The sequence below is a fragment of the Neptunitalea lumnitzerae genome, assembly GCF_027924185.1.
GTDB classification, from domain to species: Bacteria; Bacteroidota; Bacteroidia; order Flavobacteriales; family Flavobacteriaceae; genus Neptunitalea; species Neptunitalea lumnitzerae.
This window is the reverse complement of the sequence record NZ_BRVO01000003.1, coordinates 403,700-519,042: the sequence shown is the minus strand read 5'-3', so window position 1 is coordinate 519,042 and position 115,343 is coordinate 403,700. Positions and strand designations below refer to the sequence as shown.

Below are 115,343 nucleotides of genomic sequence, written 5' to 3'. Positions count from 1 at the left end.
AAATAGGTTTTCTTTTGAATTAGGGCCTCAAATTGGTTTTAATATTCTTGCAGAAACAGAACTTGAAGGAGACGGTTATGACGTTACTGCTCCTATAGATAATGAACAATCTGTAGTTGTAGGTGGGGTTATTGGTGTAAATGGTTATATTACCGACAAGTTTTATGCGAGTGTGACTTACGAAAGAGGTTTTAGTGATTTGTATAAAGGGGTACGTTATAATTTTGGCGAATATGGTACTGCTACTGTAGAGTCTGATTATAAATACTCGCTATTTAGTTTGAGCTTAAACTATATTATATTTTAATAGCTTTAGTATTTGAGTTATATAAAAAAGGCTGCATTTTTTAAAATGCAGCCTTTTTTATGTTTTGTTATTCCTGTTAGAGCTATTATCTAATAGGGTTGTTTAAAATTAAATCTATATAAAGATTAATTTTATTTTTAAGTTCTTTTCTATGAACAATGTGATCTAAGAAACCATGTTCTAATAGAAACTCTGAGGTTTGAAAACCATCAGGTAATTCTTTTCCTGTAGCCTCTTTAATAACACGAGGACCTGCAAAACCAATTAAAGCACCAGGTTCAGCTATGTTAATGTCTCCTAACATGGCATATGATGCTGTAATTCCCCCTGTAGTAGGGTCTGTACATAAAGATATGTAAGGTAACTTTGCTTCTGCTAGCTGTGCTAATCTTGCAGATGTTTTAGCCATTTGCATTAAAGACAAAGCAGCTTCTTGCATTCTTGCACCACCAGATTTAGAAATAAGTACAAAAGGCATTTTATGATCTATAGCATATTTAATACCTCTGCTTATTTTTTCACCAACAACACTTCCCATAGACCCACCAATAAAAGCAAAATCCATACAAGAAATCACTAGGTCTTCTCCTTTAGATTTACCAACGGCAGTTCTAACGGCATCTTTAAGTCCTGTTTTTTCTTTAGCATCTTTAAGTCTGTCAACATAATTTTTAGTGTCAACAAACTTTAAAGGGTCTTTTGCTGTAAGCTTTTCGTCTAGTTCTGTAAATTCGTTGTCGTCAAAAAGTATTTCAAAGTACTCCTTACTTCCAATACGTACATGATAATCATCTTCAGGACTCACATAAAAATTTTTGGCAAGCTCATCAGCTTCCACAATTTTTCCCGTAGGAGACTTATACCAAAGTCCCTTCGGTGTGTCCTTTTTCTGCTCAGTAGCAGTTTGAATTCCTTTTTCTGTTCTCTTAAACCAACTCATATAAAAAAATAAAGCGCTGAATTTATATTCAATAAAAATTCAGCGCTAAATTATAAAAAAATATTTTATAACGTATTGATGTTATTTAAATCTTCAAAAGCCTTTGTAAGTCTAGCTTTAAAAGTTTTCTCACCTTCTCTAACCCAAACTCTTGGATCATAGTACTTTTTGTTAGGTGAGTCTGGTCCTTCAGGATTACCAATTTGACCTTTTAAGTAGTCAATTTTACTAGTTACGTAATCTCTGATTCCTTCTAAGTAAGCGTATTGTAAATCAGTGTCAATATTCATTTTAATTACACCGTATCCTATAGCTTCTCTAATTTCTTCAACAGTAGAACCTGATCCTCCGTGGAAAACAAAGTCTACAGTGTTAGCTGGTACATTGTAGTTTGCACTAATGTACTCTTGAGAATTTTTAAGAATTTTTGGAGTAAGTTTTACGTTACCTGGTTTGTAAACACCGTGTACATTACCAAAAGCAGCAGCAATAGTAAACTGAGGGCTAACTTTTAATAATTCTTCGTAAGCGTAAGCAACTTCTTCAGGTTGTGTATATAATTTAGAGCTGTCTACATCTGTATTATCAACTCCATCTTCTTCACCACCAGTAACACCTAATTCAATTTCAAGTGTCATACCCATTTTGCTCATTCTTTCAAGATAGCCTTTGCAAATCTCAATATTTTCTTCAATCGGCTCTTCAGATAAGTCGATCATGTGTGAGCTAAATAATGGTTTTCCAGTTTCTTCAAAGTGCTTTTCACTAGCGTCTAACATACCATCTACCCAAGGTAAAAGTTTTTTAGCGCAGTGGTCTGTGTGTAAAATAACAACAGCACCGTATGCTTTAGCTAATTCGTGGATGTGTTTAGCTCCGGCAACAGCTCCTGCAACAGCAGCTTTTTGATCTTCGTTAGAAAGACCTTTACCGGCGTTAAATTGTGCACCACCATTAGAAAATTGAATAATAACAGGAGAATTAAGCTCTACAGCTGTTTCTAAAACTGCGTTAATTGAACTAGATCCTATAACGTTAACTGCAGGTAAAGCAAATCCTTTTTCTTTAGCAAGTTTGAAGATTTCTTGTACTTCTTTACCAGTAGCTACACCAGGTTGAATGTTATAACTCATGAGTATGTAGTTTAATTTTATATATACTACAAATGTAATAAAATTATATGGCTTAAAATGGATAATTGATACCAATATTGAGCACAGCGTCCTTAAAGTTGACATTTGTCAACCATCGTCTGTCATATGATAGTGCGGGGTCATATGCTTTAAATCCGGTATCTAATCTAAATACAAAGAAACCAAAGTCATAACGTAGTCCTATTCCTGATGCTAGAGCAATATCTGCAATAGATGAAATACCGCTAAAAGTGGCGTCTTCATCTTCTACATTATCAAAAACATTCCAAATATTTCCGGCATCTGCAAATAAGGCACCTTTTACGCTACCGGCTATTGGAAAACGGTACTCAAGGTTAAAGGCTAATTTTAGGTTAGCTTCATTAAAGTCGTTTACAGAACCTGAGCTTCCTGGTCCTAATGAGTAGGCTTGCCAACCACGGTTGTCATTAGATCCTCCGGCAAAGTAACTTCTAGAGAAAGGGATGCTGGTAGAGTTGCCAAAAGGCACCGCCATACCTAAGAACCCTCTAAAGGCAAGTACTTTGTCTCTAGAAACTTCAAAATATTTAATATAATCAAATTCAGCTTTTGCGTATTGAGAGTATTGTACACCAAATAATAGGTTTTTATCATTATCGGTTTGCTCTAAGTTGGCAGAGTTGGCAAAAAGAGAAAGTAGATTACCTGCTAGTTCAAACTTAGTTCTAAACTGATAAAACTGATTGTCTAGTAAACCTCTTCTGCTGTTTATGGTGTAAGTAAGGTTAGAAGCTACTATAAGGTTGTTATCTGTTAACCGTTCTTTTCTTTCGTTAATACTTCTAATATCTTCACGGTCGTTACTGGTAACACTTAGTTGGTTGCTTAACACATCGGCAATAAAGTTATCTGCACCGTAAGGTATGTTTAGGTTTCCGTTATCGTTTAAATAGCTATTGTCTAAATTATAATCTTGAGCAATGTCATTAAGTCTACTATAAGTAGTTTGGTATACATTAAAAAAGTTATCAATGTTAACGTTTCTAATAAATTGAATATCTATTAACTCAAGGCTTAGTTTTTTTAATGTAGTAGGGTGCCAGTTGTATATTAATGCACCGTCTAAGGTTCTTTTATCTAATCCAATATTTTGTTGCACACTGGTACCCACAGAAAATACCGTTGTAGGTATCATATTTTTAGTAATCCATTTATCGGTATTTAGAGGGAAGAAAATTCTAGGGAAACTCAATTTAACATCGGCTCCTATTTCAGAAATATTAAAAAACCGGTCGTTTTCGGCAGCACTTTTTTGAGAACCAAAGGTGCTTCTACCAGAAATTTCCAATGTTTCGGCTCCTCTAAATATATTTCTGCTGATTACAGATCCCATAAAAGAAATACCAAAATCTTGAATGTTAGAGTGCGATACATCTACATCAAAAACCGCAGTAAATCTTTTTTGAGGGGTAAGGTATATGTTGTTTACTAATTGCGTATTGGTGCTATCATTCTCAACATACGCATATTCAATATTTGGGTATTTAAAGGTGTTAAGGTTGCTAATTTGTCGGTATGTATTGGTACGGTCAATATCTCTATAGATGCTTCCTGCTCTGGCAGCAATAACATTGGTTAATGTTTTAGGTGAATACCTTAGTTTTTTAGAGAAATAAATGGTGTAGCCGTTGTATACAATAGAATCTAACTCATAATAATTGTCTGAGAAAGAATAATCTGCATATATATTTACCTTTTTGATGGTGTGCACCTTGTAATCTGATACTATTAAGCTATCGCCACTACGTTGTGTGTAGTTGTTTATTATAAGTTTTACGGGCATCTTGAAATCTTGATGCTCTGCTACAGTATCTCTTAAGATTTCGTATTCAATGGAATTTTGTTGAAAGTTATATATACCAGAATTTCTTAGCGTAAATGTAAGTCGGTCTCTTTCTTTTTGAAAATTATTTAAATCATATCGATCACCTTCTTTAATAAAGGTGTTTCGTTTAAATCTTTTAAAAATAGAGTCTACGTCATGCGAAGCAATTTCGTTAGAAAGTGAATCTATGTAATACGCATTTCCTCTGTTAATAAAGTAATCTACTTTTCCTCTTTTTTCTTTTTTCTCTAGGGCCGATATTTCATAATCTACGGTAGCGTTAAAATATCCAAGAGAATTAAGGTATGCTGTAAGTTTATCAGCAGATTTTTTAGTTTGCAGGTCACTTATTATAACGGGAGCTTCTCCTGTTTTGCGCAGCCAATTCTGAAAACCAATTTTGGTTTTGGTCCATTCTACTAACTGCTTTTTAGATAGCAATTGTTCGGCAAATGTATGTTGTTTTAAAACGGTGTCTAAACGAGCTAAATAAATAGAGTCAGATTTTGGTTTTGCGGTGTTGTAGATATGAAGCCCTAACGGAAAGCCTAATAAATTACTATTAGGGTACTGATAATACAGCCCCTCCATATTAATGTCTTTGATTGGTTTACCGTTTTCAATAAGTGTATTTTTGGTAAGCAATAGCTCATCCTCCGAAACTCTTTTTACAGCATTACACGAACCAAGTAAAAATATTATAACAATAACTGTTATTTTTGCCAGAAACCTTTTCAACAAACAAAGCGTTTTTTAGAAAATAAATTCAAAAATACATTATTTACATGGTTAGTAAAAACCAAATAAAATTAATAACGAGTCTGCAACAAAAAAAGTATCGTCAGAAGACAGGATTATTTGTAGCAGAAGGTGTTAAAGTTATCAATGAATACCTTAACGCAGGATTTGATTTAGAAATATTATTTACCACTAAAGAAGATAGTTTTCCGCAGGCACATTCTGTTGAGGTGATAGATGAACAGGCACTTAAAAAAATTAGCCGATTGTCTACGCCAAACGTTGGAGTAGCCTTATTTAAAATTCCGGCAGCTAAAGAAATTGTTGAAAATGGTTTGTTGGTTGCTTTAGATGGTGTTAATGATCCGGGAAATTTAGGAACTATTATACGTTTATGCGATTGGTTTGGAGTGGAGCAGTTGCTATGCTCTGTTAATACGGTAGATTGTTATAACCCAAAAGTAATACAAGCCACTATGGGGTCTCTTAGTAGAGTGAATATAGTGTATACAGATTTAGAAGAATTTTTAAACTCTACACAATTGCCAGTGTATGCCGCTACGATGGAGGGAGCTAATGTGTATGATGCTCAATTAGAGCAAAATGCCATTTTGGTGATGGGTAACGAAGCTAACGGTTTAACTGATGAGGTTAGTAAATTAGTAACCTCTAGCATTGGTATACCCCGTTTTGGAAAACTTCAGCAAACTGAAAGTTTAAACGTAGCTACCGCAACGGCAATTTTATTGAGCGAATTTAAAAGAAGGTAGTTCTATAAGTCTATTCAAACGTAAAGTTAATAAATACCCCTCTAGTTTGTATGTAGTTGATGTTGCTTGTCCAAGGGCTGTTAGGGTCTATGTCATCTAAAAGTTCATCGGACATTGCAAATACACCTCTAATAGATGGTGAAAACTTAAAGGTAGGGGTGTAGAAGTCTATACCAAAACCAACTTCATAGTAGTAGGTGTTTTTTTTCATTCTAAACACTCCAGAGCTATTGTCGTCGGCACTTTTTTCTTTACTACCTAAGTTTAAAGAGGTAGATAAACCACCAACAATATAAGGTTTTACATTACCCCAACGTTTAGCACTAGCTTTTAGTAATAAAGGAACGTGAATGTAGGTAGAGTTGGTTTCTCTAATAGCATCGTCACCTACTAAAATAGGGTTTTGATAATTTAAAGTACGTTTTGTGTAGTATAATCCAGGTTCTAAACGTAAATCAAAATAATCGTTTAAACGTAAATTACCTACCAACCCAACATTAAAGCCTATCTCTGGGTCTACAAGTACATCGTCTCCACCAGGAGGCGTTTCATTGTAGCTAAAAACAAAGTCGTAGCTATTAAAACCTAAAAAATAACCCCAGTGTACGGGTTGCTTATCAAAATTAGGTAGTTGTTCTACAACTCGGTGTGTTCTTTGAGAAAAAACTGCTTGTACGGCAGTTAATGCTAATATTGTTAGGAAAATACGTTTCATAAAATTATTTCATCGCTACATAAATAGTAGACACCCCCATTGTTTGAGGTTTATCTTCTACATCTATAAACCCAATTTTTCTCAAAATATTGTTGAACTCTTCTCCAAAAGGAAAAACAGATGCAGATTCTGATAGGTACTTGTAGGCTGTTTTGTCTTTAGAGAACATTTTGCCAATAGAAGGTAAAATAAATTTAGAGTAAAATTTATATCCTTGTTTAAAAGGGAATTTAGTAGGTACAGAGGTTTCTAAAACCACAAATCTTCCACCAGGTTTTAAAACACGGTAAATTTCTGCAAGTCCTTTTTCAAGATTTTCAAAGTTTCGTACTCCGTAAGCAACAGTAATAGCATCAAATTCATTATCAGAAAATGGTAGGTCTTCACTATCTCCAATAATCATTTCAATAGTATTTGAAAGATTCTTTTCAGCTACTTTTTCTTTTCCTACTTCAAGCATTCCAGGAGAAATATCTAAACCAACAATTTTCTCTGGTTGTGTTGCTGCCATGGCAATTGCTAAGTCTCCTGTTCCTGTAGCAATATCTAATATTTTTTTAGGTTGCGTTTCGTTTACCAATGCAACCACTTTTTTTCTCCATTTTACATCAATACCAAACGATATTACGCGGTTTAGACCGTCATAGTTACCAGAAATGGTGTCAAACATTTGAGTTACTTGTTCCTTTTTGCTTAGGGTAGACTCTTTGTATGGTTTTACTTTTTCAGACATGAACCTTAAAAAATTTTGGGCAAAGATACATAATGATTTATGAAACGAATTAGAACTTCAATTATTTTAGAAGAACGTACAAAAAAAGCTGCTCTTGTGAGCAGCTTCTGTAAATATGTTTATGGCATGTAGCTTATGCTAATGCTTCTTTAATTCTTTTGATAGCTTCTTTTAATTCCGCTTCTGAAGCAGCATATGAAATTCTTATACAGTCTGGGTTACCAAAAGCTTCACCTGTAACTGTTGCTACGTTAGCTTCTTCTAATAAGTACAATGAAAAATCTGAAGCATTTTCAATTGTTTTGCCTTTTAGTGTTTTTCCGAAGAAGTGAGAAATGTTAGGGAATACATAAAAAGCACCTTCTGGTACGTTTAATTTAAAACCTTCAATTTCTCCTAAAAGACCTAAAACTAAATCTCTTCTTTCGTGAAATTTATCAATCATGAATTTAATTTCACTTACAGGAGCTTCAAGCGCTGCAATGGTAGCTCTTTGTGCAATTGCATTGGCACCACTTGTCATCTGACCTTGAATTTTAGTGCATGCTTTCACTATGGCTTCAGGAGCACCAATGTAACCAATTCTCCATCCTGTCATAGCAAATGCTTTAGAAACACCGTTTACTGTAATGGTTCTGTCAAACATACCTTCTATGCTAGCAATGCTTGTGTGTCCTGTTTCAGTAAAGTTAATATGCTCGTAAATTTCATCTGAAACAATATAAATATCAGGGTGATTGTTTAATACGGCTGCTAAAGATTCTAATTCTTCTTTACTATATACAGATCCACTTGGGTTACAAGGAGAACTGAACCACATCATTTTAGTTTTTGGTGTAATAGCTGCTTCTAGTTGTGCTGCAGTCATTTTAAAATCAGTGTCTATAGTAGTAGCTACTTCAACAGGTACACCTCCGCAAAGTTTTACAATGTCACTATAACTTACCCAGTAAGGAGCAGGAAGAATAACCTCGTCACCTTCGTTAATCATTGCTAACGCTAAGTTTGCTAAAGATTGCTTAGCTCCGGTAGAAACTAAAATTTGGTTTAAACCGTATGTTAAACCATTGTCTCTTTTAAATTTATTTACAATTGCTTGTTTTAAATCTCCGTATCCATCAACAGGAGAGTAGCTACTATAATTTTGGTCAATAGCTTCTTTTGCTGCATCCTTAATGAAATCGGGAATATTAAAGTCAGGCTCTCCTAAACTTAATCCAATAATATCTTTTCCTTCTGCTCTAAGCTCTCTGGCTTTAGCTGCCATGGCAAGTGTTGCTGAGGTTGCCATGTTCAAAACTCTTTCAGATAAGTGCTGATTCATTTCTATAGTTTACTAAACGTTTTTAAAATTATGCTTGTAAGGATGGTTTTTTACCCAATTCCTTTAAATGTTTAAAATGTGATATAATTGCTTTTCTAGTAGTGTCATACTCATTGTATGGCAAATTAAACTCTTGCGCCGTTTCCTTTACAATTTTAGCAATTTTTGTATAATGGATATGACTAATATTTGGGAAAATATGATGTTCAACCTGATGGTTTAAACCACCGGTAAACCAATTTACAATCTTATTTTTAGTAGAGAAATTGGTAGTAGTGAACAATTGGTGAATAGCCCAAGTGTTTTTCAGGGTTCCGTTTTCTTCAGGTAACGGTGTTTCTACATCCTCTACTACGTGTGCCAATTGAAAAACTACACTTAAAATTAAACCTGCGGTATAGTGCATAGCAAAAAATCCTATAAGCACTTTCCACCAAGCAATGTCTAAAAATACCATAGGTATCACAATCCAAATGCTCACATAAATAATTTTAGTAATTACCAAAATGCTCCATTGTTCTACAGGACTTTTAAACTCTCCGTAAGATAATTTTCTTTTTATATAGCGGCGCATTTGTCTAATGTCGGTAGTAATAGCCCAATTAAGAGTTAATAATCCGTATAACAAAATAGAGTATAAGTGCTGAAATCTATGGAATCTTTGCCATTTGGCATGTTCTGTAAATCTGATAATACGGCCTGCATCTAAATCTTCATCATGGCCGTGTATGTTGGTGTACGTGTGGTGCAGTACATTGTGTTGTACTTTCCAGTTGTATACGTTACCGGCAAGTATGTAAATACTTGCTCCCATAGCTTTATTAATCCATTGCTTAGAAGAATAAGAGCCATGGTTTCCGTCGTGCATTACATTCATTCCTACACCTGCCATACCAATACCAATTACTATAGTAAGCAATAATTGTAACCACTGGTTCATGTCAATAGTAAGAATAAGAAAGTAAGGTGTTAGAAAAATGGAGAACATAATAACCGTTTTCAGGTATAATTTCCAGTTTCCTGTTTTTTTAATGTTATTTTCAAGAAAATAATTATTGATTCTACTATTCAGAGTCTTGAAGAATTTCTGAGGATCTTTTCTTGAAAAACGTATGGTTTTTACTGAATTCATTAGCTTTTTCTGTATATTTTGAAATTATATACCATAACGATATAATATATTTTCAAAATACAAAAGTAACAATTCTATTTTGTAGGGTATCAATTTTCAGCTTAAATATCTATTTGATTTTAATTACTTTTGTTAAAAATTGACCCATTTAAAGGTATATGGATATTATTTTAAAGTACTTTCCGGAACTTACTGATATACAGATAAAACAGTTTGCGCAATTAGAAAATCTTTATAAAGATTGGAATTCTAAAATTAACGTGATTTCTAGAAAAGATATCGACGAGCTTTACATACGTCATGTGTTGCATGCGCTAGGTATAGCTAAAGTGCAGCGTTTTAAACCAGGTTCTCATGTGATGGATGTTGGAACAGGTGGAGGTTTTCCTGGGATTCCGTTGGCTATATTATTTCCTGAAACTCAGTTTTATTTAATTGATGCTATTGGTAAAAAGATTAAAGTGGTAAACGCGGTAGCAGAAGCTATTGGGTTAACTAATGTTATTGCGGAGCATGGAAGAGCAGAAAAGGTAAAACAAGAGTTTGATTTTATTGTGAGTAGAGCGGTAACTAATATGCCCGATTTTGTGAAATGGGTGCGTAACAAAGTTAAGAAAGATTCTGTGCACGATTTTAAAAACGGAATTCTGTATTTGAAAGGTGGAGACTTGTCTGAAGAGTTGGCTATTTACCAAAATGTACAGTTGTTTGACTTACCCGATTATTTTGTAGAAGACTTTTTTGAAACTAAAAAGGTTGTTTACTTACCTATGAAATATAAAAAGTAAGTAAGAAAATTAATTATTTTTTTGGAAAAGGAATACTTTTTGAGGTAGTTTGTAATACAACTTTTACAACCTACCAATGAAATTATTTTTTACAGCACTTTTTAGTTTTTGTGTTTTGATAACCTCGGCGCAAAAAGGAAAAGTAAACAAAGCTAAAGCTAGTTTAGATACTCCAAATTACAATACACTTGATGATTATGTAAAAGATCATCCGCAAAGTAGTACTGCTACCAATAGCAGTAGTAGTGGAAGTTCAAGTGGAATAAGTGGAGAGTTGTTTGAAGCAATTTTTGTGGGCGCAACCTACGCTACTGTAGGTGTGTTGATAGGAGGAGCTGAAAGAACGGAGTTTAATTTATATCCTTACCATGATGGTTCTCCTGGTGAATATGCAGGCTGGGAGGAAACCGATAACGATACCACATTTATAACAAACCATTTATATGACTTTAAATTGTCTGATTTGCGAGGTCAGGCAAATTATTTTACTGGAAGTTCTGTAAACGGATATAAAGCTAAGCTAGATTATAGACCTGTTTATTTGGTAGGGGTAGATGCTACTTACACTAGCTTCTACGAAGATGTGATTGATGAGAGAGCGCAATTAACTATGTTTAGTATTATGGCAGATTATTACCGGGTGCGTACTAAGTATGTTACAGGGTGGTGGGGCGCTGGTTACACCTATGTTGGGTCTGGTGTAGACACAGGTGGTTTTGCGTATCAATTAGGGGTAGATGTTTTTCCTGTAAGACCGGTTAGTTTTAGGTTGCTGTGGAAACAGAGTTTTATAAACACCAATAGTGTAGATGAATTTCAGGCAGAGGCTAAGTATTATTTTAAAAGAGTATCTCCTTTTGTAGGTTGGCACCACAATATGCTAGGTGATGTAAGCATCAACGGAATGACGATAGGTTTACAATATATTATACATTAAAAAAGGTGCTCATTGAGCACCTTTTTAGTTATATAGATAAATTTTTTATTCTCCTAAAAATGGATATCTGTAGTCTGTTGGAGAAACAAAGGTTTCTTTAATAAGTCTTGGAGAAACCCAACGGTATAAGTTAAGTTTAGAACCAGCTTTGTCATTTGTTCCAGATCCACGAGCTCCACCAAATGGTTGTTGTCCTACTACAGCACCAGTTGGTTTGTCGTTAACGTAGAAGTTACCAGCAGCATTTTGTAAAACGGTAGTTGCTTGCGTTAAAGCATATCTATCTTGAGAAAATACAGCTCCGGTAAGTGCGTACTCAGAAGTTTCGTCTACAAGTTTTAAGGTTTCTTCCCATTTCTCATCATCATAAGCATATACTGTTACTACAGGACCAAATAATTCAGTTTCCATAGTAGTATATTTTGGGTTGGTAGTTAAAATAACGGTAGGTTGTACAAAGTATCCTTTAGACTTGTCATAGGTACCACCAGCAATAATTTCAGCATCAGCGTCTTCTTTAGCTTGGTCTATATACTTAGCTAATTTGTCAAAAGAGGCTTCGTGAATAACTGCTGTAATAAAGTTACTCATGTCTTCAGGAGATCCCATTTTGAAAGAGTCAATATCTTTTTTCACTAACTCTAAAATTGCATCTGCTTTAGATTTTGGTAAGTAAACTCTAGAAGCAGCACTACATTTTTGACCTTGGAACTCAAATGCACCTCTAGAAATAGCGGTTGCTACTTGTTGTTCAATAGCGCTTGGGTGTGCAACAATAAAATCTTTACCTCCAGTTTCACCTACAATTCTAGGGTAGGTTTTGTACGTGTTGATATTAGCACCAATTTTAGTCCAGATATTTTTAAATACAGTGGTAGAACCTGTAAAATGGATACCTGCAAAATCAGGGCTAGCTAATACAGTATCTGTAATCATAGCAGGGTCACCATATACAACGTTTATAACACCATCTGGTACACCTGCTTCTTTAAATACGTCTACAATTACTTTAGCAGAAAAAATTTGGCTATCACTAGGTTTCCAAACCACTACGTTACCCATTAAAGCGGCACTGGCTGGTAAGTTACCAGCAATAGCAGTAAAGTTAAATGGAGTAACAGCGTAAACAAAACCTTCTAATGGGCGGTGTTCTACTCGGTTCCAAATACCTTTGTCAGATTCTGGTTGATCTTCGTAAATCTCTGCCATGTACTGAACATTAAAACGTAAGAAGTCTATAATTTCACATGCCGAATCAATCTCAGCTTGGAAAATATTTTTTGATTGTGCAATCATAGTAGCAGCGTTCATTTTATCTCTGTATGGTCCAGAAATAAGTTCTGCGGCTTTTAAAAAGATAGCAGCTCTTTGTTCCCATGGCATAGCAGCCCATTTTTCTTTGGCTTCTAAAGCAGTGCTAATTGCTTTTTCTACGTGAGATTGTTCTGCTAAGTGGTAAGAACCAACTACGTGTTGGTGATCGTGTGGAGGGGTAATGTTACGAGTATTGCCCGTTTTAATTTCTTCGCCTCCAATATATAAAGGAATATCTACGGTGCTACCATAGTATGCTTTGTATTGTTCTAAAACTGTTGCCCTTTCAGGAGTCCCGGGAGCGTACGATTTAATTGGCTCATTAACCGCAACTGGAACTTGAAAAAAACCTTTTCCCATTTTCGATATCGTTTTAAAATTATTAAATGCTATATGGCAAATGTATAATTTTATAAACGATTTCTAATTTTAAATGCGTTAGAATAATCTTAATGTTATAAAGAGGTTGTTAACTAATTAATAGCAAAAGGAGCATTTAGCTTAAATGTAGGTACAATTACGTGAAACTTTTTAGTGGTTGTGAAATTGATCATATTAAAATGACCTTTCATGGCTCCGATAGGTGAAGCAAGCAAGCAACCTGAATTGTAGGTGTAAGATTCACCTGGTTTTATAACTGGTTTTTTTCCAACTACACCTTCACCGTCTACAATTTCCATGTCATTTAGAGAGTCTATAATATCCCAATGTCTAGAAAGTAATTGCACAGCATCTTTACCCTGGTTTTTAATAGTAATCCAGTACCCAAATGCGTAGTGCATTTTGTAGTTTTTAAAGAAAGTGCCCTCGAAAGATGTACTTACTGTAATTTTGATACCTCTGGTTACTTGTGTTACCATGATTAATAAAGAATGAAACTGATAATTGAAAAAATGATTGTTGCTATTATGGCTAATATACTAAAAATAGTATGTATATAAATGTATTTAACAAAAGTTTTTAATCGGCCTTGCCCATAGAATCGTCTCATGGCTAGATACAGATAAATCAAGTTGTAAATAAAAATAACCAAAAAAATTGAAGAGGATAAAATACCTCCTCCTGTGAAAAATACTGAGACCGTCCATAACAATACGGAAAATATTAAGATAGTGAGTGTTTGATAACAAAACACCATATGATCCATATAGTAGAAAGTTTTTTTCTGGTATACCAGCCATATAAAAAATGCGAGAAACGGAATGGTGAAAAATACTAAGAACGGGAGCTTACTAATAATGAAAGATAAATAGAGGCTTGGGGTTGTTTTTATCTTGTAATAATTAAGTCCTAATTTATAAGATATTTGATTTTCCCAAGTGTCTTCTATTTTCATTTCTTCTAATAAATGTGAATAGGAACGCATGTTTTGCTTTTCAATTCCATATTTAAAAACATCTGATTTGTAATCAGTAATGTCAGTGAAACTTAGGTTTGTAGTAGCAAGTGAATCAAAGTATTTTTTAGCACTAAAAAAGTGGATAGAATCTTTGTTAATTTCTTTTTTTTCTTTTTGTCCTCTGTTGCTTACTAATTTTATTGCTGAAAAAGGAGCGCTTATTTTGGTAGTGTCTTTTAGTTCTGGTGCAATTATGTCTAATGAGTCTCTTACAATTTGTTGAATACTGTCGGCTCTATGTGCTGTTTCTTGTAAATATTTTTCAGAAAATTTTTCTTGTGCAAACTCGTCTACCTGTGATAAGTCAAAGGTTAATAGCAAGATGATTATATAGATAAAAGACATGCTTAAGAAAAACCTAAACGGGTTTGAATAGGATGCTTTTTTTCCAGAGGTATATTCTTTAGTGGCTTTCCCTGGGTATCTAATTAAGGTCCATGTGGTTTTTCTAAACTTAGAATCGTAAGAGAAAATAACATCAAAGAAATCTCTAAATAAATCAATTAGCGTTATTCTTTTAGTAGAGTTTAATTGAGAGCATTTAGGGCAATACCTGTCGGTTTTGTTTAATGAGTAATTGCAGTTAAGGCATTTCTCTCCTCTGTACTTTAATAATTTTCTTTTGTTTGTTTTAAGCTTCCACATGGTTGTTTAGTTAGTTGGTTAAAGGTTGTGGTTTGTATAGCTAGTTGGTAATGTTTTGGCTGCTGCCATAGCCTACTCCTATAAGACTGTCGTACAAATCTCCATACCCTCGGTAGTACACTAATACCATATAATCATTTTCTGTTTGATAAAAATTACCGCCAATGTTGTTGTAATCTATGGTTTCAGAATTGTCTATAGTAACAAATTTATAATTGTAAAACCCTTGTTTTAAAAGCATGGTTGATTCTAAAACCCCGGTTTCTTTATTCATTGTAAGCTTGTTTTCGTCGGTAAATTCATAGTTATTAAACTTACCGTATACGTAAATATCTTTATCTGCTAAAGAAGGTTCGTTTTCTAAGAAAAAATGTACAAAGGCATATTCTGCTTCGGTTTCGTTATTTCTTCCGTTTAAAGTGTTTACTTCAAAATCTCCATTAATGTCAGGATAATAAGTGTATGGTTTTTCACTTCTTCTTTCCGCAGGATATAAGTATGAATGGTAGATGTCTTTAAGCTCTATTTTGAGTACTCCGTTACCAGAAATTCTAATGTTATTGTTGTCAAAAAAGTAATACTCATTACCCGCCCAAAAGGCTGTTTCTTGGTCGTACTTGTAGATGAGTTCATCACCCAAGGTATACTGAGGCTTAATGTTGTAAATGGCAGTGTTCCAGTTGTAGTTTTGTAAGATAACCGTTTTTAGTTGTTCTTGCGGATTTATAATATTGGTAGTGTTTTTAATACCTAGTTGTACTACTTGTTTGGTGTAGGTGTAGTTTAAGTCTCTAGATCGTTTAATGTTTACTTCAACCGCGTGCGCTGGTTTGTAAACTACAAATCTTCTAGAGAACATAAGTTCGTCATAGTCATTGTAAATTTCCAACATGTAGTTTCCGGTAATGGTTAACTTCGTTCTGTTGTTGGGTATGGTTAATGTGTAATGAGAGTACGGTTGTAAGGTGGTAAATGAATTAGAATAGTCAATAATTCGTTGGTCGTCAACTCCATTTAGGTATTGACTTTTGTTTAGGTTAGAAGGTGTCCAGTCGTAATTACAATGCACTATTTTATAATAATAATCAGCCTCTTGCGCATCAATATCATCAAATTGCAGTGTGGCTGTTTCGCTTAAAGTTATTACAGGAAACTGCTCATCGGTAGCGCCGGTAAAAATAATAGAGCGTAAGTAGTATGGGGGAGTGACTTCCTTTTTTTCTTGAGCATAAGAAATAAGGGAGAAAAGGGTAATACTGAATAATATATATATTCTTTGCATTTTTATACTTGTAAATTTCGATAAATATAATCAAAATATTGCGTTGAGTATAAAATGCTAAAATTAAGAATTTATTGTATTATTTAGAATAAATATAAATAAAGCTTCTAAAAGAGAATGCCTTAAAAAACTAAGTGTAATTCAGTAAATTTGCGTCGATTTTTATGCAACTAATATATCAAATCAAGTAAATATGTCAAACGACATTCGTATCAAAAAAGGCTTAAATATCAAGCTAAAAGGAGAGGCGGAGCGCCTACTTTCTGAAGCGCCTAGGTCTAAAGTCTTTTCTATAAATCCTTCAAATTTTCATGCAGTTACCCCTAAGATGGTTGTAAAACAGGGCGATGTAGTAAAAGCGGGAGAGCCAATTTTTTTCTCAAAAAATGTTCCTTCTGTTAAATTCGTAGCGCCTGTAAGTGGAAAGATTAAGGAAATTAGAAGAGGTGCTAAGCGCGTTATTTTAGATGTTTTAATTGAAGCAGATGCTGCAGACACATTTGTAGAGCATGGAGTTAAATCTCCATCTTCATTAAGTGGAGATGAGGTTAAACAGTTGTTGTTAGATAGTGGTTGTTGGCCATTTATTAAGCAACGTCCTTACGATGTGGTTGCTAATCCGGCAGATTCACCAAAGGCTATTTTTATTTCAGCTTTTGATTCTGCACCATTAGCGGCAGATGTAACTTTTGCTTTAAAAGATAAAGAAGCAGCTTTTCAGGCTGGGGTAGATGCTTTAGCAAAATTAACTACTGGTAAAGTTCATCTAAGCGTTGAAAGCGGAGCTTCATCTTATTTTAATAAGATTAACGGAGTTACCCTTCATAACGTATCTGGAGTTCACCCAGCAGGTAATGTTGGAGTTCAAATTCATCATATCGATCCTATTAATGCAGGTGAGCGTGTGTGGGTTGTTGGACCTCAAGACGTAGTAGCTATCGGAAACTTGTTTTTAACAGGTAAGTTTGATGCTTCTCGTGTTATTGCTGTAGCTGGTACTTCTGTAGAGGCACCAAAATATTATGCCACTACTATTGGTAGTGCTGTTGCAGATATTTTAGGAACTATACCTGAAGGGGCAAGAATTATTTCTGGTAATGTTTTAACAGGTGATAATGTAACTGCAGATGGTTTCTTAGGATTCTATGATAGTGAAATTACGGCTATTCCAGAAGGTAATAATTATAGATTATTTGGTTGGATGCCATTTAAAGATAATTACATTCACAGTTATGCAAAAACTTCTTTTGCATGGATGTCTGGTAAAAAGTTTGAAGCAACTACCAACATGAATGGTGAAGAGCGTGCTTTGGTTGTTACCGGTGAAATGGAAAAAGTAATGCCAATGGATGTATATCCTATGCAATTACTTAAAGCATGCTTAGCAGGTGATCTTGAAAAAATGGAGAACTTGGGGATATACGAAGTAGCACCAGAAGACTTTGCTTTGGTAGACTACGTTTGTACTTCTAAAATAGAAGCTCAAGCTATCATTAGAGAAGGATTGGATGTAATGATTAAAGAAGTAGGTTAATAATTACAGTTATTATGAGTTTAAGAGATAAGATAGATAATTTTAAGAAGCCTTTTGCGAAAGGCGAGAAATATGAAAAGTGGGCTCCGGCAGTAAATGCTTTAGATACTTTTCTATTTGTTCCAAATCACACTACCAAAAAGGGTGCTCATATTAGAGATGGTGTAGATTTAAAAAGAACCATGATTACTGTAGTTATTGCATTATTACCTGCTTTAATCTATGGTATGTACAATACAGGATATCAACATAACATTCAAACAGGTGAAGCTACCGATTTTATGACGTGCTTCTTATTTGGTTTATGGAAGATATTACCAATGATTGTAGTTTCTTATGGTGTTGGTTTAGGTATTGAGTTTGCTTTTGCTATTTATCGTGGTCACGAAGTAAACGAAGGATATTTGGTTACTGGTTTATTGATACCAATGATAATGCCAGTAGATATACCACTTTGGATGGTAGCAATTGCAGTAGTGTTTGCAGTTGTAATAGGTAAAGAAGCTTTTGGAGGTACTGGGATGAATATTTTAAATCCTGCGTTAACTGCCAGAGCTTTTGCATTTTTTGCATATCCTACTTTTATGTCTGGTACTAAAGTATGGGTAGCAGATGCTATTAATGTTGATGCTATATCTGGAGAAACAATTTTAGGAAAATTAGCTGCGGGTAATGCTGCAGGTTATGATATGTGGAGCATGTTTGCTGGTTCTATTCCTGGTTCGGTTGCAGAAACTTCTACTTTATGGATTTTAGTAGGTGCTGCAATTCTTATTTTAACAGGTGTAGGTAGCTGGAGAATTATGCTAGGTGGTGTAATTGGTGCTTCTATTATGGGCTTAATCTTTAATGCATTCCACGTAAATGCATTAATGGAGTTCCCATGGTATGGTCATTTAATGATTGGTGGTTTTGCTTTTGGACTTGTGTTTATGGCAACAGACCCTGTTTCTGCGGCACAAACAACTACTGGTAAATGGATTTATGGTATACTAGTGGGACTGTTCTGTATTATGATTAGAGTATTTAACCCTGCATATCCAGAAGGAGTAATGATGGCCATTTTATTATTAAATGTGTTTGCTCCTACCATTGATCATTACGTAGTACAATCTAGCGTTAATAGAAGAAAGAAAAGATTGGCAGCTAAACAACTTAAAACTACTTAAATCATGAATAGAGATAGTAACGCATATACTTTTATATTTGCTATTGTAATGGTGTTAATTGTGGCATCTGCACTAGCATTTACAGCGGTTTCTTTAAAGCCAATGCAAGACGATAATATTCGTAAAGAAAAAATGCAGAATATTTTGTTTACTATTGGTCTTGATTCTGTTGAAGTAAACGGAGCAAAAGAACCATTGACAAGAGATTTGGCTCAAGAAAATTATTCTAAATATGTTAAAGAGCAAATTTCATTAAAAGCAGACGGAACAGTTGATGCTTCTGTGGATGCTTTTAAATTAGATTTAACAAGCGAAATTAAAAAGCCTGTAGACGAGCAACGTTTTCCTTTATTCATTGCTGAAAAGGATGGGGCTAAATTTTATATTATTCCTTTAAGAGGTGCTGGTTTATGGGACGCTATTTGGGGATATATTTCTTTAGATGACGATCTTAACACTATTAAAGGTGTTGTTTTTGATCACAAAGGGGAAACTCCTGGTCTTGGAGCTGAGATTACACAAACTTGGTTTCAGCAACGTTTTCATGACAAAGCAATTAACGACGAAGACGGAAACTTTGTTGGTATCACTGTTATGAAAGGTGGTAGTCAGGGTAATGATAATGCTGTAGATGCAATTTCTGGAGCAACCATTACTAGTAGAGGTGTTGAAAACATGATTAAAGAAAGACTTGATCATTATTTAGCATACTTTAAAAAAGAAAAGTCTGAAATGGCATTAAACAACTAGTTAGGTATGGAGAATAAAGAAAATAAAAACAGTAAAAAAGCACCTGTAGTACTTTTTGTAGCTAAGGAAAAAGAACCTCTTTTTTCTAAACAAAACAGAAAATTACTTTCAGATCCTTTAGATGATGATAACCCTATTACCGTACAGGTATTAGGTATTTGTTCTGCATTAGCAATTACCGTACAATTAGAGCCTGCAGTAGTTATGGCTATGGCGGTAATGGCAGTAGTAACATTTAGTAACTTAATTGTTTCGTTATTAAGAAACTTAATACCTAACCGTATTCGTATTATTGTACAGTTAGTAATTGTTGCAGCGCTAGTAATTTTAGTAGACCAGGTTTTAAAAGCGTTTGCTTATGATGTAAGTAAGCAGCTTTCGGTATTCGTTGGTTTAATTATTACCAACTGTATTGTAATGGGACGTTTAGAAGCTTTTGCTTTGGGTAACGGACCATGGAAATCTGTTTTAGATGGTATTGGTAACTCAGTAGGGTATGCTGTTATATTAATTATTGTAGCATTTTTTAGAGAGCTTTTAGGTTCTGGTAAATTATTCGGAATTGAAGTTCTTGGTCATAAAGGTGTTACTATGGCAGAGTCTACAAGATTATACGCATTAGGGTACGAGAATAACGGTTTAATGTTATTATCTCCTATGGCGTTAATTTTAGTGGGTATCATTATCTGGGCACAACGTGCTAGAAATAGAAAATTAATTGAAAATTAATCGGGTTTTAGGCCTAAAAAATATTTAGAAAAATGCAAGAGTATTTTAGTCTGTTTGTAAAAAGCATCTTTATAGATAATATGATTTTCGCATATTTCCTAGGGATGTGTTCATATCTAGCAGTTTCTAAGTCTGTAAAAACAGCTGTAGGTTTAGGTGCGGCGGTAATATTTGTATTATTTGTTACAGTACCTGCAAACTATATGTTAGATAAGTATTTGTTAAGACCCGGAGCTTTAAGTTGGTTAAGTGAAGAGTATGCAAGTATAGATTTAAGTTTCTTAAGTTTTATCATGTTTATTGCGGTTGTAGCATCTATGGTACAGTTAGTAGAGATGATTGTTGAGAAGTTTGCACCAGCATTATACGGTGCACTTGGTATCTTTTTACCACTTATTGCTGTAAACTGTGCTATTTTAGGAGGTTCGTTGTTTATGCAACAAAAAGATTTTCCTAATGTTGGTATGGCAGCTACCTATGGTTTAGGATCTGGTATTGGGTGGTTCTTAGCTATTTTAGCAATTGCTGCTATTAGAGAGAAAATAACCTACTCAAATGTTCCAGGACCTTTAAAAGGATTGGGTATTACTTTTATTATTACCGGTCTTATGGCAATTGGATTCATGAGTTTCATGGGTATTAGTTTAGATTAATTTTTTAGAAGATATTATATTATGGTAATAGTAGCAAGTTTAATTGTATTCTTAGGGTTAATACTTTTATTAGTAATTATCCTGTTGGTGGCTAAAGCTAAATTAGTACCTTCTGGACCAGTTACTTTAAAGATTAACGGAGAGAAAAATGTAGAAGTTTCTTCTGGAGGATCGCTTTTAGGGACTCTTGGAAACAATAAAATATTCTTACCTTCTGCATGTGGAGGAGGGGGAACCTGTTTACAGTGTAAATGTAAAGTTTTAGAAGGTGGTGGTGAGCCATTGCCAACTGAAGTACCGAACTTTACTAGAAAAGAGTTAAAAGCAGGATGGAGATTAGGATGTCAGGTGAAAGTTAAACAAGACATGGTAATTGAAGTTCCTGAAGAAATTTTTGGTATTAAAAAATGGGAAGCTGAAGTAGTACGTAATTATAACGTGGCATCTTTTATTAAAGAGTTTGTAGTTAGAATTCCGGAAGATATGGATTACGAAGCTGGTGGATATATTCAAATTGAAATTCCTCCATGTGAAATTAAGTATTCTGATATTGATATTACGGCTCACCCAGAAGAACATGAAACACCAGATAAGTTCCAATTAGAGTGGGATAAGTTTAAATTATGGCCGTTAGTAATGAAAAATTCTGAAACAGTGGAGAGAGCTTATTCAATGGCTTCTTACCCTGCAGAAGGAAGAGATATTATGTTGAATGTTCGTATTGCAACACCTCCTTTTGATAGAGCTAAAAATGGATGGATGGATGTTAACCCTGGGGTGGCTTCATCTTATATTTTCTCTAGAAAGCAAGGAGATAAAGTAACTATTTCTGGTCCTTACGGTGAGTTCTTTATTAACCATTCTGAAGCAGAGATGTTATATGTAGGTGGTGGTGCTGGTATGGCGCCAATGCGTTCGCATTTATATCACTTATTCAAAACATTAAAAACTGGAAGAAAGGTTTCTTATTGGTACGGTGGTCGTTCTAAACGTGAGTTGTTCTATTTAGAGCATTTTAGAGAGTTAGAAAGAGATTTCCCTAACTTTAAGTTTTACATAGTGCTTTCAGAGCCATTACCAGAAGATAATTGGAATGTAAAAGCTGACGTTGATAGTCCGGGTGATGGATTTACAGGATTTGTTCACCAAGCGGTAATAGATCAATACTTATCTAAGCATGAAGCACCTGAAGACATTGAGTTCTATTTCTGTGGACCTCCAATGATGAACAAGGCTGTTGTGAAAATGTGTGAAGATTGGGGAGTGCCAGACGAAAATGTTCGTTTTGACGACTTCGGAGAATAATATTTATTTGATATATTTAGTGGAGAGGCTATCGAAATCGATAGCCTCTTTTTTTGTATTAAGTGTCGACGAATGGTAATTTTTTGATTTATCGGGTGTAAAAGGTTGTCTGTCGTAACAACTGTTCTAGCTGGCGGTTTTTGATGTTTGTTGTGGTTTTATGATGGTAAATTGCGGTGTAATTAAACTAGATGTCATGAAAAATAAAGTCACTTTAAGTACAGTTTTTATATTGTTTTTTGCATTACAATTAACAGCACAAGTAGGTATAGGTACTACTGCCCCAGAAGGTATTTTAGATATAGTTTCAGAAAACTCAGGTTTAGTGTTACCTAGAAATGCTGACCCAGATGGTGCAGATAATGTTGTGGGTACCGCAGATGACGGAGTATTTACTCCAATAGAAGGTATGATGGTGTATGATAAAGCAGATAAAGTTATCAGGTTTTATGATGGAGCTAAATGGCAAGTAGTAAACTCTAAAGATGAAGTTGAGGAACCAGAAAATGAGGGGGTTATTCAGATTAATACAAGTGCCGGAGGAAATCCATATTTGAATATAGATCAAAACAATGAAATCGATGTTTTTCAACATATACAGTATAGTGGTGGTTTAGATTATGCAGATGCCCCAGTAACCCATTGGCCAGAAAATGATCAGTACCAAGCGGATGCTAGTGTGTATAATAGTGCAGAAGGTAGTTTTATTGAGAATGCCGTTTTAGGGCAAGTGCATTTATGGAGAATAGAAATGGATTATGTTAAATCTGGTGGTGGTGCTAGTTCTGAAACTAAACTAACTTTTAAAATTGCTAACGAGGCTGTTGGATCAAACTTTGAGTTAGAAGAGTCTAGTTTTGCATTTGCTAATACAGGTACTATTTCTTTTTTGATGTTAACTATTGCCGATAGTACTAGTTTACCCGCACCATACGGAACCGGAAATGGTTACAAGTTTTACATTAAATCTTCTGCTAAGATTGAATTAACAGTTACACAAGTTACGCGAATTTCTTTACATAAAGATTAGTATGAGAACACTTTTAAAAATTAAATCCTGAATTTGATTCAACTCAAGTTCAGGATTTCTATTTTTGTACTATGAATGTTTTAGACGAACAAGAGTTACACAATTTAGCCATGAATATTGTGGGTAAAGAAATAGAGAGCCGAAAGTGGGAGTTTTTAGCTGTGAATAGCCAGTTGAAGAGAGATCCGCAGTTTGTTTGTGTGGATGCACAAAACAAAAAGCATTTTGTTATTGTTAGAGCTATTAGCTATCCTGATAATCCACAAGATATAGATTATGTTTTTATGGAAACTGTAAAAGAACACGCTATGAAGTTTGAGGCTAAAACTCACTATGCTGGTGTGGGGTTGGCGAATGCAGAGAACTATGAACTGCCAGTGTCAAAAGACAATGATTATATTGTAAATTATAACGGACTTGTTGAAATTTAATATGAAGAAGAGTTTATATATAACTGCCATAGCTGCAGTAATTGGTTTAGTGTCTTGCGATAAACCAAACAAATTAGATGAGTTTGTTATTCAAGGTGCAGCCCAAGGAAGCACCTACGCAGTTAAATTTATAGCCAAAGAAAAGGTAATAAGTAAAACTCAGTTAGATTCAGTTTTTACTGTAATTGATAATTCTATGTCTACATGGGTGCCTACGTCTTTAATTAGTAAAGTAAATGCAGGTGATTCTACGGTGGTGGTAGATACTCATTTTAAAAACGTAATGGCAGAAACGGAGGCTATTTACAAAGAGTCTGACGGCTTATTTGACCCAACGGTGGGTACTTTGATGAAGTTGTATGGTTTTGGCCCTAAAAAGAAGTTTGTAAGGTTATCAGAAGAGGAACATGATAGTGTTATGAATTTGATTGGCTGGGATAAAATTAAACTCGATACCGAAGGACATGTGATTAAAGAGTATCCTGAAATGTACATGGATTTTAATGCTATTGCACAAGGGTACACAGTTGATGTAGTGTTAGATTTTTTAAGAGAAAAGGGAATTACTGACGCTATAGTAGAAGTTGGTGGAGAACTTGCTGCTATGGGTACTAATACTCTAAAAAATAAGAGTTGGGTAGTTGGAATAGACGACCCCTTACAATCACCAGATGAACCTAGAAAATTAATAGCTAAAATTTATTTGAACAATTTGGGTATGGCAACTTCTGGTAATTATAGAAAAGTTACGGTAGACAGTATTACTGGAGAGAAATTTGTACATACCATGAACCCTAAAACTGGAACTTCTCAAAAAGGAAAAATATTGAGTGCAACGGTTTTAGCATCTAGTACTATGAGAGCAGACGGACTTGCAACTGCTTTTATGGCTATGGATGTAGAAAAAAGTATAGAATTTATTAAAAGACACCCTGAAATATATGTGTACTTCATCTATATGGATGAGCAGGGGGAAGAGCAGTTTTATCAATCAGATAATTTTGCAAAACTAGTAATAGAATAAGTGAAGTTATATTATTCCGGTTTTTTACAAACCGGAATAATTTCACCTTTTGCAAGGCAATATTTTTCCACTTCTTCTGCGGTAAGTTTATCGGTGTAATGTTCTTCTGTTACCTGGAAACCAATGCTTCTAAGCTTGTCAAAATAATCCATGCCGTACACACGTACATGGTCGTACTGACCAAATATTTTAGCGCGCTCTTTTTTATCGGTTATCGAATCGTCTTCAAAAGTGTGTGTTCTACTATAATCTTGCGGTATTTGTAAAATAGCCATTCCTCCGGGCTTTAACACTCTAAAGAGTTCTTGCATGGCCTTTGTATCGTCTGGTATATGCTCTAATACATGATTGCATAGAATTACATCATACGCATTATCTGGAAACGGAAGATTACAAATATCTGCCTTTACATCTGCTAAAGGAGAGTTTAAATCGGTAGTAGTATAGGTAAGGTTACTCATTTTGCGAAACCTTTTATAAAAGGCTTGTTCGGGTGCAAAATGTAATACCTTTTTAGAGGCAGTAAAAAAATCTGTTTCGCTTTTTAAATACAACCATAACAAACGATGTCTTTCCAACGACAGGGTAGACGGAGATAAAACATTGCTACGTTGCGTACCATACCCGTAAGGTAAAAACTCTTTAAAGCTTTTACCATCTATAGGGTCGGTGTATTTTGTACCTTTTAGTGCTATTGCTATTACAGGGCGTACAACATAGCTTAAACGTATCAGTAATGGGCGGGGTACAGTATTTAGTACCGTTTTAAAAAGCTTTTTCAAATTACAATACCAAATCCTGTTGTCTAAACTCTTTTTCTTCGTCTGATGCAATGCCTAATGCTTCGTAGATATAAGCAAAAGTTGATAAAATTTCTGGTTTCCCATTAATTAAAGCAACATCATGCTCAAAGTGTGCAGAAGGTTTTCCGTCGGCAGTAACAATAGTCCAGCCATCTTTAAGTTGCTTTACGCGGTGCGTACCCAAGTTAATCATAGGTTCTATGGCAACTACCATACCTTCTACAAATTTTTTACCTCTACCTCTTCGTCCGTAGTTAGGCATTTCTGGGTCTTCATGCATTTTTTTACCAAGGCCATGACCTACAAGTTCTCTCACAACACCGTACCCTTCTGCTTCGCAAAAGTTTTGTATTGCAAAGCCTACATCGCCAACACGGTTTCCATTGGTAAAAGCTCTTATGCCTTCGTAAAGAGATTGTTTTGTAATTTCTAGTAGCTTTTTGGTTTCAGGTGCTACTTCACCAAGTTCAAAAGTATATGCATGGTCTCCGTAAAAACCATTTTTTAGGGTACCACAGTCTATAGATACAATGTCACCTTCTTCAAGAGGTTTATCGGTAGGTAATCCGTGAACAACAGCTTCATTAACACTGGTTAAAAGGGTAGACGGGCAACCGTATAAACCTAAAAAACCAGGCTCTGCACCGTGGTCTCTGATAAAAGTTTCAGCTAATTTGTCTAATTGGTTCGTAGTAACACCTGGTTTTAGCTCAGTAGCTAACATTCCTAATGTTTTAGAAACAATTAAAGCACTTTCTCGCATTAATTCTATTTCTTCTAAAGTCTTAACTTTAATCATAATTAATTATTTTTTAAAAAAGAGAAGAAACCTCCCTTTTTGTTCTGTTTTATTTCGGGTTCTTCTTTTACTATTTTTTGGTATATAGCTCCCCAGCTAACCATGCCTCCAAAATTTCTGTCGTCAATAAAGATATCAGCATGAATTTTTCTGCTAATTTCCCCATTAAATTTTTCTTCCGGATAGCTTTTATTAACGGCGTAAAATTCAATCCCGTTTTCTTTACAGAAGTCAACAGCTTCTTGTAGCTTATCGCCATAGCGATACGTCCATAAAATTAGTAAATGACCATTTGCTTGTAACTTCTTTAATGTTTCAAAAGCAAAAAGTAGTGGTGTTCCAATGTGAGGATACTTATCCTCTACAATGGTGCCATCAAAATCTACTGCTATGGTAAGTTGTGTTGACTTCATACTATCTGCAAAAATAGAAAGATTTTCTTAGAACGGTTGGTTGTGTGTTTCTATTTGTACAATAAAAAAATCCGATTCTGTAGTAGAACCGGATTTTCTTATGTTTAAAACTAAAAGTTACTCAGTAAGAGCTAGCTATCTTATTGTTTGTTTTTGAATTTTTCAAAGTCAGACTCGTAAGTTTCTCTAGGCCAAGAGTTGTTTGCTGTGTCTATATCAGCAGTTTCCTTTTTAGGATCTACTTTTACGCTTTTAAGAACCTTGTCTGAAGCAATAACCTTTTTCACTTCGGTATCGTTTCTTCTCCAAATTTGAGCAGGATATTTCACAGTTTCCACTGTACCATCTTCATAAGTGTATTCTACAATTAACGGCATTGGTAATTCTCCTGGCTTTTCAAAGGTGATTTCGTAGAAGTATTTAGGTGCTTTTAATGAAGCTCTCTGCTCTGGAGTAAAGTTATCCATAACATACTCGTTCAAAGTTTGAGAGGTTTCAGTTGGTGTTTTTCCTTTTAAAGCAGCATCAAAATCTTCGCTTCCTTCTTCTACTAAATATACTAATGGAGGTAAATCTGCTAGTTCAATACCTCTTTGTTTAGCAAGGTCTTTAATTTCTTTGTTTGGTTTAGATGATACATAAAATGTTCTTACGTCTTTAACGCCCATATCTACATATTCTGTGGTATAGAACCAACCTCTCCAGTACCAGTCTAAATCCATTGCAGAAGCATCTTCCATAGTTCTAAAGAAATCTTCTGGAGTAGGGTGTTTAAACATCCATCTTTTAGCGTAAGTTTTAAAAGCGTGGTCAAAAAGTTCAGGTCCCATTACAGTTTGTCTTAAAATATTTAAGGCCGTAGCAGGTTTAGAATATGCGTTAGAACCAAACTTGTAAATATTTTCAGAGTTTGACATGATAGGGGAAATATAATCTTGATCTCCGCTCATGTAAGGTACAATTTTTTCAGCAGGTCCTCTTCTAGAAGGGTATTCACCAATTTCTGGTAAATACTTTTTCTGGAAATCTTGTTCTGCTAAGTATTCCATAAAACTATTTAATCCTTCATCCATCCAAGTCCATTGGCGCTCGTCAGAGTTCACAATCATAGGGAAGAAATTATGTCCTACCTCGTGAATAATTACACTAATCATTCCAAATTTAACTCTATCAGAATACGTTCCATCAGGGTTTGGTCTACCATAGTTCCAACAAATCATAGGGTATTCCATACCTTGATTTTTAGAGTGCACCGAAATAGCCTTAGGATAAGGATAATCAAATGTATATTTAGAATAGCTTTCTAAAGTACTTGCAACAGCTTTTGTAGAGTATTCTCCCCAAAGTGGGTTTCCTTCTTTAGGATATAAGGAAATAGCCATTACTTTTTTACCGTTAATGTTTACAGCCATAGCATCGTAAACAAACTTACGAGAAGACGCAAAAGCAAAATCTCTTACGTTATTAGCTACAAAGTGCCAAGTTTTAGTTTTATCAGAAAACTCTTTTTCTTTAGCTTCTGCTTCTTCCTGGGTAACAATTACTACAGGTTCGTGATAGGTTTCTTCAGCTTTTTCCCATCTTTTATATTCTTCTCTAGAAAGTACTTTTTTTCTGTTTTCTAAAACTCCTGTACCATCCATTATGTGGTCTGCAGGTGCAGTAATGTTTACATCATAATTACCAAAAGGCAATGCAAATTCTCCACGCCCCCAGAACTGAAGGTTTTGCCAACCTTCTACATCATTATACACACACATTCTTGGATAGAATTGGGCAATAATATATAAGTTGTTACCATCTTCATCAAAATGTTCAAACCCAGAACGAGCTCTGTTGGTAACATGGTTGTTAAGGTTGTACCACCATTGTACTTTAAAAGATATTTTTTCTCCTGGTTGTAATGGGGTATCAATGTTAATACGCATCATGGTTTGGTTGATGGTATATGATAAAGGAGCTCCACTTTCTGTGGTTACAGAGGTGATGTTGAAACCACCATCAAACGGGTCTTCCATATATTGTTGAGCGAAAGAATTAGGCATGGTTGCCGGTCTTAATCCGTCTTCTTCTATAAGTGGAGTTTTAGAATCTTTGCTTCTTACATTTTGGTCTAACTGCATCCATAGGTATTCTAATACATCTGGAGAGTTATTTGTATATGTAATGGTTTCTTCACCGGTAATTTTTTCATTTTTATCATCAAGCTCAATGTTCATAACATAATCTGCTTGCTGTTGGTAGTAAGAAGGTCCTGGAGCTCCCGAAGCAGTTCTGAACATATTAGGAGAAGAGAATTCCTGATATAACTGTCTGAACCTGTTAATGTTTTCGTGGCCAGGTTTTTTTTCAACCTTTTCTTCCGTTTCTTGGGCCCAAGAAGTGCTTATTCCTAAAACAAGCAATAATGCCCAAAAGCTATACGTGTACTTGGTCATAGTAGATTGGATTTTTGTAATGATGAATTAAAAGGCGGAATTTACTCAATTTAAAAGAAAATGTTTAGCAAATGTTAAATTTTTAACAAAGCTTTCTTATTTTCTCTAGTAAGTATAAAGCTTTTTACAGAATTGTTCATTTTAATATGTACGATATTCTGTTGTTCAGGGAACATTTCAAAAAGTACGGAGTTTTCTACCGTAACAGATTTCATGTCTGCTTTATTAATATTTGGTATTTCAATGTAACATTTGATAAGGTCTGTATCGTACTCTTTTCCTAAAAATTGATACGGTGTTTGTTTGCCGTTTAGATATATCTTAAATTTTTCCTGAAAGTACAATGAAAGATATTTTTCGGCATCTTTAAATTCTTTATCAGAATCTAATTGGCAGTTGATTCCGTAACGCTCATTTAGGGTACGTTCTACATCATCTATAAATAACCTTGATGTTATTTGAAACGATTTTGCTTTACTGCTATATGTTACTTCTGTGGTGCTTACATAATATTTATGTACTGTGAAACTTAGCAGAAAAATACATACGGCTGTTAGTAATGTGAGTTTGGTATATTTCATGACTGTAAATGAAATATAATTTTGATTATAAAACAAACAAAGCGCCTTTACTCTTTAGGTTCTTCTAATTGCTCTTTAAAATTTTTACTTTGTTCTACTAACCAATCTACAAATAAAAACTCTTGATCTTTTTTAAGTAATTCTCTAGAGAACGGCTGGCTGTCTAAATAGTATACAAATTCTTGCACCTTGTCTTGCGGAATTTTAAGGTCTATCACAAAAAATTCAATATCGTATACTTGAAGCATGATTTCGCTAAGCTTCAGTTGTGACAATTCTTCTTCTTCCTTAGCGTCTTTGTCTCTTTTTCTAAACAATAGTTTAGCAATGTTAGCAAAATTTAATCCGTTTTGTAATCCTCTTACTTGTGTTGGTAAAGATGGATTGTCAATTTTAGTAGCATCATCTTTTTCATAAGAAAAGGTGTTGTATGCTGCAAACTCTTCACTTTTGGCATCTATAAATTTTTCCTGATCTTCTGGTGAAAGTACAATTTCATCTAATTCTGTAATTTTTTCATTTACTTCTACCACTAATCTTCCGTTGTCTATAATGGTTTGTGTAATTTCTACGGAAGTAAGCTCGTAGTTTAAAGAAGTAAAAACTAACATATCACTAGGTTTTACGTCAATAGAGAACTCTCCATCTTCGTCAGTGGTTTGTACGGTTTCGGCAGTTACGTTAATAACGTTCATGCCTTCAACATTTACATTGCGGTACATTACTTTCCCCATAAGTGGTTCACGTTCTTCTTGTGCAAAAGTTAAACCGTGTACCAGTAGGATAAATGCAAAAACTATTTTTATTGGAGTAATATTTTTCATGATTCTTAAATTGTCTAGTAAAGAAATTATAAGTTTGGCACATTTAAAAACAACGTGTATATAAACTTTTGTTAATTAATGCTTATGTTCACTAAATTTACATCAAAATTTTATTTAAACGAATGAAAAAAATGATTATTGCAAGTACTTCTACCATACACGGAGGTACTTACTTGTCTTATATATTGCCAGAGCTTGAAGCGTTTTTTAAAGATGTAGCAACAGTGCTTTTTGTGCCTTATGCAAGACCAGGTGGTATTACACATGATGAATATACTGCTATTGCGGCTAAAGGATTTGGTACAATTAATAAAAAGGTAGTTGGGTTGCATACTTTTGAGAATCCGGTAGCGGCTGTAGAAAATGCTGAAGCTATTTTTGTTGGTGGAGGAAATACCTTTTTATTGGTAAGCCAGCTTTATAGAAATAAAGTGATGGAGGTTATTAGAGGAGTTGTTAATGAAGGGACCCCTTATTTTGGTACTAGTGCTGGTAGTAATATTACCGGGTTAACTATGCAAACCACTAACGATATGCCAATCATTTATCCGCCAAGCTTTAAAACTTTAGGGTTGGTGCCATTTAATATTAACCCCCATTATATAGATGCAGATACACAAAGCAAACACATGGGTGAAACCAGAGAAACTAGAATAAAAGAGTTTCATAAAATTAATACCCAACCAGTAATTGGTTTAAGAGAGGGTAGCTGGTTAGCGGTTAACGGAGAAGAAATAGTATTAAAAGGTGACTTGAGTGCGAGAATTTTTGAGCAGACAAAAGAGGCCTATGAGATATCCACCGGTGCAAGTTTGAAATTTTAGCGAATGAATTATCAAGAAATATTAGAGGAGATATTTACAGAGGTTAGTAGCCTAGAAAGTAAAGGTGCTGTAGCAGATTATATCCCTGAACTTGGAAATGTAGATGCATCTAAATATGGTATTTATTTAGATAGTATTGATGGTGTTGGTTTTAGTTTGGGTAATGCCTACGAGCGGTTTTCTATTCAAAGTATTTCCAAAGTATATTCTTTAGTGTTGGCTATGAAGGTGCTAGATAGAGATGTTTGGAAACGAGTGGGAGTAGAGCCTTCGGGCGACCCATTTAATTCTTTAACCTTATTGGAATATGAGAATGGTATTCCTAGAAATCCGTTTATTAATTCTGGTGCCATTGTAATAGCAGATATTTTAATGTCTTATTATCAAAACCCGAAAGAGGCCTTTTTAAATTTTGTACGTAAAATTTCGGGGAACCCGAATTTAGATTATAATGAGAAGGTGGCTATGTCTGAAAAAGAGCATGGTTTTAGAAATGCATCTTTAGCTAATTTAATGAAGTCTTTTGGGAATATTCATAATGATATTGAAGACATCTTAGATTTTTATTTTTACCAATGTAGTCTAGAAATGTCTTGTAAAGATTTAGCGCAAAGCTTTATGATATTTGCTAACAAAGGCAAGTTGTTGAATGATGAACAAGTGTATATAGAGCCAAGGCATGCTAAACGTATTAATGCTATTATGCAAACATGTGGTTTCTATGATGAATCTGGTGAGTTTTCTTTTAGAGTTGGGTTGCCAGGTAAAAGTGGTGTAGGAGGTGGTATTGTAGCAGTGCACCCAAGTCATTACAGTGTTGCGGTTTGGAGTCCTAAACTAAATAAAAAAGGAAACTCTTATTTAGGGATAGAAACGTTAGAACGTTTAACAACGCTAACAGGATTTTCGATATTTTAAAAGGGAAATAAAAAAGAGCGGGAGACGAGGTTCGAACTCGCGACATTCAGCTTGGAAGGCTGACGCTCTACCAACTGAGCTACTCCCGCAAAGATGCTGCAAATATAAAATGAATTACAGATAACTGCAAAGCATTTTCATTACATTTTTTTAATGTAAGAAGTGATTATTCTTTGCTAGCAGTCCAAGTTCCTGAATATGATGTGTCTAAATAATTGGTGTTCCAATTACCAGAAGCTTCAGTCTCTAGTAATAACCCTGTAAAATTTCCAATTTGGATACCTAAAGCACTTAAATCTGCGGTCATATTGCCATCAGCATCAACTGTACCCGTAATGTTCATTTCAAAATCAGGTAAATTGTCTGATGCTGCAGTTCCGTTTAATGAGCCATCTGAATTTACCGTAGCGGTAAAAGTTCCGTTGTCTCCAGAACCTGTATAGATACCTGACCAAGTACCGGCAGCTGTATTTAAAATTCCGTTATCATCGTCATTATTACAAGAAACAAGCATTGTAACAATGGTAAAAAGTACTAGTAGTTTTTTCATAAATTAGTTGATTTTAAGGTGCTAATGTAAGAAATTACATTTGTATGCTGTATTCTTAACTGTAAATTATAATAAATATGAGTCATATAGATTCTTTTAAGCACGAGTTGGTGGGGTATATTTCTTGGGTACCTGTATATCATCCGTTGGAAGATATTGATGGAGATTTTGTCTGTACTACTAAGCAAATAGTTATTGGTGGAGGCAGTGGAGAACATCCTGCAATGGTATTGGAGAGTCCGTTGAAAGCCGTGGCTTTATTTTTATTAAAATTAGCCGAGAAAGAAAAACGATTTATGTTTTGGAAGGATTTGGTAGCGCCCTATTTGCCTGAAACATTTGAAGAGGTAGTTACTTTTTATGAGTGGACAGATGTAACCTATGCGGACTTTTTTAAGTTACTATCGTCAGATGGAGTATTTAATGCTATGGGAGAAGAAAATCAGTTAGAGCATTTAATACTTGGTTTGGGGGAGTTTATCTTTTATGCTATGCCAGAGTTAGCGGTAGCCGTTTTAGATAAAGTAAAGCAGCCCTACAAAGATATTTTCCATATTTATTATAATAGTATATTAATTGTGCCGCCTAATATGCCCGTATACCCAAACGGAGGTAATATGTTTTTTAAGAAAAAATAGGTGAACTATTGCTAGGTAGTTGGTTATTGTAAAATGTTATATATTTATAACCAAATCATCATAAAAACTTAAGAGCATGGATGGGTTTCAGGTATTGCTGGAAAGCCTAAGTAATTATATAGATCTCACAGATAGAGAGAAAGCCTTAATAGTATCGCGCTTACGCTATGAAAAGGTTAAAAAGAAGGAGATTCTGTTGAGAACTGGTGCAGTAGCTACTCAGAAAATGTTTATGCTAAACGGTATTTTACGTCAGTATATTGTAAATGATGAAGGCATAGAGCATACTTCTATTTTTGCAGTAAAAGGTTGGTGGTTTTCAGATATAGATAGTTTCGTGAATGAAGCTCCTGCTAAGTTTTGTATAGAAACTATGGTAGATTCTGAGATTATATTTCTGAGTAAACAAGACTTAGATGATTTGTATTTACGCATTCCTAAACTGAATGTGTTTTTTAGAGAGTTGTATCAGCGAGCTGTTTCTGCAAAAGACGAGCGAATCTTAAATATGCTGTGTTCTAAGGCAGAAGAGCGCTACGAGCAATTTTTAAGAAGATATCCTAACCTAGAGGGGAAGATACCTCAATATCATATAGCTTCTTATTTAGGGGTTACGCCAGAGTTTTTTAGTAGAATGAAATCTCAGCGTTCTAAAACAGTACTTTAAAATTTATATTTATAAAGGCTTATCGATTTATTTGTTCTGAATAATAAATTTCTTAATCTAGGTCATTTTTTTTACATCTTGGGGTGTTTAGATTTGATTATTCTTAGTTTAAAAGTTAAAATGTTACATTTTTAACTTTTTACTCAAGGGTTAATTCGTGGTGAAATTAGGTTTGGGTTTATTATGAAAAAAGGTATCGTAATAGCGCTTTTTATAGTGCTGTGCCTTGGTGTTGTTTCTTATCTCTATATATATCAAGGGCACAGAGATGTTTCTTCTGAAAAACCAGAAGTAACCATTTCTGCATTAACATTACAGACAGAACTAGTAGAGAATCCTGATGCTTCATTAGAAAAGTATTTAGATAAAGTTATTGAAGTTTCGGGTAAAGTAACTGAAATGGCAGATTCTACTTTAGTAGTGGATAATAGTGTTTTCTGCAGTTTTGCCAATTTGCCAATGGTAAAGGTAAATGATGCCGTAATTGTAAAAGGTAGATGTATAGGGTACGATGAGCTTTTTGAACAAGTGAAACTAGACCAGTGTTTAATAAAATAATTATGGGAAAATTAATTGCTATTTGCTGTTTTGTTTTTTTGTTCGGAATAGTATCTGTTCAAGGGCAAGACGATCTTTTATCTGAGCTAGATAGTGTAGCTCAGGAAAATCCTGTACGGGTATCAGCAGCATTTAAAGCGTTGCAAATAGTAACGTTGCAGTCAACTAAGTTAGCAGCTAAAGGTGATTTTTACTTTGTAGTTTCTCATAGGTTTGGAACTGTGAAAAATGGTATTTCTGAGTTTTTTGGGTTAGATAATGCTACCACTAAATTAGGAGGGGTTTATGGAGTAACCGATTGGTTGTCTGTAGCGGTATCTAGACACACGTTATTAAAAACGTATGAAGTGTCTGGTAAGTATAGATTGGTGGGGCAAACAGAAGATTTTCCTGTTACCATTGTAGGGCACAGTGTAATAGGAGCGAATAGTTTTATAGATGCAGATGACTATCCGAAAATGGAATTTTCAGATAGGTTAAGCTACGTGAATCAATTGCTTATTTCTAGAAAGTTTTCTTCTAACGTGTCTTTAGAGGTGGCGCCTTCTTATGTTCATAAAAACTTATATAACCCTGCAATAGAAAACGACAAACAGTTTGTATTAGGTGCTGGTGGAAGATGTAAGTTAAGTAATAGGCTATCTCTTAATTTAGAGTATGCTTATAATTTTGATAAGCCCGATTTTTATTCGCAGCCTTTGTCTGTAGGTTTAGATATTGAAACTGGAGGGCATGTTTTTCAGTTGATTTTTACAAATTCACAGGCTATGACAGAAAGTGGGTATTTAACAAATGCCACTGGTGATTGGGGAGAGGGAGACTTTTTCTTTGGGTTTAACCTTTATAGAGTTTTTTAAAAGTAACGAAACATGAAGAAGATATATTATATACTGTTAGTGATGTTATTTGGGGCTTGTACTTCTCACACTTTTGAGGATATAAGTGAAGACCCAGTAATTATAGAGGAAGACGTTACGTATACAACTAATGTAAAGCAGATAATAGATGGTAATTGTGTGAGTTGTCATGCGCCAGGGCAAACAGCCTCTTTTAGGCCATTAACTACCTATGCTGAGGTTAAAACTGCAGTTGAAAATACCAACTTGCTAGATAGAATTCAAAGGCAAAATGGCGAGGGTGGTTTAATGCCTACCTCAGGTAGAATGCCACAGAATACTATAGATATTATTCTACAGTGGAATACTGATGGTTTGCAAGAGTAAACCACTGCGTGTTACAATTAAATAGTATATCGCTAATCGAGTAAAGTAAACAACATATGAAAACATTTTTTTTAAGTATAGTTTGTTTAATGTGCGTGGTGCTGAGTGTTAATGCTCAGAAATATGTTACTAGAACAGGGGAGGTTTCTTTTGAAGCATCTGTGCCCTCTTTTGAAGAGGTTGCTGCGCAAAATAAGGAGGTTTCTGTTATTTTTTCGGAAAATGGAGGAAAGCTTGCTGCGTTAACCTTTATGAAAGCTTTTAGGTTTAAAGTGGCTTTGATGGAAGAGCATTTTAATGAAAATTATGTGGAGTCAGATACCTATCCGAAAGCAGTTTTTAAAGGGGGTGTGAAAAACTTTACAAAAGCAATGTTAAGTGCTGAGGTGAAAGAATGTGAGCTTATAGGTGATATCACCTTACACGGAAAAACTAAGAAAGTTACTATCAAGGCCCAGCTTTTTTATAAAGATGAAGTACTTCATATAAAAGGCGATTTTAAAGTAAAACCAGAAGATTTTGATATTGAAATTCCGAGTGTGGTAAGTAGTAAAATTGCTGAAGAGATACTTGTAACTTTTGACTTTAATTTAAAAAAACAATAGTGTATGAAACAAACGTTACTACTAACTCTATTTTTTTTAATGTGTTCTTTTCATCTTATAAGTCAGGAACAGCCTAATAATACAAAAACACCTGATGTTTTTGATACGGCACGTTACGGTACTTTAGAACAAATGGAATCTGTTTATAAGGTGCACCCTGAGCAGATAGATAGTTTAGATGAAAGAGGTTTTACGCCTTTAATTTTGGCTTGTTACAGAGGTAATACAGAAGTGGCAAAATTCTTGGCAGAAAAAACTAAACAAGTAGATTATACATGTGATAACGGTACTGCGCTTATGGCTGTTTGTTTTAAAGGAAATATAGATTTAGCAAAGGCACTTTTAGCGCATGGTGCTAATCCTAATATGGGAGATGAAAAAGGAACTACTCCTTTAATTTATGCGGTTCAATTTCAAAATCATGAATTGGTGAAACTTTTGTTGGCAGCAGGTGCAGATAAAACTCAGAAGGATCATATGGGGAAAAGTCCTTTTGAATATGCTGTTTTTACTAAGAACCAAGAAATTATAAAACTTTTAAAAACTTGATGAAATGAAGAAAAAATTACTTTTAACTTTTACTTTATTTGCCTCGCTGTGGGTGGGGGCACAAACAAAATCAACCGGAGTTGTATCTTTAGGAAGTGCGGTTACGGCCAAGCTAGATATGGAAAGTAGTACCTCCACGGCAACGTTAACTATTACAGCGCCTTCAGGAGCTTGGTTCGCAGTTCGTTTTGGGTCGTTTAATTCGGGGCAAGGTATGTCTGGTTTTTCAGATGCTGGTGATGTGGTATACTATAATGGTTCTACTTTGGTAGATGCCAAGATGATTGGTCAAACAACACCGGCTACAGATAGCTCTAATGATTGGACAGTGACATCTAATACAGTTGCTAGCGGAACAAGAACTCTGGTAGCTACACGTAGTTTTAATACAGGAGATAGTAATGATTATGTATTTGATTACAATAGTAGCTCAATAGATTTTGCTTACGCTAGGGGTACATCATCTTTTTCAATATCGTATCATGGTAGTAATAGAGGGTATAGTTTAAATGCTACTTTTAATTTGTTGGGGGTAGATGCTTTTAAACAAGATAGACTTCAGTTATATCCTAATCCGGTAGCGAATAGTTTATATGTGAAAACTTTAGAAGAGGTTACTGCTATTTCAATTTATAATATTGATGGTAAAGTAGTATTGCAAAAAATGAATCCGGTTTTAGAGAACGGGTTAAATGTATCTTCTTTAGAAAAAGGAGTATATTTTATAGAAGCAGAAACCGTAAATGGAGTTCTTTATAAAAAAATGATTAAGGGATAAAATTGCTATTAATAAGAATAAAAACCTAGGGCTATGATAACTATCATAGCCTTTTTTTATGGCAGTACTCAAGGAATATTTTACATAGTAGCCAATTTTATTTTCAGTTTCTACATTAAATAGTATTTTTGCGCATGCAAAACAATGTTTTAATCTTAGATTTCGGTTCGCAGTACACGCAACTTATAGCTCGTCGAGTAAGAGAGCTAAATATTTATTGCGAAATACATCCTTACAACAGTTTACCTGATAATGTTTCAACTTTTAAAGCAGTTATTCTTTCTGGTTCGCCTAGTTCAGTGCGTTCAGAAGAGGCTCCGCATCCTGATCTTTCAGAGATTAAGGGCAAGTTACCGCTTTTAGGAGTTTGTTACGGAGCGCAATATTTAGCTCATTTTAATGGTGGAGCTGTAGCGCCTTCTAATACAAGAGAATATGGTAGAGCTAATCTTTCTTATGTAAAAGAAGGGGAAGCATTTTTTGAAGGTATTGAGTCTGGTAGTCAAGTATGGATGAGCCATAGTGATACCATTAAAGTTTTACCTGAAAATGGAGTTAAGTTAGCAAGTACAGAAGATGTAGAAAATGCAGCTTACAAAATTGAAGGAGAAGAAACATATGCTATTCAGTTTCACCCAGAAGTTTACCACTCTACAGATGGTAAATTATTACTAGAAAACTTTTTAGTACATATAGCTGGTGTGAAGCAAGATTGGACTCCGTACAATTTTGTGGAAATGACGGTGAACGACTTGAAAGAGCAAGTGGGTAATGATAAAGTTGTACTTGGATTATCAGGAGGAGTAGATTCTTCTGTAGCGGCTGTTTTGTTGAACAAAGCTATTGGTGAAAACCTTCACTGTATTTTTGTAAACAATGGTTTACTTAGAAAATATGAGTTTGAAAGTGTATTGCATCAGTACGAAGGTATGGGGTTAAATGTAAAAGGTGTAGATGCTTCGGCACGCTTTTTGGATGCTCTTAAAGGAGTGGATGACCCTGAACAGAAAAGAAAAATTATCGGAAGGGTCTTTATAGAAGTTTTTGATGATGAAGCGCACAAAATCACAGATGCGAAATGGCTGGGTCAAGGTACTATTTATCCTGATGTTATTGAGTCCATTTCTGTTAATGGGCCTTCTGCAACTATTAAAAGTCATCATAATGTAGGTGGTTTGCCAGATTTTATGAAACTAAAAGTTGTAGAACCTTTGCGTATGCTTTTTAAAGATGAGGTAAGACGTGTAGGGGCTAGTTTAGGAATGAACCCTGAATTATTAGGTAGACACCCATTCCCTGGGCCAGGTTTAGCAATACGAATTTTAGGAGACATTACTCCTGAAAAAGTAGCTGTGTTACAAGAGGTAGATCATATTTTTATTACCAACCTTAAAAACTGGGGGCTATATGATAAAGTATGGCAAGCAGGAGCAATGTTGTTGCCGGTTAACAGTGTTGGGGTAATGGGAGATGAGCGTACTTATGAAAAATGTGTTGCTTTAAGAGCTGTAGAAAGTACAGATGGTATGACTGCCGATTGGGTGAATTTACCATACGAGTTTTTACAAAAAACTTCTAATGAGATAATAAATAAGGTTAAGGGCGTTAATAGAGTAGTATATGATATTAGTTCTAAACCACCAGCCACTATTGAGTGGGAATAAAAAAATATTGAATGAATAAAGTATTGGTTTGTTTCTTTAGCCTTTTCTTGTTTGCTATAACAAGTATAAGTGCTCAAGGGTATAAAAGTCATAAGGTTGTAAAAGGTGAAACTGTAAAAAGTATAGCTGAAAAATACAATATTGAACCTGCAGACATTTATAAATTTAACCCGGAGGTACAGAATGGTGTTAAAGAAAATGTGATCTTAATAATACCTTTAAAACAAACAGAAACTCCATCTAATGTTAATCCGTTAGATGGGGCTACTGAAGTTTCTTTTAAAGAGCATAAGGTGAGAAGAAAAGAAACACTTTTCTCTTTGTCTCAAGAATATAATGTTTCGGTTGATGACCTTAAAAAGTATAACAACGAGCTTTATAGTAGAGAGTTGAAGAAAGGTGAGGTGCTTCAGATACCTGTGTATAAAAAATCAATAGTACAGCAAACTTTAGAAGAACAGCCTGTTGTGAATGAGCATGGTCAGAAGCTTGAAAAATATATCGTTCAGAAATCTGAAGGGTTATATAGAATAGCGGTAAACCATAGTGTTAGTGTGGAGGCAATTCAGAAGTTAAACCCTAACATGAAAGCAGATGCTTTAAAAGAGGGCGATACTATTTTAATACCTACGCAAGAGCCTAAAGAAAATTTAGCGGATGAATTTGATTTCTACACTGTTCAGCAAGGAGAAGGTTTTTTTAGAATTAAAGAAAATACAGGGTATACTCAAGAAATCATAGAAAAATTAAATCCGGAAGTAGCTCTTAATGGGTTAAAGCCGGGTATGATTTTAAAATTACCCAAAAAGGTGGCTGCACAGCCATTTCATCCAGTATTAGGAGTTCCTTACACTAATTTATTAGATAGTATTAGAGCTAAAGAGGTGAAATTAGCATTAGTGTTACCTTTTAAAACACAAGGAATGAGTATAGACTCGGTTCCTTATATGGTTAATGAGCTTAAGACAAATAAATTGCTTAATGTATCACTTGATTTTTATTCAGGGGTATTAAAAGCAGTAGACTCTCTTGAGGAACAGGGGTTAACGGTTCACTTAAAAGTGTTAGATAGTCAAGGTGATGAAACTGTAGTGCAACAATTGGTAAGAGAAGGGGCTTTTGATGATGTACAAGCTGTTATAGGGCCGCTTTATAATGCTGCTTTTAATAGGTTGGCTAATGAGTTGTATGTAAAAGGAATTCCTTTGTTTTCTCCTTTGTCTAATAAAAACTTAAAGCAATTTGCAAACGTATTCTCTACAGTTCCTACCGATGAAGATTTAAGTAGATCTTTATTGTCATATGTAAAAGCACATGAGTTAGATTATAATATTATTGTTTTTGCAGATGATGAACATGTAGCATCACAAAATAGAATTAAGGAAGTATTTCCTGATGCTAAGATTATTAATAAGGATGTCATTACGGTGAATGGTATGAAAGCAGTGCTTTCGCTAACTAAGAAAAATCTTGTTTTTGTAGAGACTAATAATATTCCGTTGCTAACAAATGTTACCAATATTTTGAACACTTTGGTGTCTGATGAGGTTTCAATTCAGCTTACAACTACCGTAAAAACAGATGCTTTTAATGCAGATTCTGTGAAGAATGAGTATTTGAATAATTTAAACTTTTTGTATGCTACCGTAGATAAATCATCATCGTTGAATTTATCTTTTGCTAAAAATTACCATGAGGAATATGGGAAATTTCCTGATAGACTAGTGGTGAGAGGGTTTGATATTGCAATGGATGTAGCGTTGAGAGTAGCCTATACAGCAACTTTAACAAATGAAGTAACTCCTATTCTTGGAGAAACAGTTTATATTGAAAATAAATTTTATTATCTTTCTAGTCCACAAGGGTATTTTGCTAACAATGCCGTATATGTGGTTATGTATAAAGATATGGAGATTATAGAAGCTCCTTAAATAAAATTAATTTTGAAATATTTCTGGGTACTATTATGTTTGATATGCCTGGCTTTTACTTCTGAACCTGACAATTCTCCAATACGATGGAATCAGGAAAGTAGGTTGTCTATTAATGACTTTAGAGGGTTGCCAGATGAAGCTTCCAAAGCTGTAGCTATTACAGCTTCTGGGGTAAGCTATCAATTGGCAGCCGAAATTAATAATAACGAGGTACATGTAGATTGTAATATAGGTGCCTATTTCTATCCTAATGAGTCATGGTATAAAGTGCATTTAGCTGATGGGAAAACCCTAGGGCATGAGCAGTTGCATTTTGATATATCAGAATTGATGGCTCGAGAATTTCGAAGAAGAGTAAAAGAAAAAAAGTTTTCAGCAAATGTAAAGAGAGAGGTGAAAGTTATTTATAAAGAAGTAACAGACTCCTTGAATAAACTTCAAAACCTTTACGACAAAGAAACCAATTTTAGTATAAATGATGAGCAACAAGAGTTATGGCGGCATAAAATAGCCAAAGCGCTTGAAGAAACTAAGGCCTTTAAAGATTGATGGTTGATAATAGAGAGAAACTTGTAGAATTGGCATATGCTAAAATGCCTTTTGGGAAATATAAAGGATATTATTTAGTAGATATTCCTGAAGCTTATTATTTATGGTTCAGACAAAAAGGGTTTCCGGAGAATAAATTGGGGTTGCAAATGCAAAGTATGTTAGAAATTAAAACTAATGAGCTAGAACCCCTGATAAGAAATGTAAGAAAGCTATATCCTAAAAAGGTGTAAAAGGCTTTAAACACTAGCATCTTCATGTTAAATTTTTGAGTAGTCGTAAATTCAAAATAGTATTATTGTTTTTTGACAGATAGAGTTGTACTTTTGGCGCGTCTTTTTCAACAATACAACTAAATACATTTTTTGGGTATATGGCAGCAACCAAATACATATTTGTGACAGGAGGGGTAAGTTCTTCCTTAGGTAAAGGAATTATAGCCGCTTCTTTGGCAAAGTTACTGCAAGCACGTGGTTACAAAACAACAATTCAAAAACTAGATCCTTATATCAACGTAGATCCGGGAACACTAAACCCGTATGAGCATGGTGAATGCTATGTTACAGATGATGGAGCAGAAACCGATTTGGATCTTGGGCACTATGAGCGTTTCTTAAATGAGCGCACTTCACAGGCTAACAACGTAACAACGGGGCGTATCTACCAAAGTGTTATTGAGAAAGAAAGAAGAGGTGAGTTTTTGGGTAAAACCGTTCAGGTGGTACCTCATATTACCAATGAAATTAAAGAGCGTATTCAAATTTTAGGTAAAAGCGGTGAGTATGATATCGTGATTACTGAAATTGGAGGTACTGTAGGGGATATAGAATCGTTACCTTATATAGAATCTGTACGTCAGTTGTTATGGGAATTAGGAGAGCATAATGCTATTGTAATTCATTTAACGTTGGTGCCATTTTTAGCTGCAGCAGGAGAGTTGAAAACAAAACCTACTCAGCACAGTGTTAAAACACTTATGGAAAGTGGTATTAAGGCAGATATTTTAGTGTGTAGAACAGAGCACGAACTTTCAAAAGATTTAAGAGATAAATTAGCATTATTCTGTAATGTTAAGAGAGAAGCAGTTATTCAATCTATTGATGCATCTACTATTTATGATGTGCCTAACTTAATGTTAGAAGAAGGGTTGGATACTGTAACGCTTGAAAAATTAGATTTACCAAGTAAGCAAGATCCTAACTTAACACAATGGAATCAGTTTTTAGACAGGCATAAAAATCCTAAAGACAAGGTTACTATTGGTTTAATAGGTAAATATGTAGAGTTACAGGATTCTTATAAGTCTATTCAAGAAGCCTTTATACATGCCGGAGCTGCAAACGAAGTTAAAGTAGAGGTGAAATCTATTCATTCAGAATTTTTAACTGAGGATTGTATTGAGAGTAAAATTGCCGGATTGGATGGTGTATTAGTAGCACCGGGATTTGGTGAGCGTGGTATTGAAGGTAAAATAGCTGCAGTACAATTTGCAAGAGAAAATAACATTCCGTTTTTAGGAATTTGTTTAGGTATGCAAATGGCGGTTATTGAATTTGCTAGAAATGTTCTTGGGTTAAAAGAAGCAAGTTCTACAGAAATGAACCCGAATACTAAGCACCCTGTAATTAGTATTATGGAGGAGCAAAAGAATATTACTGAAATGGGAGGAACTATGAGATTAGGTGCATGGGACTGCGAGTTAAATGATGGTAGTATTGTAAAAGAAGTATATGGTGCTTCAGTAATTTCTGAACGTCACAGACACCGTTATGAATTTAATGGTGATTATAAAGAGCAAATGGAGGCAGCTGGTCTTAAAGCCACTGGAGTAAACCCTAATACAGGTTTGGTAGAGATTGTTGAAAATCCGGCGCATCCTTGGTTTGTTGGGGTTCAGTATCATCCAGAGTATAAGAGTACCGTTGCTAACCCACATCCGTTATTTGTAGCATTTGTAAAAGCGGCTGTAGAGAATAAAGGAAAAAAGTAATTGTGTCAGTTTGACATAGATTATAAAATTGGAAACATTTTTGACAAGCAAATAACACTTAGCCAAGTGCTTAAATAAAATGTTTAAATAAACTAAGAGCCATCACTTTGGTGATGTAATTGAATAACCTAATGGAAGAAAAAAAGTTAGACACCAGTAGTATTATCGGAATTGTTTTAATTGGTATACTAATGGTTATTATGTTTTACACTCAGTCACAAGACGAGGAAAAGGCAGTAACTGAAACTAAAACAGAACAAGTAGAGAAAGCAAACAAGGAAGTTGTAACCGATGCTAATAAAGAAGCTAAGGAAGAAACTATCAATTTTGCAGATTCTACAGAGGTTGCAAAGTATCAACAAAGCTTGGGTGCTTTTGCTTATTCGGCAACATTACCATCTGCTAGTAATGATTTTACCGAACTTTCTAATGATAAGCTATACCTTAAAATTAGTAATAAGGGTGGGCAAATTGTAGAGGCTAGATTAAAAGAGTTTTCTACCTATGATTCGGTACCAGTATATTTAATTAAAGATGGAAATGCCTCTTTTGGTATTGATTTTACAACTGCCGATAATAGAACTTTAAATACAAAAGAGCTTTATTTTGAGCCTACAACATCTAGTAACGGAAATGCTCAGGTAGTATCTATGAAGTTAAAAACTTCTAATAATACGTATTTAGAGTATAGGTATGAGTTAAAGCCAGATGATTATTTGGTAGATTTTACGGTTAGGTCTCAAGGATTAAATGGAGCTTTTAATACTTCTAAACCTGTTACATTAGATTGGTCTTTAAATGGTATTAGACATGCTAAAAGTGCATCTTATGAAAACAGATATACACGTTTAACGTATAACCATGAAGATGGTAAAATATCTAAGTTAAGCCAGTCTGGTGATGATGAAGAAGTAGAAGAAAACATCAAGTGGTTATCTTTTAGACAGCATTTCTTTAGTAGTATTTTAGTGAGTGATACTCCATTTAAAACAGGAGAATTAACTTCTAAAAATCTAATTGGAAAAGATGTAAAAGATGTAGATGTAGAGTTTTTAAAAGCGTATGCTGCAGAATTGCCTTTAGAATTATCTGGTGGGGAGTTAAACTATAATATGCACATGTATTATGGGCCTACAGATTATAAGGTGTTAAATGATTATAAAGATTTAGGGATAGTTGATTCTATGCCTACAGGTTGGGGTATTTTTGGGGTAATTAACCGTTGGATTATTATTCCGTTATTCAACTTCTTAATGAGCTTTTTACCTGCTGGTTTTGCTATTATTGCATTAACAATTTTGGTGAAATTGGTGTTGTCTCCTGTTCAATACAAGCAGTTTGTGTCTCAAGCTAAAATGAAAGTTCTTCGTCCAGAAATGAATGAAATCAACGAGAAGTATGAGAACGAGCCAATGAAAAAGCAACAAGAAACTATGGCGTTGTATCGTAAAGCGGGAGTAAATCCAATGAGTGGTTGTTTACCTGCGGTATTGCAGATGCCTGTTTTCTATGCGTTATTTACATTTTTCCCAACAGCTTTTGTGTTACGTCAGAAAAGCTTTTTATGGGCAGATGATTTATCGTCATACGATGCTATTGTAAAACTACCATTTGACATTCCGTTTTATGGAAGCCATGTGAGTTTGTTTCCAATTTTAGCTTCGGTTGCAATTTTTATTTACATGCAAATGACCTCTGCGCAGAGTATGCAACAGCAACAACAGCCAGGTATGCCAAATATGAAATTTATCTTGTATTTGTCTCCTGTAATGATGTTGATCTTCTTTAATAACTATGCTAGTGGATTAAGTTTATATTACTTTGTTTCTAACACTATTACCATTTTTATTATGTTAGCAATTAAGAAGTTTATCATAGATGAGGATAAAATTCATGCTAAGATTCAAGAGAATAAGAAGAAGCCTAAGAAAGAAGGTAAGTTTCAGCAACGTCTAAAACAAATGATGGAACAAGCTGAGGCTCAGCAAAAAGGAAAGAAAAAATAGAATCTTTTTAACAGATAATATCAAAAATCCTCCTATGTTATTTAGGGGGATTTTTTATTTTTTGTTGTACCTATTAATTTTTTTTATACTTTTGAAGCGTAAAAATTAATTATTAACCTTTAAAAACGAAGAAAAATGCAAATGTTTCAAGATTACTTCAAGTTGCCGTTGGCTAGTGCCAATGTTCTTCGTGGTTTCTATTTTTCATAGATTATACTTTTCTAAATAAGATATAAATGAGAAACCCGAAGATGTAAAGATTCGGGTTTTTTTATATGCTATTTTTTCACACTAGTTTGATAATTCCCGAATGTAAAATTTAATTACTCTTAGGAGTAAAGGTTAGGTCTGTTATGGCTTAATTCAATATTATTTTTTTAAAATGGGAAAGAAATTAAATGGAAGGGACCTGATAAATTTAGGTTTTCCGAAGAATAATTCAATCAATATAGCCTTAGGGCAAATACATAGATACAGAAAAAAGGAGAAGAAAGAAGCTATTTTAGCAGAAGCAAAAGAGGTGTTGCTTTCACCAGATAAATTTAAGTCGCATGGAACTTGGGGTAAATTAGCTGAGGGGTTAATTGCTCCGGTGGTGGTTAGAAAACAAGAGTTAGAACAAACAAGAGCTCCGTTTTCTATTTTTGGTGAAAATGAAATTGATGCTGTAGCTAAAAGTCAGTTATTTAATGCTTTGAAGCTTCCGGTAGCTACTAAAGGGGCACTTATGCCAGATGCTCACTCAGGGTATGGTTTACCAATTGGGGGTGTATTAGCTACAGATAATGCTGTAATACCTTATGGTGTTGGTGTAGATATTGGTTGCAGAATGAGCTTGTCTGTTTTTAATTTACCGGCAAGTTATTTAAAAGGTAAAACAGATTTTCTAAAAGGTATTTTAAGTGATCATACTAAATTTGGTATGAAAGAGGTTCATGCTAAAAAGATGGATCATGAAATATTTTCTAGAGTCGAGTTTAAAGATATTCCTTTAGTTAAAGGATTACTTGATAAAGCCTATGCGCAATTGGGGACCTCTGGAGGAGGAAACCACTTTGTTGAGTTTGGTGTAGTAGATATTTTAGAGGAAGTTCCAGCTAGTAAGTTGCCCAAAGGTTCTTATTTAGGCGTGCTTTCTCATAGTGGCTCAAGAGGATTGGGGGCAAACATTGCAAAGCACTATACTTACTTAGCTACAAAACAATGTCCGTTACCTAAAAATGTACAGCATTTGGCTTGGTTAGATTTAGATACGCATGATGGGCAAGAGTATTGGATGGCTATGAATTTAGCTGGTGATTATGCAAAAGCTTGTCATGATAATATTCATTATCGTATAGCAAAGGCGCTAGGTAAGCATGTGGCGTTAACCATAGAAAACCATCATAATTTTGCTTGGAAAGAAATGGTAGATGGTAAAGAGTGTGTGGTTCATAGAAAAGGGGCTACCCCTGCAGCTGAAGGTCAATTAGGAATTATTCCGGGATCTATGACTGCTCCTGGTTATATTGTACGTGGTAAAGGGAATGTGGATAGTTTACAGTCTGCTTCTCATGGTGCTGGAAGGGTATTCTCAAGAGCTAAGTGTAAGTCTAATTTTACCAAGAGCGATATGAAGAAAATCTTGAAAACGAATGATGTTCATTTGTTAGGAGGTGGCGTAGATGAGGCTCCTATGGCGTATAAGAATATTGAAACTGTTATGAAACTTCAAGAGGAGTTGGTAGATGTATTAGGTACGTTTACTCCTAAAATTGTTAGAATGAGTAAATAATGGAAACAATTGTTCAAATTACATCAGGTAGGGGGCCGGCAGAGTGTACTTGGGTGGTAGCTCAGGTGTTAAAGCAACTAATGCAAGAGGCTAAGAATGAGGGTATAGAGGTGAAAGTGCTAGCAAAAGAAGACGGACAGGAAAATGGTACTGTAGCTTCTGTATTACTACATTTGAGCGGAAATGAAATCAAGAAATTTGCAAATTCATGGGTAGGTACTATTCAATGGATAGGAAAAAGCAATTTTAGGAAATTTCATAAGCGTAGAAATTGGTTTATAGGTATATTTGAGCTCGAAAAACTGAACCTACATACGTATTCTGAAAAAGAGATTACGTATCAGGCTTATAGAAGTAGTGGTGCTGGTGGTCAGCATGTTAATAAGGTAAGCTCTGCCGTAAGAGCTACACATGAGCCCACCGGTATTAGTGTTCAGGTGATGGATACACGTTCTCAGCATAAAAATAAACAAATAGCAAAAGAACGTTTGAAAGAGAAATTAAATAAAGAACAACTGAAGCAATATGAGGAACGGTTTTTGCAAGAATGGCAAAACCAGTTACAAGTAGAAAGAGGAAACCCGGTACGGGTTTTTAGGGGTTCTGATTTTAAGAAACGATTTATAGAAAAGAAGTACAAGAAACAAAGGCTAGCCTTAAAAAAGAATTTAAAAGATGACGTCGATAGATAAGTATTTGTTTCAGGCTATGGATAATTATCCATATAGTTTAGAAGAAACATTAGAGTCGTTGGATTATGCATTGTCATATGATGAGAATAATACGATGGCATTGTGCCTTTATGGCAGATTATATGCAGAGCAGCTTCAGAAGTACGAAGAAGCTAAGATGTATTTTCAAAAAGCATTGTCTATAGATATAAATGCATTAGAAATATATCCTTATTATTTAGATACTTTACTGTATAATGAAGATTTTGACGAAGCTGAAAAATTAATTGCCTTTGCGTTAACAGTTAAAGGGGTTAATAAAATTGAAGTTAAGCTAAGAGAGGTCTTGTTATATGAGATGAAGCAAGATTTAGAGAAGGCGTTGGAGCTTTCTAAGAAATTACGATTGTACGTTTTTAGTGCAGACTGGAGTTCAATGATTGATGAAACCGAAAAGCGAATTAAGCAAAAGGTTAAAATAATTTTGGGAAAGCCTGCTAAAAAGAAAAAGAAGAAAAAGAAGGATGATACTTCAAAAAAAGAGGAAGAGACTAATTAGTCTCTTCTTTTTTTTATGTATACTTCTGCTCTGTGTGGCTTAAGCGCATCCCTAACAGAAAGCATGTCTTTTTCTTTAACCACTATAAAGGCAATGGTATAAAATTCATTGAAAGTTTGAATGTCAATAGTTGTGTATTCTATAGCACAATTAGCTGCATATTCTTTTAAATGAATAGCATGGTGCTCGGCTGTTTTTAATGCAGCAGGACCTCTAAAGTCCCATATAATTTTAATGTCTCTCATATATCTACTACAGAAATTCCTTTTTCTGTAAATTTCTTAAAGTCTTTCATGTATTTAAGGCTCTGTTTTTTAAAACTTCCCGGAGCTATAAAACTATATACTTTAAAAAATAAGCTAGTAAATTTAAATTCAGATTTAGAGATCCACTTAGTGGCGCTAGAGTCTAAATATTCAAAATAGTTTTTTTGAATGTTGTATATACCTTTGGTTTCATACGTTGCATGAAACTCATGCGGCAGATTATTTTTTACAATAGTTTCAATCATAGAAATTTCTCTTCGCCCCATTTTATAGGTAAGCTTAGTTTTTGAGCCTTCTTCTCCAGGGGTTCCTGAAATGTTGGTTGCGCTTACAAAACCTTCTTGCCAATGTTTCATGTTTTCAGCTGAATAAAACGTACTGGCAACAACTTCAATAGGTTTCTGTATAGCAATTTCTAAAGTGTACTTCATGCCTGAGGTTAAATTTTGTAATCAATAAAAAAACACACCTATGTAGTGTGTTGTCTTATAATTTGGTTATTTGGTTACAATCTTAAAAGTTTTCTTGAAGCTCTCTGTTTGTACAGATACAATAAAAATATTGTTTTTGGGTAACGAGATATTTTTACTGAAACTCCCGGTAACTCTAATGTTTTGATAGCTGGCTACTCTTTTTCCAAGCATATTGTATACTTCTATAGTAGTATTACTATCGCTTAAACCGCTTATATGAAGCGCATTGTTGTTATAAAAAACTTTTATTTGGTCCTCAGTGAGTGTAGTTTTCTGGGTGGGTGTAGGTAACAAAGAAACTGCAGCTTCAGAGTACTGAGCTGTTAGTAAAAAAATCAATATAAAAATTGATGTGTATAGTTTCTTCATAGTTACAATCTTTGCAATTTAAAATTACAAATTCTATGCCAAATATAATAGTTAAATTTTTAAAATTAAACAATATTTTAGAATAGTATCGTTGTCATATTGATTAATTGTAGCTAATGTTTATTTTTGTTGCACTTAAATTTGTTTTTAAAATGAGACACACAGTTTTTCTGTTATTTGTGTTGTTAGTAAATCTTACAATTGCGCAAAACCAAAAAGAAGTTATTTTTAGTATTGATAATGAGCCTGTTTACAAAGATGAGTTTGTTAGAATTTATAATAAAAACATAGACTTAGTTAAAGATGAGTCACAGAAAGACGTAGATGAATACTTACAACTTTTTATAGACTACAAGTTAAAAGTTTTACAAGCAGAAGAATTAAATCTTGATGAGAAAAACTCATTCAAAAGAGAGTTTGATGGGTACAGAAAACAGCTTGCTAAAAATTACCTGACAGATACGAATGCGTCTGAAGCTTTGGTGAAAGAGGCATATGACAGGTTGCTAAAAGAAGTAAAAGCAAAACACATTTTGGTATTGGTAGATGAAGCAGCTTCGCCAGATGATACGTTAAATGCTTATAATAAAATTGTTAGTTTTAGAGATGAGGCTTTAAAAGTAGGTTTTGATGCTGAAATGAAAGCAGTGCACGACGGAAGGTCTATTTATGGAGAAGATTTAGGGTATTTTTCTGTTTTTAGAATGGTGTATCCGTTTGAATCTGCCGCATATAATACTCCTGTTGGTGAAATCTCAGAGCCTATAAGAACCAAATTTGGGTATCACATCATTAAGGTAGAAGATATTAGAGAAAATAGAGGAGAGTTAGAAGTAGCTCACGTTATGGTGGCATCTAGTGGAAGTGATACGCCAGATGCTAAAAAACATGCAGAACAAAAAATAAAAGAAGTTTACGAGAAGTTAAAGAATGATGAGCTTCCGTTTGAAGAATTGGCTGCAACATATTCAGATGATAAAGCATCAGCTGTTAATGGAGGAAGATTATCAAGATTTGGATCTGGTAATTTAAGTTCGTCAACTTTTGAAGAGGCTGCTTTTGGCTTAAAAGAGCCAGGTGACTTTACACAGCCTTTTAAAAGTGAATTTGGATGGCATATTATAAAATTGCTTAAAAAATACCCAGTAGGTTCTTACGAAGAAGAAAAAGGGAATTTAGAGATGCAAATAAAACAAGATTCTCGTTCTAAATATATTACTGAAAAATATGTAGATGAATTAAAGAACCAATATAGCTTTAAAGAGAATAAAGAGGGATGGGATGTTGTAGAAGCTATGGTTAACGACTCTTTAATGATGAGAAGATGGTCTTTTGATAAGGAAGACCCTAAAGTTAAGCAAGAGTTGTTTTCTATTAATAATGACAAGTCTGTGAAAGTTGTAGAGTTTTTAAGCTTGCTAGAAATAAGACAAAAAAGGGCTGCAATTAAAAATGTAGATAGATTTGTAAATGCTGGGTATACGAGTTTTGTTCAACAACAAATATTAGATTATAAAGAAGAGCATCTGGCAGAAGAAAATCCTGAGTATGCAGGAACTATTAAAGAGTATAGAGACGGATTGTTGCTTTTTGATTTAATGCAGTTTAAAATTTGGGATAAAGCTAAAACTGATACATTAGGCTTAGAAACGTTCTATGAGAACCATAAGGATAATTATATGTGGAAAAATAGAGCCGAAGCTGTAATAGCTAAATGTAACAGTAAGAAAATAGCAGAAACAGTACAAAACTTGTTTAAAGCTAATAAAGATGTTGCAAACATTAAAGAAACAGTAAATACAACAGACCGTATTAATGCGGTAATTACTAGTAAAACTATAGAGGTAGGTGATGTTGCTGTACCAGAAAGCTATACATTGGCTGAAGGTGTTTCTAAAGTAATAGAAACCAGACCTGGTGAATTTTATGTGATTAAAGCTGGGGTTGTAAAATCTCCTGAATTAAAAACATTAGAAGATGCTAAGGGTAAGGTGATTAGTGATTATCAGCAGTATTTGGAACAAGAATGGCTAGATGGTTTAAGAGAAGGTCATGTTATTGAAGTTAATAAAAAAGTGCTGAAAAAAGTAAAAAAGGAAGTTAAGTGAGATTTTTAACAGGATTATTTCTTGCAGTCTTGTTTTTTTCTTCTTGTAATTTAATTAAAAAAGAAGAAGAAAAAGAAGTGGTTGCTAGAGTAGGAGAAAAATACTTGTATAAGGATGAGTTAGAAGCTTTAGTGCCTAAAGGGGTTTCTAAAGAGGATAGTGCTTTGATTGTGCAAAATTTTATCAACTCTTGGGCTACAAAGAATCTTCTTATGAAAAATGCAGAGAAGAATTTAGACGAAAAGAAAGTTCAAGAATTTCAAATATTAGTTTCAGATTATAAGAATGATCTTTATTCAAAAGCCTATCTGGAAGAGCTTGTGTTAAGATCTTTAGATACCATAGTAGGTGAAGAAGAATTGAAAAATTATTACGAGGCTAATAAGGATAATTTTAAACTTACCGAAGATGTTTTTAAGCTGCGCTACATGGGCGTGCCTACAAGTAATAGTAACATTAAAAAATTTAGAGATAAGTTTAAAAGATTTGATGATGAAGATATGTACTATTTAGATTCATTGTCTTATATGTACACTAATTACGTTTTTAACGATAGCGTTTGGATAAAGTCATCAGATGTGGTTACTAAAATACCTCCGGTTACAGACGAAAATGTACAAGATTACTTAAAAAAATCACATTTTTTTGAATTAGAAGACTCATTAGGAGTATATTTGATGTTTGTAAAAGATTATAAATTAAGAAATGACGCAGCTCCGTTGAGTTTTATTAAGCCAACCATACGTCAAATTATTTTAAATCAGAGAAAGATCAAGTTTATTCAAAAGCTTAAAAAAGATATTATTAGCGATGCAATTAAAGATAAACAATTTGAAATATATGAAGATGATGAATAAGATGCTTTTCCTGTTTTTATTTGCAGGTTCATTTATAGCAAAAGCTCAAGACAATGATGTAGCATTGGAAACTGGAGCGGTAAAAAATGATACCGTAAAAAGAAAAATGGTGAAGGTTGATGGTGTAGCGGCAGTTGTAGGAGATTATATTATATTAGAATCGGATATTGAAAAAACATTACAAGGGTTAAAAAATCAAGGGTATCCGTCTGAAGATTTAACACATTGTAATTTATTAGGTAAACTAATGGAAGACAAACTGTACATGCACTCTGCAGTACAGGATAGTATAGAAGTTAGTCAGGCTGAAATTAGAGCAGGTGTAGATAGAAGAATTGATTACTTTATGCAGCAAGTTAATGGCGACATGAAAAAGCTGATAGAGTTATACGGTATGGAAACTGAAGGTGAGCTAAGAGAAGAGCTTTCTAATATTGTTAAAGAGCAAATGCTAACAGAGCGTATGCGTGATAAAATTATAGAGGAGATTGAAGTGACACCGGAAGAGGTAAGAACTTTTTTCTATGCTATACCTGAAGAAGAACGTCCGGTTTTTGGAGAGTCTGTAGAATTAGCTCAGATTGTTATTAAACCAGATGTGCCTGAAGAAGAAACGCAAAAAGTAATTGAGAGATTGCGTAAAATGAAAGAGGATGTAGAAGATAATGGTGTTCGTTTTTCATCTAAAGCAATGTTGTACTCAGAAGATCCTGGTTCAAGAACCAGAGGAGGATTATACGTAGGTATTACTCGTAAAACTCAATTTGCAAAGGAATTTGTAGATGTAGCCTTTTCATTGAAAGAAGGAGAAGTTTCTGAGCCATTTCAAACAGATTTTGGTTGGCATATTTTAACTGTAGATAAAATTAAAGGAGAGCAACGTGATGTAAGACACATCTTAATTCGTCCTGAAATTCCACAAAGTGCTATTGAAGCGGCTAAATCTGAGATTGACTCTATTAGAAGTTTATTGATTAATGATAAAATTTCTTTTGAAGAAGCTGCTAAGGCATATTCAGATGAAAAGGAAACAAAGTATGATGGAGGTAAATTAATTAACCCACAAACTTTAGATCTTAAATTTGAGTTGGCAAAAATGGATCAAGAGATTCACAGTAATATTTACTCTTTAAAAGAAGGAGAAATTACAACTCCAATATTAGAAGATAACGAGAGAACCGGAGAGGTTTTTTATAAAATTATAAAAGTAAATAAGAGAGTACCTGACCATAAAGCAGATTATTCTCAAGATTATACACAAATTGCAGAATTGGCGTTAAGAGATAAGCAGTTAAAGGAGATTAAGAAGTGGACAGAAGAAAAGATTGAGGATACCTTTATCAATGTAGGAGAGGATAACCGAAACTGTGAATTTGCCAATAACTGGTTAAAAAATTAAACAAATTTTATGTCTGACGTAACTGCAATTGAGCAACTTGTATCTAAACACAAAGCACTTAAAAAAGAAATAGCAAAGGTAATTATTGGTCAAGAAGATGTAGTAAATCAAATTTTGATTGCTGTATTTTCTGGTGGACATTCTTTACTTATAGGTGTACCGGGGTTGGCTAAAACTTTAATGGTAAATACTATTGCTCAAGCTTTGGGGTTAGATTTCAAGAGAATTCAGTTTACACCAGACTTAATGCCGAGTGATATTGTAGGAAGTGAAATATTAGATGAACACCGCAATTTTAAGTTTTTAAAAGGGCCTGTGTTCTCTAATATTATTCTTGCAGATGAGATTAACCGTACGCCACCTAAAACGCAGTCTGCGCTTTTAGAGGCTATGCAGGAAAAGGCAGTAACGGTTGCTGGTACACAGTATAAACTTTCATTACCATATTTTGTGTTGGCTACGCAAAACCCTATAGAACAAGAGGGTACTTATCCATTACCTGAAGCACAGTTAGATAGGTTTATGTTTTCTATAGAATTAAAATATCCTAGCTTTGAAGAAGAGGTGAATGTGGTAAAGGCTACTACCGCAGATAATAAAGTAGAGGTTACTCCTTTATTTACATCAGAAGAAATTATTAGTTATCAGCATTTAATTCGTAGAATGCCGGTAGCAGATAATGTGATAGAGTATGCGGTTTCGTTAGTAGGTAAAACTAGACCAAATGCTAATAGTGCGGTAGAAATTGTTAAGAAATATGTAGATTGGGGAGCGGGGCCTAGGGCGTCTCAAAACCTTATTTTAGCAGCTAAGACTCATGCAGCTGTGCATGGTAAATTTTCTCCTGATATAGAAGATGTAAAAGCAGTAGCGCTTGGTATACTTAGACACAGGATTATTAAGAATTACAAAGCAGAAGCAGAAAACATTACCGAGGAAGATCTAATTAAAGAGATTTTATAGAATTTTTTAATTTGCTCAAATATGAAAGTCCATGTACTTAGGAGGGGTTTTTTTCACATGTTACAAGTGCTTCCTCTGAAAGTAGGCGATGCGATTTATCATAAAATTCAAGAGCGAAGTTTTAAAAGTATAGATCAAAATTTAAGGTCTAACAAAGCCAGTTGGAAGTTAATTAGCCGTATCTTATCTAACAACTTTATTAGTTTAGAGGGCGCTCAAGTTATTGAAATTGGATCGGGATGGCTGCCTTTGATGCCATACCTATTTAAAACAGAAGGTAACGTAAAGAAGGTGTTTACCTATGATATAAATGCTCATTACAATAAGGATAATATTGCTAGGATTAATACTTATTTTAATAATAGCTCAGAAGGTGCGCAAGGTGAATTACCTGATTTTATAGAGTACTTTCCAAGAACAAATGTTGCAACTACACGCTTACCAAATAATATAGATTTTTGTTTTTCTAGATTTGTTCTAGAGCATGTTCCTCCAGAAGCCATTAAAGCAATGCATCAACGTTTTTTTGATGAAATGAAGGAAGGAGCATATGTTTTACATCTAATTTCTCCTAGTGATCATAGGGCTTACTCAGATAGTTCTTTATCGTATTACGATTTTCTAAAATATTCACAGAAGCAATGGGATGCTATACAAACACGTTTTGACTATCATAATAGATTACGTTTGCCTCAATATGTTGAACTTTTTGAGGAAATTGGATTTAAGATAGTTTATTTGGATTATGATCAGCCTAAAAAAGATTCTGTGAAATATAAAATGTTCAAACATCTTAAATTACATGAGGATTTTGCTAAGTATACAGAAGAAGAGATTTTGGCAGGGTCTATAAATGTGTTACTTCAAAAGCCTTAATGGTGTATTTGTGTAATGCTTAATACTTATGCATTCATAGATATAATTGATAAGTCTATGTGTTTTAAAGTTGTTTATTTTGGTAACATTGTTTCTAAAAATGAACAGGCAATTTTATGGATTCTCAGGGCCTTCTATTTTCTTGTAATGAGCTATATCTTTTTAGCGAAAATTATACGAGTAGTTTGTTGAATCTTCATTAGAATGTTTGTTATTTTGTAAAAACAATGATTTTTGTTACTTATTTTAAAATAGGTAATAAAATTTGTAATATTGCTTTGCTAATTGAGGAAATGATTAAGGTTTATTCAATTAACGGTTTTTTATTTTAAACAACTTTTATGCAGACTTACCAAGACTATTTGAAGGAAATAGAGGAACGTAAAGCCCAAGGGCTTAGTCCTAAACCAATTGATGGTGCTGAATTATTAAGCGAAATTATTGGTCAGATCAAAGATACAGAGAATCAGTATCGTGAAGATTCTCTTAAGTTCTTTATTTATAACACATTGCCAGGTACTACTAGTGCTGCTGCAGTGAAGGCTAAATTTCTTAAAGAAATTATTTTAGGAGAATCTGTTGTAAATGAAATTTCAGTAGATTTTGCATTGGAACAGTTATCTCATATGAAGGGAGGACCTTCTATAGATGTCTTATTAGACCTAGCATTAGGAACTGATTCAGCTATAGCAAAAAAGGCAACTGATGTTTTAAAAACACAGGTGTTTTTGTACGAGGCAGATACACAACGTTTAGAAGAAGCTTATAATAGCGGCAGTGAAGTAGCGAAAGAGTTGCTTGAAAGTTATGCGAAGGCTGAGTTTTTTACAGAGTTACCTGAGGTTGAGGAAGAAATAAAGGTTGTAACGTATATTGCTGGTGTAGGTGATATTTCTACCGATTTATTATCTCCTGGTGCAGATGCACACTCACGTTCAGATAGAGAATTACACGGTCAGTGTATTTTTGAACACAATAAAGACATGCAGAAAGAAGTGTTAGCTTTAAAAGAGCAACATCCTGATAAGCGTGTAATGTTAATTGCAGAAAAAGGAACTATGGGAGTAGGTTCTTCTCGTATGTCTGGTGTTAATAACGTAGCACTTTGGACAGGAGTATCTTCTTCTCCTTATGTGCCATTTATTAATATAGCTCCTGTAATTGCGGGTACCAATGGTATTGCGCCTATCTTTTTAACAACAGTTGGTGTTACAGGAGGTATTGGTATAGATTTACAAAACTGGGTTAAACAAAAGGATGAAAACGGCAACACTATTGTAGATGCTGATGGTGAGCCAGTTTTAAAACAAGAATATTCTGTTGAAACAGGAACTGTTTTAACTATTAATACAAAAGAGAAAAAACTTTACAACGGAGATCAGGAACTTAAAGATATCTCTTCAGCATTAACTCCTCAGAAAATGGAGTTTATAAAAGCTGGTGGTTCTTATGCTGTTGTATTTGGTAAGAAGTTACAAACGCTTGCTTGTAAAATTTTAGGTATAGATATTCCTCAGGTGTATGCACCTTCAAAAGAAATATCTGTAGATGGGCAAGGTTTAACTGCTGTAGAAAAAATATTTAATAAAAATGCTGTAGGTAACACACCAGGTAAAGTGTTACATGCGGGTTCAGATGTTCGTGTAGAGGTTAATATTGTAGGTTCTCAAGATACTACAGGTTTAATGACTTCTCAAGAGCTTGAAATGATGGCAGCTACTGTTATTTCTCCAATTGTAGATGCTGGATATCAATCAGGTTGTCACACTGCTTCTGTATGGGATAGCAAGTCGAAGGCTAACATTCCTAGATTAATGAAGTTTATGAATGACTTCGGTTTAATTACCGGTCGTGACCCTAAAGGTGTTTACCACCCAATGACAGACGTAATTCATAAAGTATTAAATGACCTTACGGTTAGTGATTGGGATATTATTATTGGAGGAGACTCGCATACACGTATGTCTAAAGGGGTTGCTTTTGGTGCCGATTCTGGTACTGTGGCATTAGCTTTAGCAACGGGTGAGGCTACTATGCCAATTCCACAATCTGTAAAAGTTACGTTTAGAGGAGAAATGAAAGACCACATGGATTTCCGTGATGTGGTACATGCTACGCAACAACAAATGTTGAAGAAGTTTGGTGGTGAGAATGTTTTCCAAGGTAGAATTATTGAAGTTCATATTGGTACTTTACCTGCCGACCAAGCATTTACATTTACAGACTGGACCGCTGAAATGAAAGCGAAGGCGTCTATCTGTATTTCTCAAGATGAAACGCTTATTGAATCGTTAGAAATAGCTAAGAGTCGTATCCAAATCATGATTGAAAAAGGTATGGATAACGAAAATAAAGTACTTCAAGGATTAATAGACAAGGCAAACGCAAGAATAGAAGAAGTAAGATCAGGTAAAAGACCACCACTTACACCAGATGAGAATGCAAAATATTATGCAGAGTTTGAGGTGAATCTTGATATTATTGATGAGCCTATGATTGCCGATCCTGATGTAAATAATGAAGACGTATCTAAACGATATACACACGATACTATTAGAGACTTAACCTATTATGGTGGAGAAAAGGCAGTAGATTTAGGTTTCGTAGGATCTTGTATGGTGCATAAAGGAGATATTAAAATAGTTTCTAAGATGCTTAGAAACTTAGAAGAAGAATACGGAAAAGTTGAGTTTAAAGCTCCGCTTGTAGTTACGGCTCCTACTTATAACATCATTGAAGAGCTAAAAGCTGAAGGTGATTGGGAGTTATTACAAAAGTATTCTGGCTTTGAATTTGACGATAATGCTCCAAAAGCAGTGGCACGTACACAGTACGAGAACATTTTGTATTTAGAGCGTCCTGGTTGTAACCTATGTATGGGTAACCAAGAAAAAGCTGAACAAGGTGATACTGTAATGGCAACTTCTACACGTTTATTCCAAGGTCGTGTAGTAAAAGATTCTGATCGTAAAAAAGGAGAATCTTTATTAGCATCTACTCCAGTAGTAGTGTTGTCAGCAATTTTGGGTAGAATACCTACTATAGAAGAGTATAAGGTGGCAGTTAAAGGCATAAAATTAACACAGTTTGCACCACCTTTACAACAGTTGACTTCTAAACCAGGTCATTTACTATCATTCTAAAAGAATAACTTATTGATATATAGAAAGCCCGAATTAACAAATTCGGGCTTTTTTATTAACGTTTTTTTACAACTTGATTAGCTGTTTTCTTAGTAACTTATACTCAGTCTAAATTAAGTGGGGCTATACATATTTAGCGTATAGAGTCGCTTATTTTTAATAATTTAGAGGAATAACATAAATGAAAAGAAAAAAAGAATATGGCATTTGATTTTGAAATGATAAAGGCTACTTATTCACGTATGAAAGAACGTATTGATACGGCGCGTGAAATTGTAGGTAGACCTTTAACACACGCAGAAAAAATTCTGTATAATCACTTATGGGATGGTGTGGCTACCGAAGCATATGAAAGAGGTAAATCTTATGTAGATTTTGCACCAGACCGTATAGCTTGTCAGGATGCTACTGCACAGATGGCTCTATTACAATTTATGCAAGCAGGAAAGAGTAAAGTTGCTGTGCCAACTACAGTACACTGCGACCACTTAATCCAAGCTAAAATAGGAGCAGATAAAGATTTACAAGAAGCTATTAATCAAAGTTCTGAGGTATTCAAATTCTTAGAGTCGGTATCTAATAAATACGGTATCGGATTTTGGAAGCCAGGGGCTGGTATTATTCACCAAGTAGTTCTTGAGAACTATGCATTCCCTGGAGGAATGATGATTGGTACCGATTCTCACACTGTAAACGCAGGTGGTTTAGGAATGGTAGCAATTGGAGTTGGTGGTGCTGATGCCGTTGATGTAATGGCAGGAATGGCTTGGGAATTAAAATTCCCTAAATTGATAGGTGTGAAGTTAACTGGTAAATTATCTGGTTGGACGGCGCCTAAAGATGTTATTCTTAAAGTAGCTGATATCTTAACTGTAAAAGGAGGTACAGGTGCTATTGTAGAATATTTTGGAGAAGGGGCTACTTCTATGTCTTGTACTGGTAAAGGTACTATTTGTAACATGGGTGCAGAGATAGGGGCTACTACTTCTACTTTTGGTTATGATGAATCTATGGAGCGTTATTTAAGAGCTACCGATAGAGATGATATTGCTGATGAGGCTAATAAGTACAAAGACTACTTAACTGCTGACCCAGAAGTTTATGAAAACCCAGAGAAATACTTTGATGAGTTAATTGAAATTAACTTAGATGAATTATTACCACACTTAAACGGGCCATTTACTCCAGATTTAGGTACACCTGTTGGAGAAATGAATAAAAAGGCTACTGAAAACGATTGGCCTTTAGAAGTAGAGTGGGGATTAATTGGTTCTTGTACAAATTCTTCTTACGAAGATTTATCAAGAGCTGCTTCTGTGGCTAAGCAAGCGCTAGATAAGGGATTGGTTACCAAAGCTGAATTTGGTATTAACCCAGGTTCTGAGCAAGTACGTTATACTGCAGAAAGAGATGGTTTATTACAAATATTTGAAGATTTAGATGCTACTATTTTTACAAATGCTTGTGGGCCATGTATTGGACAGTGGGATCGTAAAGGTGCAAATGAGCAAAAGAAAAACTCTATTGTTCACTCATTTAACAGAAACTTTGCAAAACGTGCAGATGGTAACCCAAATACGCACGCTTTTGTTGCATCGCCTGAGTTAGTGGCTGCTATTGCAATTTCTGGTAGATTAGATTTTAATCCGTTAACAGATACACTTACGAACAAAAATGGAGAAGAGGTTAAGTTAGATGAACCAACAGGTTTTGAACTTCCTCCAAAAGGATTTGATGTTGAGGATCCTGGTTACCAATCTCCAATGGAAGATGGTTCTGGTGTAAAAGTGGTTGTAGATGAGGAGTCTAATCGTTTACAATTATTAACTCCATTTGAACCTTTAGGAGATTCTATTACAGGAGCTAAATTGTTAATTAAAGCATTTGGTAAATGTACTACGGACCACATTTCTATGGCGGGTCCTTGGTTACGTTTCCGTGGTCACTTAGATAACATTTCAGATAACTGTTTAATAGGTGCTGTAAATGCATTTAATAAAGAAACTAACTCTGTGAAGAGTCAAATTACAGGAGAATATGGTCCTGTTCCAGCTACGCAAAGAGCTTACAAAGCAGAAGGTATTAAAACAATAGTTGTGGGAGATCATAACTATGGTGAAGGTTCTTCTCGTGAGCATGCTGCTATGGAGCCACGTCATTTAGGTGTTGCTGCTGTGCTTGTTAAGTCTTTCGCTCGTATTCACGAAACTAACTTGAAGAAACAAGGTATGTTAGGATTAACGTTTGCTAACGAAAACGACTATGATTTAATTCAGGAAGATGATACTTTTAACTTCTTAGATTTAAATGAATTTGCACCAGACAAGCCTTTAACTATTGAGGTAGTTCATGCAGATGGTTCTAAAGATGTTATCAAAGCAAATCATACCTATAATGAAAATCAAATTAAATGGTATAAAGCAGGTTCTGCTCTTAATTTGATTGCTGCTGAAAATGCATAATTTAGATATCTCTAAATAAATACTAGAAAACTCCCGATAAAATCGGGAGTTTTTTATTTTAAATATTATTTTTACCGCGTGGTAGTAATTTAAAAACCATAGCTAAACGTAAACTTCCTGAAATGAAAAAAAAGACTTTTTTCAATCTTGTACTTATTTTATTTGTACTTTCTTTTTTTGTAACTCCATTAGGTAGAGAATCTAAAATAATTTTGATTAGACTGTTTTCAGGGGCTCCTGAAATTGTAGAAACACCTAAAGAAAAAATTGATTTTGACTGGGTTTTAAAAGAAAAGGATAATACACAGTTTAACTTTAAAAAGTCTGAAGGGCGTGTAACGTTTGTTAACTTTTGGTCGTCATGGAGGCTTACCAGTGTTGCAGAGCTTAAAACAGTACAGCAATTGTATGATGACTATAAAGACCAAGTAGATTTTTATATTATTACGAATGAGATTCCTAAGCCTGTAGATTCGTTAAAAGAGGCAAGAGGGTACACGTTTAAAGAGACTTATTTAATTATAGGGGAGAAAATGCCATTTAATGCTGAGATAATACCTTCTGGGTATATTATAGATAAAAATGGGTATGTTGCTGCCGAATCTAGTAAGGTAACTGACTGGAATACGACTAAAGTTAGAACGTTGCTAGATAAATTAATAAGCGAAAAAGTTGAAGAAACTAACAAAGTCTCAGGTAAATAATATTCTTTTTGTTGTTGTCTTAGGTGTTATACTCTTTACACCTGTAGGTACTCAAGTGAAAATTTATGTAAATAGATGGTTAGCCCTAAGTCCATCTGTTGAAAATAAGGAAGATCAGAAAACTTTAGGTACCGATGTGAATACTTGGAAGTTACAAGATGAAAATGGGCATTTGGTTCATTTTTCAGACTATAAGGGGAAAGTAGTTCTTATTAATTTTTGGGCAACATGGTGCCCACCTTGTATAGCGGAAATGCCAGAACTTCAAGAGTTGTATGATGCTTATAAAAATGAAGTGGTTTTTTTATTTGTTTCTCAGGAAGATTTAACCGTGATTAATCAGTTTAAAGAGAAACATAAATATACCTTTCCTATATACCAATATGTAAATAAGCTACCTTTAGATTTTAACCACTCAAGCATACCAACCACATACCTTATAGATAAAAAAGGAGCTATAGTAATAAACAAGAGTGGTGCCGCTGCTTGGAACTCTGATAAAGTACACCAGGTACTTGATGATTTATTAAAGGATTAATCTTTAAAATTATCTGTGATAAAGCTCAGGGCATCAATTAATCCTGTTCTCCAGTATTCCCAAGCGTGTCCTCCGTTTCTAACTCTATATTCGTGAGGGATATCTAAATCTTTCATGACAATGTGTAAGGTAGAATTTCCTTTGTATAAATAATCATCGTCTCCTATGTCAATGTACAATTTAACTTGTCCTTTGTCTTCCTCTTTAAGATGTTTTACTAGATAAATAATACTGTTGTTGTTGTAAAATGGATTGATGCGATCTTTAGGAGTTTGCGGAGAGCCGAATGCTGTTTTGTATCTAATGGCAAAGCCTTTGTCGGTTAATGCTAACATTTCCTCATCAGTTCTTACAGCCGGGCTGAGTGCGCTACCAGCTACAAACATATCTGGGTGATGCAACGCATACAAAAGAGTACCAAATCCTCCCATAGATAAACCAGCTACACCTCTTTGTTCTTTAGCTCCTCCGCAGTTATAGGTTGCTTCTATAAACGGAAGAAACTCTTTAAAAAAGAAGTCTTCGTATTCATATTCCTTGTGAATGTTGTTCATGTAGTAGGTAGCTTCACCGTCAGGTAATACAATAACGGTTTCTGGTATAATACTATCAATAATAGCTTTGGTTACCTGATTGTTTAAATCTCCATGGGTATCCCAGTCTAAAGGTTTACCACCTAGACCATGTAATAAGTAGATAACTGGGTATCGTTTTAATTCTATACTGTCTAAGTTATAACTTGGAGGTAGGTATACGCTAAAATTCTTGTATTTATTAAGGGTTTTACTAAAAATAGAATCACTAATTATGGTGCCATTTTGGGCGTAGAAGCTGATACTTACTAGTATTGATATAAGTAAAGTTATCGCTGATTTTTTACTAAGCATAAAGTTATTTGTTTTATGTAAAGTTAAAAATAAGCTTGGGTTTATTTCTAATATTAACTATTAAATGCGCTTATAAATATTGAGTAGAGGTAAATTTTTTTTCAAAAACAATATAAAGGACGATTGGTGTTTTATAGTGGAGATTTGTTTTTATTAATAATTACTAAGTCAAGCTCAATATTTCGTGAGGACTGTTACTTACTTTTTAATTCGTTACGGTAATATTTAAAAGGAACTATTAACATGCCAAAGCATTCTCCATCTTCTTTACCAATATGTTTGTGATGCATTTTATGGGCTCTTCTAATAGCTCTTGCATACCAATTATTGGCATTTCTAAATAGTTTAAAACGCTGGTGTATAAATATATCATGAACCATAAAGTAAGTAGCTCCATACGCCATGATACCAATACCTATTGGGTAACCAAACCAAAAATTTGTATTTACGCCAGCCAATAAAAAACTCATGCTAATTACTGCGTATATGATAAAGAATGCATCGTTTCTTTCAAACCATGAGTCGTGATCTTTTAAATGGTGGTCTTTGTGTAGTACCCATAAAAAGCCATGCATAATGTATTTATGACTAAACCATGCCATAAACTCCATAAAAAAGAAAGTAGCTAAAAAAACAAGTGTAAAGCCAAAAACAGTCATAACATTAATGTTAAAGAAGATTAAGTCTATAATTTACGTAACATTTGGCAAGAACTCCAAATTTTTGATAATTAGGTACTCTAATTCTAGTATTTTTTATCTCTAAAGAAGGAGTGTCTTTTAATTTACGTAATAATTTATGGTAATACTTATACGCTGTATAAACACCAAACTTTGCTTCTATAGGTAGCTTTTGTATGCCAAGATATCCTTTGATAAAGTCTATTTCAATTTCTTCAATTATTTTTTCTTTTGAAACTTCATCTAGCATTGAAAGGTTAGTGCCAGGGAAATATGTGCGCTCTAAATTATCAAAGTCATCTTTTAAATCTCTCAAAAAATTTACTTTTTGAAAAGCAGAACCTAAAGACATGGCAGCATCTTTAAGCTCTTCATACTTTTCTTTATTTCCGTTTACAAATACTGTTAAACACATAAGGCCTACAACATCGGCAGAACCGTAAATGTACTGTTTGTATTCATTTACAGTGGTATATTCTTTTTTAGATAAATCTTGTCGCATACTATTCATAAAAGCTTCTATCAAATGATATTCTATTTGATATTTATGAACGGTATGTTGAAAGGCATTTAATATGGGGTTTAAACTAATTTTTTGTTCTAAGGCCTTATTTAATTGTGTTTCAAAATCGTTAAAAAGGTCTTCTTTAGGGTACTCGTGAAAAGTATCAACAATTTCATCTGCAAAACGTACAAAGCCATAAATGTTATAAATGTCTTGTCTAATTTTAGGACTTAACATTTTTACAGCAAGAGAGAACGAAGTACTATACGCTTCGGTTACTAACTTACTACTTTGGTAAGAAACATTGTCAAAAATAATTTTCATTACTAACTGTTTTGGTATTGGGTAACAAGTTCTGAAACCAGTTTACCGGAAATTAATGCTGGGGGTACACCAGGCCCGGGTACTGTTAGCTGTCCGGTAAAATATAAGTTGTCTACTTTTTTACTTTTTAGCTTGGGTCTTAAAAAGGCGGTTTGTAATAAGGTATTCGCTAAACCGTATGCATTACCTTTATAGGAGTTGTAATCGTTTATAAAGTCGTTAACACAAAAGCTCTCTTTAAAGATAACAGAATTTTTTAGATTTTGATCGGTTAATTCTTCTAATCTGGTTAGAATCTTAGTAAAATAACGTTCTCTTAATTCTTTTGTATCTTCAATACCAGGTGCCAACGGTATTAGAAATATCCCTGCTTCCTTGTCTTTAGGGGCTACATTAATATCTGTTTTCGAAGGAAAACTAGCATAAAACAGTGGGTTTTCTGGCCATTTAGGCGTGTCGTATATATCTTTAGCGTGTATGTCAAAGTCTACGTCAAAAAATAGAGAGTGGTGTGCTACATTTTCTACTTTCTTATCAAAACCTACGTAAAACAATAATGAAGACGGTGCAAATGTTCTATTACTCCAATACTTCTCTGTATATTGTCTATACTGTTGAGGTAATAAGGTTTCGGTATGGTGGTAATCTGCACCACTAACAATGGTATCAAATGTTAAGCTTTCATTGTTTATTTTAATACTTTTTGCGCTTCCGTTTATCACTTCTATTGCTTGTACTGCAGCATTTATTTTAAACTGAACTCCTAACTCATTAGCTAGTTGCTGTATACCTTTAACTACGCTAAACATTCCGTTTCGTGGATGCCATGTGCCTAAGCCAAAATCAGCAAAGTTCATAAAGTTGTAAAAGGAAGGAGTATCAGAAGGTTTTGCACCTAAAAACAATACTGGAAATTCTAGTATCTGAACCAATCGTTCATTTTTGAATTCCTTTCTAATGTCTTTCTTAATGGTGCTTATAAACTGATGTAAACGACTAATAGTTTTAGTGTTTACTAATTCTAGAGGAGAAACTCCTGGTTTATATACTAAGTCTTTAATAGCAACATTGTAGTTGTCTTCTGCATTGCTAATAAATTTTTTTAGTTTGTTGCTACTTCCTTTTTCAATGCCTTCAAAAGTTGTGTATATTTTTTCTAATGAATCTTCTATAGAAACATAATCTAGTTTGTCAAAATATACATTGTAGGCAGGATTTAATTTTTCTATGTGGTAGTAGTCTTGAGGTGTTTTACCAAAGTCAGCAAAAAAACGTTCAAAAACATCGGGCATCCAATACCATGTTGGTCCCATGTCAAAAGTAAAACCTTCTTTTTTTAATTGTCTGGCACGGCCGCCAATGTAATTGTTTTTTTCAAAAACAGTTACATTGTTACCAGCCTTAGCTAGGTAGCAAGCGGCCGCTAAAGATGAAAAACCAGAACCGAGTATAGCAATATCTTTTCCCATTGTTTAACAAATATAGTAAAAGATTAAACAAAAAATGTAACGAGATAAAAATTCACAGTTTTTTAACTAAATCAACCATAGAGGTGAAAGGTGTTATGTGGGGAGTATTAGAAAGGTTTTCAAAATCTTTTGTTTTTCTACCTAAAAACCATAGCTTGTTGGTTTTGTTAGGGTTTAACACTGTATTAAATTGAGTTATGTATTCTTCTACTTTTTCGTTATTAGGAGCTACTGTAAAGTAAGATACAAATGTAATGGCATCATAATAAGAGGTGAGTTCTTTTAAACTGTCTAACGGCATATTTGGGCCTAAGTAGATAGATTGATAACCTCTTAAAAGAATCTCGTAGTTAAGAAATAATAGACCTATTTCGTGTATTTCATTTTCGGGTAAAAACAGTACAAATACTTGTGTTGTTTTAGTAGGTGAGCTTAGTTGTACTTTTTCTGTATTAATTAAAATTTTCTGTTTAATTAAATTAGCAATAAAATGTTCGTGAGCAGGTGTAATGGTGTCGGTTTGCCAGAGTAGTCCTAGCTCATGAAGCAATGGTATAAAAACATCATAAAATATCTCGGAGAAGGTCTTATAATTAAGAAGTGAAGTGTAGGTGTTTAAAAATAAACTTTGGTCAAAATTAACCATAGCTAATTTAAATGCATTGATAGCTTGACTTTGAATACTGTTTTCAGAAACCAGTTGTTTGGCCAGTGCTATAATTTTTTCTTCCGAGAAATCTGCAATTTTAGAAATTTTGAAACCATTGTTGTACAATAGGGTGATGTTTAAAAGTTTCTGAAGACTTTTAAGATTATAGTTTCTAATGTTGGTATCCGTACGCTCTGGCGAAAGTAGGTTGTAACGTTTCTCCCAAATACGAATGGTGTGAGCCTTAATTCCACTAAGGTTCTCTAAATCTTTTATGCTGAATATTCGTTTGATATTGTTCATTAAAAATGAATAAAACTTAAACAAAATTAATTAAAAAAATGATAGTCGTCAAGTTTTTGATTTAAATGTGGACAAAAATAGGGTGTTTTTTCATTGCAGAATGCTAATGTTTTGTTACTGTTATTTTTATGTTTAACTGTTTGTTTATTGTTTTTTTGTGGTAAATTTAAGTGTGTTTAAATAGTGAGCTTATGCCTTTTTATAAAGATTTGAAAAACCTGCCTAAAGAAGATAGATTACGCATTATTGATGGTTTACAGCGAATGCGTGCACAGTTGATTGATGTCAATTTTCCGCACAAGAAAGCGGCAAAATCATTGATACTTGGAACTTGGAATATAAGAAATTTTGATGATGATAGGTTTAATTATGGACCAAGAACTGAGGAGTCGCTCTATTATTTGGCTGAGATTATGGCTTGTTTTGATGTGATTGCTATTCAGGAGATTTGTATAGACCTTAAGCCTTTAAAACGGTTAATTCAGTTATTAGGAGATGATGTGTACGATTATATTGTAACAGATGTGTCTCACTATAGTTCAGGTGGTAGTAATGAACGCTTGGGTTTTATTTATGATAAAACAAAAGTTCAGTTTACTGGTGTTGCCGGAGAAATAGTTTTACCAGATAAGATGCTTATTAGTGAAGAGAATACCAAAAAGCGGCAGTTTTCTAGAACACCCTTTGGGGTTGATTTTAAATCGGGGTGGTTTAACTTTTATTTTTCTACAGTGCACATTTATTATGGTTCTAATTCTGGAAATACCCCACAGTATAAGAGAAGGGTAGAAGAGATAAACGCTGTAGCGGCCTATTTGGCTAAAGAAGCAAAGAATAGTGAGTCTAATCATATTCTTGTGGGAGATTTTAATATAAAGCAGCATGGAAGCGAAGGTTATAATGCATTGCAGAAAAATGGATTTACCGTTATTAATAACCGAAAGGGAAGTAATAGGGATAGAACTAAATACTATGATCAGATTTCATTTAGGTCTAAGCGCAATGAGCTAAGGTTGCTAGAGCCAGATAGAGAGGATAGGGTAATTACTTTTTTTGACAGTGTGTATAGAGAAGAGGATTTTGAGCTTTACAAGCCAGTAATGACAAAAATGATATTAGCTAAAATAGAGAATGAAAGAGCTGTTATAGCGGCTACTACATCAAAAACTAAAATTAAAAAAGCAGAAAAGAAGATTGCTTCTATGGAGAAAGCTATGTTAACCGATGAAAATTTTAAGGAATATTATGATGAATGGCGTAGTTTTCAAATGAGTGATCATTTGCCTTTGTGGGTAGAAATAGAAATTGATTTTAGTGATGCTTATTTGAGAAAGCTAAAAACCTTACCGTAGTGTTTGTGCCTACGACTGGATTCGAACCAGCACGTCCGTAAGGACACCACCCCCTCAAGATGGCGAGTCTACCAATTTCTCCACGTAGGCCATTATTTGGTAAAAATAAAAAAAGTTGAGCGTTAAACTCAACTTTTTTGTGACCCGGCTGGGGTTCGAACCCAGGACCCCAACATTAAAAGTGTTGTGCTCTACCAGCTGAGCTACCGAGTCTGGTAATATGTGCAATCAGGAAAAGAAAAAAAAGTGACCCGGCTGGGGCTCGAACCCAGGACCCCAACATTAAAAGTGTTGTGCTCTACCAACTGAGCTACCGAGTCATTGCTATTCCTTTGCTGAATGCGGGTGCAAATATAATATCATTATTTTATAATTCAAGGAAAATTTGATATAAATTTGTCTTTTTTTTAATCAAAGGGTGTAATTAGCTCTTTTAAAGCCATTTATAATACGATGATTATTTTGTTAGGTTATATGGGTAGTGGAAAATCTGCTGTAGGAAAACATTTAGCAGCCAGTTTAGCGCTTCCTTTTCTTGATTTTGATGACTACATAGAAGAGAAAGAAGGAATGTCTATTACCGAAATTTTTAAAAGCAAGGGAGAAATTTACTTTAGAAAGGCAGAGCATATACATTTAAAAGAATTATTAGCGCACAAACCAGAGGTGGTTTTATCGTTAGGAGGGGGTACCCCATGCTACTCTGGTAACATAGAACTTATTTTAGCAGCTTCTAAGCATGTTTTTTACTTAAACACAAGTATACCTGTTTTAACTGGTAGATTGATAAAGGAAAAGAGTCATAGGCCTGTTATAGCTCATTTAAATGAGGCCGACTTAACAGAATTTATAGGTAAGCACCTATTTGAGCGAAATGCTTTTTATAGAAAAGCACATCACTCAATTTTGGTGAAAGATAAAAGTATTGCAGAAATTGCTTCAGAAATAAAGCAATTACTCTAAGTAAACATAATCGTTGTTTTCTTCAAAAACTACATGTACGTGTTCTTGAAGAGAAGTAGATAAAGAAATACCCTTAAAGTCTGCTTTTACAGGGTATTTTTTGTGGTTTCGGTTTACTAGTACGGCTGTCTTAAACTTTTTAAGAGGTACGTCTAAAAAGTACTTAACTCCATACATTAACGTAGTACCAGAATTTAAAACGTCGTCTACTAAAACCAAGGCTTTATTACTGTAAAACTCTTTTGGTAAAGAGGTAGAGATTTCGGCTTCTAAGGGATTGTTTTTATTAATGTAAACTTCTGAAAGATGTACCTTAAGGTCTGATATATTGGCAAGTACTTCGCTAAGTTTTTTAGCAAAAATTACACCGTTACCATTAATACCTGCAATAACAATTTCTGTTTCATTAATATTGGTTTCGTATATCTGATACGCAATCCTTTTTATTTTATGTTTGATTTCTTCGTGAGAAAGAATTTTATTTTGCATAAGCTTGTATTGAAAACTTTTTGTTCTTCAAAAATAACTATAATCTCCAAATATTTTAATAATACGCTTCTATTTCTTGGTTTTAGCAATAAAGAACAATTCTCTGCCAGTTCTTGGTTTTATGGAATTGTAACACAATTCCATAGTTTTGATATTGAATAGTGGCGACAAATATGATACGTATAGCTCTTTATTACCTCCAAATGGAGGGCCTTCCTCTGAAAGTGGAAAAGAAAATAATAACCCAGCTAAAGTTGCTTCTGGGTTTAATAAATGATGCATTTTATTTACATACTCAGTTCTTTTGGTTGGGGGTAATGCACAAAAAAAAGTATGCTCTAGAATAAGGTCGAATTTTAATTGAAGGTTAAAAAAATCAATATGTAAAATATGATTTTTCGGAAATGTTGGATTCTGATTTTTAAAATTTGTTAGTGGTTCTTCGGTAATGTCTGCAATATATACATTGGTAAATCCTTCTTTGTGTAAATATGCGGCTTCGTAACCATTACCACACCCCGGAATAAGAATTTTAAGCGATTTGTTTTTTAATTGATCTATGTAATTCGTAAGCGCCGGAATGGGATAACCAACATCCCAACCGGTTTGCTTGTTTTGATATTTTTTAGACCAAAAATCTTGTGTCATGGTTTACTTCATAAATGAAATTAAATGCGTTGTAGGCTTGTAGCTTAGATAGTTACTCTTCTTTAAAAAAATCGTCATCGGCATCTAGATAATCATCAATAGATCTTCTGTCTTTTTTAGTAGGTCTACCTTCCCCTTTCTTACGATAGTAGTCTTGCGAAAGTTTTACCAAGTCTGCATGTTCAAAAGCCTCTTTAGGAGTAGTGTCTACTCTGTAAATATCTACCAGTTTAGCACCTACTCTGTTTGGCGGGATGTCTAAAACGGTTATTTGATAATCAATCTGATTTTTTCTAAATACAATTTTATCACCTGGAAAAACCTCTCTAGAAGGTTTTACTATTTGCTCATTTACTCTTACATGGCCTTTTTTACAAGCTTCAGTTCCTATGTTTCTGGTTTTACAATAGCGTATGCACCACAAATACTTATCAATTCTCATTTTATTTTCATTTTACGCAACTTCATAGCGTTTTTTGCATCTACTACAAAAGTACTGATTCAAGTGCAAGGGGTCAATATTTAATTTTTAACATTTGTAAAAGTACATAAAATCGTATCTTGCGCGTTTTATTAAAAACTCTAAATTCTATGAAGTTAAAAAATATCTTAACTTACATTTTCACTGTACTTATTATCGCTGCGATAATAATGTCTTGTAATAATAACGATGATGATGTTTCTATAACACCTCCAAGAGATTTAACGGAAGTATTGTTGGAAGATGAAGAAGCCATGCAAGCTTATCTTGAAACACATTTTTATAATTACGAGGATTTTGAAAATCCACCTGCTGATTTTGATTATAAAATTGTATTAGATACTATTGAAGGAGCCAACGCAGATAAAATAGCTCTTATAGATCAGGTAACAACTAAAACTGTAACCATTAAGGATGCAGATGATCAAGAGGTAGATCATAACCTTTACTATCTTATTGCAAGAGAAGGAATAGGGCACAACCCGCACTCTGCAGATTCAGTTTTTGTAAGATATACAGGAACGTCTTTAACTAATGTAGACTTTGACCATACGGTAACACCTGTTTGGTTTGACCAAATAGGGAATCCTTATTACGGAAATTCAACTGGGGTGGTATTAGGTTTTAAAATGTTTACTCCTGAACTTAAAACAGGTACTTATGTTGGTTTAGACAATGGAGTGCCAGAATATGAAGATTATGGTATAGGTATGGTATTGATGCCTTCTGGTCTTGCTTATTTTAATACAGCACTTACTGGTGTGGCGGCATATTCACCTTTAATATTCAGAATAGATATGCTAGCAAGTGTAGAGTCTGACCATGATGGAGATAAAATACCTTCTTATTACGAAGATCAAGATGGTGATGCATTCTTTTATAATGTAGATACCGATGAAAACGGAATAGCAGATATTTATGATGTGGATGATGATGGTGATGGAACACTTACCAAAGATGAGATAGAATGGACTGATTTAAACGGAGATGGTAGAATTAGTGTAGATGAAATTAATTTCTTAGACTATAACAATGATGGAGTTCCGGATTATTTAGATCCAGATTATCCTGAAGCAGAAGAATAAAAGAAAAGCCGGTTTTAAGCCGGCTTTTTTATTACTTGTTCTTTTTTAAAACAGAAAGACCTAACCGTATGGTAAAGTAGTCTACTGATCCTTCAAAATAATCGAAATAGGGCTTTAGTTGTGACGGATTGTCTAAACTTTCTTGAGCTTTTTCAATAGCCTCTACTTGAGATTTTGATATAAATTGATAAATATCTACAGGCTTATCTTCTTCGTATAATTTCGCAATATGCGAATAAATAGTAGCTAAGTTTAAACGGCGCTTTTCTGCAATTTCTTCAGGTGATAGTCCTTCTTGGTACCATTTAAGGGTTTCGTTATAAGTGTTTTTTTTGCGCTCTTTTTTTACTTTCTTTTCTTTGGTAAACGCTATGATTTCTTTTATAAATTGATATCCGTACTCTTGCAATTTACGTTTACCAACACCACTAATCTGCATAAATTCTTCATCGCTCATAGGGCGTTCTGCTTCCATTTCTTTTAAGGTAGCATCTGTAAAAATGTGGTATGCAGGTACATCTTCTTCTTTTGCTATTTCTAATCTTAATTGTCTTAAACGTTCAAATAAATTATTAGTAGGTGTAGCTTTTTCAACGGTCTTTTTAGGAGCTTCAATTTTAACATCGGTAGGTTTTGTAAGCGGAACCTTTTCATTGTTAAATAAAACAGCCTTAGCCAAGGTGGTTAATTTTAACGTATTCTTCTCATGAAAGGCTATTTCAAGATAACCCATGTTTATCAGTTGAATAATATATTGTTGCCAGTTGTTCCATGATATTTCTGGGGCAATACCATAGGTTTTTATATGGTTATATCCTTTTTCTAAAACAGTGTTGTTTTGTGCTCCTCTTATAACATCTATAACCGTACCAATAGGTTCTTGTTCTTTTAAGCGTGCTATGCAAGAGAGTGCTTTTTGAGCAATAATGGTTCCGTCAAAAAATTGAGGTGGATTTTTACAAACATCGCAGTTGCCGCAATCTTCTTCTAAATACTCACCAAAGTAACTTAATAGAATTTTTCTTCTACAGGTTAAGGCATCTGAATATTGTTTCATACGCTCTAGCTTGGCAAGTTGAACTTCACTGTTAGAAGTTTTTTCTGCAAACTGCCTAAGTTGTACAACATCTGCATAACTATGAAATAGTAACGTGTCAGAGGCTAAACCATCTCTACCGGCTCTACCAATTTCTTGGTAATACCCTTCCATGTTTTTAGGTAAATTATAGTGTATTACCCATCTGATGTTACTTTTGTCTATACCCATACCAAAAGCAATAGTGGCACAAATTATTTGAATATCATCATTGATAAATTGGTCTTGTATGGTACTGCGCTCCTCGTGCCCTAAGCCGGCATGGTATGCAATAGCATTAAACCCTTCTTTCAATAATTTAGTAGCAACTGCTTCGGTACTTTTTCGGCTTAAGCAATAGATAATACCACTTTCATTGGTGTGATTTTCTAAAAACCGTACGATCTGTTGCATTCTATCAACACCCGGTTTTACATTTAAGCTTAAGTTACTTCTGTCAAAAGAGGCAACGTACTGTGTGGCGTTGGGTATGTTTAACTGATTTACAATATCATCTCTGGTAGCTTTATCTGCGGTAGCAGTTAATGCAATAACGGGAACATTAGGGAAACGGTTTTTAAGAAAACCTAACTGCTGATATGCCGGCCTAAAGTCGTGCCCCCAAGAAGATATACAGTGGGCTTCATCAATAGCAATAAGAGCAATTTCTGTGTTGGTAAAAATACTTTCTAAATATGATAAGCTTTCTGGAGCAGCATATAATAACTTAATATCATTATTTTTAACACGGTCATAAATAGCGTGTTGTTCGGCTTCTGTTTGGCTGCTATTAATAAAAGCAGCATTAATACCATTAGTGTTTAACCCATCTACCTGATCTTTCATAAGCGCTATAAGCGGAGAAATTACTATTGTAATTCCTGACAAGGCCAAGGCAGGTAATTGGTAACAAATAGATTTTCCACCACCAGTTGGCATTATTACCAGAGTGTCTTTACCGTTTAAAACATCGGTAATAATTTTTTCTTGTAGTGGTCTAAAAGTGTCGTATCCAAAATAGGTTTTAAGAATACTGTGTAAATCGGTATTTTTTGTCATAGACTACAAAGTAACGTCTGATTTTTTTAAAAGAAAAAGGATAACAGTAAAAAGCTGTGCTCTGCTTCATTTTTCAAATTACATGGGGCTATAGCAAAACCTGTTTTGTAACTTTGTTGCAAATAATGAATAGTACTATGACAAAGGAAGCTATTTTACAGGTGTGTAAGAAAATGTGTGAGCATACACTTATGGAAACCTTAGAGATAGAGTTTACAGATGTAGATATTGAAAATGAAACCTTAACAGCTTCAATGCCGGTGACGCCTAAGGTGCATCAGCCAGATGGTGTTTTGCACGGTGGAGCCACAGCAGCCTTAGCAGAAAGTGTGGGGAGTGCTGCTTGTTATATATTTTTAGATGCTAAAAATTTTATGATTAGAGGAATAGAAATTTCTGCTAACCATCTAAAAAGCGTAAAAGCTGGAAAGGTGCATGCTACAGCATCTTTTGTGCATAAAGGACGTACAACGCAATTATGGGAGATTAAGGTGGTGAATGATGAAGGGGTGCTAATATCACAATGTAAACTATCTACTATTACATTACCAAAAAGAAGTTAATGCAACAAGATATATTTTTTAGCAACCTAAAAGAACAGTACACGTTAGAATTACCTTTTGTAGTTTACAGAAAGCCTAATGCCAGTGAGGTAACTGCTTTTTTACAAAAGGATTCTACTATTAATTATGTTTCAGATTTTCAGGAAAAAGGTTTTGTTTTTGCTCCATTTAACACGGCAGAAAAACCCATTTTATTTAAGGAAGAAGATTGTGAAAGAATCACTATAGATAGCTTTAAGAAACTAGAAAATCTATTCTTAGTAGATACAAGTGCTATAATTTCTGAAGCAGCGCATCAGTTTCATGTAGCTTTGGTAACCAATGCTGTTTCAACATTAAAAGAAGAAACTGATTTTAAAAAGGTAGTATTATCTAGAAAAGAATCGGTGGCTATTGAAGCATTTTCTCCATTAGAAGTTTTTCAAAATATATTGGCAACTTATCCCACAGCTTTTTGCTATTGTTGGTATCACCCAAGTATAGGACTGTGGTTGGGTGCAACCCCTGAAACGTTATTGAAGGTGTACCGAAATAAGCTAAGTACCATGGCATTGGCAGGTACCCAAAGATACATAGAACATACCGAAGCAACTTGGGGAGAAAAAGAAATACGAGAGCAACAAATAGTGACTGATACTATTGTGGAAGCTTTAAGTGATAAAGTACAAAAATTAGAGGTTTCTAAAGCACATACCCATAGAGCGGGAAACTTATTGCACTTGAAAACAGATATTTCAGGTACTGTGGCTATGGGTGATGATGGTATTAAAGAAGTGATAACTGCTTTACACCCAACACCAGCAGTATGTGGCTTACCACGTGAACGAGCTAAAAACTTTATAGTTGCCAATGAAGGCTATGATAGAAGTTTTTACAGTGGTTATTTAGGAGAACTTAATAATGTGCAAACCACGGAGCGAAACAGAAACAGAAGAAACGTAGAGAACTCTGTTTATAAATCTACTGCAACAGGAAGTCACTTATTTGTAAACCTTAGGTGTATGGAGTATACAGATGGTTTATTACACTTTTATGTAGGTGGTGGTATTGTAGAAGGCTCTGATGGAGAAGCAGAATGGCAAGAGACGGTACATAAGTCTAATACCATGAAAAAGATACTTCCTGTAAAATAACCATCGAACAGAAGGTAGTATTCGTAGATAGAAATTCCTCAAACTTCTATTGTCTTTTATATATAGGATAATGTGATGCAATTTTGATATGTGAAATTAAAACACATATCAAGAATGAAAACATATTTTTCCATACTATTACTATTTGTATTCTGTTGGGCAGGGGCTCAAGATACAGAAACATTGGAAGGTGCTGAAAAGGTATGGACATTGGAAGCATGTTTGGCGTATGCTGTAGAAAATAATATAACAGTAAAAGATGCGCTATTTACCAAAGAATCTGCCGATGTAACCTATAGTCAGTCTAAAACTTCCAGACTACCGAGTTTATCAGGTAGTGCTTCTCAAAGTTTTACCAATGGTCAGTCTATTGACCCTATTACCAGTGATTATGTAAACTCTCAAATTCACTCTACAAGCTTAGGGTTAAATACTTCTGTTACGTTATTTCAGGGGAGTCAGTTAAATAATACCATTAAGCAAAATAAGTTATTGGTAGACCAAAATTCTTTCTACGTTGAAGAAGCTAAAAATAATGTAGTACTGAGTGTTACCGAAGCGTATTTACAAGCGTTATATGCTAAAGAAGGAATTTTAATAGCGCAAAAAAACTTAGAAGCATCTGCTAAAGAAGCAGCAACAGCTAAGGCTAGGTTAGATGCTGGTAGTATTGCTATGCAAGACTATACCGATGCTTTATCTCAAGAAGCTACAAATAGGTATAATGTTATTGATGCCAAGAATAATTATGCAACCTACATTTTAACCTTAAAGCAGTTATTAGAATTATCTCCTTTAGAAGAGTTTGATGTAGTAACCCCTGAAACCGATAACTATGAGCCAGAGTTGTTACCTCAGAAGTTATCTGTGTATGAAACTGCTCTTGGGTATTTACCAGAGTTTCAAGCAGCAAAATTAGGGGTGGAGGTTTCAGAAAAAGATTTAGATATAGCTAAAGGAGATTACTTACCAACATTATCATTATCAGGTAGTGTAGGGTCTGGTTATACCTCTACGCAAGATCTTACTTTTCAAGACCAGTTAAATGTAAACTTTAACCAGCGTGTAGGGTTATCATTATCCATTCCTATATTCAACGGAAACCAAACAAAAGCAGCTGTTCAGAAAGCTAAAATAGCTATTGAGCAATCGCAATTACAACAACAAACAGTTCAAAAAGAAATTTATCAAAAAATAGAAACAGCCTATCAAAATGCGTTGTCATCGCAAGAACAATTATCGGCAGCTAAAACCGCAAGTGATGCTGCGGAGGAGTCCTATAAATTGGCTCAAAAGAAGTATGATTTGGGCGCTTTAAATACTACAGATTTAGTGGTAAGCCAAAATACATATACTAATGCACAACAAAACTATTTACAGGCAAAATACCTAAACATACTGTATACGCAGTTACTAAACTTTTATCAGGGACAAGAAATAAAACTTTAAGAAAATGAAAAAAAAGAATAAAAATATAGCAATTGTACTTGTAGTGCTACTTGTAGCAGGAGCAGGGGCTTACTTTATATGGGGAAGAAAACAAGCTACTGTAATTACAGCAGATACCCTTAAGGTGGCCAAAGGTAAAGTGGTGAAGATGGTAACCGCTACCGGAACTGTAGAACCCTTAACAGAGGTTGAGGTGGGTACACAGGTATCTGGTAAAGTAGATAAATTGTATGCAGATTATAATAGTGTGGTTAAGAAAGGCGACTTGTTGGCAGAAATAGATAAAACCAATTTGCTAGCGTCTTTATCTCAGGCAAAAGCAAGCTACAATAGTGCGGTAAATGATAGAGATTATTTACAAACTATTTTTGATCGTCAGGAATCTTTATATAACAATAAAGTAATTAGTAAAGCCGATTATGATGAGGCGTTGTACAATTTAAAAACGGCAAAAAATACGGTAGAACAAAGATATTCGGATCTTCAGGAGGCGCAAACAAATTTGAGTTATGCAGAAATTTATTCCCCCATTGATGGTGTAGTACTTTCCAGAGAGGTAGATGAAGGACAGACGGTGGCAGCAAGTTACGAAACACCTACATTGTTCACTATAGCAAAAGACTTAAAGCAAATGCAGGTGGAGGCCGATGTTGATGAAGCTGATATAGGAGAAGTGAAAGAAGGCCAGCGAGTAACCTTTACTGTAGATGCCTATCAAGGTGTTGAGTTTGAAGGTGAGGTAACGCAAGTACGTCTTGCCTATACTGAAGATTCGAATGTGATTACGTATACGGTGGTAATTGAGGCAGAGAACCCTGACCTAAAACTAAAACCAGGTTTAACCGCCACCGTATACATTTATACTCTTGAGCTAGATAATGAATTAACGATAGAGGCGAAGGCAGCAAACTTTACGCCCGATATGAGTTTAGTTACGGCTTATGAGCAACAAGAAGGAATAGAGAATCCGCAACCAGTTCAAACACCGCAAGTTTCTGGGAAAGAAAGTGTTGTTTGGAAATTGGAAAATAAAAAAATTGTTCCGCAAAAAGTAGTGCTAGGCGAGAGTGATGGTGTAAATATTCAAGTGAAAAGCGGATTGAACGAAGGAGACTTGTTGGTGTATAACTTAGAAGCATCAAAAGAGGTAACAACTTCAGGAAGTACTGAGAGCCCATTTATGCCTAAACCACCAGGAAAAGATAAGGATAAAGAAAAGGAGAACGAATAAAATTAAAAGATCATGAAAAAAGAAATTATTAAGATTCAGGATCTGAAAAGAGAGTTCACCATGGGAGATGAGACGGTACATGCCTTAAAAGGAATCTCATTTACCATACATGAAGGAGAGTTTGTAACCATAATGGGGTCTAGCGGATCTGGTAAAAGTACAATGTTAAATATACTTGGTTGCTTAGACCAACCTAGTAGTGGTACTTATGAGATTGATGGTGTATTGGTAAAGAAGCTTTCTAGAAATGAACTGGCAAAAATTAGAAATGAAAAAATAGGATTCATTTTTCAGGCGTATAACTTGTTACCGCGTACAACCTCTATTGAGAATGCAGAGTTACCTTTAATTTATAACAATAAAGTAAGTACAGAAGAAAGGCACAAAAGAGCAGTAGATGCACTAAACCTAGTAGGGTTGGGACAGCGTTTAGATCATACTCCGGCACAATTATCAGGAGGACAACAGCAACGGGTAGCTATAGCCAGATCGTTGGTAAATGACCCCGTAGTAATATTAGCAGATGAGGCTACAGGAAACCTGGATACACGCACCTCTTATGAAATAATGGCGCTATTTCAAGAGTTGAACCATAAAGGAAAAACTATTGTGTTTGTAACACATGAGCCAGATATAGCTGAGTTTAGTAGTAGAACCATTATACTAAAAGACGGCGCTATTATAAAAGATGAATTTAACAATGACGTTCAGGATGCAGCAGCAGCCTTAGCAGCGCTTCCAAAAGAAGATTGATATGAGAATATTAAATTTATTAAAAACCGCTTGGAAGGCTATCTTGCTAAACAAAGTAAGAACCTTACTTACCATGTTGGGTATTATTATAGGGGTAGCCTCTGTAATAGCTATGTTGGCTATAGGAGAAGGTTCTAAACAAAGTATTAGAACTCAAATTTCTAGTATGGGGTCTAACATGATTAATATTAGACCAGGAGCAGATATGCGAGGAGGAGTACGATTAGATGCCAGCGAAATGCAATCTTTAAAATTAGAGGATTACAATGCGCTTAAAACAGAGGCGTCACTTATAACAAATGTTTCGCCTCAAGTATCAGGTAGCGGGCAAGTAATTTATGGGGCAAATAACTGGCCAACTTCTATTTATGGGGTGTCACCATCATACATAGAAATTAAAAAATTAGATATAGTAAACGGAAGTATGTTTACACAGAGTGAGGTAAACTCGTTTGCAAAGGTAGCTGTGATTGGTCAAACGATTGTAGAGAATCTATTTCCTAATGAAGACCCGGTAGGAAAAATGATTCGATTTGATAATACACCATTTAAAATTATTGGAGTATTAGGCGAAAAGGGTGAGAATACTTTTGGGCAAGACCAAGACGATATTATTTTGGCTCCTTATACGGCGGTGCAGAAACGTATTTTAGCAATTGATTATTTACAGTCTATTGTGGCATCGGCGGTGAGTGAAGAAAAGGCAGATGCAGCAGTAGAGCAGGTAAGTGAAATTTTAAGAAAACAACACAACATTACAGCTCATGATAGTGATGATTTTAATGTGTTTTCTATGGAAGAATTAATTTCTATGTTCAGTTCTACTAACGAAATGCTTACGGTTTTATTAGTAGCCATAGCAAGTATATCACTACTTATAGGAGGTATTGGAATAATGAATATTATGTATGTTTCTGTAAAGGAAAGAACCCGAGAGATAGGGTTACGTATGGCAGTAGGGGGAATGGGACGCGATATTTTACTGCAGTTTCTAATAGAGGCAATTTTGATAAGCATTACAGGAGGTTTGTTAGGAGTACTTTTAGGGCTAGCATCTACCGTTTTTATAGAAAATGTCTTAAATTGGCCTACAAGTGTTACCAGTTATTCTATTATAGTTTCGTTTGCGGTATGTGCCGTAACAGGTATATTTTTTGGGTGGTACCCAGCAAGAAAAGCGGCGGCACTAGACCCTATTAATGCTTTGAGATACGAATAATATGTTTACCTATAAAAGTAAAAATATAACATTATTGTTTCATGTGTTGGTATGGATTGTACTTTTTAGCTTTCCATACCTTCTTTCATCAGGTAGCCAAGAACAGGCTGTTATTAGAGTGGTGGCCCATTCTTGGGTTCCGCTTGCAATGTATGCGCTTATCTTTTATGTAAATTACCTCTACCTAATTAATGCCTTTGTTTTTAATAAGAAAAAGATTGTTCTATTTATTGTTGTAAACATAGTATTAATTGCTTCGTGTGTTTGGTTTAGAGAAACATTGAACGAACTGTTTTTTCAACATGTTTTTCCAAAGGCACCGAAAGGTGATGATGGTCCGCCGGTTTCTCTATTTATTTATGTGCAGATACTTTCATTTTTAATACCTATCCTATTTGCCTTAGCATTAAAAATTACAGAACGATGGATTAAAACCGAAGCTGCTCGAAAGGAAGCGGAAAACATAAAATTAGAGTCGGAGTTACAACATTTGAAATATCAGTTACAACCTCATTTCTTTTTTAATTCGTTAAACAATATTTATTCGTTGGTAGATATTTCTCCGGAACAGGCTAAATCTACTATTCATAGTCTAAGTAAGTTGATGAGGTATTTGTTGTATGAAACAAATACGGAGAAGGTTCCTTTAGAGAAAGAAATAGACTTTATGGAAAAGTATATTGAATTAATGAAATTGAGATTGACAGATAAAACTAAAGTAAACTATCAATTTCCGGATCATGTACAATCTATTTTAATTTCCCCATTGCTTTTTATTTCTTTAGTGGAGAACGCATTTAAGCATGGAGTTTCTGCTAGTCAGGAGTGTTTTATAGAGTTTGAGATGAAATTGGTGGAAGATAATTTGACTTTTACATCAAAAAACTTTAATTATCCTAAGAATGTAAAGGATAAAAGTGGATCTGGGATAGGATTAGAAAATTTAAAAAAGCGGTTAGATTTATTGTATCCTAAAAAGCATGAGTTTAATTTTGAAGTGGTAGATACCATTTATATCTCTACATTGAGCATAAATTTAGCATAGTCTATGGAAAAGTTTCAAATAAGTTGTGTAGTTGTAGATGATGAGCCAATGGCACTTAATCTGGTAGAAAGTTACGTTGAGAAAACGCCATTTTTATTATTGAAGAAAAAATGTAGTAGCGCCATAGAGGCTATGGAGTACTTGAGCGAAGAAAAAGTAGATTTACTTTTTTTAGATATTCAAATGCCCGATTTAACTGGAATAGCTTTTTCTAAAATGGTACCAAAACATACGCGCGTAATTTTTACAACAGCGTTTGATCAATACGCTATAGAGGGGTTTAAGGTAGATGCATTAGACTATTTGCTAAAGCCTTTTGATTATGCCGAGTTTTTGGGTGCTGCCAATAAGGCAAAGGAATGGTTTTCTTTGGTGAGAAAAAATAAAAAAGAGAAACAGCCCAATGTAGTTTCTGGTAAAGAGTTTTTATTTGTTAAGTCAGAATATAAACAACTTAGAATTAAGCTGGAGGAGGTACTTTATTTTGAAGGGCTAAAAGATTATATAAAAATTTGGCTTAAAGGCACCTCTAAACCTGTGTTAACTTTAATGAGTTTAAAATCATTGGAAGAAGAACTTCCAGAAACCGATTTTATGAGAGTACACAGATCGTTTATAGTATCTTTAAAAAATATAGATGTTATTGAGCGTAGCCAAATTATAATTAACAACCAACGTATTACGGTATCTGAGCAGTATAAACCTAAATTCTTAGCATTTATAAACAATAATTCAATTTAAGGGGTTACGATTCTAAATTGATAATGTTGTTTTTAATAGCATACAAAACTAACCCAATTCTATTTTTCACATGTAATTTTTGGAAAAGGGTATCTCTGTATCCGTCTATAGTTTTAGGACTTAAAAACATTTTAGAAGCAATTTCTTTATACGTAAGTTCTGAGCAGGCAAGTTTTAAAAACTCTTTTTCTCTTTCTTTAAGTTCTATTTGTTGGCATTTCAATTCATTGGTTAAAGAGCCAATTAATATATCTGAAACTTCTTTGGTATGGTAGTAACCATATTGTATAAGTTGCGTAAGTGCCATTTCTAAATCATTCTTTTCAATATCTTTAAGTAAATAGCCTTTGGCTCCGGCTTTTAGCATTTCTATAATGGTCGGTTCGTCATTTTCTACAGACAGTGCAACCACTCTAATACTAGGATATTTATCTTTTAAAATTTTACAGGTTTCTATTCCGTTTAAAATAGGCATGTTAATGTCCATTAGCACAATGTCTGGCTGTTCTTTTTTCCCTTTCAATGTTTTCAAAAAATCATCTCCATTTTTACACAAGTAGGAAACTTCAAATTCAGAGAATGAATTTACCAGTTCTGCAATAGCTTGTGATAGTAGTAAATGATCTTCTACAATTACAACTGTATTCTTTTTCACTTTTTTTGTATTTACAATTAATTTCTAATGGATTAAGCGTTAAAAGAGGGTGAACTATTTGCATGTGATGTTAAGTTACTAAAAGTTCTTCATAAAAGCCATCTCAACAATTAAGAATACCTATAAGTAATGAGTAATTGAGTGCCTTTGTTTGGGGTAGATGTTAAGTTGAAGTCAGCTTTTAGTAAGTTGGCTCGGTTTTTCATATTTAGGAGTCCTATTCCGTTTGGTTTTAGCTTAGAACTGTCAAAACCACATCCATTATCAGAAACATTTATGATAATCGTCTGTGGGGTGTATTCTAAGGTTACTATGAGTTCTGAAGCTCCTGCGTGTTTAATAGTATTAGAAAAGAATTCCTGTAATATTCTAAACAGAATTAGTTTGTCATTCTTAGGGATGTCTTTATAATCACCTGAAACTTCTAACGAAGCAGCTATGTAATTCAATCTATTAAACCTGTTGATTTCTTGGTTAATAGACTCAATTAAATTTAGGTGCTTGATTGCTTCAGAGTTTAACCCTTTAGATAATGTTCTAACCTCCTGAAGTGCTTGGTCTAGGGTGTTTTTTACTTCATTTGATAGGCCTTTATTTTGCATTTGTATTTTAGCCAGGGTTATTAGTTGTCCAATATTATCATGGAGCTCCCAGCTAATATTTCTTAATGTTTCTTCGTGTACTTCTATTTGGGCGTTGGCTAATTCTTGTTCAAAGTTTTTTTCGCTCTCTTTTTGTTCTAACAAAAGTTTGTTCTTTTTCCCCTGAAATAAAAGAAAAAGTAATACCATGGTAATCACTAAGGTAACTATGGTAATAACAGATATTAGTATAGATAACGTTTCTCGCTCCATATAAAGGCAATTAAAAAGAAAAGATTCATAATTATACTAAGTAAGGATTCGGTAAAAAATATGATTTGGTAATCAACAATTTCAAACCAATAATTTCTAACTATTCGCATGGGTATTTTACCGGCAAAATAAAGCAAGAGTCCTACGCTAACCCAAAATACTAAATTACGTTTTACGTAGAGTACCTTATTGGTAGATAGTAGCTCTAAGTAATACAGTATAATTGCCATGATAACAAAGGTACTGCCACATATAAATGGAAAGGTAATTAGTTGGTTAAAGTAATTTTCTACTAACATATTTATACTGTAAATAATGAGAAATATAACCAATAAACCAATAACGATTTTTTGATAACTAGTATTTTTAATACAGTTTTTAAAGAGTAGCAGAAGTACAGTAAAATTGATAAGATGATATATGTTGTACAGAATAAAGTTACTGGTGTATCCCATAACTTTCATGTACAAACCAGTAAATTCTATAACCACAGTAACACATAGCAAAGTCACAAAATAGGTGATAAAAGTACCTTTGTATTTATAGTAATGGAACAAGGCCACTATGGCAGTGGCCAGTTCTATATACTTTATAGATTTTCTTATGATAATACTGTACGTGTCAATTTCCATAAATTAATCATTTCTTGGAGGAGGGAATGCTTCTCCTTCATTAAAAATAGTACTGGTAACAGCTGTTTCTTCAGTTTCCATGGTATTTAAAGCAAATAGATTGTAATTAAAAAAAGACGCCTGATGAGTAGTTTTTCTACCCTCATAGAAACTTTTAATGCGTTCTTTTTTTCTATAATTCTCGGTCAGGGTTTCTATAATTTTTAACTCAGGATTGTTTTTAGAGGTTACAGTTACTGGTAAATGATTTAAGGCTATATATGAATTATCCTTAATAGGCTGGGCTACGGTAGGTACCATAAAAATACTTTGTTGTCCTTTGGCAGCCGTATCAGCATTAAGAGGATATGACATAAGATAAAAGCGAATACCACTTATAGTGGCTTCCGGATTTTTTTCTTGCAGGCGTTCTAATAATCCTATATAAGATTTTATGCTTTCTAAAGAATACCATACAAATTCGGTTTCTTGGTAATTGGTATCGTGGTATAATTTAGACAAAGAGCTTTCCAATATTCGTTTTTGAACAGTGGTGTAGTTTTTAGCATAATTAGCTGCGTTTTTCTCTGTAATTAAATGTTCTTCTAGCGCTTGGCTGTTTATTGGTATGCTATAACTACTTTTATAAAGCTTCACTATTACACCAATAAGTACCAAGATAATAATACCATAAATAATATCTCTTTTTTTCATAACGTTAGGACTTTTTGTTTATAACAAAGCTATAAATAAAAGTGCTCTTTTTTATACCTGTATGTAATGAGTTTAGTAGAGTGTTTTAATGTAATATGCTGTTTGTTAGTTGTTTGTGTGTTTAGGTTACTGAGGTTTTCCTTGATGAAAAAGGGGAAAAATCCCCTTTGCATTACATGTTTTCTAGTAGCAGTTTAGGGGAAGAATAATCATGTTGTTCAGGCTTTTTAGGAACTGTTTTTAAGGTTTAAAAGCCATTGCAAAATGGGTTGTTCTACGCTGTTTTTGTGTGTGTTGATTTTTGAAATTTGTCTCATCCGAATTGCGCAAAAGGAAATAGAAATAGAATCAATTAATCACAAAAAAATTATTACTATGAGCTTGTATCAAGAAGTTTATCACGGAGAATCGTTTAGCGAAGAAGATTTTTATGCAGCTGCCGAATATGTATTTCAACCAGAAATAGGAGGAGCTTCTCAAGAAGAAATCGAAAGCTTTTTAATAGAACGTGTAAGTACCATGACGCCTGAAGAGGCAGAAAGTTTTTGGAGTAACTTAGGGAATGTTGCCAAAAAAGTAGGTAGTGGAGCTTTAAAAATGGTTTCTAAAGCAGCTCCAATGGTGGGTACTGCGGTAGGTGCTATGTATGGTGTACCACAATTAGGTGGTATGGTAGGTGGTTTGGCTGGTAACTTAGCTGGGGCCGGATCTAGAGCACTGGACAGAATGCCTAATTTTAAATCTACTCCTAAACGTAGGGTAAGACGTAAGAGATACGTAGACCCTGCGCTTAGAAGGGCTTGGAACCAAACAAAAACTACTGCAAAAAATGTGGGTAGACATATGATAGTGGCAGGTAATGAATATGCTGCTAAACATCCGGTACAACCTATGAAGTACGGAAAGTCTAATGAGTCTGTTTTAACCGAGTTTTTTAACGACCCCGTATTTGAGGCTGCTTTAATTAGAAATGCTTATGCCGATAACTTTCCAGAATCATTATCGGAAAGTGATTTTGACTACATCAATAAAGTAGAGGCTATTAACTACTTAACAGAGGGTATTTTAAGTGAGTATTATGGTAATAATATTATTACCGATGGAGAATACTCTGTAGATCAGTACGGAGAATTAATTGCTAATTATCCTGAGGATAGAGTAGAGCGAATTGAAAGCTATATAGAAAGTTTCTAACCCAAAATAGCTTAAACGTATGGATCCTTTAATGACATTTCTAAGACAGAAAAATCCGGAGCTAGAGCCTTATATAACCATGATAGAACAATGGAATCAATTACAAGAAGAGGAGGTAGATACCCTTGAAAATGATTCCATTGATGTTCCTGATGATGAATTAACAGTGATTGCTGATAAGCGAGCTGATTTGTTGCCTGCTAAACCTGTATTAATAAAAAAGATTAAGCGGTTAGAAGGGATGGTGGCAAATGAGCGGTCTTTCAATGAAGAGCTTTTAAGGGCATTAGGTGCTTGCCCTGATTGCGGTGGAGACAATGAAGATTGTGACACTTGTTCGGGGGAAGGGGTTCCAGGGTTTTATACTCCTGATTACGATTTGTTTCTGGAATATGTGATACCAGCCATACGTACTTTTAACATGAATTATCAATAAACAAAAAAAACAAGAATTATGTACACGATAGAAAATTATTACGAAGACGACTTTTTGATTGAAGACCTTTTAGACGATGATTTATTAGATCTTGATGAGGACTTACTTGATGAAGATTTTGACGATGATCCGTTTGAAGATTATGGAGAAGATTTTGCTGAAAGACGAAGAAGGTCTCGCCGAAGAAGAAGAGGTAGAATTAGTCCTAAGTATCCACGTTCAGCAAAAACACGTTCTAACTTTGGTAAAGGTGTTTCTTCTGGAAATACTTCCTATGTAAAAAAGGCTGAACTTAAAAAGTCTTTAGATGCTATTTCTAAAGCGGTTAATGCTGTTAAAAAAAGTGCTTTGGTGAATGGTAAGGCTTTAAAATCGTTAGATGGCAAGTATAACGACTTTGTAAAGGATTTGGCGAGAAAAGATGCTAACCAAACCAAGGTTTTAAAGAATATGCAAACCATGAATATGATGGGTACGCTATTGAACAAACCAAAGTTTAACGAAGAGAATTTGACTATAGACAGAACTAAAACAGAGCAAGGCGAAACTTTAGTAATTAAAGAAACAGCAGATAACCAAACGGTTACTTATGACCAAACTATGAGTTTGTTATTGCCTATGCTTACTACTATGGGAGATGCTAAGTCTGGTAAGTCTTCTAGCTCTGATATGATGTTGCCTTTGGTGTTGTTAATGTCTCAAAACAACTCTGGTAGCTCAGATACTAATAATACATTATTACCATTAATGTTGGTGATGATGAATAAATAAAGTTGGGATGTTGTGATTATGGGAGTCTTAACTTTTAAGGGCTCCTATAATCTTTTTAAACTTTAAAAATTGAACTATGGATCCTAAATTAAAACTAACCATTCAAGGTAACCCTAATGAAGAGCTACATTTGTTGTTGCGTCTTAGAAATCCTGATGTTGTGCCTAAATATGTAAAAGTAGTTAGTAGATTTAAAGATATTATTAGTTGCAGAATTCTGCGTAAGCATTTGTTAATGGTATATACAGATGATGCAACCTTTAGTTTAAAGGCACCACAGGTAATTCCGGTAAATACAGCTATTGAAAATACAGATTTTGACGATGTAGAATTGGTAGAATCGTTAAGGGAAAAAGGAACAGCTCAATCCCAAAAGAGCAATGTGGTATTTGGTATTATTGATTTTGGATTTGATTTTACACATCCGAATTTTACAGATGCTAAAGGCAATACACGTTTTGAAAAAATTTGGGTTCAGGCGTTGAAAAGTGATGAAGAGAATGCCTACGGATATGGGAAAATTATAGATGCTGAGGTGTTAAATGCAGCAAATGCTACAAAACATCCGTTTAAGGTGGCAAAGTATCATCCGGGAGTGGCCGATTTTTCTGGTCGTGGTATGCATGGTACACACGTTTTAGGAATAGCAGCAAGTTCTGGCAAAGTCGGTAGAAAAGGGTATGCAGGAGATAGTGCTATTATAGCAGTAGATATGGGTGCCAATTATGTAAATGGTTCCGATTTGTCTTTAGGTGACTCTGTAAAGCTTATAGAAGGTATTGATTTTATCTTGAAACAGGCAGGAGATAGGCCTTGTGTGATAAATATGAGCTTGGGCGGGCACGGAGATGCACATTCCGGACAAACCTTGGTAGAGCGTGCTTTGAATAATGCTTTGAAAAAACGCCCTGGACTGGTTATAGTGCAAAGTACAGGTAATTATTTTAATGCTAATTGTCACCATTCTGGTAAGCTGATTCAAGATGAGGTAAAAACCTTAGAGTGGATATTTAAAAATAAGGATAAAACGCCTAACGAAATGGAAATATGGTATGAGGGAGATGATGAATTTACGATTGAAATTTATGATGAAGCGTACCAATTAGTGAAAAAAATGCCTGCTTTTAAAGATATGGTTTTTAATGTAGATGAAACGGTAGATGCAGTGATATTTCACAGAAAAAGAGAACCTAATACATTAAAAAATCATATCAATATTATTTTAACAGGTAGGCCCATCACTTCAAAATTGTATGTGCATATTATTGGTAGCAAGGTAAAAAATGGGGTGTATCATGCCTATATTGAGAGAGATGATCGTGGTCAGTCTCATTTTAATAAAAGTCAAATAGATACTAATGGAACCACTGGCTCTATTTGCAATGCACCTTTGGTAATTACGGTAGGGGCATACGATCAGCGCTCAGCTTATAAAAATCCACTTTCTTTTAGTAGTGCAGGCCCCACCTCAGATGGCCGTATGAAACCAGAGGTTGTAGCACCAGGCTCAAAAATAATGGCTTCTAAATCGGCTTCAAGGTTTGAAAACAGAGCTTCTGGCAGATTAACCGCTAAAAGTGGTTCTAGTATGGCAGCGCCCTATGTAGCGTCTTTAGCAGTAAAAGTTTTAGAAAGCCATCCTACGATTAATATTTATGCTTTAAGGCAGTATTTGTTTAAACATTGTACACCCTACAAGGTGCTAAATGGTAATACTAAAAATAAAACCGGTTTTGGTGCCATCAATGCTTTGGCTTTGTTACAAAGCTTTTCTAAATCTTAACTATGGTTGCATTAAGTAATTTGTACTAGGAGCAGATTTCTTAATGCACTTAGTTTTGAGCATTTGTGTAGCTAGCTCTATTTTGCATAATGGTACTCATGTGTTGGCTAGACCAAGTTGCTAAAGCATCTATATGTGGTAATAAACTTTTGCCAAGTGGGGTAATGCTATACTCTACCTTAGGAGGAATTTGAGCATATACTTTTCTACTTACAAAACCATCAGCCTCTAATGATTTTAAAGTTACAGAGAGCATTTTTTGCGATATGTCTCCAATGCTTTTATGAATTTCATTAAAGCGTAATACTTCGTTATGGTCTAGTACCATAAGTACTAATAAAGACCATTTATCGCCTATTTTATCTAGTACATTTCGTACCGGACAGTTAACAGTATCATAAAAATTTATTTCCTTCTTCATTGTAAAATGCTTTAAATCAGTAATACTAACCTTTTGGTAAGTGTCTAACGTAAAAGTGCCTTCTTGTGTATTGTATACTAACTTTATAAGTTTGACTTACCAAAAGTAATTAAATATATTAAATTAATTAAAAAAATTGTATTATGATATTAGTAACAGGTGCTAGCGGTAACTTAGGAAGAGCCGTAGCAAATGAATTGTTAAATAGAGTTGAAGCTTCAGAAATTGCAGTTTTAACAAGAGATAAAGCAAAAGTAGCAGACTTAGAAGAAAAAGGAATTAAAGTAGTTCAAGGTGATTATGATAACTACGATTCTTTAGTAGCTGCGTTTAAAGGAGTAGATAAATTATACTTTGTATCAGGTTCTGATATTGCTAACCGTATGAAACAACATGAGAATGTTGTAAATGCTGCTAAAGAAGCAGGTGTTGGGTTGGTAGTTTATACAAGTTTCCAGAGAGCAACAGATAAAAAAGATTCTATTATTGGTTTTGTAGCAGAGTCTCACATAGGTACTGAAGAGTTATTAAAAGCTTCTGGTTTAAATTATACCATTTTAAAACATGCCTTATATTTAGAGGTATTACCTTTATTCTTAGGTGAAAATGTAGTGTCTTCTGGTACTGTTTATTTACCTGCTAAAGATGGTAAAGTTTCTTTTGCTTCTAGAGCAGATATGGCAGAAGGTGGTGCTGCAATTTTGGCTTCAGATGGTCATGAAAATAAAGAATACGAGTTTGGTGGACAACTTTCTTTAGGTATGGAAGATGTAGCGAAAGTATTAACTGAATTATCTGGTAAAGAAATTAGTTATGTAAGCCCTGAAATAGAAGAATATAAACAAGCACTTGCTGGTTTTGGTGTGCCACAAGGAGCTATTGATGTTACTGTTGGATTTAGCCAGGGTATTGCTGCTGGAGAATTTGATGGACCAACCAATGAGTTAAAAGATTTATTAGGAAGAGAGCTTGTTAGCTTACCTACATTTTTAAAAGCTACTTATAGTTTATAAGATAGTTTATTTAAACACCCTCCCTAATAAGCCCGGCATTGCCGGGCTTATTTTTTAGAAGTACTTTTGTACTTTATAAAACTATGATATATGAACAAGGCTCATTTACTGAACTACTTGTTAGATTTTATTACCCCTGAAAGGCATCAGAAATTTTTAGAGATATTACAATTGCGTACAAAGCACTTTACTGTAGCAGTTGAAGATTTATATCAAATGCATAATAGTAGTGCTGTTATTAGAAGTTGCGATGTATTTGGAGTACAAGAGGCTCATATGATAGAGGAAAGATTTGGTAAACGTTTGGATGAGAATATAGCTATGGGAGCTCAAAAATGGGTAGATGCTTATAGTTATCAGAATACAGATGATTGTATAGAAACTTTAAAAAGTTCAGGATACCAAATAATAGCTACTACTCCGCATGATGATTCTTGTATGTTAGATGATTTTGATATTACACAAAAAAGTGCCTTTTTTTTTGGTACAGAGCGTAAAGGCTTGTCTGAAAATGTAATGAAAAAAGCTGATGGTTATTTAAAAATACCCATGGCAGGTTTTACAGAGAGTTTAAACATATCTGTTAGTGTGGCAATTATTTTACATACGGTAACACAAAAGTTACGAGCATCTGATATCCATTGGAAACTTTCAGAAGAAGAGCTTTTGGATAAGCAAATAGATTGGGCTCAAAAATCTATTAGAAGTGTAGATGATGTAATGAAACGATACCATGAATTATACCCATAAAAAAAGCCACTCTACTGAGTGGCTTTTTGTTTATATCTAGGGTTGCAGAACTATTTGTTCTCTAACCATTTTCTTGCATTTGTGAAAGCTTCTAACCAAGGAGAAACCTCATCTTTTCTATCGTTAGGATAGTATGCCCAGTTCCATTGGAAAATAGAACGCTCAATGTGTGGCATAGTAACTAAGTGTCTACCTGTTTTATCACACATCATAGCCGTGTTGAAATCAGATCCGTTAGGGTTTGCAGGATATCCTTCATAACCGTACTTAGCAACAATGTTATAATTGTCCTCGCTTTCAGGTAAATCAAATTTACCTTCACCATGGCTAATCCATACTCCTAAAGTAGTGCCGGCAAGTGTAGAAAGCATTACAGAGTTGTTTTCCTGTACTTTTACAGAGGTAAAGTTACTTTCGTGTTTATGGCTATCATTATGAACCATTTTACCATGAGTGCTGTGCTCTGGGTTAATTAATTCAAGTTCCATAAATAACTGGCAACCGTTACATATACCAACTGAAAGGGTATCTTCTCTTTTAAAGAAATTTTCTAAGGCTGTTTTAGCTTTTTCGTTATACATAAATGCACCAGCCCAACCTTTAGCAGAACCTAATACATCTGAATTACTAAAGCCACCTACAGCACCTATAAATTGAATGTCTTCTAAAGTTTCACGCCCGGTAATTAAATCGGTCATGTGAACATCTTTCACATCAAAACCAGCTAAGTACATAGCGTGTGCCATTTCACGTTCAGAGTTACTTCCTTTTTCACGTATAATAGCAGCTTTAGGTTTTGCAGTCCCTGTGCTTATTTCAGGAAGTTTACCTGTAAAATGACTTGGGAAAGTATACTCTAAAGGTTGAAATTTATAATTATCAAAACGAGCTGTAGCTACATTGTTAGCTGTTTGTTTCTGATCAAATAAATACGAAGTTTCAAACCAAGTATCTCTTAATTCAGAAATATTAAATTCAAAAGTATCAGTACCATTCGTTAGTTTCATAGAAGCACCTTCTACAACATCACCAATTGTAAAGAATTCTACACCATTTTCAGTTAGTGTTTCTTCTACAGAAGCATCTGCTTGGAATACAATACCTGCATTTTCATTAAACAATGCTTTTACAGTATCTTCTTCATTAAGAGAAGTTAAATCTATAGTAGCTCCAATATTTACATTGGCAAAACACATTTCTAAAAGTGTAGTAATTAAACCACCAGAAGCAACATCGTGTCCTGCTGTAATTTTATCAGCTTCAATAAGCGCTTGTACTGTATTAAAAATGTTTTTAAAGTTAGCAGCACTTTGTATGGTAGGCGTTTCGGTACCAATAGCATTTACTATTTGAGCAAAAGAACTACCACCTAATTTTAAAGTATCGCCAGATAGGTTGATGTAATAAATTTTACCACCTTCTTTTTTAAATACAGGTTCTACTACTTTATTAATATCAGTACAGTTTCCAATACTTGAAATAATTACGGTTCCCGGAGCAATTACCTCTTCGTTAGGGTATTTTTGCTTCATAGAAAGTGAATCTTTTCCTGTTGGAATGTTAATGCCTAACTCAATAGCAAATTCAGAACATGCCTGAACTGCATCATATAAGCGTGCATCTTCACCTTCGTTTTTACATGGCCACATCCAGTTTGCACTTAATGAAATACCTGCCATGTTATTTTTAATAGGAGCCCATACCAAGTTAGTTAAGGCTTCTGCTATACTATTTCTACTACCTGCAACAGGGTCTATAATAGCAGAAACAGGAGAATGACCAATAGAGGTAGCAATACCTTCTTTACCTTTATAGTCTAGTGCCATTACCCCAACATTGTTTAGTGGTAATTGTAATGGGCCTGCACATTGTTGTTTAGCCACACGACCTCCTACACAACGGTCTACTTTGTTAGTTAACCAATCTTTACAAGCAACAGCTTCTATACGTAAAATTTGGTTTAAGTAGGTAGGTATGTTATCAGTAGTATAAGAAAGCTCTTTGTAGTTTCTAGCTACTTTAGTATCATTCATTATAGTTTTAGGAGAACTACCAAACATATCTTCAAGAGCTAAGTCCATAGGTTTAGCACCAGAAGTTTCAGATTCAAATGTAAAGCGGTCGTCTCCGGTAACCTGTCCAACTACATACATAGGAGAACGTTCTCTGTCTGCAATACGTTGTAAAGTTTCGGTATCTTTTTTACCAATAACCAACCCCATACGTTCTTGAGATTCGTTACCAATAATTTCTTTAGCAGAAAGGGTAGGGTCACCAACAGGTAATTTATCTAAATTAATGTGTCCGCCTGTTTCTTCTACCAATTCAGATAAACAGTTTAGGTGTCCACCAGCACCATGATCGTGAATAGACACAATAGGGTTGTGGTCACTTTCTACCATACCACGTACCGCATTAGCAGCACGTTTTTGCATTTCAGGGTTAGAACGTTGTACTGCATTTAATTCAATACCGCTACTAAATTCTCCGGTATCTGCAGAAGAAACTGCAGCACCACCCATTCCAATTCTATAATTTTCACCTCCTAAAATAACAATATCATCGTCTACTTTTGGAGTGTGTTTTTGAGCTTGTTCTTCTTTACCATAACCAACACCGCCGGCCATCATAATCACTTTATCAAAACCAAGTTTACGAGCATCTTCTTCGTGCTCAAAAGTTAGTAAAGACCCTGTAATTAAAGGCTGTCCAAATTTGTTACCAAAATCAGATGCACCGTTTGATGCTTTAATTAAAATATCTAACGGAGTTTGGTATAACCATTTACGTTCGTTCATTCCTTTTTCCCAAGGACGATTTTCACTTAAACGAGCATATGATGTCATGTATACCGCTGTACCTGCTAATGGTAAAGAACCTTGTCCACCAGCTAAACGGTCACGTATTTCTCCTCCCGATCCGGTAGCAGCACCATTAAAAGGTTCTACTGTAGTAGGGAAGTTGTGTGTTTCAGCTTTTAATGAAATGGTAGATTGAAATTCTTTTTCTGTATAAAAGTCTGGTTTATCTGCTGTGTTAGGAGCAAATTGTACCGCTTTTGGTCCTTTAATAAAGGCTACGTTATCTTTATATGCAGAAACAATATCGTTTGGGTTTTCTTCAGATGTCTTTTTAATTAATTTGAAAAGAGAAGTTGGTTTTTCTTCACCATCAATTACAAAAGTTCCATTAAAGATTTTGTGTCTACAGTGTTCAGAGTTAATTTGAGCAAATCCGTATACTTCAGAATCGGTTAGGGTTCTACCTAGTTTTTCTGATAGTTGATTTAAGTAATCAATTTCCTCTTGGCTTAAAGCTAAACCTTCAGCTTCATTGTACGCTGCAATATCACTAATTTCTTTAATAGCTTCTGGCTCAATGTTTATAGTATATACATCTTGGTTTAGTTGTTTATACTTTTGAGAAAGCATTGGGTCATAATCAGAGAAATCCTCTGTTACTGCTTCAAATTCTTCAATTCTAATAATACCTTCAATGGCCATGTTTTGGGTAATCTCTACCGCATTGGTACTCCATGGAGTTATCATTGCTGCACGAGGCCCAACAAAAAAAGCGTCTATAGACGCCGCTTTTACAACAGGTTGATTACCAAATAACCATGTAAGCTTATCAGTATCAGTTTCTGAAAATTGTTTGTTCGTTTGAACTGCAAATATTTTTTGCGCCGGGTTTCCGAAGAAAACTATCATAAAAAAACAGTTTGTGTTGTTGTTTTTACCAAAATGCAAAAGTACTCTTTTTTATGAAATGTTCTAGATTATTTTTTAACGTACCCTTGTTAATAAGGCATTGTAACACAAGCCTTTTTAATTGTAAGAATAGGTGCTGTTTCTTACTGTTGGCATACTTTACATGTAATGATTGTTACATTCTAAAAGCAATCTATATAGTAATTTAGTCTGCTGAAATTAAAATGTTGGGAGATATGAGCGCTAAAATTCCTGTATATAGTATTTGTAATCTACTAAATACTGAAAATTTACCACAAGATTGCGTGGTATTAGATTTAAGAACTTTTCTAGATTATCAGCAAAAAGCTACTACCCCTCATAGGCATTCATTTTATCAAGTACTCTATGTTGAAAATGGGGAGGGAGTACATAGTATAGATTTTAAGAGTTTTCAGATTGCTGCGGGAGATTTGTTTTTTCTTTCCCCTGGGCAAATACATAAATGGGATTTTAACGAAACTACTAAAGGAGTTATAGTAAATTTTGACGAGGTGTTTTTTAGTTCCTTTTTAGCAAAAAGAGATTATATAAAAGACTTCTTGTTTTTTATGGGTAGTACAGATTATGCCCTAATGAAAACTGATAAAGCAACTGCTTTTGTAGGTTCCATATTTCAGAAAATAATAAGAGAGATAGAAACACCAGAGGAGGTTCACTGGGATTTGATACGTATTTACCTGTTAGAACTTTTTACCTTATGCGATAGAGAAATGGCTCAAAACCAACATCAGTTGTATGATGGAATGCCTCAGTTTTACTTATTAAAAGACTTTGAGCGTTTAATAGAGAAGCATTATATAACGAAACGATTACCTAAAGAGTATGCAGAGTTATTGAATGTAACGCCTAATTATTTAAATGCACTTTGTCAAAAAATAAAAGGTGTGTCGGCAGGTGCCTTTATCAGAAACCGTTTGTTACTAGAGGCAAAACGATTACTTATTAATTCTGAACTTTCCATATCTGAAATAGCTTATCAACTAGATTTTAAAGACAACTCTTATTTTTCTAGGTTTTTTAGAAAGTACGAAGGTGTTACACCATTGACCTTTAAACGTGAACGTTTAAAAAATTAAGAATAAGTAAATAGTTACATTAATGGGGTAAAAAGGGTAATAATTACCCTACGTAACACTGGTACATTTGTTCCACAAAACCAAAACAATTGATAATATGGAGCAAAGTAAAGATCAGCATCTTAATGAATTGGATGAGCATTTTAAACCTTACGGAACAATAGCTTTTATTGTAATTCTTATTTTTTTAGCCATAATGGTGTGGTTTAGTGTGTACAATCTTCAGTTAGAACGCCATTAAACTTTTTTACAGATGAATAAATATGAGATTAGGGTTATAGTACTCAGTAGTACTATCCTTGGTGTGTTTTTCTTCGCGCTTTTGTTTAATGTCTTTAGTAGAAAGATAGATGTGCCTACCTGTATACCTTATAATGCCTCTTTTCAAAAGTCGGAAGTGCGTAAAGTAGATGAAGATTATTACGAGGTGTATGTAACTGCCCGTATGTGGAATTTTGATCCGGGCGAAATTATTGTACCTCGTGGAAGTACGGTAGATTTTTATTTAACCTCAGCAGATGTGGTACATGGGTTTAATATAGAGCGTAAAGGGGTAAACCTTATGGCAGTACCGGGTGCGGTGAATAAAACTACAGTGAAGTTTGATGAATATGGTGAATACCGAATTGTTTGCCATGAGTATTGCGGTGTGGGACACCAAAATATGATGGGAAGGGTATTGGTAACTAATAGCGCTTTATAACTATAAGTAATTACAGAATGAAAAATAATAAAACATTTAAATATACAATATTAGTAGGGTTGTTTGTTCCTATGGCATTATTTATACTAGGAGCTTACAACGGAGTTATGCAAACCTTGTATAGGGCAGGGGTGTTGCATGAAGATTCTTTTGCAGGTATTAATTATTACCAAGGGTTAACTATGCACGGGGTAATTAATGCCATTATATTAACTACATTCTTTGCGGTTATATTTGGGCATGTAACTATGGGGCATTATTTAAAAAAACAACCGCCAAAGTGGTCTTATTTAGGCAGTATTATTTTAATGGTGTTTGGTAGTTTGTTAGATGTTGTACTTATGGTAATGGGGAGAGCCCAAGCTTTGTATACGTTTTATGCTCCATTAAAAAATTCACCATTCTTTTATTTAGGTACTTCTTTGCTAATTGTGGGGAGTTGGGTAGCCTTTTTTGGTTGGATTGTGATGTACCGTGAATGGAGAAGGGAGAACCCCGATAAAAAAATGCCCATTGCTGTATTGGGTACTTTTGTAAACTTTACCATGTGGTTTGTAGCTAGTTTACCCGTAGCTTATGAGTCGTTAGTTATTTTATTACCCTGGTCTGCGGGTTGGACTTCCGATATTAATGTGCCTCTAACACGAATGCTTTTTTGGATGTTTGGTCACCCATTGGTGTACTTCTGGTTATTGCCTGCCTATATTGCCTTTTATACGGTATTGCCAAAGGTTGCCGGAGGTAAATTATATTCTGGTAATGCGGCACGATTGGCGTTTCTGCTCTTCTTAATCTTATCTACTCCTGTGGGGGTTCACCATCAGTTTAGTGAACCTGTATTAGGGCAAGATACCAAGCTGTGGGTAACTGTGTTAACCTTTGGTGTATCTATACCTAGTTTTATGACCGCTTTTACTGTAGGGGCTTCTTTAGAATATGCAGGAAGAAAAAATGGAGCTAAGAGCTTGTTGGGATGGATGGCGCGTTTGCCGTGGTTTTTATCTAAAAATTATCTGTTTGGCTACTTTATTTGTGGGTTGTTGCTATTCATTTTTGGTGGACTATCAGGTATTGTAAATGCATCTTACTCCTTAAATCAAATGGTGCATAATACAGGATGGGTTCCGGGGCATTTTCACATGACGGTTGCCGGGCCAGTACTCTTGGTAATTTTAGGAATGAGTATTTATATGTACAGTAAAGTTGCCGGTAAACCCATAAAAATGTTGAGTGTAGTAACTATTGTGCCTTATATATGGATGGTGGGTGTGGCTTTGTTATCTCATGGTTTAATGGCAGGTGGATTAATGGGAGAGCCAAGACGTACCAACTTAGGGTTGTCTTATACAGATCCGTCTAGTGAAATGTTTAATACCCATTGGGTACCCACTACTACGGTTACTATGGTAGGTGGTATTTTAATGGGGGTGGCAGCGCTACTTTATTTTATAGCATTTTTTGGTACTGCTTTAAGTAAGCAAACGGAACCTTCTGAAATTGTTTTGCCAGAAGCAGAAGAATTACATGAAGAAAAACGTATAGGGATACTTCATAATATGAAACCGTGGATTGCGGTAAGTGTTCTGTTAACATTGATAACTTACGTGCCTTCACTTATTAATGTGTTTACATATAGTACGCCTGTGGAAAATAAGTTTGAGGCTACGAGCCCTGTAAATGAAATAAAGAATCTTCCTGATAAAGATGAAACTACTATAATGCCGTTGGAAAATGAAAAAGACAATTAAAAAAGGAACCTTATTTATAGCGCTATCCATAGGGGTGCCGGCTATATTGTTTGCCATTTATTTTGGTTACAAACGCTATATGGCTCCATTGCCATTTTTTGGAGAGAATTACGCCATTGTTTCTGAAGATACCGATTATAGAGTGCCTGATTATGAGTTTATAAATCAGGATAGTTTGCTTATTACTAACAACTTTACGAAAGGTAAGGTATGGGTAGCTAATTATTTCTATACCAGTTGTCCTAGTATTTGTCCTAAAATGATGTCGGGTTTATATGATGTTCAGGAGGCTTTTAAAGGGGAAGAAGAGTTACGGTTGGTTTCTTTTACGGTAGATCCAGAGTACGATACTCCGCATATTTTAAAAGACTATGCTGAGGTTAGAGGAATAGATACAAACCAGTGGCAATTGGTTACAGGAACTAAAAAGGATTTGTACCGTTTTGCCCGAACAGGTTTGTATATAGTGGCTACAAGTGGTAATGGAGGTACAGAAGATTTTATACATAGCGAGAAGTTGGTGTTAATAGACCAAGAGCGTCATATACGTGGATATTATGATGGTACCAGTAAAACAGATGTAGCATTTTTGATTGATGATATAAAAAGATTGCTTAAAAACTAAAACCAATGAAATTATATAAATCCCTTACACAAATAATTTTCACAACATTTTTATTTTTAGTGACTCAGGCTATAGTAGCTCAGGATGATGTTGTGGCAGGTAAAAAAACATTTAATACAAGATGTGCAGCCTGCCACAGCGTAGCTAAAAAAATGGTAGGCCCTGCATTGAAAAATGTAGATGAACGTCATACCATTGATTGGATAGTGAATTTTGTACATAGTTCTCAAGCTGTTATAAAATCTGGAGATACTGCGGCAGTACGTTTGTTTAAAGAGAATAATCAAATAGTAATGCCAGATCATGCAGACTTAAGTGCAACTGCTATTAAAAATGTAATAGCCTATATCAAAGAGGAGAGTCTTAAAACGGCAGGTACTAAAGAAATTAAAATAGTAGAAAATTATAAACCTTACAAAGGCGAAACTAGTGCGTGGCACAAAATAGTGTATTTAGATCTTCCGGGAGAGCATAAGCCTATTACTTCATCAGATACCTTTTTCTGGGGAGTACTTACTTTTGGAATAGGAATTTTTATAGCTGCCTTATTATTGTTTGTGAAAATAGGCGATATGGGAGATGTGATAATTGATGCTATAAAGCGAAAGAAAAAATAGGAAACAATTAATTACCCCAAGGCTTATCTCAACATAATACTCCGTTTCATTTTTATGATTGTTGCAAACCGCTATGATTGTTTATGCATGATTAGCGGTTTTTTTAATGGATGACAATAACTAAGGGATGAGGTATTATAGTTGTAATTAAAAGTGATTGATAATTGTAATATTTAGTGTATTTTTACTGAAACTCTTATAGATTAGTATACTAAATGTTAATTTTTAGCGTTAACTATAAGTATTGCGCTTTTTTATTACTTTAGCGCATCTTTAAAATTGGCTATATGACCTTCTAAATATATTTTAGTTGTTAATTAGCGACTGTATGATTGTAAAAACTCCGGCTATTGCCGGAGTTTTCTTCTACCCAATTATAATGACTTCTAGCTATGCTACTATCCAAAAGTCAAGATGTTATTTAATTACCAACTTCTTAGATTCACCATTGGTTATATGTATAATATAAGTTCCGGTAGTTAGGTTTGGTAATTTTACAGTGTTTGTATTTTCAAAAGAAAGCATTTCTCTCCCCATCATATCAAAAATAGCTCCTGAAACTTGTTGTGTAAACTGAACAGTTTCGTTACCATTAGCAGGGTTAGGGTATACTTTAAAGTTAGTAGTTGTAAAGTCATCTGTAGCAAATGTATCGTTATCTATGGTATAAATACTTACCGTAGCACTTACCTCATTAGACATTACTACTAACCCCGTACCCGTAGGACTGTCTTGAGGCGCAATGTAAATAATTCCTTCTGGGCCAAGGTCTCCGCCTTCGTCACTTCCTAAATCTCTGTTGTTTTTATAAGAAACAAATTCGGGAGCAGTAGGGTTGGTTACGTTGTAAGTTATCATACCACCAACACGTTCTAAGGTTATAAATGCATATACTTGTCCGTTAATGGAAGCGGTAGTTACTCCCTCTGGCTCTGGACCTTTATCATCAGAACGATTTTTAAAATTGTTGTTACTATTACTAGCATTAAATAATACTCCGTAAGTAGCATCATCTGCTGTGTAACGTTCAAAATCGTCACCAGAATCAAATTCCATCATACCAGTATCTGTATTCCAGATACTAAAAGAACGCCCGCCGTAAACATAAATTTCATCGTAATCACCATCGTTATCAATATCACCATTAGCTAGCGTAGTTTTTAGTCTACCTAAGTTGCTATCCATTTTTAATAAATCCGCTTCAGGGAAAATGGTAGGGTCAAGTATATAATCGTTATCTCCAATTCTAGCTTCTTCTTCATAAGTATCATACTCTCTTGCATCACCTTCGTTAGCGGTTACTATATAAGTTATACCATTTACTTCGTAAGAAGCTATAGCATCTGGCATATACATTCCGTATACATTCCAATTCCCCATATAAATAAAGTCTGTATCATCAGAAGCATCTAAGGTGTTACCTGGTAAAGAATAATCTTTAACTCCAAGAGGTACAATATCTGTTATGATATTAGTAGTTAAATCAACTACGGCAGCAGCATTGTTTTCTTGTAAAGACACATAGGCCGTTTGGCTATTTGCAGCGTAGGTAATGTATTCAGGCTCTAAATCTTCTGAAACAGAAGCACCAGGGCCAAAAATTCTAACACCTGCCGCCATTAAAGTTGCTTGAAAAGCATCAAAATTATTAAAGTTAAGGTTGGTAACATTGGCTTGTGTAATGCCACTTAAACCACCTGTAACGTCTACTACAGAAATACTTCCTTCTGGGTCAATAGAGTAATCAGCATTTGGTTGTCCTTCATTAGCTGTTAGCACTTTGGTTCCATCTGGAGTAAAAGAAACATTATCGGGCAAATTACCAACAGTAACGGTAGTTACATTATTACCATCAATATCCATAAAGGCAAGAATACCATCAGCAGTAGGTCCGTTAGAAATGGTAGCTGCTACTAATCCGTTATGTACTGCCACACTAGTAGCGCCGTCTGTACCGTAAGAAGAAAGATCAATGGTACTAATAGTAGAAATATTATTAATATCTGAAAAATCTAAAATTTCTACTCTGGTTTGTGTAGAGTTCATTACAAACAAGCGTTGAGAAGCAGCATCGTAAGCAGAAATTTCTGCTGAGCCACTAGCATCAACTAAATAACTTGTAGCGTAATTGATATTTAAAGAAGGAGTAGCAGGATAAAATAAAGTAGTATCATCATCTAAAATGTAAACACCAGAGTTAACATCATCTCCAAGATCTGCATTGGTTGGGTTGCTTAAGCCTAACATTAAAACTTCGCCTGCCTCAACATCCGTATCATTAAAAATAGGAACATTTACAACAGCCGTAGCACTACCTGCAGTAATAGTAATAGTTTGGTCTACAAATGTAAAATCGGTTCCTTCTGTAGCAGTACCCCCTAATAAAGAAACATCTACAGTAACATCATTAGTAGTCACTGCTGTAAGCTCTATAATTAATTGTGCTGTACTAGCATCTTCCGCAATCGGATATGTAATCTCAGCAAAGGCTACTTGCGGTAGTACATTGATAACAGGAGTGTATGAACCTGGTGAAGCAAAAACATCTTCTCCTAAAGATTGTCCTACAAAATTAGTAGCAGGAGCCCAGTTGGTACCCTCATTAAATGTTCCATTAGGATTTAAAAGTTCAACAGACGGACCATCTCCGTCAGCAATAGTTGGCCAAGGAGCATCATCTGAATATTCAACCGAAGAAATTACAGTACCGTTAGAGTTGATAATTTCTAAAAGCTCCCCTCCATTACCTAAGGCATTTAAGATACCCTGAGGCATATCTAAAAATGAAACACCATAGAAAGCATCGGCAGCAGTTTTATCTGTAGCTAATAAAACGATACCTCCTGAAGCAAGATCCATTTGAGGGAATGTAAATACAAAGGTGTTTTCGTCTTGTACCATAATACCTCCTAAGGCAATGGTGTTTGACGAGTTATTATAAATTTCTAAAAACTCTAAAGCATCAGAATCGTCAGAAGGCGCATTATACATAATTTCAGTGATGATAAGTCCTGAAGTTGTGGTATTATAGTAAAGTGCATCGCTAGTGTAAGAGCTCATTACATTGGTAGCAGCATCTTCTATATTAGTAACAGTAACAGTATATTCAGTACCTTCTGCAAAACCATCATGAGTAATAGTAGCTGTGTTGGTAGTTGCATTATAGGTAGCATTACTAATAGTAAGTGCCGGACTAAAAACATAGTTGGCTATGTTTTCAGCAGAGGTTTGAGTAACCGGTTCTGTAAATGTAACTGTAATAGTGGTTTGCCCTGTAACCATTACCGTAGCTACTGACGGCGCTGTGTTGTCTACATTAGAAATTACAAACGAAGTAGTATTAAAAGGTACATCAGGAGCAGTACCATCATTATGTTGTGAACCACTACCATCCTGAAGATCCATATTAGCCATGTTATTAATAGCTAATTGATAACCGTTTACATCTAAACCTGTTCTAGTACCATTGTATTCAGCAATATCAGTACCTTCTGTAAGTGTTAACGCTGAGGTACCTTCTACCAACCCTGTATTTGAAAGGTCTCCATAAGCTGAAGCAGCATTAGCTACTGCACAGATAAAGTTGCTAGGTACTCTAGGCGCAGCTGTAGTTGCATGGTAAGCAAACAGTGCTTCACTAGAAGCTGAAATTCCTCCAGGAGAACCTGTGATAGTTCCGTAGTTTACATTAGTAGCGCCGCTAAGTTCGTAAATAGTAATAACAGAGCCTGCCGGAATAACAGTAGCTCCAGAATCCCAATAGAAGTCATTTTCATCAGTTCCAAAAGAGTTACCATCCCATTCAGAGTCACAAAAGAATATAAGGGTGTTTGCAGGAATATCTACAAAAGTAACCAGTGCAACATCATCGTTACCATCAGCATTAAAGCCAATGAACGACATATCTCCAGGACTTAGCTGAGCCATGGCAGCACCAGAAATACTTAATAAAATTGAAAGTAATAGTTTTTTCATATGAAGTGTATTGAATTTTCACGAAAATATCAATCTACTTCATGCTTATAATTAGCACATGTTTATGCTATTGTTAAGAAAATACGGTTAAACCTAAAACTAGCTGAATAATTTTAACCTTATAGTAACAAATTAACAGTCAGAGAGTAATACTGCTACTGCCAAACCACCTTCTGAGGTTTCTTTATATTTAGTATGCATATCTTTAGCGGTTTGCCACATGGTATTAACCACTTTGTCTAAAGGTACTTTTACATTTTCGGGGTCGGTATCTACCGCCATTTCAGCGGCATTAATAGCTTTAATAGCTCCCATAGCGTTACGCTCAATACAAGGTACTTGCACCAAACCACCAATAGGGTCACATGTTAAGCCTAAGTGATGTTCCATGGCTATTTCTGCTGCAATTAAAACTTGTTCAGGCGAGCCTCCTAATAATTCGGTTAATGCCCCTGCTGCCATGGCAGAAGATACTCCAATTTCTGCTTGGCATCCGCCCATAGCGGCACTAATGGTAGCTCCTTTTTTAAAGATGCTTCCAATTTCTGCAGCTACCAGTAAAAACTGTTTAATTTTATCAAAACCAGCTTTATGGTCTTCAATGGTAAGGTAGTACATGAGCACTGCAGGTATTACACCAGCACTGCCATTGGTAGGGGCGGTAACTACACGCCCTAAAGAAGCATTTACCTCATTTACAGATAAGGCAAAGCAACTAACCCATTTTAATATTTGACGAAACTTTACCTCTGTTTTTCTAATAGCTTGTAGCCATTCTTCATGATTAGTATAAGGAGCATCACCAATTAAATTTTTGTGCGTATCAAAGGCACGTCGTTTTACGTTTAGCCCTCCTGGTAATCTACCTTCGGTATGGCAACCAGTAAACATACATTCCAACATAACACTCCAAATTTGTTGCAATCCTTCGTCAATTTCTTCAGGAGTTCTAAGAGAGCATTCGTTTTCCCAAACCAATTCAGAAATGGTTTTATTTTCTTCAGCACAAGCTTTTAATAATTCAGTGCCATTATGAACCGGAAACGGAAATGTTTTAAATATGGCTTTGTTTTCTTGAGCATGTACACGTTCTTCTTTTACCACAAAACCACCACCAATGGAATAATAGGTTTCTTCTACAATGGTATTACCTTCTATGTGGGCTTCAAATTTTATTCCGTTGGAATGAAATGGCAGAAATTCTTTATGAAATAGAATATCGGTATCTATGCAGAATTCGATTTCTTTTGTATTTCCTAGTGTAAGTTTTTTGTGTTCTTTTACTAGGTTGGTGATAGCGGTAATATCTTCAATAGGCATGGTTACTGGGTCTTGCCCTGATAACCCTAGTAAAACGGCAATATCAGTAGCGTGTCCTTTACCGGTTAAAGAAAGAGAACCATAAAGATGTGCCGTAACTTTGGTAGTTTTATGAAAAAGGTTTTGTTCTTTCAGTTCTTCTAACCAACGTTCTGCCGCACGCCACGGACCCAGCGTGTGAGAACTGGATGGCCCAATTCCTATCTTCAGCATGTCGAAAACACTAATACACTCCATACAATTACGCTCTCTTAATTTGGCTGTAAAGATACATTTTGTTTGTAATTGACAAGGTTATAAAAAGGTTAGCGTGGGCAGAAATTATTTTTTACGAAAGTATATGGATGAAATACTTATAATTAAAGTTAGATAAAGTTGGTTTTAAAATTTTATTTACGAATTTTCTCTTGATTTAATAAGTTAATTTTTTCTTTTCTAAGATTTAACATTGCTTAGCAATCGTTTTTCATTAATTTTATAAAAAATCATATAATCCTATGAAAATAAAATACTTATCCATTTTGTTTCTTCTTTGTTTTGTTCAAATAGGTATTGCACAAACCATTGGAGTTACCATATATAACAAGAAAAATAATGAGCCTGTTAGTAATGTTTCTGTAAGTACTAGCAACGCTACCATTATTGGTCAAACCAATAGAAAAGGGTTTGTGGTATTATCTATGGAGGATATAAAAAGTTCTTCCATGATAATTTTTGACCATTCTGATTTTGAACGCTTGGAAATAGAAAGTGGAAAAATGAAGGATGCACAATCTATTTTTTTAATTGAGAAGCCTACTAAACTAGAAGAGGTAACCCTTTTTGGAGATAGAAAATTGCAGAGTAAATTGAAATATACCAAACTAAGCGGATTGGATAAAAGAATTTATGGGTTTGGCTTAGCCTTAGTAGGAGATAAGATTTATGTACAAGGAGGAGATTTATCAAATAGTACAAACACGTTTTTAAAGGGTGATTTGCTTTCAAATAATTTAGGAAGAGGTACATCTTTTTTAGATGTAATTATGTATGAACAAAGACGCAGTTCTAATTATGAAGGCATTAATGATGAAATGTACGTATATGATATAAAGAAAGACACATGGACAGAGGTAGACAAAGTATTTAAAAAACGTGCTTATCACGAAATGATACCCTACCAAAATAGATTGTATTTAGTAGGGGGTAAGTTTATGTCTAGAAATAAAAGATTTCAGTATTTAGAAAATGAAATGGAGATTTACGATTTAGAAAAGGATACTGTTTATGTAGATAGAAGTTACCAGCATGATGCTATTAATTTTACCGCAGTAAATTATAAGGGCAATTTTCTATTTCTAGGAGGAGAAATAAAAAAGAGTAAGAAAGGAGAGCCAGAATATACTGCTAAAGCACATTTGTTTGATGCCGCACATGGTTTTTGGTATCCGGTAAAGGATATGCCTAAAGAACAAGCAGTGAAAGGTGTTTTGGTGGAAAATAAAATTTATTTTGTTGGAGGTATAAAAAATACCGCATCAAAAATTATTAAAAGCTACAATCTTTCTTCTGGAGAATGGAAAAATGAAGGGGAGCTTTTTACCACTATGGAATTACCGGCCTTATGCGCCCATGATCATCTAATTTACATTTACGAGAATGGAATATTTTATACTTTTAATACACTATCTAAAGAGTTAAATAGATATCATATTAATCTGCAATATTATGGTTCACGTATCGTATACTATGAAAATGCATTATACTTAATAGGGGGTATTTTTACAAATAGAGGTGTAGAAAATCCTTCTTCTAATATGTATAAAATAGATTTAGATGAATTTGTAAAAACAAGAATAGTAGATACAGTTTCTTTTTAATTCTTAAGGAGATTCATAAACAACAAAAAGGGACTTTTAGGTCCCTTTTGTTGTTATATGTAAGATGCTGTAATGTTTTTTTACAACATAACCTTTTTTCTAAATACAGCTTTAGAAGCTACATCTGTTATTTCTACAATATAAACCCCGTTTGAAACACCTCCTAATTCAATAGTAGCAACATCGGTATTGGAGTAGCTACCATTCATAATTACTTGTCCAGCTGTATTATATACTTTATAGTCTGAACTTTCAGGAAGGTTAAATAAAGAAACAGTTTTATTCATAGCTACTACTTTAATAGTGTTAGCTAAATCTGTATCATCTGTAGCCAGTACTGTTTGTCCTGCTTCAATAGCAGCACCAGGAGTAACATTATAGGCAAAGTCTTTAACAACCCAAGAGCTTCCACTTGCATCTACATCTAAGCGCACCCATCCGTAATGTATGGCACCACTAATAGCAAACCTAACACCTACATATTTATCGGTAACACCAATAAAGTTACCATCATAACCTGCGTAATTTAATGACATATAACCATAGGAAAAACTGTTATTGTTCCATGAGGTTTGCCCGCTAGATATAATATCTCCAGCATCTAACGCAAAAGGATAAGCATAGTAGCCAGAGTCTCCTAATATTTCATTAGTAGCTGCCATTGGCATCATGTACAAGTAATTGTATGAATATGAAAATCCGTACCAAGAGCTGGAATTATGAACTTGGTAAATATTAAAATCATCTGTGCCATCGCCATCTAGGTCAAGCATATAGTTCATGTCATTACCTCCTGCAAAATCAGGATTAATGTCAGTGTAAACAATTTGTCCGCTAGCTTCTGAAACACCTGCTAAGGCGCCTGCAAAAGCTCCGTACTTCAAAAGTTTTTTTCCAATGTTACTTTTAGGGTAGTTTTTTTTCATAGAATATAAGTTTAAAGTTTAAATGTAAGTTAAATATTTATAAATTTAACAACTAAATCAAAATTAGTGAGAAAAAAACATAAAATTACCGAGAAAAAAGAAATTTTAGATTCTAAAGATTTAACAGATAATATGATACGAGGAGGTTATTTAGGTGTTTTAGCTTTAGGAGACATAGGATTAACTGCTTGGAGAAATAAAAGAAAGGAACGTAAGTGAGTAAAAAGAAAGTATTGTTAATAGGTTGGGATGCTGCTGATTGGCAAATTATATGGCCATTAATAAAGGCAGGTAAAATGCCAGCATTGGAAAAATTAATTAAAAACGGGGTGTATGCTAATATGAGTACCTTGAACCCTCCTTATTCGCCTATGCTTTGGACTTCCGTAGCTACGGGAAAAACTCCGGATAAGCATGGGATTCTAGGGTTTATAGAAGCAGATGTAGAAAAGCAACAAATAAAGCCAGTTTCTTCATTATCTAGAAAAACTAGAGCTATTTGGAATATTTTCCATAATCAAGGGTTAAAAAGTAATGTAGTAGGTTGGTGGCCTACCAATCCTCCAGAACCTATTAATGGGGTGATGGTATCTGACTTTTTTCAAAAGCAATATCAAAAAAGTAAAGGTTTTGAAGATTGGCCCTTACCAGATGGCGTCATACATCCAGAGTCGTTTAAAGAGCAACTTAAGGAATGTAGAATGCACCCTAATGAGATGTCTTTAGAGCAAGTACTTGCTTTTATGCCTACTTATACCCCCCAAAAAAAGGAAGAAAAAAACGAAAAAGATGGTGGTGTATTTACATTGTCAAAAGTATTGGCACAAAATGTAAGTATTCATGCAGCAGCCACCCGTTTAATGAGAACTACAGAATGGGATTTTATGGCAGTATATTATGACTTTATAGATCATATGTGTCATGCTTTTATGAAATTTCATCCACCACAATTAAAGGGACTTCCTGATCATATTTTTGAGCGTAACAAAGATATTGTGAATAATGCCTATCAATTTCAGGATATGATGTTAGATAGAATGATAAGTATGGTAGGGGAGGATACGAATATCATAGTAATGTCTGACCATGGGTATGAGTCTGGAAATAAGCGTATTGTAAAGATGCCTAAGTTTGCTGCAGCACCTGCTTTGGAACACCGACAGTTTGGAATGTTTGTAGCCGCTGGACCCGATATTAAAAAGGGAGAAAAGCTATTTGGTTTAAGTCTTATAGATATTGCACCTACATTATTGCATATGTTTGATATGCCTGTAGGAAAAGATATGGATGGTAAACCTATTTTAGGAATGTTTAATGAGCAGAAAAAGGTTTCCTACATAGATAGTTGGGATGCTATGCCTGGTGATTTTGGAGAACATAGTAAGTTACCACAAAATACGTTAGACGACGAGCAGGTAATGCAACAATTAATAGACCTAGGTTATATTGATAAACCAGATGAAGATAAAAAGAAAAATATAAAAAGAGCTAAATGTGATAACAAGCATAATTTGGCTAGAGTATATTTAGGTAAAAGTGATTTTGCTACAGCTAAAAAATTACTATACGAACTTATAGAAGAGCAAGATGTAGATTTGGTACCCTATTTTTTAGAGTTACTAAACCTTACCGTTAAAGAAGAAAATTACGAAGAAGCTGCCGGTTATCTAGCAAAATTACGTGGCCTTGAAAAAACCTTTTTATATACTACAGATATTGTAGAGGCTAAAATTTTAGTAGGTACAGGTAAGTTAAAGGAAGCCAGAGTAGTGCTTAATAAAGCAATAGCTCAAAAGCCTAATAAATCGGCATTGTGGTATGAGCTGGCGAAGCTTAATTTGGCCAAACAATTTTATAAGAAAGCAAAGCAAGACCTAGAAAAGGCTATAGCTATAGAGAATGACAATGCTAGATACCACCAATTGTTAGCGCATACTTTGGTTCGTTTAGAAGCCCATGAGGAAGCTATTGAGCATGCTTTTATAAGTATTGAGTTGGTAAACTATTTTCCTGAAGCACACTATACATTGGGTGAGGCATTGGAAAAAATGGGAGATTTAGAAAATGCTAAGATAGCTTTTGAAACTGCAGCACGGTTAAAACCTAAGCAGCACCATAGAGCTAATAAAGCTATAGAGAATATTGAAGAAAAACTTACCGATGCTATTGAATTAACTGATAAGGTAGCTTACAAACACCGAGAAAATCAGATTGTAGTGGTAAGTGGTTTACCTAGGTCTGGTACTTCTTTAATGATGCAGATGTTACATCAGGGTGGATTAACTCCCCTAACTGACTCTGAAAGAGAAGCAGATGTTTCTAACCCAAAAGGATATTTGGAGTATAAACCAGTTATGTCTATACATAAAGATAATTCTTGGTTAGAGAAAGCTCAAAACAAAGTAGTTAAAATTGTAGCTCCGTTGTTAAATTTTACATCTCCAGCTTATAGATATAAAGTAATTTTTATGACCAGAGATTTGACCGAGGTAGTAATGTCTCAGCAAAAAATGAAAGGAGAAGCTAAAACACTTCCGCTGCAATTGGTAGAAAAGTTTAAAAAACAATTACAGTTGGTGAATATATGGAAGGATAAAGAACCTGGGGTAGAACTTATTTATGTAGATTATAAAGAATTACTAAATGGAGAAGATGCAACCTTACTTAAAATAACTGATTTTGTTGGGATTCCTTTAGATATACAAAAAATGAAAGGAGCTATTGATACTAGTTTGTACCGTAATAGAGTAACAGCTACAAATGAAAGTTCTACAGAATCTTAACGAGTTTTTGACACTCTAGTAAATCCTGCTTTCGTAACTTACTGCACCATCGAGATGAAAACTCCCAAACGTGTCTTGTATGTAAAAAAAATGTTCAATTAAAAAACTTTGTAGACTGGTCTCAAAGTGATAAAAAATAAACATATGAAAGTAGGATTTATTGGTTTAGGTATTATGGGAAGTAGAATGGCAATGAACCTTTTAAAAGGAGGCCACAAACTGGTAATATTTAACCGTACCAAAGAAAAAGCCATTGATTTAATAAAAGCAGGAGCTATTTGGGAAGATAGTGCTGTAGCTGTTGCAGGGCAGGTAGATGTGCTTATTACCATGTTAGAAAATCCTGCTGTAGTAGAAAAAATGGCAGTAGGGGAGTCTGGCTTTATAAAGGCTATGAAAGACAAAGCTATTTGGATAGATTGTAGTACTGTAAATCCATCATTTAGTGTAATGCTTAGCGAACTGGCTACTTTGCGTAATGTTAGTTTTTTAGATGCCCCTGTATCGGGTTCTAAAATGCCGGCAGAGAAAGGAGAACTCATTTTTTTAGTAGGGGGAAATGTTGACGACTTAGAAAAAGTAACACCGCTGTTAGACTTAATGGGAAGTAAAATTATTCATGTGGGAGATCATGGTAAGGGTGCCGCTATGAAACTGATGATTAATCAAATGCTAGGACAGAGTATGTTGGCTTTTTCAGAAAGTTTATCATTAGGTATGGCTATGGGGTTAGATAAAACACAAGCAATGGATGTGCTTTTAGAATCGGCAGTGAGTGCCCCTATTTTAAAAGCCTTTAGAGCTAGAATAGAGGATGAAGATTATACTCCTAACTTTCCGCTGAAACACCTGCAAAAAGATTTGCAACTGTTTACAGATACAGCATACGAACTAGATAAAGCAACGCCCTTAACAAACACAGCGAAAGAAGTGTATGCTATGGCAAAACAACAAGGTATGGCAGACCTTGACTTTGCTGCAGTTTTTAAATTGTTGAGTACCTAGTACGGTTATTTTTGCCAACCAATAATAAATCCGTCGGAGTATTCTTGTATGGGAAATTCACTGAATTGTGTTATAATTTCTTCTTCTGAGATTAGAAAATCTCGGTAGGTGATGGTTTTGAAATATACTATAACCGCTTTTTTATGAGCAATTTCATTTTTTAGAATATCCATTTCATTTTGATACTCAGGATTAGGAGTATTGTCAAAAGGATTTACAACTTTTGGAATTAGATAAATATGTTCCTTTTTATGTAAATGAAAGGTAATAATGTCATCAGCGTTTGTATAAACTTTTTTATCTACTGCTACCTTATAAGATGCTATAATTTGTGAGTTTTTAAATGTTTTAGAGTTAACACCCTCACCATTGTTGTAGTGGTGTATCCATATAGGAAATGACGCAAAAGGAATGAGAAAACAGAAAATTCCGGTGATTAACTTCTTGTGTTTATAGGAGTTTGTTTCTATAAAATTAAGCAGAAAACATATGAGAATAAGTACAAAAGGGTATAAGGGAGCAAGTAGTCTATTGTCTAGCGGTGTTAAGGCATCAAAAAAAGAAATAGACATTAATAGAAAACCATAGTAACTAAAAATAAAAAACAAGCAGACCGTAATGGTTTGCTTATTTTTTTTTAGGTATGTTTTAAAGGTTATAAAATTAGACCTCAGTACCCTGTATATTAGAATACAGTTAATTAAAAATATAGGCAGTCCTATCACTTTATATTGGAAATAAGGACCAGTGAACCAACTTATAATTGTTTTTACAGATTCTAATAGCTTAGAGAACGAAACAAGGTGAAATACTATATTTCTATCTACACCTTGTCCGCTGTGTGAATTACTATACAGAAACCAAGCTGCAAAAATTATAAGAATAGGGATTAAATAGGTGAATAATAGTATTGCTGTTTTTTTTATAGATGTTCTGTTGCTATATATTATGAACAGTATAATGCCACCAATAAAACCAGCCCCTGCATATCTAGTAATTAAAAAAGCTCCGCTATAGATACCACAGAAAAAGATAAACTTTGTTTTCTCTTCGTTTTGCCATTTCATAATATAATAAAATGCAAGTAGTAGTAATGGAATAAATAAGGTTTCAGTCCAAAAATATTCAAATACAGCAAACGGTAGCGAAACTAACAGAAGTAAAGGAGCTAGGTTTATAATCTTACTTTTAAGGTTTAACTGTAAAAGAATTTTTATAAAAATTAAACCCGAACTAAATAACAGAAATGCGTTGAGGTACCTACCTACTTGTATAGGTGTACCCCCAAGTATTTTAGTAATACAGCCAAGTAATAGGGTATATAAAGGAGGCCAGTGGTTTATAAAATTTCCATAATAATCGGTAAGGCCATTACCTAAAGCTACATTTTCAGCACCCTGAATAAATGAAGTAGAATCGGGTGATACGCCTAAATTATAGGGGGCAGTAACCCATAAGAATAACATGGAGATGCCAACCAATAGTACAATAGCAAAACCATACTTTTTTAAAGTGAAACTATTAAACTTTGTAGGTAGCATAAGGTACTATTTTAAACAGGGTTTAAGGTTAGATATAGTTTATTTAAGTCGTAACGCTCCGTATTTTAAAATACATAGGATAGCTCTAAAACCATCTTTCCAATTTATTTTTTTTCCTTCATCATAAGTACGTCCGTAATACGAAATACCCACTTCGTAAATTCTAATTTTAGGAATACGAGAAATCTTGGCAGTTATTTCTGGTTCAAACCCAAAGCGTTTTTCCTTCAATGTAATATTTTGTATAAGTTCTGTTTGAAACAGTTTATAACATGTTTCCATATCGCTTAGGTTTAAGTTGGTAAACATATTACTTAAAAAAGTTAAAAATACATTCCCTACAGTGTGCCAAAAGAACAAAATTCGGTGTGGGTTATTACCTTTAAATCTAGACCCGTATACCACATCGGCAAAGCCATTTACCACAGGTTTTAATAAGTCGTTATATTCTTGAGGGTCATATTCTAAATCGGCATCTTGAATAATTAAATACTCGCCGGTAGCTTTTTTAATGGCAGTATGCAAAGCAGCGCCTTTACCTTTATTGGTTTCGTGCTCGTAATAGGCAATATTCATTTTTGTATGTGCTTCTGAAAAAGCAGCTACAGCTTCTCGGGTATTATCTGTAGAGCAATCATTTACTATAATAATTTCTTTTTCAATTTGATGAATAAGTGTAACCTGCTCAATTTTATGAAGTATATGATGAATAGTGGCACCCTCATTATATGCGGGTATTAGAATAGAGAGCTTTGTAATGTTCATGTGTGTATAATAGGTAAAGGCTAATGAGGTGCAATATAATTGATTTAATTAAGTAAGAAAATTACTGGCAACTGAAAATCATCTCTTTTGCCAAAAGTATTTATGACACCTTGTCAGTAATCTACTCTTGGCATAATCATTGACTAAAACGATATGATTTCAAGAGAAAAATTGATTAAAACGAAATAATATAACAAAAACTATGAGTAAGATAATTGGTA

110 protein-coding genes and 4 tRNA genes (2 of these 114 running past the window's edge) are annotated in these 115,343 nt (G+C 34.5%); 69 read left to right on the top strand and 45 right to left on the bottom strand.

Annotation, left to right across the window (positions count from 1 at the left end; genetic code table 11):
• On the top strand, nt 1-307 hold the final stretch of the coding sequence (locus Y10_RS14755) for an outer membrane beta-barrel protein (RefSeq protein WP_281766177.1). 368 nt of this gene lie to the left of the window's left edge; only the last 307 of its 675 coding nucleotides appear in the window; its start codon lies beyond the left edge, outside the window; its stop codon occupies nt 305-307.
• Nucleotides 308-392: 85 nt separating this feature from the next.
• Here the strand turns inward: Y10_RS14755 and accD are convergent, their stop codons facing one another.
• The 3 genes from accD to tamL form a co-directional block, all read right to left on the bottom strand.
• The gene (accD, locus tag Y10_RS14750; RefSeq protein ID WP_281766176.1) at nt 393-1,247 is read right to left on the bottom strand and encodes an acetyl-CoA carboxylase, carboxyltransferase subunit beta; all 855 of its coding nucleotides are present in this window, start codon (nt 1,245-1,247) and stop codon (nt 393-395) included.
• Nucleotides 1,248-1,312: 65 nt separating this feature from the next.
• The gene (gene fbaA / locus Y10_RS14745; protein ID WP_281766175.1) at nt 1,313-2,380 is read right to left on the bottom strand and encodes a class II fructose-bisphosphate aldolase; all 1,068 of its coding nucleotides are present in this window, start codon (nt 2,378-2,380) and stop codon (nt 1,313-1,315) included.
• A gap of 52 nt (nt 2,381-2,432) precedes the next feature.
• A complete protein-coding gene (tamL, locus tag Y10_RS14740; RefSeq protein ID WP_281766174.1) occupies nt 2,433-4,985 on the bottom strand; it encodes a translocation and assembly module lipoprotein TamL in 2,553 nt (850 codons plus the stop codon).
• Between the two features lie 47 nt (nt 4,986-5,032).
• Between tamL and Y10_RS14735 the strand changes: the two genes are divergently transcribed.
• Complete coding sequence (locus Y10_RS14735) at nt 5,033-5,755, top strand: TrmH family RNA methyltransferase (protein WP_281766173.1); 723 nt, start codon at nt 5,033-5,035, stop codon at nt 5,753-5,755.
• Nucleotides 5,756-5,765: 10 nt separating this feature from the next.
• Here Y10_RS14735 and porT read toward each other — a convergent pair whose 3' ends face one another.
• The 4 genes from porT to Y10_RS14715 all read right to left on the bottom strand — a co-directional run bounded on the left by porT (nt 5,766) and on the right by Y10_RS14715 (nt 9,659).
• Nucleotides 5,766-6,470, bottom strand: coding sequence for a type IX secretion/gliding motility protein PorT/SprT (porT, locus tag Y10_RS14730; RefSeq protein ID WP_281766172.1), 705 nt, complete (start codon nt 6,468-6,470; stop codon nt 5,766-5,768).
• Between the two features lie 4 nt (nt 6,471-6,474).
• Nucleotides 6,475-7,203, bottom strand: a complete 729-nt coding sequence (ubiE, locus tag Y10_RS14725) for a bifunctional demethylmenaquinone methyltransferase/2-methoxy-6-polyprenyl-1,4-benzoquinol methylase UbiE (protein WP_281766171.1) — start codon at nt 7,201-7,203, stop codon at nt 6,475-6,477.
• A 133-nt stretch (nt 7,204-7,336) separates the two neighbouring features.
• On the bottom strand, nt 7,337-8,527 hold the full coding sequence (locus Y10_RS14720; protein ID WP_281766170.1) for a pyridoxal phosphate-dependent aminotransferase: 1,191 nt from the start codon (nt 8,525-8,527) through the stop codon (nt 7,337-7,339).
• A gap of 28 nt (nt 8,528-8,555) precedes the next feature.
• Nucleotides 8,556-9,659: a fatty acid desaturase family protein gene (locus Y10_RS14715; protein WP_281766169.1), complete on the bottom strand. Its 1,104-nt coding sequence runs from the start codon at nt 9,657-9,659 to the stop codon at nt 8,556-8,558.
• 158 nt (nt 9,660-9,817) lie between these two features.
• Between Y10_RS14715 and rsmG the strand changes: the two genes are divergently transcribed.
• On the top strand, nt 9,818-10,447 hold the full coding sequence (gene rsmG / locus Y10_RS14710; RefSeq protein WP_281766168.1) for a 16S rRNA (guanine(527)-N(7))-methyltransferase RsmG: 630 nt from the start codon (nt 9,818-9,820) through the stop codon (nt 10,445-10,447).
• Between the two features lie 76 nt (nt 10,448-10,523).
• Entirely contained in the window at nt 10,524-11,384 is an 861-nt protein-coding gene (locus Y10_RS14705; protein WP_281766167.1) for a hypothetical protein, read from the top strand.
• A gap of 45 nt (nt 11,385-11,429) precedes the next feature.
• Here the strand turns inward: Y10_RS14705 and pruA are convergent, their stop codons facing one another.
• From pruA to Y10_RS14685, 4 genes are all read right to left on the bottom strand, one after another.
• Nucleotides 11,430-13,058, bottom strand: a complete 1,629-nt coding sequence (gene pruA / locus Y10_RS14700; RefSeq protein ID WP_281766166.1) for an L-glutamate gamma-semialdehyde dehydrogenase — start codon at nt 13,056-13,058, stop codon at nt 11,430-11,432.
• 113 nt (nt 13,059-13,171) lie between these two features.
• Nucleotides 13,172-13,558, bottom strand: a complete 387-nt coding sequence (gene apaG, locus Y10_RS14695; protein WP_281766165.1) for a Co2+/Mg2+ efflux protein ApaG — start codon at nt 13,556-13,558, stop codon at nt 13,172-13,174.
• Nucleotides 13,559-13,560: 2 nt separating this feature from the next.
• Nucleotides 13,561-14,742 (bottom strand): DUF3667 domain-containing protein, encoded by a 1,182-nt coding sequence (locus tag Y10_RS14690; protein ID WP_281766164.1) that lies wholly within the window; start codon nt 14,740-14,742, stop codon nt 13,561-13,563.
• A gap of 40 nt (nt 14,743-14,782) precedes the next feature.
• The gene (locus Y10_RS14685; RefSeq protein WP_281766163.1) at nt 14,783-16,024 is read right to left on the bottom strand and encodes a type IX secretion system plug protein; all 1,242 of its coding nucleotides are present in this window, start codon (nt 16,022-16,024) and stop codon (nt 14,783-14,785) included.
• A gap of 193 nt (nt 16,025-16,217) precedes the next feature.
• Here Y10_RS14685 and Y10_RS14680 point away from each other — a divergent pair, with 193 nt between their 5' ends.
• The 9 genes from Y10_RS14680 to Y10_RS14640 all read left to right on the top strand — a co-directional run bounded on the left by Y10_RS14680 (nt 16,218) and on the right by Y10_RS14640 (nt 24,649).
• A complete protein-coding gene (locus Y10_RS14680; protein ID WP_281766162.1) occupies nt 16,218-17,558 on the top strand; it encodes a Na(+)-translocating NADH-quinone reductase subunit A in 1,341 nt (446 codons plus the stop codon).
• Between the two features lie 14 nt (nt 17,559-17,572).
• Nucleotides 17,573-18,727 carry an NADH:ubiquinone reductase (Na(+)-transporting) subunit B gene (locus Y10_RS14675; protein WP_408733623.1) on the top strand — a complete coding sequence of 385 codons (1,155 nt, stop codon included), beginning with the start codon at nt 17,573-17,575 and terminating at the stop codon, nt 18,725-18,727.
• A 3-nt stretch (nt 18,728-18,730) separates the two neighbouring features.
• The gene (nqrC, locus tag Y10_RS14670) at nt 18,731-19,477 is read left to right on the top strand and encodes an NADH:ubiquinone reductase (Na(+)-transporting) subunit C (RefSeq protein WP_281766161.1); all 747 of its coding nucleotides are present in this window, start codon (nt 18,731-18,733) and stop codon (nt 19,475-19,477) included.
• Between the two features lie 6 nt (nt 19,478-19,483).
• On the top strand, nt 19,484-20,206 hold the full coding sequence (locus Y10_RS14665) for an NADH:ubiquinone reductase (Na(+)-transporting) subunit D (RefSeq protein ID WP_281766160.1): 723 nt from the start codon (nt 19,484-19,486) through the stop codon (nt 20,204-20,206).
• A gap of 32 nt (nt 20,207-20,238) precedes the next feature.
• On the top strand, nt 20,239-20,859 hold the full coding sequence (gene nqrE, locus Y10_RS14660; protein WP_281766159.1) for an NADH:ubiquinone reductase (Na(+)-transporting) subunit E: 621 nt from the start codon (nt 20,239-20,241) through the stop codon (nt 20,857-20,859).
• Between the two features lie 21 nt (nt 20,860-20,880).
• Nucleotides 20,881-22,164, top strand: a complete 1,284-nt coding sequence (nqrF, locus tag Y10_RS14655) for an NADH:ubiquinone reductase (Na(+)-transporting) subunit F (RefSeq protein ID WP_281766158.1) — start codon at nt 20,881-20,883, stop codon at nt 22,162-22,164.
• A gap of 196 nt (nt 22,165-22,360) precedes the next feature.
• Nucleotides 22,361-23,194, top strand: a complete 834-nt coding sequence (locus tag Y10_RS14650) for a hypothetical protein (RefSeq protein ID WP_281766157.1) — start codon at nt 22,361-22,363, stop codon at nt 23,192-23,194.
• A 71-nt stretch (nt 23,195-23,265) separates the two neighbouring features.
• A complete protein-coding gene (locus Y10_RS14645; protein ID WP_281766156.1) occupies nt 23,266-23,625 on the top strand; it encodes a Na(+)-translocating NADH-quinone reductase subunit F in 360 nt (119 codons plus the stop codon).
• A gap of 1 nt (nt 23,626) precedes the next feature.
• Nucleotides 23,627-24,649, top strand: coding sequence for an FAD:protein FMN transferase (locus Y10_RS14640; protein ID WP_281766155.1), 1,023 nt, complete (start codon nt 23,627-23,629; stop codon nt 24,647-24,649).
• Nucleotides 24,650-24,660: 11 nt separating this feature from the next.
• On the opposite strand, the gene Y10_RS14635 is transcribed toward Y10_RS14640, so the two are convergent.
• From Y10_RS14635 to Y10_RS14610, 6 genes are all read right to left on the bottom strand, one after another.
• On the bottom strand, nt 24,661-25,431 hold the full coding sequence (locus tag Y10_RS14635) for a class I SAM-dependent methyltransferase (protein WP_281766154.1): 771 nt from the start codon (nt 25,429-25,431) through the stop codon (nt 24,661-24,663).
• A 1-nt stretch (nt 25,432) separates the two neighbouring features.
• A complete protein-coding gene (gene map, locus Y10_RS14630) occupies nt 25,433-26,251 on the bottom strand; it encodes a type I methionyl aminopeptidase (RefSeq protein ID WP_281766153.1) in 819 nt (272 codons plus the stop codon).
• A 2-nt stretch (nt 26,252-26,253) separates the two neighbouring features.
• Nucleotides 26,254-26,664 carry a BT0820 family HAD-type phosphatase gene (locus Y10_RS14625; protein WP_281766152.1) on the bottom strand — a complete coding sequence of 137 codons (411 nt, stop codon included), beginning with the start codon at nt 26,662-26,664 and terminating at the stop codon, nt 26,254-26,256.
• A 140-nt stretch (nt 26,665-26,804) separates the two neighbouring features.
• Entirely contained in the window at nt 26,805-29,102 is a 2,298-nt protein-coding gene (locus Y10_RS14620; protein ID WP_281766151.1) for a M1 family metallopeptidase, read from the bottom strand.
• A gap of 74 nt (nt 29,103-29,176) precedes the next feature.
• A complete protein-coding gene (locus Y10_RS14615; protein WP_281766150.1) occupies nt 29,177-29,683 on the bottom strand; it encodes a DUF6702 family protein in 507 nt (168 codons plus the stop codon).
• Between the two features lie 47 nt (nt 29,684-29,730).
• Nucleotides 29,731-30,507 carry a peptidase associated/transthyretin-like domain-containing protein gene (locus Y10_RS14610; protein ID WP_281766149.1) on the bottom strand — a complete coding sequence of 259 codons (777 nt, stop codon included), beginning with the start codon at nt 30,505-30,507 and terminating at the stop codon, nt 29,731-29,733.
• Between the two features lie 122 nt (nt 30,508-30,629).
• On the opposite strand from Y10_RS14610, the gene pepE reads away from it, so the two are divergent.
• Nucleotides 30,630-31,331, top strand: a complete 702-nt coding sequence (gene pepE / locus Y10_RS14605; protein WP_281766148.1) for a dipeptidase PepE — start codon at nt 30,630-30,632, stop codon at nt 31,329-31,331.
• Between the two features lie 3 nt (nt 31,332-31,334).
• On the top strand, nt 31,335-32,249 hold the full coding sequence (locus Y10_RS14600) for a glutaminase (protein WP_281766147.1): 915 nt from the start codon (nt 31,335-31,337) through the stop codon (nt 32,247-32,249).
• A gap of 16 nt (nt 32,250-32,265) precedes the next feature.
• Here Y10_RS14600 and Y10_RS14595 read toward each other — a convergent pair.
• Nucleotides 32,266-32,338 (bottom strand) — tRNA-Gly (locus Y10_RS14595).
• Nucleotides 32,339-32,415: 77 nt separating this feature from the next.
• Nucleotides 32,416-32,799, bottom strand: coding sequence for a hypothetical protein (locus Y10_RS14590; RefSeq protein WP_281766146.1), 384 nt, complete (start codon nt 32,797-32,799; stop codon nt 32,416-32,418).
• A gap of 77 nt (nt 32,800-32,876) precedes the next feature.
• Here Y10_RS14590 and Y10_RS14585 point away from each other — a divergent pair, with 77 nt between their 5' ends.
• The 17 genes from Y10_RS14585 to Y10_RS14505 all read left to right on the top strand — a co-directional run bounded on the left by Y10_RS14585 (nt 32,877) and on the right by Y10_RS14505 (nt 48,964).
• On the top strand, nt 32,877-33,437 hold the full coding sequence (locus tag Y10_RS14585; protein WP_281766145.1) for a hypothetical protein: 561 nt from the start codon (nt 32,877-32,879) through the stop codon (nt 33,435-33,437).
• 76 nt (nt 33,438-33,513) lie between these two features.
• Nucleotides 33,514-34,104: a Crp/Fnr family transcriptional regulator gene (locus tag Y10_RS14580; protein ID WP_281766144.1), complete on the top strand. Its 591-nt coding sequence runs from the start codon at nt 33,514-33,516 to the stop codon at nt 34,102-34,104.
• A gap of 183 nt (nt 34,105-34,287) precedes the next feature.
• Nucleotides 34,288-34,662 (top strand): OB-fold protein, encoded by a 375-nt coding sequence (locus Y10_RS14575; protein ID WP_281766143.1) that lies wholly within the window; start codon nt 34,288-34,290, stop codon nt 34,660-34,662.
• Between the two features lie 2 nt (nt 34,663-34,664).
• Entirely contained in the window at nt 34,665-35,519 is an 855-nt protein-coding gene (locus tag Y10_RS14570; protein ID WP_281766142.1) for a DUF5777 family beta-barrel protein, read from the top strand.
• Nucleotides 35,520-35,531: 12 nt separating this feature from the next.
• Nucleotides 35,532-35,885 carry a cytochrome c gene (locus Y10_RS14565; protein WP_281766141.1) on the top strand — a complete coding sequence of 118 codons (354 nt, stop codon included), beginning with the start codon at nt 35,532-35,534 and terminating at the stop codon, nt 35,883-35,885.
• 56 nt (nt 35,886-35,941) lie between these two features.
• The gene (locus tag Y10_RS14560; protein ID WP_281766140.1) at nt 35,942-36,490 is read left to right on the top strand and encodes a YceI family protein; all 549 of its coding nucleotides are present in this window, start codon (nt 35,942-35,944) and stop codon (nt 36,488-36,490) included.
• Between the two features lie 3 nt (nt 36,491-36,493).
• Complete coding sequence (locus Y10_RS14555) at nt 36,494-37,039, top strand: ankyrin repeat domain-containing protein (RefSeq protein WP_281766139.1); 546 nt, start codon at nt 36,494-36,496, stop codon at nt 37,037-37,039.
• Nucleotides 37,040-37,043: 4 nt separating this feature from the next.
• A complete protein-coding gene (locus tag Y10_RS14550) occupies nt 37,044-37,817 on the top strand; it encodes a T9SS type A sorting domain-containing protein (RefSeq protein ID WP_281766138.1) in 774 nt (257 codons plus the stop codon).
• Between the two features lie 134 nt (nt 37,818-37,951).
• On the top strand, nt 37,952-39,481 hold the full coding sequence (guaA, locus tag Y10_RS14545) for a glutamine-hydrolyzing GMP synthase (protein ID WP_281766137.1): 1,530 nt from the start codon (nt 37,952-37,954) through the stop codon (nt 39,479-39,481).
• An 11-nt stretch (nt 39,482-39,492) separates the two neighbouring features.
• Nucleotides 39,493-41,412: an amino acid ABC transporter substrate-binding protein gene (locus tag Y10_RS14540; protein ID WP_281766136.1), complete on the top strand. Its 1,920-nt coding sequence runs from the start codon at nt 39,493-39,495 to the stop codon at nt 41,410-41,412.
• 12 nt (nt 41,413-41,424) lie between these two features.
• The gene (locus tag Y10_RS14535) at nt 41,425-41,964 is read left to right on the top strand and encodes a DUF922 domain-containing protein (RefSeq protein WP_281766135.1); all 540 of its coding nucleotides are present in this window, start codon (nt 41,425-41,427) and stop codon (nt 41,962-41,964) included.
• Complete coding sequence (locus Y10_RS14530; RefSeq protein ID WP_281766134.1) at nt 41,964-42,197, top strand: DUF3820 family protein; 234 nt, start codon at nt 41,964-41,966, stop codon at nt 42,195-42,197. The genes Y10_RS14535 and Y10_RS14530 overlap by 1 nt, the downstream gene beginning before the upstream one ends.
• 140 nt (nt 42,198-42,337) lie before the next feature.
• On the top strand, nt 42,338-43,954 hold the full coding sequence (locus Y10_RS14525; protein WP_281766133.1) for a CTP synthase: 1,617 nt from the start codon (nt 42,338-42,340) through the stop codon (nt 43,952-43,954).
• Nucleotides 43,955-44,085: 131 nt separating this feature from the next.
• Nucleotides 44,086-45,960 (top strand): membrane protein insertase YidC, encoded by a 1,875-nt coding sequence (gene yidC, locus Y10_RS14520; RefSeq protein WP_281766132.1) that lies wholly within the window; start codon nt 44,086-44,088, stop codon nt 45,958-45,960.
• 382 nt (nt 45,961-46,342) lie between these two features.
• A complete protein-coding gene (locus tag Y10_RS14515) occupies nt 46,343-47,734 on the top strand; it encodes an RtcB family protein (RefSeq protein WP_281766131.1) in 1,392 nt (463 codons plus the stop codon).
• Entirely contained in the window at nt 47,734-48,426 is a 693-nt protein-coding gene (prfH, locus tag Y10_RS14510) for a peptide chain release factor H (RefSeq protein WP_281766130.1), read from the top strand. The genes Y10_RS14515 and prfH overlap by 1 nt, the downstream gene beginning before the upstream one ends.
• The gene (locus Y10_RS14505; protein WP_281766129.1) at nt 48,410-48,964 is read left to right on the top strand and encodes a tetratricopeptide repeat protein; all 555 of its coding nucleotides are present in this window, start codon (nt 48,410-48,412) and stop codon (nt 48,962-48,964) included. Before prfH ends, Y10_RS14505 begins: the two co-directional genes overlap by 17 nt.
• Here Y10_RS14505 and Y10_RS14500 read toward each other — a convergent pair.
• From Y10_RS14500 to Y10_RS14490, 3 genes are all read right to left on the bottom strand, one after another.
• Entirely contained in the window at nt 48,961-49,209 is a 249-nt protein-coding gene (locus Y10_RS14500; RefSeq protein WP_281766128.1) for a hypothetical protein, read from the bottom strand. The two genes, Y10_RS14505 and Y10_RS14500, sit on opposite strands and share 4 nt — an antisense overlap.
• The gene (locus Y10_RS14495) at nt 49,206-49,661 is read right to left on the bottom strand and encodes an SRPBCC family protein (protein ID WP_281766127.1); all 456 of its coding nucleotides are present in this window, start codon (nt 49,659-49,661) and stop codon (nt 49,206-49,208) included. Before Y10_RS14495 ends, Y10_RS14500 begins: the two co-directional genes overlap by 4 nt.
• A gap of 66 nt (nt 49,662-49,727) precedes the next feature.
• Nucleotides 49,728-50,072 carry a T9SS type A sorting domain-containing protein gene (locus Y10_RS14490; RefSeq protein WP_281766126.1) on the bottom strand — a complete coding sequence of 115 codons (345 nt, stop codon included), beginning with the start codon at nt 50,070-50,072 and terminating at the stop codon, nt 49,728-49,730.
• 152 nt (nt 50,073-50,224) lie between these two features.
• Between Y10_RS14490 and Y10_RS14485 the strand changes: the two genes are divergently transcribed.
• The 9 genes from Y10_RS14485 (at nt 50,225) to Y10_RS14445 (ending at nt 63,122) form a co-directional block, all read left to right on the top strand.
• Nucleotides 50,225-52,180: a peptidylprolyl isomerase gene (locus Y10_RS14485; RefSeq protein ID WP_281766125.1), complete on the top strand. Its 1,956-nt coding sequence runs from the start codon at nt 50,225-50,227 to the stop codon at nt 52,178-52,180.
• Nucleotides 52,177-53,037 carry a peptidyl-prolyl cis-trans isomerase gene (locus Y10_RS14480; protein ID WP_281766124.1) on the top strand — a complete coding sequence of 287 codons (861 nt, stop codon included), beginning with the start codon at nt 52,177-52,179 and terminating at the stop codon, nt 53,035-53,037. The genes Y10_RS14485 and Y10_RS14480 overlap by 4 nt, the downstream gene beginning before the upstream one ends.
• The gene (locus tag Y10_RS14475) at nt 53,027-54,436 is read left to right on the top strand and encodes a peptidylprolyl isomerase (protein ID WP_281766123.1); all 1,410 of its coding nucleotides are present in this window, start codon (nt 53,027-53,029) and stop codon (nt 54,434-54,436) included. Before Y10_RS14480 ends, Y10_RS14475 begins: the two co-directional genes overlap by 11 nt.
• Nucleotides 54,437-54,445: 9 nt before the next feature.
• Entirely contained in the window at nt 54,446-55,399 is a 954-nt protein-coding gene (locus Y10_RS14470) for an AAA family ATPase (protein WP_281766122.1), read from the top strand.
• A gap of 57 nt (nt 55,400-55,456) precedes the next feature.
• On the top strand, nt 55,457-56,275 hold the full coding sequence (locus tag Y10_RS14465; RefSeq protein ID WP_281766121.1) for a class I SAM-dependent methyltransferase: 819 nt from the start codon (nt 55,457-55,459) through the stop codon (nt 56,273-56,275).
• A 341-nt stretch (nt 56,276-56,616) separates the two neighbouring features.
• Nucleotides 56,617-59,418: a bifunctional aconitate hydratase 2/2-methylisocitrate dehydratase gene (locus tag Y10_RS14460; protein ID WP_281766120.1), complete on the top strand. Its 2,802-nt coding sequence runs from the start codon at nt 56,617-56,619 to the stop codon at nt 59,416-59,418.
• 200 nt (nt 59,419-59,618) lie between these two features.
• A complete protein-coding gene (locus Y10_RS14455) occupies nt 59,619-61,880 on the top strand; it encodes an aconitate hydratase (RefSeq protein ID WP_281766119.1) in 2,262 nt (753 codons plus the stop codon).
• A 122-nt stretch (nt 61,881-62,002) separates the two neighbouring features.
• Nucleotides 62,003-62,584 (top strand): TlpA family protein disulfide reductase, encoded by a 582-nt coding sequence (locus Y10_RS14450; RefSeq protein ID WP_281766118.1) that lies wholly within the window; start codon nt 62,003-62,005, stop codon nt 62,582-62,584.
• Nucleotides 62,553-63,122, top strand: a complete 570-nt coding sequence (locus Y10_RS14445) for a TlpA family protein disulfide reductase (RefSeq protein ID WP_281766117.1) — start codon at nt 62,553-62,555, stop codon at nt 63,120-63,122. Before Y10_RS14450 ends, Y10_RS14445 begins: the two co-directional genes overlap by 32 nt.
• On the opposite strand, the gene Y10_RS14440 is transcribed toward Y10_RS14445, so the two are convergent.
• The 5 genes from Y10_RS14440 to Y10_RS14420 form a co-directional block, all read right to left on the bottom strand.
• Nucleotides 63,119-64,009 (bottom strand): alpha/beta hydrolase, encoded by an 891-nt coding sequence (locus tag Y10_RS14440; RefSeq protein WP_281766116.1) that lies wholly within the window; start codon nt 64,007-64,009, stop codon nt 63,119-63,121. The two genes, Y10_RS14445 and Y10_RS14440, sit on opposite strands and share 4 nt — an antisense overlap.
• A 194-nt stretch (nt 64,010-64,203) precedes the next feature.
• Nucleotides 64,204-64,668 (bottom strand): sterol desaturase family protein, encoded by a 465-nt coding sequence (locus tag Y10_RS14435; protein ID WP_281766115.1) that lies wholly within the window; start codon nt 64,666-64,668, stop codon nt 64,204-64,206.
• Between the two features lie 10 nt (nt 64,669-64,678).
• Nucleotides 64,679-65,518, bottom strand: a complete 840-nt coding sequence (locus tag Y10_RS14430) for a phytoene/squalene synthase family protein (protein ID WP_281766114.1) — start codon at nt 65,516-65,518, stop codon at nt 64,679-64,681.
• A gap of 2 nt (nt 65,519-65,520) precedes the next feature.
• A complete protein-coding gene (locus Y10_RS14425) occupies nt 65,521-66,987 on the bottom strand; it encodes a phytoene desaturase family protein (RefSeq protein WP_281766113.1) in 1,467 nt (488 codons plus the stop codon).
• A 52-nt stretch (nt 66,988-67,039) separates the two neighbouring features.
• Nucleotides 67,040-67,939, bottom strand: coding sequence for a MerR family transcriptional regulator (locus tag Y10_RS14420; protein ID WP_281766112.1), 900 nt, complete (start codon nt 67,937-67,939; stop codon nt 67,040-67,042).
• Nucleotides 67,940-68,130: 191 nt separating this feature from the next.
• Here Y10_RS14420 and Y10_RS14415 point away from each other — a divergent pair, with 191 nt between their 5' ends.
• Nucleotides 68,131-69,291 (top strand): endonuclease/exonuclease/phosphatase family protein, encoded by a 1,161-nt coding sequence (locus Y10_RS14415; RefSeq protein ID WP_281766111.1) that lies wholly within the window; start codon nt 68,131-68,133, stop codon nt 69,289-69,291.
• Nucleotides 69,292-69,297: 6 nt separating this feature from the next.
• Here Y10_RS14415 and Y10_RS14410 read toward each other — a convergent pair.
• From Y10_RS14410 to Y10_RS14400, 3 genes are all read right to left on the bottom strand, one after another.
• A tRNA-Leu gene (locus Y10_RS14410) sits at nt 69,298-69,381 on the bottom strand.
• Nucleotides 69,382-69,431: 50 nt separating this feature from the next.
• A tRNA-Lys gene (locus Y10_RS14405) sits at nt 69,432-69,504 on the bottom strand.
• A gap of 34 nt (nt 69,505-69,538) precedes the next feature.
• A tRNA-Lys gene (locus Y10_RS14400) sits at nt 69,539-69,611 on the bottom strand.
• A gap of 133 nt (nt 69,612-69,744) precedes the next feature.
• On the opposite strand from Y10_RS14400, the gene Y10_RS14395 reads away from it, so the two are divergent.
• The gene (locus tag Y10_RS14395; RefSeq protein WP_281766110.1) at nt 69,745-70,254 is read left to right on the top strand and encodes a shikimate kinase; all 510 of its coding nucleotides are present in this window, start codon (nt 69,745-69,747) and stop codon (nt 70,252-70,254) included.
• On the opposite strand, the gene Y10_RS14390 is transcribed toward Y10_RS14395, so the two are convergent.
• The 3 genes from Y10_RS14390 to Y10_RS14380 form a co-directional block, all read right to left on the bottom strand.
• On the bottom strand, nt 70,246-70,743 hold the full coding sequence (locus tag Y10_RS14390; protein WP_281766109.1) for a phosphoribosyltransferase family protein: 498 nt from the start codon (nt 70,741-70,743) through the stop codon (nt 70,246-70,248). The two genes, Y10_RS14395 and Y10_RS14390, sit on opposite strands and share 9 nt — an antisense overlap.
• A gap of 69 nt (nt 70,744-70,812) precedes the next feature.
• Nucleotides 70,813-71,391: a methyltransferase gene (locus tag Y10_RS14385; RefSeq protein WP_281766108.1), complete on the bottom strand. Its 579-nt coding sequence runs from the start codon at nt 71,389-71,391 to the stop codon at nt 70,813-70,815.
• 52 nt (nt 71,392-71,443) lie between these two features.
• The gene (locus Y10_RS14380; protein WP_281766107.1) at nt 71,444-71,833 is read right to left on the bottom strand and encodes an RNA-binding S4 domain-containing protein; all 390 of its coding nucleotides are present in this window, start codon (nt 71,831-71,833) and stop codon (nt 71,444-71,446) included.
• Nucleotides 71,834-71,982: 149 nt separating this feature from the next.
• On the opposite strand from Y10_RS14380, the gene Y10_RS14375 reads away from it, so the two are divergent.
• A complete protein-coding gene (locus Y10_RS14375) occupies nt 71,983-72,957 on the top strand; it encodes an FKBP-type peptidyl-prolyl cis-trans isomerase (RefSeq protein ID WP_281766106.1) in 975 nt (324 codons plus the stop codon).
• A gap of 31 nt (nt 72,958-72,988) precedes the next feature.
• Here Y10_RS14375 and recQ read toward each other — a convergent pair whose 3' ends face one another.
• A complete protein-coding gene (gene recQ / locus Y10_RS14370) occupies nt 72,989-75,091 on the bottom strand; it encodes a DNA helicase RecQ (protein ID WP_281766105.1) in 2,103 nt (700 codons plus the stop codon).
• Nucleotides 75,092-75,228: 137 nt separating this feature from the next.
• On the opposite strand from recQ, the gene Y10_RS14365 reads away from it, so the two are divergent.
• From Y10_RS14365 to Y10_RS14330, 8 genes are all read left to right on the top strand, one after another.
• On the top strand, nt 75,229-75,654 hold the full coding sequence (locus Y10_RS14365; protein WP_281766104.1) for a PaaI family thioesterase: 426 nt from the start codon (nt 75,229-75,231) through the stop codon (nt 75,652-75,654).
• Nucleotides 75,654-76,787 (top strand): chorismate-binding protein, encoded by a 1,134-nt coding sequence (locus Y10_RS14360; RefSeq protein WP_281766103.1) that lies wholly within the window; start codon nt 75,654-75,656, stop codon nt 76,785-76,787. Before Y10_RS14365 ends, Y10_RS14360 begins: the two co-directional genes overlap by 1 nt.
• Before the next feature lie 114 nt (nt 76,788-76,901).
• Nucleotides 76,902-78,236, top strand: a complete 1,335-nt coding sequence (locus Y10_RS14355) for a TolC family protein (protein WP_281766102.1) — start codon at nt 76,902-76,904, stop codon at nt 78,234-78,236.
• 4 nt (nt 78,237-78,240) lie between these two features.
• Nucleotides 78,241-79,467 (top strand): efflux RND transporter periplasmic adaptor subunit, encoded by a 1,227-nt coding sequence (locus Y10_RS14350; RefSeq protein WP_281766101.1) that lies wholly within the window; start codon nt 78,241-78,243, stop codon nt 79,465-79,467.
• Nucleotides 79,468-79,479: 12 nt separating this feature from the next.
• On the top strand, nt 79,480-80,220 hold the full coding sequence (locus Y10_RS14345) for an ABC transporter ATP-binding protein (protein WP_281766100.1): 741 nt from the start codon (nt 79,480-79,482) through the stop codon (nt 80,218-80,220).
• A 1-nt stretch (nt 80,221) separates the two neighbouring features.
• On the top strand, nt 80,222-81,439 hold the full coding sequence (locus Y10_RS14340; RefSeq protein ID WP_281766099.1) for an ABC transporter permease: 1,218 nt from the start codon (nt 80,222-80,224) through the stop codon (nt 81,437-81,439).
• Between the two features lies 1 nt (nt 81,440).
• A complete protein-coding gene (locus Y10_RS14335) occupies nt 81,441-82,484 on the top strand; it encodes a sensor histidine kinase (protein WP_281766098.1) in 1,044 nt (347 codons plus the stop codon).
• Between the two features lie 3 nt (nt 82,485-82,487).
• Nucleotides 82,488-83,225 (top strand): LytR/AlgR family response regulator transcription factor, encoded by a 738-nt coding sequence (locus Y10_RS14330; RefSeq protein ID WP_281766097.1) that lies wholly within the window; start codon nt 82,488-82,490, stop codon nt 83,223-83,225.
• A gap of 4 nt (nt 83,226-83,229) precedes the next feature.
• Here the strand turns inward: Y10_RS14330 and Y10_RS14325 are convergent, their stop codons facing one another.
• The 4 genes from Y10_RS14325 to Y10_RS14310 form a co-directional block, all read right to left on the bottom strand.
• Nucleotides 83,230-83,880: a response regulator transcription factor gene (locus Y10_RS14325; RefSeq protein ID WP_281766096.1), complete on the bottom strand. Its 651-nt coding sequence runs from the start codon at nt 83,878-83,880 to the stop codon at nt 83,230-83,232.
• A 110-nt stretch (nt 83,881-83,990) separates the two neighbouring features.
• Nucleotides 83,991-84,734 (bottom strand): sensor histidine kinase, encoded by a 744-nt coding sequence (locus tag Y10_RS14320; protein ID WP_281766095.1) that lies wholly within the window; start codon nt 84,732-84,734, stop codon nt 83,991-83,993.
• A complete protein-coding gene (locus Y10_RS14315; RefSeq protein WP_281766094.1) occupies nt 84,707-85,366 on the bottom strand; it encodes a hypothetical protein in 660 nt (219 codons plus the stop codon). The genes Y10_RS14320 and Y10_RS14315 overlap by 28 nt, the downstream gene beginning before the upstream one ends.
• A gap of 3 nt (nt 85,367-85,369) precedes the next feature.
• On the bottom strand, nt 85,370-86,059 hold the full coding sequence (locus Y10_RS14310) for a hypothetical protein (RefSeq protein ID WP_281766093.1): 690 nt from the start codon (nt 86,057-86,059) through the stop codon (nt 85,370-85,372).
• A 375-nt stretch (nt 86,060-86,434) separates the two neighbouring features.
• On the opposite strand from Y10_RS14310, the gene Y10_RS14305 reads away from it, so the two are divergent.
• The 4 genes from Y10_RS14305 to Y10_RS14290 all read left to right on the top strand — a co-directional run bounded on the left by Y10_RS14305 (nt 86,435) and on the right by Y10_RS14290 (nt 90,243).
• Entirely contained in the window at nt 86,435-87,253 is an 819-nt protein-coding gene (locus tag Y10_RS14305) for a hypothetical protein (RefSeq protein ID WP_281766092.1), read from the top strand.
• 19 nt (nt 87,254-87,272) lie between these two features.
• A complete protein-coding gene (locus Y10_RS14300; RefSeq protein WP_281766091.1) occupies nt 87,273-87,689 on the top strand; it encodes a hypothetical protein in 417 nt (138 codons plus the stop codon).
• Nucleotides 87,690-87,707: 18 nt separating this feature from the next.
• Nucleotides 87,708-88,460 carry a hypothetical protein gene (locus tag Y10_RS14295; RefSeq protein WP_281766090.1) on the top strand — a complete coding sequence of 251 codons (753 nt, stop codon included), beginning with the start codon at nt 87,708-87,710 and terminating at the stop codon, nt 88,458-88,460.
• Between the two features lie 76 nt (nt 88,461-88,536).
• Nucleotides 88,537-90,243, top strand: a complete 1,707-nt coding sequence (locus Y10_RS14290) for a S8 family serine peptidase (protein WP_281766089.1) — start codon at nt 88,537-88,539, stop codon at nt 90,241-90,243.
• A 49-nt stretch (nt 90,244-90,292) separates the two neighbouring features.
• Here Y10_RS14290 and Y10_RS14285 read toward each other — a convergent pair whose 3' ends face one another.
• Nucleotides 90,293-90,664 carry a winged helix-turn-helix transcriptional regulator gene (locus Y10_RS14285; RefSeq protein WP_281766088.1) on the bottom strand — a complete coding sequence of 124 codons (372 nt, stop codon included), beginning with the start codon at nt 90,662-90,664 and terminating at the stop codon, nt 90,293-90,295.
• A gap of 143 nt (nt 90,665-90,807) precedes the next feature.
• Here Y10_RS14285 and Y10_RS14280 point away from each other — a divergent pair, with 143 nt between their 5' ends.
• Complete coding sequence (locus tag Y10_RS14280) at nt 90,808-91,677, top strand: SDR family oxidoreductase (protein WP_281766087.1); 870 nt, start codon at nt 90,808-90,810, stop codon at nt 91,675-91,677.
• Nucleotides 91,678-91,767: 90 nt separating this feature from the next.
• Nucleotides 91,768-92,427, top strand: a complete 660-nt coding sequence (locus Y10_RS14275; protein ID WP_281766086.1) for a TrmH family RNA methyltransferase — start codon at nt 91,768-91,770, stop codon at nt 92,425-92,427.
• A 50-nt stretch (nt 92,428-92,477) separates the two neighbouring features.
• Here the strand turns inward: Y10_RS14275 and purL are convergent, their stop codons facing one another.
• Complete coding sequence (gene purL / locus Y10_RS14270) at nt 92,478-96,137, bottom strand: phosphoribosylformylglycinamidine synthase (protein ID WP_281766085.1); 3,660 nt, start codon at nt 96,135-96,137, stop codon at nt 92,478-92,480.
• Between the two features lie 236 nt (nt 96,138-96,373).
• Here purL and Y10_RS14265 point away from each other — a divergent pair, with 236 nt between their 5' ends.
• From Y10_RS14265 to Y10_RS14240, 6 genes are all read left to right on the top strand, one after another.
• Nucleotides 96,374-97,255: a helix-turn-helix domain-containing protein gene (locus Y10_RS14265; RefSeq protein WP_281766084.1), complete on the top strand. Its 882-nt coding sequence runs from the start codon at nt 96,374-96,376 to the stop codon at nt 97,253-97,255.
• A 97-nt stretch (nt 97,256-97,352) separates the two neighbouring features.
• Nucleotides 97,353-97,496: a cytochrome c oxidase subunit 2A gene (locus Y10_RS14260; RefSeq protein ID WP_281766083.1), complete on the top strand. Its 144-nt coding sequence runs from the start codon at nt 97,353-97,355 to the stop codon at nt 97,494-97,496.
• Between the two features lie 12 nt (nt 97,497-97,508).
• A complete protein-coding gene (locus tag Y10_RS14255; protein WP_281766082.1) occupies nt 97,509-97,958 on the top strand; it encodes a cytochrome c oxidase subunit II in 450 nt (149 codons plus the stop codon).
• A 17-nt stretch (nt 97,959-97,975) separates the two neighbouring features.
• Nucleotides 97,976-99,706, top strand: a complete 1,731-nt coding sequence (locus Y10_RS14250; RefSeq protein WP_281766081.1) for a cbb3-type cytochrome c oxidase subunit I — start codon at nt 97,976-97,978, stop codon at nt 99,704-99,706.
• The gene (locus Y10_RS14245; RefSeq protein ID WP_281766080.1) at nt 99,690-100,331 is read left to right on the top strand and encodes an SCO family protein; all 642 of its coding nucleotides are present in this window, start codon (nt 99,690-99,692) and stop codon (nt 100,329-100,331) included. The genes Y10_RS14250 and Y10_RS14245 overlap by 17 nt, the downstream gene beginning before the upstream one ends.
• 5 nt (nt 100,332-100,336) lie before the next feature.
• On the top strand, nt 100,337-100,948 hold the full coding sequence (locus tag Y10_RS14240) for a c-type cytochrome (protein ID WP_281766079.1): 612 nt from the start codon (nt 100,337-100,339) through the stop codon (nt 100,946-100,948).
• A 417-nt stretch (nt 100,949-101,365) separates the two neighbouring features.
• Here Y10_RS14240 and Y10_RS14235 read toward each other — a convergent pair whose 3' ends face one another.
• Together Y10_RS14235 and Y10_RS14230 are read right to left on the bottom strand one after the other, a co-directional pair.
• Nucleotides 101,366-104,923, bottom strand: coding sequence for a choice-of-anchor I family protein (locus Y10_RS14235; RefSeq protein WP_281766078.1), 3,558 nt, complete (start codon nt 104,921-104,923; stop codon nt 101,366-101,368).
• Nucleotides 104,924-105,055: 132 nt separating this feature from the next.
• Nucleotides 105,056-106,480, bottom strand: coding sequence for an L-serine ammonia-lyase (locus Y10_RS14230; RefSeq protein ID WP_281766077.1), 1,425 nt, complete (start codon nt 106,478-106,480; stop codon nt 105,056-105,058).
• A 260-nt stretch (nt 106,481-106,740) separates the two neighbouring features.
• On the opposite strand from Y10_RS14230, the gene Y10_RS14225 reads away from it, so the two are divergent.
• Entirely contained in the window at nt 106,741-108,102 is a 1,362-nt protein-coding gene (locus tag Y10_RS14225; RefSeq protein ID WP_281766076.1) for a Kelch repeat-containing protein, read from the top strand.
• A gap of 80 nt (nt 108,103-108,182) precedes the next feature.
• On the opposite strand, the gene Y10_RS14220 is transcribed toward Y10_RS14225, so the two are convergent.
• A complete protein-coding gene (locus Y10_RS14220) occupies nt 108,183-109,028 on the bottom strand; it encodes a T9SS type A sorting domain-containing protein (RefSeq protein WP_281766075.1) in 846 nt (281 codons plus the stop codon).
• Nucleotides 109,029-109,094: 66 nt separating this feature from the next.
• On the opposite strand from Y10_RS14220, the gene Y10_RS14215 reads away from it, so the two are divergent.
• The 3 genes from Y10_RS14215 (at nt 109,095) to Y10_RS14205 (ending at nt 112,816) form a co-directional block, all read left to right on the top strand.
• Nucleotides 109,095-109,247 (top strand): hypothetical protein, encoded by a 153-nt coding sequence (locus Y10_RS14215; RefSeq protein ID WP_281766074.1) that lies wholly within the window; start codon nt 109,095-109,097, stop codon nt 109,245-109,247.
• Nucleotides 109,244-111,811: an alkaline phosphatase family protein gene (locus tag Y10_RS14210; RefSeq protein ID WP_281766073.1), complete on the top strand. Its 2,568-nt coding sequence runs from the start codon at nt 109,244-109,246 to the stop codon at nt 111,809-111,811. Before Y10_RS14215 ends, Y10_RS14210 begins: the two co-directional genes overlap by 4 nt.
• Nucleotides 111,812-111,955: 144 nt before the next feature.
• Nucleotides 111,956-112,816: an NAD(P)-dependent oxidoreductase gene (locus tag Y10_RS14205; protein WP_281766072.1), complete on the top strand. Its 861-nt coding sequence runs from the start codon at nt 111,956-111,958 to the stop codon at nt 112,814-112,816.
• A gap of 5 nt (nt 112,817-112,821) precedes the next feature.
• Here the strand turns inward: Y10_RS14205 and Y10_RS14200 are convergent, their stop codons facing one another.
• The gene (locus Y10_RS14200; RefSeq protein ID WP_281766071.1) at nt 112,822-114,357 is read right to left on the bottom strand and encodes a glycosyltransferase family 39 protein; all 1,536 of its coding nucleotides are present in this window, start codon (nt 114,355-114,357) and stop codon (nt 112,822-112,824) included.
• Nucleotides 114,358-114,396: 39 nt separating this feature from the next.
• Entirely contained in the window at nt 114,397-115,122 is a 726-nt protein-coding gene (locus tag Y10_RS14195; RefSeq protein WP_281766070.1) for a glycosyltransferase family 2 protein, read from the bottom strand.
• Between the two features lie 202 nt (nt 115,123-115,324).
• Between Y10_RS14195 and dnaK the strand changes: the two genes are divergently transcribed.
• On the top strand, nt 115,325-115,343 hold the 5' portion of the coding sequence (gene dnaK / locus Y10_RS14190) for a molecular chaperone DnaK (RefSeq protein ID WP_281766069.1). The gene runs 1,898 nt beyond the window's last position; only the first 19 of its 1,917 coding nucleotides appear in the window; it begins with the start codon at nt 115,325-115,327; its stop codon lies off the right edge, out of view.

Bases quoted from the DNA above. Each gene is read 5' to 3' on its own strand.
- accD (WP_281766176.1), bottom strand. From the start codon at position 1,247: ATGAGTTGGTTTAAGAGAACAGAAAAAGGAATTCAAACTGCTACTGAG.
- fbaA (WP_281766175.1), bottom strand. From the start codon at position 2,380: ATGAGTTATAACATTCAACCTGGTGTAGCTACTGGTAAAGAAGTACAA.
- Y10_RS14735 (WP_281766173.1), top strand. From the start codon at position 5,033: ATGGTTAGTAAAAACCAAATAAAATTAATAACGAGTCTGCAACAAAAA.
- porT (WP_281766172.1), bottom strand. From the start codon at position 6,470: ATGAAACGTATTTTCCTAACAATATTAGCATTAACTGCCGTACAAGCA.
- ubiE (WP_281766171.1), bottom strand. From the start codon at position 7,203: ATGTCTGAAAAAGTAAAACCATACAAAGAGTCTACCCTAAGCAAAAAG.
- Y10_RS14720 (WP_281766170.1), bottom strand. From the start codon at position 8,527: ATGAATCAGCACTTATCTGAAAGAGTTTTGAACATGGCAACCTCAGCA.
- Y10_RS14715 (WP_281766169.1), bottom strand. From the start codon at position 9,659: ATGAATTCAGTAAAAACCATACGTTTTTCAAGAAAAGATCCTCAGAAA.
- rsmG (WP_281766168.1), top strand. From the start codon at position 9,818: ATGGATATTATTTTAAAGTACTTTCCGGAACTTACTGATATACAGATA.
- Y10_RS14705 (WP_281766167.1), top strand. From the start codon at position 10,524: ATGAAATTATTTTTTACAGCACTTTTTAGTTTTTGTGTTTTGATAACC.
- pruA (WP_281766166.1), bottom strand. From the start codon at position 13,058: ATGGGAAAAGGTTTTTTTCAAGTTCCAGTTGCGGTTAATGAGCCAATT.
- apaG (WP_281766165.1), bottom strand. From the start codon at position 13,558: ATGGTAACACAAGTAACCAGAGGTATCAAAATTACAGTAAGTACATCT.
- Y10_RS14690 (WP_281766164.1), bottom strand. From the start codon at position 14,742: ATGTGGAAGCTTAAAACAAACAAAAGAAAATTATTAAAGTACAGAGGA.
- Y10_RS14685 (WP_281766163.1), bottom strand. From the start codon at position 16,024: ATGCAAAGAATATATATATTATTCAGTATTACCCTTTTCTCCCTTATT.
- Y10_RS14680 (WP_281766162.1), top strand. From the start codon at position 16,218: ATGTCAAACGACATTCGTATCAAAAAAGGCTTAAATATCAAGCTAAAA.
- Y10_RS14675 (WP_408733623.1), top strand. From the start codon at position 17,573: ATGAGTTTAAGAGATAAGATAGATAATTTTAAGAAGCCTTTTGCGAAA.
- nqrC (WP_281766161.1), top strand. From the start codon at position 18,731: ATGAATAGAGATAGTAACGCATATACTTTTATATTTGCTATTGTAATG.
- Y10_RS14665 (WP_281766160.1), top strand. From the start codon at position 19,484: ATGGAGAATAAAGAAAATAAAAACAGTAAAAAAGCACCTGTAGTACTT.
- nqrE (WP_281766159.1), top strand. From the start codon at position 20,239: ATGCAAGAGTATTTTAGTCTGTTTGTAAAAAGCATCTTTATAGATAAT.
- nqrF (WP_281766158.1), top strand. From the start codon at position 20,881: ATGGTAATAGTAGCAAGTTTAATTGTATTCTTAGGGTTAATACTTTTA.
- Y10_RS14650 (WP_281766157.1), top strand. From the start codon at position 22,361: ATGAAAAATAAAGTCACTTTAAGTACAGTTTTTATATTGTTTTTTGCA.
- Y10_RS14645 (WP_281766156.1), top strand. From the start codon at position 23,266: ATGAATGTTTTAGACGAACAAGAGTTACACAATTTAGCCATGAATATT.
- Y10_RS14640 (WP_281766155.1), top strand. From the start codon at position 23,627: ATGAAGAAGAGTTTATATATAACTGCCATAGCTGCAGTAATTGGTTTA.
- map (WP_281766153.1), bottom strand. From the start codon at position 26,251: ATGATTAAAGTTAAGACTTTAGAAGAAATAGAATTAATGCGAGAAAGT.
- Y10_RS14625 (WP_281766152.1), bottom strand. From the start codon at position 26,664: ATGAAGTCAACACAACTTACCATAGCAGTAGATTTTGATGGCACCATT.
- Y10_RS14620 (WP_281766151.1), bottom strand. From the start codon at position 29,102: ATGACCAAGTACACGTATAGCTTTTGGGCATTATTGCTTGTTTTAGGA.
- Y10_RS14615 (WP_281766150.1), bottom strand. From the start codon at position 29,683: ATGAAATATACCAAACTCACATTACTAACAGCCGTATGTATTTTTCTG.
- Y10_RS14610 (WP_281766149.1), bottom strand. From the start codon at position 30,507: ATGAAAAATATTACTCCAATAAAAATAGTTTTTGCATTTATCCTACTG.
- pepE (WP_281766148.1), top strand. From the start codon at position 30,630: ATGAAAAAAATGATTATTGCAAGTACTTCTACCATACACGGAGGTACT.
- Y10_RS14600 (WP_281766147.1), top strand. From the start codon at position 31,335: ATGAATTATCAAGAAATATTAGAGGAGATATTTACAGAGGTTAGTAGC.
- Y10_RS14590 (WP_281766146.1), bottom strand. From the start codon at position 32,799: ATGAAAAAACTACTAGTACTTTTTACCATTGTTACAATGCTTGTTTCT.
- Y10_RS14585 (WP_281766145.1), top strand. From the start codon at position 32,877: ATGAGTCATATAGATTCTTTTAAGCACGAGTTGGTGGGGTATATTTCT.
- Y10_RS14580 (WP_281766144.1), top strand. From the start codon at position 33,514: ATGGATGGGTTTCAGGTATTGCTGGAAAGCCTAAGTAATTATATAGAT.
- Y10_RS14575 (WP_281766143.1), top strand. From the start codon at position 34,288: ATGAAAAAAGGTATCGTAATAGCGCTTTTTATAGTGCTGTGCCTTGGT.
- Y10_RS14570 (WP_281766142.1), top strand. From the start codon at position 34,665: ATGGGAAAATTAATTGCTATTTGCTGTTTTGTTTTTTTGTTCGGAATA.
- Y10_RS14565 (WP_281766141.1), top strand. From the start codon at position 35,532: ATGAAGAAGATATATTATATACTGTTAGTGATGTTATTTGGGGCTTGT.
- Y10_RS14560 (WP_281766140.1), top strand. From the start codon at position 35,942: ATGAAAACATTTTTTTTAAGTATAGTTTGTTTAATGTGCGTGGTGCTG.
- Y10_RS14555 (WP_281766139.1), top strand. From the start codon at position 36,494: ATGAAACAAACGTTACTACTAACTCTATTTTTTTTAATGTGTTCTTTT.
- Y10_RS14550 (WP_281766138.1), top strand. From the start codon at position 37,044: ATGAAGAAAAAATTACTTTTAACTTTTACTTTATTTGCCTCGCTGTGG.
- guaA (WP_281766137.1), top strand. From the start codon at position 37,952: ATGCAAAACAATGTTTTAATCTTAGATTTCGGTTCGCAGTACACGCAA.
- Y10_RS14540 (WP_281766136.1), top strand. From the start codon at position 39,493: ATGAATAAAGTATTGGTTTGTTTCTTTAGCCTTTTCTTGTTTGCTATA.
- Y10_RS14530 (WP_281766134.1), top strand. From the start codon at position 41,964: ATGGTTGATAATAGAGAGAAACTTGTAGAATTGGCATATGCTAAAATG.
- Y10_RS14525 (WP_281766133.1), top strand. From the start codon at position 42,338: ATGGCAGCAACCAAATACATATTTGTGACAGGAGGGGTAAGTTCTTCC.
- yidC (WP_281766132.1), top strand. From the start codon at position 44,086: ATGGAAGAAAAAAAGTTAGACACCAGTAGTATTATCGGAATTGTTTTA.
- Y10_RS14515 (WP_281766131.1), top strand. From the start codon at position 46,343: ATGGGAAAGAAATTAAATGGAAGGGACCTGATAAATTTAGGTTTTCCG.
- prfH (WP_281766130.1), top strand. From the start codon at position 47,734: ATGGAAACAATTGTTCAAATTACATCAGGTAGGGGGCCGGCAGAGTGT.
- Y10_RS14505 (WP_281766129.1), top strand. From the start codon at position 48,410: ATGACGTCGATAGATAAGTATTTGTTTCAGGCTATGGATAATTATCCA.
- Y10_RS14500 (WP_281766128.1), bottom strand. From the start codon at position 49,209: ATGAGAGACATTAAAATTATATGGGACTTTAGAGGTCCTGCTGCATTA.
- Y10_RS14495 (WP_281766127.1), bottom strand. From the start codon at position 49,661: ATGAAGTACACTTTAGAAATTGCTATACAGAAACCTATTGAAGTTGTT.
- Y10_RS14490 (WP_281766126.1), bottom strand. From the start codon at position 50,072: ATGAAGAAACTATACACATCAATTTTTATATTGATTTTTTTACTAACA.
- Y10_RS14485 (WP_281766125.1), top strand. From the start codon at position 50,225: ATGAGACACACAGTTTTTCTGTTATTTGTGTTGTTAGTAAATCTTACA.
- Y10_RS14475 (WP_281766123.1), top strand. From the start codon at position 53,027: ATGATGAATAAGATGCTTTTCCTGTTTTTATTTGCAGGTTCATTTATA.
- Y10_RS14470 (WP_281766122.1), top strand. From the start codon at position 54,446: ATGTCTGACGTAACTGCAATTGAGCAACTTGTATCTAAACACAAAGCA.
- Y10_RS14465 (WP_281766121.1), top strand. From the start codon at position 55,457: ATGTTACAAGTGCTTCCTCTGAAAGTAGGCGATGCGATTTATCATAAA.
- Y10_RS14460 (WP_281766120.1), top strand. From the start codon at position 56,617: ATGCAGACTTACCAAGACTATTTGAAGGAAATAGAGGAACGTAAAGCC.
- Y10_RS14455 (WP_281766119.1), top strand. From the start codon at position 59,619: ATGGCATTTGATTTTGAAATGATAAAGGCTACTTATTCACGTATGAAA.
- Y10_RS14450 (WP_281766118.1), top strand. From the start codon at position 62,003: ATGAAAAAAAAGACTTTTTTCAATCTTGTACTTATTTTATTTGTACTT.
- Y10_RS14440 (WP_281766116.1), bottom strand. From the start codon at position 64,009: ATGCTTAGTAAAAAATCAGCGATAACTTTACTTATATCAATACTAGTA.
- Y10_RS14435 (WP_281766115.1), bottom strand. From the start codon at position 64,668: ATGACTGTTTTTGGCTTTACACTTGTTTTTTTAGCTACTTTCTTTTTT.
- Y10_RS14430 (WP_281766114.1), bottom strand. From the start codon at position 65,518: ATGAAAATTATTTTTGACAATGTTTCTTACCAAAGTAGTAAGTTAGTA.
- Y10_RS14425 (WP_281766113.1), bottom strand. From the start codon at position 66,987: ATGGGAAAAGATATTGCTATACTCGGTTCTGGTTTTTCATCTTTAGCG.
- Y10_RS14420 (WP_281766112.1), bottom strand. From the start codon at position 67,939: ATGAACAATATCAAACGAATATTCAGCATAAAAGATTTAGAGAACCTT.
- Y10_RS14415 (WP_281766111.1), top strand. From the start codon at position 68,131: ATGCCTTTTTATAAAGATTTGAAAAACCTGCCTAAAGAAGATAGATTA.
- Y10_RS14395 (WP_281766110.1), top strand. From the start codon at position 69,745: ATGATTATTTTGTTAGGTTATATGGGTAGTGGAAAATCTGCTGTAGGA.
- Y10_RS14390 (WP_281766109.1), bottom strand. From the start codon at position 70,743: ATGCAAAATAAAATTCTTTCTCACGAAGAAATCAAACATAAAATAAAA.
- Y10_RS14385 (WP_281766108.1), bottom strand. From the start codon at position 71,391: ATGACACAAGATTTTTGGTCTAAAAAATATCAAAACAAGCAAACCGGT.
- Y10_RS14380 (WP_281766107.1), bottom strand. From the start codon at position 71,833: ATGAGAATTGATAAGTATTTGTGGTGCATACGCTATTGTAAAACCAGA.
- Y10_RS14375 (WP_281766106.1), top strand. From the start codon at position 71,983: ATGAAGTTAAAAAATATCTTAACTTACATTTTCACTGTACTTATTATC.
- recQ (WP_281766105.1), bottom strand. From the start codon at position 75,091: ATGACAAAAAATACCGATTTACACAGTATTCTTAAAACCTATTTTGGA.
- Y10_RS14365 (WP_281766104.1), top strand. From the start codon at position 75,229: ATGACAAAGGAAGCTATTTTACAGGTGTGTAAGAAAATGTGTGAGCAT.
- Y10_RS14360 (WP_281766103.1), top strand. From the start codon at position 75,654: ATGCAACAAGATATATTTTTTAGCAACCTAAAAGAACAGTACACGTTA.
- Y10_RS14355 (WP_281766102.1), top strand. From the start codon at position 76,902: ATGAAAACATATTTTTCCATACTATTACTATTTGTATTCTGTTGGGCA.
- Y10_RS14350 (WP_281766101.1), top strand. From the start codon at position 78,241: ATGAAAAAAAAGAATAAAAATATAGCAATTGTACTTGTAGTGCTACTT.
- Y10_RS14345 (WP_281766100.1), top strand. From the start codon at position 79,480: ATGAAAAAAGAAATTATTAAGATTCAGGATCTGAAAAGAGAGTTCACC.
- Y10_RS14340 (WP_281766099.1), top strand. From the start codon at position 80,222: ATGAGAATATTAAATTTATTAAAAACCGCTTGGAAGGCTATCTTGCTA.
- Y10_RS14335 (WP_281766098.1), top strand. From the start codon at position 81,441: ATGTTTACCTATAAAAGTAAAAATATAACATTATTGTTTCATGTGTTG.
- Y10_RS14330 (WP_281766097.1), top strand. From the start codon at position 82,488: ATGGAAAAGTTTCAAATAAGTTGTGTAGTTGTAGATGATGAGCCAATG.
- Y10_RS14320 (WP_281766095.1), bottom strand. From the start codon at position 84,734: ATGGAGCGAGAAACGTTATCTATACTAATATCTGTTATTACCATAGTT.
- Y10_RS14315 (WP_281766094.1), bottom strand. From the start codon at position 85,366: ATGGAAATTGACACGTACAGTATTATCATAAGAAAATCTATAAAGTAT.
- Y10_RS14310 (WP_281766093.1), bottom strand. From the start codon at position 86,059: ATGAAAAAAAGAGATATTATTTATGGTATTATTATCTTGGTACTTATT.
- Y10_RS14305 (WP_281766092.1), top strand. From the start codon at position 86,435: ATGAGCTTGTATCAAGAAGTTTATCACGGAGAATCGTTTAGCGAAGAA.
- Y10_RS14300 (WP_281766091.1), top strand. From the start codon at position 87,273: ATGGATCCTTTAATGACATTTCTAAGACAGAAAAATCCGGAGCTAGAG.
- Y10_RS14295 (WP_281766090.1), top strand. From the start codon at position 87,708: ATGTACACGATAGAAAATTATTACGAAGACGACTTTTTGATTGAAGAC.
- Y10_RS14290 (WP_281766089.1), top strand. From the start codon at position 88,537: ATGGATCCTAAATTAAAACTAACCATTCAAGGTAACCCTAATGAAGAG.
- Y10_RS14285 (WP_281766088.1), bottom strand. From the start codon at position 90,664: ATGAAGAAGGAAATAAATTTTTATGATACTGTTAACTGTCCGGTACGA.
- Y10_RS14280 (WP_281766087.1), top strand. From the start codon at position 90,808: ATGATATTAGTAACAGGTGCTAGCGGTAACTTAGGAAGAGCCGTAGCA.
- Y10_RS14275 (WP_281766086.1), top strand. From the start codon at position 91,768: ATGAACAAGGCTCATTTACTGAACTACTTGTTAGATTTTATTACCCCT.
- purL (WP_281766085.1), bottom strand. From the start codon at position 96,137: ATGATAGTTTTCTTCGGAAACCCGGCGCAAAAAATATTTGCAGTTCAA.
- Y10_RS14265 (WP_281766084.1), top strand. From the start codon at position 96,374: ATGAGCGCTAAAATTCCTGTATATAGTATTTGTAATCTACTAAATACT.
- Y10_RS14260 (WP_281766083.1), top strand. From the start codon at position 97,353: ATGGAGCAAAGTAAAGATCAGCATCTTAATGAATTGGATGAGCATTTT.
- Y10_RS14255 (WP_281766082.1), top strand. From the start codon at position 97,509: ATGAATAAATATGAGATTAGGGTTATAGTACTCAGTAGTACTATCCTT.
- Y10_RS14250 (WP_281766081.1), top strand. From the start codon at position 97,976: ATGAAAAATAATAAAACATTTAAATATACAATATTAGTAGGGTTGTTT.
- Y10_RS14245 (WP_281766080.1), top strand. From the start codon at position 99,690: ATGAAAAAGACAATTAAAAAAGGAACCTTATTTATAGCGCTATCCATA.
- Y10_RS14240 (WP_281766079.1), top strand. From the start codon at position 100,337: ATGAAATTATATAAATCCCTTACACAAATAATTTTCACAACATTTTTA.
- Y10_RS14235 (WP_281766078.1), bottom strand. From the start codon at position 104,923: ATGAAAAAACTATTACTTTCAATTTTATTAAGTATTTCTGGTGCTGCC.
- Y10_RS14230 (WP_281766077.1), bottom strand. From the start codon at position 106,480: ATGGAGTGTATTAGTGTTTTCGACATGCTGAAGATAGGAATTGGGCCA.
- Y10_RS14225 (WP_281766076.1), top strand. From the start codon at position 106,741: ATGAAAATAAAATACTTATCCATTTTGTTTCTTCTTTGTTTTGTTCAA.
- Y10_RS14220 (WP_281766075.1), bottom strand. From the start codon at position 109,028: ATGAAAAAAAACTACCCTAAAAGTAACATTGGAAAAAAACTTTTGAAG.
- Y10_RS14205 (WP_281766072.1), top strand. From the start codon at position 111,956: ATGAAAGTAGGATTTATTGGTTTAGGTATTATGGGAAGTAGAATGGCA.
- Y10_RS14200 (WP_281766071.1), bottom strand. From the start codon at position 114,357: ATGCTACCTACAAAGTTTAATAGTTTCACTTTAAAAAAGTATGGTTTT.
- Y10_RS14195 (WP_281766070.1), bottom strand. From the start codon at position 115,122: ATGAACATTACAAAGCTCTCTATTCTAATACCCGCATATAATGAGGGT.